This is a genomic window from Streptomyces sp. NBC_01384, assembly GCF_045040035.1.
Classification (GTDB): domain Bacteria; phylum Actinomycetota; class Actinomycetes; order Streptomycetales; family Streptomycetaceae; genus Streptomyces.
Genome location: NZ_CP109559.1, coordinates 6,014,514 through 6,127,035, shown reverse-complemented (window position 1 = coordinate 6,127,035; position 112,522 = coordinate 6,014,514). Strand labels below are relative to the sequence as shown.

Sequence of the window (112,522 nt, the reverse complement as noted above, 5' to 3'; positions counted from 1 at the left end):
CCGAAAAGGACGACGTGCGAGCCCTTCTCGGGGTCCGCCGGATTATGGAAGAGAAGCATGTCGCCGGGCTGCAGCTGATCGCGGGAAATGCGCACGCCGAACGTGTCGAGGCTGCCCGTCCATTCGTTTCCCGGCAGGTTCCAGGCCATCGAGACAAAACCCGAACAGTCCTGCCGGTATCCGTCCGACCAGTACGCGGACATGCTGTACGGCACCTGCGCGGCGACCCATTTCTTGGCCCGCTTGATGATCGCCGCCCTGGTGGTCCTGCGCACCTCGACCCCGGTCCCCGGCCGTGCGAGGCCGCCGGGTGTGCCGCCCGGACCGTGCAGCGGCGCCTTGCCGCCCTGCGGGGTGTCGGGCTCGTCACCTGTGGGGTTGCCCGGCCGGGCGGGTCCGTGCGCGGCGGCGACGGCCGGCGCCGACTGGCCCGCGACGAGGACGGTGCCCGCCGCCGCGGCCAGCAGCAGCGCGCCCCGCGTCGCCGGACGACCCACGGGCCCCGGCGCCGGCACAGAGGAAGGGGGCATGACGCGCCGCCAGTGCACGCATCCGGGGCACTCACAGTCGCTCGCGGGATCGAATTCCTCGAATACCGGAGCCTCCATGCGATTCCCCTCACACTCCAGGTCCATATCTCCGCGCTTCTGCACAGGCGTCAGTTTCGCAACTGTCCCCTCTTGTCGCATGTTGACGGTCCGAATGATGTACAGGGGCCACTTCCGGCCGGTCCGGGACGCCCCACGGTTCACCCCCCGACACACCCGTGGTCCGGAGCATCCTCCCCGGTCGGGTAGAGTTCTCGAGTCAGCAGGCGCCGCTAGCTCAGTTGGTTAGAGCAGCTGACTCTTAATCAGCGGGTCCGGGGTTCGAGTCCCTGGCGGCGCACCGACACCGAAGGGCCCCTCACCAGCGTGAGGGGCCCTTCGGCGTACCGGCGCGGCGGACCCCCCCGGCGCAACAGGCACATGGATGAGCACACGGGGGCGTACACGGACGTACGGGGGCTTACAGGCGCGACCGGGTACATACGGGACGGCATATGCGCCCGGCGTATGGGGCGGCGAACCCATTCTCGTACACACGTCCCAATTAGCGCGTATGACCGGTTAACAGCGCGTTTCGCATCTTGCGATCATGATGAACGGCGTAGAACCCTGGGCTTCAAGGGACTGTCGATACATGACAGTTGGGGGTTTTGACCGGTTGCGGCCATGGGGGCTGGGGGTCCCGTTCATGATCCGATGCCGAGGGGGGCATCGTGCAACCGGAAGGTCGTCGTTTCATGTCCATTTGGTGGGAATGATGTGGTGACGCCGACCAGCCAGCGATGCGTCCGGGACGGTCGAGGGGGACCCGAACGGGCGCCAAGAACCGACGAACACGCACTCGATCGTGCGTGCGGGGGGATAACTCATGACGTCGACGCCGACCGGCGCCCGGCAGAACTTCGACCCGTCAGAAACGACCCAGCTCCGCGTGCCGTCGCACCGGACCGGCAGCTTCCGCAGAATCAAGAAGACCCTGCCGAGATACGACTACGAGCACTACAGCCGACTCGCGGGACCCCTCACACAGCCCGACCCGAACAAGCCGTACAAGGTGCAGTACCGCTCGCTGCTGTCCCAGGAGCCGCACCGCATACGAGCCGCTCTGATGCTGGGCGCCGCGCCGCTGCTGTCACTCATCCTGCTGGGCTGGCTGCTCCAGCCGGAGCACTGGACCGAACGCGACTACCCGGCCTACGACTTCCTGCCGGCCCTCGACATCGTGATGCTGGTCTCGATCGGTCTGATCGAGTTCTTCCGCTGCATGAACGTACTGTCGAACGCGCACGCGACCCTGGTCGCCCGCGACCCGATCCCGGTGGTCCCCGAGACCGGCACCAGAGTCGCCTTCCTCACCTCCTTCGTACCCGGCAAGGAGCCGCTCGCGATGGTGACGAAGACCCTGGAGGCGGCCGTCAAGCTGCGCCACCGGGGTCTTCTGCACGTCTGGCTCCTCGACGAGGGTGACGACCCCGAGGTGAAGGAGGTCTGCAAGCGCCTGGGCGTGCACCACTTCTCCCGCAAGGGCGTCGCGAAGTGGAACCAGGCCAAGGGCCCGCACCGCGCCAAGACCAAGCACGGCAACTACAACGCCTGGCTGGAGGCCCACGGCGACCAGTACGACTACTTCGCCTCCGTCGACACCGACCACGTACCGCTGCCCAACTACCTGGAGCGGATGCTCGGCTTCTTCCGCGACCCGGACGTCGGCTTCGTCATCGGCCCGCAGGTCTACGGCAACTACGACAACCCCATCACCAAGGCGGCCGAGTCCCAGCAGTTCCTCTTCCACGCGCTGATCCAGCGGGCCGGCAACCGCTACGGCGCGCCGATGTTCGTGGGCACCTCCAACGCCGTACGCATCAAGGCGCTCAAGCAGATCGGCGGTCTGTACGACTCGATCACCGAGGACATGGCGACCGGCTTCGAGATGCACCGCGCGAAGAACCCGGCCACGGGCAGGAAGTGGCGCTCGGTCTACACCCCGGACGTCCTCGCGGTCGGCGAGGGCCCGAACGCCTGGACGGACTTCTTCACCCAGCAGCTGCGCTGGTCCCGAGGTACGTACGAGACGATCCTCAAGCAGTACTGGAAGGGCTTCTTCTCACTGCCGCCGAGCAGGCTCTTCAACTACACCATGATGATCATCTTCTACCCGATGTCCGCCCTCAACTGGATCCTCGCGGCACTGAGCTGCGCGCTCTTCCTGGGCCTGGGCGCATCGGGCGTCAACATCGACCCGACGGTCTGGCTGATGCTCTACGGCAACGCCTCCGCTCTGCAGATCGGCCTGTACGTGTGGAACCGCCGGCACAACGTCTCCCCGCACGAGCCCGAGGGCTCCGGCGGTGTGGCGGGCATGATCATGTCGGCGCTCTCCGCACCGATCTACGCCCGCTCGCTGATGGACGCGGTGCTGCGCCGCAAGAGCAGGTTCGTGGTGACCCCCAAGGGTGATTCGGCCAGCCCCGACACATTGTTCGGGACCTTCCGGATCCACCTGTTCTTCATTCTGGTCTTCGCCGGCTCGATCGTCGCCGGACTGCTGCTCGGGCACTCCCACCCCGCGATGATCACCTGGGCCTCCTTCGCCCTGCTGATCACCGCCTCGCCGATCCTCGCCTGGCAATGGACCCTGCGCCAGGCGAGGAAGAAGCCTCCGGTGCCGCCGTCCTCGCCCGAGGAGACGGGGCCGCTGCCCGCTCAGTCCTCTGCGCCCCAGGCCCCGTCCTCGGCGCCCCAGCCGGAGCAGCCCGCCCCGCATGCCCCGCATGCCCCGCAGCAGAAGCCCAGCTGGGCCGCCGCCAACAGGGGCGGCGAGGGAGGCGAGGGTGGCGGAGGCAACGACCAGACCATGCAGATTTCCCTTGGGGGACGTAACAAATGAAAGACGGTGCCCGTCGCCGCCGTGCTCGTCGTCTTGCGATAGGCGGGGCGGTGGTGCTCGCGCTGGCCGGGATGAACGGGCCGTGGGTGTACCGCTTCGGCACGGAGAAGTACCACGAGTACACGATCAACAAGCCCGAGTACAAGGCCAAGAACGGGCACTGGGACATCATCCAGTTCCCCAAGGAGTACAGACAGAACACCATCCACGCGGCGCTTCTGCACACCGGCAAGATCCTGCTGATCGCGGGCTCGGGCAACAATCAGGACAACTTCGACGCGAAGAAGTTCGACACGCGGATCTGGGACCCGGTCAAGGGCACCATCAAGAAGATCCCGACGCCGGCCGACCTGTTCTGCACGGGCCACACGCAGCTCGCCAACGGCAATCTGCTGATCGCGGGCGGCACCAAGCGCTACGAGACGCTGAAGGGTGACGTCACCAAGGCCGGCGGTCTGATGGTCGTCCACAACGAGAACCCGGACAAGCCGATCACGCTGCCCGCGGGCACCAGGTTCACCGGCAAGGAGAACAGCAAGACCTTCGTCTCCAAGGACCCGGTGCTCGTCCCGCGCGCGACGAAGGTGTTCGACAAGGCGACCGGCAAGTTCCTGCGCAACGACCCGGGTCTCGGCCGTATCTACGTCGAGGCCCAGCAGAGCGGCCAGAAGTACGAGACGGGCACCCAGGACAACTACCGCGTCCAGGGCCTGACCGGCGCCGACGCCCGCAACACCTACGGCATCGCACAGAAGCTCGCCCTGGACAAGAAGGACTTCCAGGGCATCCGGGACGCGTACGAGTTCGATCCGGTCGCCGAGAGGTACATCAAGGTCGACCCGATGAACGAGGCCCGCTGGTACCCGACGCTCACCACCATGAGCGACGGCAAGATCCTCAGCCTCTCCGGTCTGGACGAGATCGGCCAGCTGGTCCCGGGCAAGAACGAGGTGTTCGACCCGAAGACCAAGAAGTGGACGTACACCAAGGGCGTCCGCCAGTTCCCGACCTACCCGGCGATCTCCCTGATGCAGAACGGCGAGATGTTCTACTCGGGCTCGAACGCGGGCTACGGACCGGACAACGTGGGCCGCGACCCCGGCATCTGGGACGTGGCGACCAACAAGTTCACCAAGCTGCCGGGCCTGAGCGACCCCAACATGATGGAGACCTCCGGCACGGTGCTGCTGCCGCCCGCACAGGACGAGAAGTACATGGTGATCGGCGGCGGCGGGGTCGGCGAGTCCAAGCTGTCCAGCAAGAAGACCCGGCTGATCGACCTCAAGGACAAGAATCCGAAGTTCGTGGACGGGCCCGAGCTGGAGAAGGGCACCCGCTACCCGCAGTCCTCGATCCTGCCCGACGACACCGTCCTCGTCTCGGGCGGCTCCGAGGACTACCGCGGGCGCAGCGACTCCAACATCCTCCAGGCCCGGATCTACAACGGAAGGACCAACACCTTCGACCGGGTCGCCGACCCGCTGGTGGGCCGCAACTACCACTCGGGCTCGATCCTGCTGCCCGACGGCCGCGTGATGTTCTTCGGCTCCAACTCGCTCTACGCGGACAAGGCCAACACCAAACCGGCCACGTTCGAGCAGCGCATCGAGATCTACACGCCGCCGTACCTCTACCGGGACTCGCGGCCCGATCTCTCCGGCGGCCCCCAGACGATCGCCCGCGGCGCGTCCGGGACCTTCACCTCCCAGCACGCCTCGACCATCAGGACGGCCCGGCTGATCCGGCCGAGCGCGTCCACCCATGTCACCGACGTCGACCAGCGTTCCATCGCGCTGGACTTCAAGAAGACGAAGAGCGGAATCACGGTGACCGTGCCGAAGAGCCGGAACCTGGTGGAGTCCGGCTGGTACATGCTGTTCGTGACGGACGACCAGGGCACACCGAGCAAGGCCCAGTGGGTCGAGGTGCCCTGATTTTCTGGGAGTTACGTGACTGGGGGCGCCCTCCGCCGAGTTCAGGTCCGGCAGAGGGCGCCCCCCTTCACATACGGGCTAGTCGGATGCCTTGGCCAGCTTCAGCGCGTACTCCGGCCACCAGTCCCCCGCCTGCGGCCCGCCCTTGCACGTGCCGTCCGACTCACCGGGCCGCTTGACCCACAGATACGCGTCGACCAGCGGATCGGCGGTCTTGGTCGTCGGGCTCTCACCCAGCGCCCGCCCCGGCGGATTGCACCAGTTCTCCTCGGCCTTACCGGCCGTGTAGGGACCGTTTCCGTTGCGGCTGGTGTCGATGACGAAGTGCTTGCCGCCGACCTTCGCGGACAGCTGCTTGCCGTACGCGAGGGAGTCCTGGGTCGAGTAGAAGTTGGAGACGTTGACCGCGAAGCCGTCGGCCTGGTCGATGCCCGCCTGCTTCAGCGGCTGGAAGATCTGGTCGGGGTGGCCCCAGCCCGCGTTGCCCGCGTCCAGGTACACCTTCGTGTTCTTCAGGGACTTGAGCCTGGTGATCGCGGTCTTGAGGAGGAAGTACCGCTCCTCCTGGAACTGGGCCGGCGTGCACTGGTTGACCAGGTGCAGGATCGCGTCCGGCTCCAGGATCACCGTGGCGGGCCGGTCCTCGATACCGCGGGCGACCCCGTCGATCCAGGCCCGGTACGTGTTGCCGTCCGCGGCACCTCCTTGCGAGAACTGGCCGCAGTCGCGGTGCGGGATGTTGTAGAGGACCAGGATGGCGGCCCGGCCGGCCTGCTGCGCCGCCTCGGTGAAGCCGCGCGCCTCCTGCTCCGGATTCTCCGTACCGATCCACTCGCCGGTCGGCTGTTCGGCGATCTTGCGGATCTGCTCGGCGTCGTCCGTCCTGCCCGCCTTGACGTACGCGGCGACCTGCTCGGCCGCGTTGCCCGCCGGGTTGACCCAGAACGGGTCGGAATTCTTCGGCTGCTGTGTGATCTTTGAACCGGAGCCACCACTGCCGTCGCTCTTGTCTCCGCCGCCTCCCGCGGAGGAGCACCCCGCGAACAGCAAGAACGCCCCCACCACCGCAACGGACGCCCGTGCCCCGGCCCCCCTGCTGCCGTTCATGCAACTCCCCCTCGGGTGCACTGTCCTAAGGGCCAATCGTGACATAGGCGTCGCCTCGCCCACGAGATCACCCAAACCTTGTCGGAGAGCTGTTACACCCGTAATCCATACGGAAGCGACCGCCGCCCGCACCGGTCACACAGCGCGACGAGTCGTCGACCTGGCGTCAAACACCCTCTAGGCCAGGACGCTCATACGTTCTAGAGTTGCCTCAAATGGCCCAAGAACCTCCCGCGCCGGTCGCCGGGTTACTCCCGCATCCCGTGCGCGCGCGGTCGAGGACCAGTCCGGTCGGCGGCCCCGGGGGGAGCGGGTCGCCGACCGGGCCGGGTGGACGGCGCCCGGTCACCGCCCGCGGCCGGTGAGGTACGCCGACACGACCACGTTCGCGGTGTAGGTGCGGTTCACCCGGTCGAAGGTGCCGCCGCAGGTGACGAGGCGCAGCTCCGCCCGCCCCGACTGCCGTGGCCCGTAGGCCTGTTGCGCGTCGAAGTGGTCGCGCGGGAAGACCTGGACGTCGTCCACGGTGAAGTCGGCGACCGTCCCGTCGTCGCGGACCACCCGGACCTTCTGGCCCGGCCGTACCGCGCTGAGTTTGTAGAAGACCGCGGGCCTGGTCGCGGTGTCGACGTGCCCCACGAACAGCGCGGTCCCGGCCGCCCCCGGCCGCACTCCGGCGGCGTACCAGCCGACCACGCCCGACTGGCCGAAGGGCGGCGGATCGATCGCCCCCCGCGCGTCCAGCCCGCGGCCCACGACCGGTGCCTGCACCCCCATCGACGGAATGTCGATGCGCTGCGGCAGGGCGTTCGCCATCGGCTTCAGCGGGGGCGGCAGCCGCACCTCGGGCGGCCGTCCGACCGCCGCGATGTCCCCCGTCGCCGGCGCCGACATCCCCTGCCGTACGTCGGTCACCTCGCGGCCCCACAGCCACAGCCCGAGCAGCAGCACCACCCAGGCGACACCGGTCAGCAGCCGCCCGGCGCCGGAAGAACGCTCGTTCACACACATGTCGTCGGCCGTGTCGTCAGGTATGTCGCCTGGTATGTCGCCTGGCATGTCGTCGGACCTGTCAGTCGCGGGTGTCGTGGCCCCGGCGCGCACTGCGGACCGCCACCACCACCGCGGCGACGCTCGCAAGGACGAGGCCGATCACCGCCTGCTTGGTGCCGGGGCCCGTTCCCCGGGCGTCCACGGAGGCGAAGTGCGCGGTGCCGCCGCCGCCCGCATGCACGGGGGCGACGGGCGAGGCGAACGCGGTGGGGCGCACGGGGACGGCGGGGGCGGACACCGAGGAGGCCGACCCGCCCGGCGCGACGACCGTGACCGTGCCGGTGACCCGGTTCTGGCGGCCGTCGCAACTGACCTTGATGTCATACGTGCCCGCCGCGAGCGACGAGCGGACGCGGGTCTCGCCGACGAGCGCCCCGCCCTGCCCTCCGCCCTGGCCCGTGAGTTGCGCGTCCACGACGAACGCCGAGGAGACCGCGGTACCGGTCGTCCCCGCGCAGCCCGACGCCCGCAACTGGATGTCGCTGCCAGGGGCCGGGGACGCGGGGACGACGGAGACACCGCCGTCAGCCGCGAACGCCGTGGGAGTGAGCGCCGCGGTGAACGCCGCCGTGAGCACCGCACCGGCACAGAGAGTGAGTCGCGTACAGAGAGCGAGTCGACATGAACTCATCGTGAACCTCCAGATACCTGGAGACTCCCCCTCCGGCCCGCGGAGCGCATCCTCAGAGGCCGCCGACTGCTCCATACGGGTCCCAAATGGTTTGGCGCGCCCATGGTCCGGCGCGCGCCCAAGGGCAGCGAGGGGCATTCCGACCTGAGCTGATCGAGATCCTGTGGAGGCACTGAGGTTGATCCTCCACGGGCGAGTCCCGTCATCGCAGGGGTGCGGTGAAGTCCCTGGTCAAGCCACCGGCCTTCGACCTGATGAACGAATACCATGGCCACTCCACAGGCCAACAGGGCAGGAGTCCGCACCCATGACAGAGCGCAAGCCCATCGAATCGTGGCTCACCGACATGGACGGCGTGCTCATGCACGAGGGGGTTCCGGTGCCCGGAGCCGACGCCTTCATAAAGAAACTGCGTGAGTCCGGCAAGCCCTTCCTCGTGCTCACCAACAACTCGATCTACACGGCGCGCGACCTACAGGCCCGGCTGAACCGGATCGGCCTCGACGTGCCGGTGCAGAACATCTGGACCTCCGCTCTGGCGACCGCCAAGTTCCTGGACACCCAGCACCCCGGCGGCACCGCGTACGTCATCGGTGAGGCCGGGCTGACGACCGCGCTGCACGACGTCGGCTACGTGCTGAGCGATTCGGACCCAGATTTCGTGATCCTGGGTGAAACTCGGACCTATTCGTTCGAGGCGCTGACGAAGGCGATCCGGCTCATCAACGACGGCGCCCGGTTCATCGCCACCAACCCGGACAACACGGGACCCTCTCCCGAGGGCGCCCTGCCCGCGACCGGTTCCGTCGCCGCACTGATCACGAAGGCGACCGGCAAGGAGCCGTACTTCGTCGGCAAGCCGAACCCGTTGATGATGCGGACCGGACTGAACGTCATCGGAGCGCATTCCGAGACCTCCGCCATGATCGGTGACCGCATGGACACAGATGTGCTGGCGGGCCTGGAGGCCGGGATGGAGACGTTCCTGGTCCTCACCGGACTCACGGGCAAGGGCGACATCGACCGCTACCCGTACCGCCCGACCAAGGTCGTGGACTCCATCGCGGATCTTGTCGACCTCGTTTGATCGTGTGATCGTTCTCGCGCCACTGGCCCGGGTCCGCGGCCCGGGTCTCTGGTCTCACCGGCGCCGGAACCGGGACCAGCGGGAGGCCACGAGCAGAATGCCCCCGGCGGCGAACAGGCCGAGGCCCACCGCCAGGCCGAACCCGCGCGGCCCGGTGCTGGCCAACTCGTCCGCGGACGAGGACCCGTCCCGATCCCGTCCTACGGCGTCGCTGTCACCGCCCGCGCCGCCACCGCCGCCGCCACCGGGGCTGGTGGCACTGCCGGTACTACTGCCGGTACTACTGCCGGTGCCACTGCCGGTGCCGGTGCCGCTGCGGTCGGGAGACGCGCTCGTACCGCCGCCGCCTCCGCCATCGTCGGCGCCACCGCTGCCCCCACTGCCCCCGCTGCCCCCACCGTCTACGACGCCGCCGTCGCTCGCCTTGCTCACGTCGTCGATCCGGAACCGGTACTCGTTCGACTCCCCCACCCAGTCCCCGTCGTTGTTGTGCCGCTGCACCACGGCCGCGTTGGCGATGACGTCGTTCGGCACGGCGGCGTCGGAGGTCACGGAGAGCCGGACCTTCACGGTCAGCGTCCGGCCCGGTCCGACCGTGAACCCGGGGAACCCGTCGTCGAATGCCCCGACGTTCTCGTCCTGGTCGCTCTTCTCGAACGCGACGGGATGCGTGCGCTCCCCCTCGTAGAACTCCAGCCGCGTCTGCTCCGGCCGCAGCGCCCGCCTGCTGTCCACGAGTACGACGATCGGGTGGATGTTGCCGCAGGTGTGCGCGGTGGTGTTGGTCAGGTCGATGTACCAGGTCCGGAAGTCGCCGCCGACGTCGTAGGCGTCGGGTCCCCCGTGGATCCGGGTCTTGATGGGGAAGGCCCGGGTGTCGGGCTCGGCACAGGTGGGGCGGGGGGTCGCGGTGGCGCCGAGGGGGGTGAGCGCATGGGCGGCGGGCGTCGGCGCGAGCGCGAGGCCCAGGGCGGGGGCAACGGCGGTCAGGGCGAAGGGGCTGGTCTTGCGCAGTCGCATGAGGGGCCTTTGCCGATCAAGGGCGGCGGGAAGGGGGATCGGGAGCGTCAGGCGGTACAGGGCAACGGCCCCGTGACCGTCCCACGCCGGTCGGCCTTCACCACCCCGCCACGCCCGCGATACACCCCACTCGGCCCCGGAAATCCCCTCGATCGGCCGAGCCGCTCAGCCCGTCCGCCCGGAGTCCCGTCCGCCCGCAGTTCCATGCCCGGAGTCCCGTCCGCCCGGAGTGAAGAACACCCGCCCCCTCACCCCTCCCCGCGCCCGAACAACGGCGCCAGCAGCAACTGCGCCGCCCCCTCAGCGACCCCGCGCGCCCCGCCGGGCGCGACCCGCACCGGAACCGCCCCGTCGTCCACTCCCTCCAGCCGAGCCCGTTCCTCCAGAACGGCACCGACACCCCGTACGAACGCCTCCTGATGCGCCGCGACGGTACGCCCGCCGAGCAGCACGAGGTCGATGTCCAAGAGCCCCACCAGATTCGCGGCGCCCACCCCGAGCACCCGCGCCGCCTCACCCAGCGCGCCACGGTCCACCGCGGCGAGGCACAACGCCTCGATACAGCCACGGTTGCCACAGCCGCACCGGGGCCCGTCCAGCTGAATGACCTGATGGCCGAACTCCCCCGCCCCGGTGCGCGCCCCCCGATGCACACCCCCACCGATCACGAGCCCCGCCCCGAGCCCCGTACCGAGGTGCAGATAGGCGAAGGAGTCGGAGGAGCTGAAGGAGGCGAAAGAGCCGGAAGCGCCGGCGCCCGGCTCCCCGGCTCCGCCCTCACCCCCCACCACCGCGATCCCCAGCGCGGCCGCGTTCGTGTCCTTGTCCACCACCACAGGCACCCCCAGCCGCCCCGCCAGCGCATCCCGCAGCGGAAACCCGTCCCACTCGGGAAACCCGGTGACCCGATGCAGCACGCCCCGGACATGGTCCAGCGGCCCGGGCAGGGCGACGCCCACGCCCAGTGCGGACACCCCCGCCCCCGCGAGCAGCGCCTCGACCTCCCGCGCCGCCGACTCGACGACCGCCTCCGCCCCGGCCCCCAGATCGAGCGGAACCCGCCGCTCGGCGACCACCGCCCCCGCGAGATCGCAGAGCACGACCGTCACCTCGTCCCGGTCGAGGTGGAGCCCGACCGCGTGCCCGGCCTCGGGTACGAGCCGCAGCACGGTACGCGGCTTGCCGCCGGTCGACGCGCGGCGCCCCGCCTCCGCCGCCAGTCCGTCCGCCCGCAGCCGGGCGGTGATCTTGCTGACGGCCTGCGGGGTCAGTCCGGTGCGCTCGGCGAGTTCGAGCCGGCTGATGCCGCCCTCCCCGGCCGTGCGCAGCAGATCGAGCACCAGCGCCCCGTTGTGGCTGCGCAGGGCGAGCAGATTGACTCCCGACTCGGCATTGGTCCTGTTCACGTAGGCCATTGTCCCCCGCGCTTGCACTTTGGCAACAGCGTTGCGAAAGTAGACGGCATGACTGGTACTCCCCTCCGCGTCGGCCTCATCGGTTACGGCCTCGCCGGCTCCCTCTTCCACGCCCCACTGATCGCCACGACCGAGGGCCTGGCCCTGGACACGATCGTCACCTCGAACCCGGACCGACAGGAGCAGGCCCGCGCCGAGTTCGGCGACGGAGTCGGTATCGCCGCCACGCCCGAAGAGCTCTGGGCGCGCGCCGACGAGCTGGACCTGATCGTCATCGCCTCCCCGAACAAGACCCACGTCCCGCTCGCCACCACCGCCCTCAAGGCGGGCCTGCCGGTCGTCGTCGACAAGCCCATCGCCGGTACGGCGGCGGAGGCCCGCGAGCTGGCCGCACTGGCCGACGAACTCGGCCTTCTCCTCTCCGTCTTCCAGAACCGCCGCTGGGACAACGACTTCCTGACCGTCCGCAAGCTGCTCGCCGAGGGCGAGCTGGGCGACGTATGGCGCTTCGAGTCCCGTTTCGAGCGGTGGCGCCCGCAGCCCAAGGGGGGCTGGCGCGAGTCCGGCGACCCGGCAGAGATCGGAGGTCTCCTCTACGACCTCGGCAGCCACCTCGTCGACCAGGCCCTCGTCCTCTTCGGCCCCGCCGCCTCGGTGTACACCGAGAGGGACATCCGCCGCCCCGGCGCGCAGACCGACGACGACACCTTCATCGCGATCACGCACACGAACGGGGTCCGTTCCCACCTCTACGTCTCCGCGACGACCGCCCAGCTCGGCCCGCGCTTCCGCGTCCTGGGCTCGCAGGCCGGTTACGTGAAGTACAACCTGGACCCGCAGGAGGCCGACCTGCGCGACGGCAAGCGCCCCGGCAGCACGGCCGACTGGGGAGTCGAACCGGAGTCCCTCTGGGGCCGCGTCGGCTCCGGCGAGTCCCCGCTCACGGGTGGCGGCCGTCCCGAGCCCAGCCTCCCGGGCGCGTACCCCGCGTACTACGCGGCCATCGCCGCCGCCCTCCGCGACGGCGCCCCGAACCCGGTCACCGCGCTGGAGGCCGCGGCCGCCCTCGACGTACTGGAGGCGGCCCGCCGCTCCGCCGCCGAGGGCACGGTGGTGTCCCTGTGAACACCCAGGACGCCCGGGACGCCCAGGACCTGTCCGGCCTGATCGCCGATCTGGAGACTCAGGAGGAGCAACTGGTCCTCCCCCACTTCACCTACGACGACGCGTGGGCCCTCGGCACCCTGCTGGTGGACATGGCGCGCGAGGCCGCCGCCCCGGTCGCCATCGACATCCGCCGCGGCGGCCAGCAGCTCTTCCACGCGGCACTGCCCGGCTCGACCCCGGACAACGACGCCTGGATCGACCGCAAGCGCCGCGTCGTCGAGCGCTACGGCTGCTCGTCCCTCCTGGTCGGCACCCGCTTCCGCGCCAAGGGCACCACCTTCGAGGCCTCCTCCCGCCTCGACCCCGACACCTACGCGGCCCACGGCGGCGCGTTCCCCCTCACGGTCGAGGGTGCGGGCGTCATCGGCACGGTGGTGGTATCGGGACTGCCACAACTGGAGGACCACGCCATGGTCGTCAAGGCACTGAAGCAGTTCCTGGAAAGCTAGGGTCACACCCGCGCCCCTGTCTTCAGGGGCGCGGGGAACTGCGCAAAAGGGTCGCGATGACCTACGGAACGTTGAAGCACGGGGAACGGAAGGGTTTTAAGGGGCGCGGGGAACTGCGCGACCAGCCACAACGAACCGGCGCCCGACAACGCACCCCAAACCCACCAGCACCCCCCGCCCAACCCAGCGGAGCGCCTACGCCGGTTTGAACTCCTGCCGCTGCCGCCCCAACCCCCCGATCTCCAACTCCACCACATCCCCGGCCCGCAGATACGGCTTGGGCTCAGGCCGCCCCAACGCCACCCCCGCCGGCGTCCCCGTATTGATGACATCCCCCGGATAAAGCGTCATGAACTGACTGACGTACCGCACCACTTCCGCCACCGAGAAGATCTGCTCGGCCGTGGTCCCGTCCTGCTTCAGCTGACCGTTCACCCACAGCTTCAGCGACAGATCCTGCGGGTCGGCCACCTCGTCCGCCGTCACCAGCCACGGCCCCAGCGGATTGAACGTCTCGCAGTTCTTCCCCTTGTCCCACGTCCCCCCGCGCTCGATCTGGAACTCCCGCTCGGAGACGTCGTGCGCCACCGCGTACCCGGCGACATGCGCGAGCGCCTCCTCGTGCGACTCCAGATAGCGGGCGGTGCGCCCGATGACGACCGCGAGTTCGACCTCCCAGTCGGTCTTGACCGACCCGCGCGGCACGAGCACGGTGTCGTGCGGCCCGACCACCGTGTCGGCCGCCTTGAAGAAGATCACCGGCTCGGCGGGCGGCTCCGCCCCGGTCTCGCGGGCATGGTCGTGGTAGTTGAGCCCAATGCAGACGATCTTGCCGATCCGGGCGAGCGGCGGCCCGACGCGCAGCCCGTCCGCGTCCAGCGCGGGCAGCTCCCCGGACTCGGCGGCCGCACGGACCCGGCCGAGCGCCGCGTCGTCGGCGAGCAGCGCCCCGTCGATGTCCGGCACGACACCCGACAGATCCCGAAGAATCCCTTCGGCGTCGAGCAGCGCGGGCCGCTCCGATCCCGCCGTACCGACTCGCAGCAGCTTCATGATCACAATCTCCCTCGATCGTGGGCAGCCTCCGATGGGTGCAGCCATCGGAGGACTGGTCGATCCTCCAAGCTGGACGCCCAGCCCGCAATACCTCGTTCACGGACTGGACCGAGCCCACCCCTTCAGGGATACAGCACGACCCGCTCCACGGCACTCCACGTCGTACTGGTCACCACGTACAGCGCGGCGGCCAACGGCACCACCGCCACGGTCAGCAGCGTGAAGAAGGACAGGAACGGCACAAACGCGCTCACCGCACCGAGGCCGGGCACCTCCGCACCGCCGGCCGCGGGCGCCGAGGCGGCCATCGTCCGCTTCGTACGCCGGTAGTTGAAGGTGGCGACAGCGGCGACGACCACGAACAGACCGAGGTAGACGAGCCCGGCGGCACCGAACACCCCACCGCCCCCGCCCCTGAGCGCGTCCGCCCACCGACCGCCGAGCGGCGCGGCGAACAACTGGTGGCTCAGCAACTCATTGCTGCCACCGCCGACGGTGGAGCTGGAGAACAGGTGGTACAGAAGAAAGAACGCCGGCAGCTGAAGAAGCCCGGGCAGAATCCCGGACAGCGGCGACACCTTCTCCTCCTTGTGCAACTCCAGCACCGCCTTCTGCAACTTCTCAGGGCTCTTCCGGTACTTCTTGCGCAGCTCCACGATCCGCGGCTGCAGCGCGGCACGCGCCCGCTGTCCGCGCGCCGCCGCCCGGGACAGGGGATGCACGAGCAGTCGTACGAGCGCGGTGAACAGGACGATCGCGGCGGCGGCCGCGGAGGCGTGGAACAGCGGCTCGAGCAGATCGGCGAGCCGCTCGACCAGCCCGGCGAAAGCGGACATGAACGCGGACATGGGTGTGGACACGGCTGTGGACATGGCTGTGGACATGGGCGTGGACATGGGTGAGCCCTCCGGGGTCTCGTCGTGCCGGGATGAGGGGTGACGCATCGGCATGACGACCCGCGCGGGGTACCCAGACATGGCTGTACGACTGGAGACCTGGGGAGCTGGAGAGCTGGGGAAGCCGGGGAGTTCCCTACGCGGTGGCCGTCAGGAGGGCCCGCCCGGGCGCTCGGGGGCGCGGACGCCCCGAGGCGTCGGGATCGCGTTGGGGCAGGAACGCCGTACGGTGCTCACGGTCGCGGATGGCCGTACGGACCCGCGTACGCGGGACGGCGGGCGCGCAGCGCGAGCCGATGAGGGCGCAGACGGCGAGCGCGGTACCGGCCGCGGCGGTCGCGGTGAACGCGACGGCGAGGGCGGCCGGGAGGCAGCCGCTGTCGAGCACGGCGACTTCGAGGAGCAGCACGAGCAGGAGGGCCCCGGGACGCACGTTCGCCCAGCTCCGGACCACGGACCACCCCTCCTCTCGTACGCGTCGTACGCGAGTTCGCACCCGCCCTACTGCTGCCGCCCTACCGCAGCACGGAACCGCTCTCGATCGGCTCCAGCAACCGCCTCGGCTTGAGCAGCGCCCGGCTGACCGGATCCGCCGGGTCCGGATCGAGTCCGGGTCCCGGCACCATTTCGACGTCCGGGACGGGGACGATGGTTCCGCAGGTGGCACATTCGCCGTACGAGCCGAGTTCCGTACCGCAGGTCGCGTGCCGGAAGTACCGCAGCCGAACCTCGCCGTAGTGCTCGCGGCCCCACAGGCCGAGCGAGCGCAGGGTCGGCCACAAGGCGATGCCGCGGTCGGTGAGGACGTACTCGTCGCGCGGCGGCGACTCCTGGTAGCGGCGCTTCTCAAGGACGCCCTCGGCGGTGAGCGTCTGGAGGCGGGCCGCGAGGACGGCGCGCGGGATGCCGAGGTGGACGAGGAAGTCGTTGTAGCGCCGTACGCCGTAGAGCGCGTCGCGCACCACGAGGAGCGTCCAGCGCTCGCCGACGATTTCGAGCGCGCGGGCGATCGAGCATTCCTGCGTCGCGTAGTCCTTGCCGAGAGCCATGACCCCACTGTAGCCACTTTTCGACACGTTGGTTCAGTGAACGAACCTAAGGTGCTACGGTCGACCCGTACAGGCTGGTTCATTGAATGAACCCACTCCCCGCCTATTCGCCACTCACCCCCTCCGGAGCCCGAAAGGCAGGCCATGTCCCAGCCCGACCGCACGACCCCCGTGACGAGGTCCTCGGCACCCCCCGGCACACGCCCCGAGACACCCCCGGGGCGAGACACCCCGCGGGCGACCGCCACCCTCGCCGTCACCAGCGCCGCCACCGCCGTGGCCCTGATGACGTACACCGCGCCGCTGGTCACGCTCCCCGACACCGCCGCCGCACTGCACACCCCGGTCTCCGCCCAGGCCTGGCTGCTCAACGGCACCCCGCTGGGCCTGGCCGCGCTGCTCCTGGTCGCGGGCAGCCTCGCCGACGACTACGGCCGCCGCCGGATCTTCCTCTCCGGCACGGTCGCCCTCGGCATCACCACCGCCCTGGGCGCGCTCACGTCCTCCACCTGGCTCTTCACACTGACCCGGGTCGCGCAGGGCGCGGCGAGCGCGGCGATCCTCGCCAGCAGCCTGGGCCTGCTCGTGCACGCCTTCCCGACCCCGCGCGGCAGACTGCACGCGACCGGCGTGTGGGGCGCGTTCGTCAGCGGCGGCATCGCCCTGGGCCCGCTGCTCGCGGGCACGATCGCCCAGACGCTGGACTGGCGGGTCGCGTACGCCGTCCTGGGCGCCGCCGCGCTGCTGGTCGCCCTGCTGGGCACCCGGGTCCTCACCGAGTCCCGGGCCTCCCGGGGCGGCCGCCCCGACCTGGCGGGGGCGGTGACCTTCGGCCTCGCGCTGGTCGCTCTGGTGGCCGCGCTCACCCTGGGCCGGGACGGCTGGCTGCGCCCGTCGGTGGGCGTCCTGCTGGCCGCGTTCCTGGTCCTGACGTCGGCGTTCGTCCTGGTGGAACGCCGTACCGCGACGCCCATGATCGACCTCGGCCTGCTCCGCCACCGCCGCTTCCTCGCCTCCTCCGTGAGCGGTCTGTTCACCGGCTTCGCGGTGATCGGCCTGTTCAGCTTCCTGCCCGCGCTGCTCCAGCGGACCCTGGGGCTGTCCGCGCTGGACACGGCGTGGCTGTTCCTGCTCTGGTCCGGACTGTCCTTCGGGGTCGCGCTGCAGGTACGGCGCCTCGCGGGCCGGGTCTCGCCGCGCCACCAACTCGCCCTCGGCTTCGCGCTGCACGCGGTCGGTGTCCTGACGATGCTCGGCGCGCTCGACGCCGGTTCATGGACCCGCCTGCTGCCCGGCTTCCTCATCTCCGGCGTGGGCAGCGGACTCCTCAACGCCGCACTGCCGCTCGTCGCGGTCGAGTCCGTCCCCGCGACCCGCGCCGCGATGGGCTCGGGCGCACAGCAGACGCTCCGCTACATCGGTTCGTGCGCCGGCGTGGCCCTGACCATCGCCATCGTCACCTCCACGGGCGGGCTCGCGCACGGCGCGGACATCGCGATCGTGGTGTCGGCGGGGCTGGCGCTGGTGGCGGGCGCGAGTGTGCTGGCCCTCCGGGACCGGGCCTGACGTTCCGCGGGCGGGGCGGTGACCCGTGGTCCGACCGGGTCACCGCGGCCGTATGGAGGTCAACGGGACCCCATGGAAGTCAACGGGACCGCATGGAGGTCAACGTGCCCCACACCACGAGCCGATACCTGGAGGTGTACTCGGGCGTGCAGGTGGTGAGGGTGATGTAGTACCCCGGCGCGCTGTACCCATAGGCGGGCCGAACGGTACTGCGCGGCACCCTGCCTATGACCCCTCCATCACTCGCGGAGGTCTGCGGAAGGGTCTTGTCGACGACGTAGACGTAGCGCCCGGCCGCGGTCTCGACGTCGATCTCGTCCCCACGCCGCAGCCGGTTGATGTACCGGAACGGCTCCCCGTGGGTGTTCCGATGCCCCGCGAGCGCGAAGTTCCCGACCTGACCGGCCTGTTGGGTGTGCGGGTAGTGCCCGACGTACCCCTTGTTGAGCACATCCCGCTTCCCGACACCCTCCGCGACGGGCACGCGGAGACCGAGCCGGGGAATGGAGAGAACGGCGTACGCCTGCGACGAGCGACCCGATCCCTGGGTCCGCCCACCCGCGCCGGCCGCCCCGGAGCCGCTGCCGGAGGACGACCCATCGCCCCCCGGAACGGCCGAGGCACTCCCCACACTCCCCGCACGCCACGCGCCCGCCCCCGCGCTTTCCTTCTCCTCCGCGCTCCCCTTCCCCCGCTCCCTCCCCCACTCCCTCTCCAGCGCCTGAACCTTCCTCTCGGCGCCCTCCCGGGCCTGCCGATTGGTCCACCAGAGCTGATGCACGACGAGGAGCAGAAGAAGCAGGCCAACGGTGACAAGAACCTCGCCCCCGCCCCACACCACCCGCCGGTACGCGGCCCGTCGCCGCCGAGTGCGGTGATCCACGACGCCGCGGACCCCGAGGCCGCGCCGCACGATGCCGGAAGCCCGCATGCCGATGTCTCGCCTCCTTCACCGCGGGCCCGCAAGATAAAGGCTGCGCCCCGAACTCACCAGCCCCATAACCGCCCGAACCCTTCTTCCGCCCCTTCTCCCGCCCCAAGGGCAATGAAGTGATCCCACCCTCCGGCTCTGGCCTGCAGGTATCTCTCCCTCGTACGGCATCGGCAGTACGGTGTCCCCCATGCGCCCCGACACGTCTGCCGAGCACGTCGACCACAACGCCGAAGCAGCGCGCCTGGAGCGGACTGCCGGCCTCTACCCCGAGGACGCCGAACACCTGCTCGTGCAGGCCGCGGCCCACCTCGAACTGGCCGGCGACCGCCCCGGAGCCACCGCGCTCTACGACCGCCTGCTGTCGTCCTCGACGCCCCTGGAGCACCCCCACCTGGTCCGCGCCCTGAAGGCATCGAACCTGTGGGAGTACGGCCACGAGGCCGAGGCCCGCGCGATCATCGACGGCATCCGCGCCACGTCCCCCCGCGACCCCGCCCCCTGGGTGATCGTGGCCGAGGCCCTGGAGAGCCACGACGAACTGGAGGCGGCGCAGGAGACGTTCACCGCGGCCGCCCAGCTCCTCCTGTCGGACACGTCGGAGCCCCCGTACGCCACCTACCCCCTCCTCTTCGGCCGCCACCGCGTCCGCCGCATGCTGGGCGAGGCCCACGACAACTGGGACACCCTGGCCGACACCCTCCACTCGTCCCCGGTGTCCCTGGACGAACTCCACGACCCGAAGCGCGTCTGGTCCCTCGGCTCGGACAACCCCGCCGAACTCCAGGCAGAGATCTCCCGCCTCCGCGCCGAGCTCGGCACATACAGGGAGGCGCTGTCCCGCCCGTTCCCGGTAGCGATCCTCCACTGGCCGACCGCCGAACTCGCCGAACTCATGGCCGCGTATCCCTCCCTGACCGCGGAGTACCCGTCCCGCGAGGAACACCTCTCGACCATAGAGGCGTCCCTGCGAGAGCTGGCAGCCTCCGGCACCCCGAACCTGGGCATCGTCACGGGCACGGTCCCGTCGTACGAGGCCTTCGCCGCGTCTGAGGCCTCGTCCCCGTCGGACGCGACACTGCTGCCGCAGTACGCGACGACACTGGCGGCCCGCGGGCTGGCTGTGGCTTGGCCGCCGCAGAGGGGGGTGGAGTGTTGGTGCGGGTCGGGGGACTCATACGGCGAGTGTCACGGGGCCACCCAGGGCAAGGACGTCTAGAACGGCCAACGCCTTTCTGTACGTCTCTTGAAAATCGCCACTGTCCGGTGCGCTGTGCGTAACCGAGGGCTAGTCTCGCGCCTGGTACCGGCCGGTAACCTACTGGTGTCGGTGGAGGGCCTTATAGATGCGAGACTCTTGGTTCGGAGTGGCCGTCCACGACCACGGACTCTCCTCAGCATGATGGTTTACCCCAGAAGGAGCGGCATGCCCCCCAGCGGCCAGAAGCGACCGCAGTTCACTACGCCACTGACCTCGATCGAGATCTGTGCGGGGGCCGGTGGGCAGGCCGTGGGGCTGCATAATGCCGGATTTAATCACTTGGCGCTTGTCGAGTGGGACCAGCACGCGGTCAGTACGCTGCGGGCCAACGTCGGACGCTGGCCCGGATGGACGCCGCAAAAGGCTCAGGCGCTCACCCCGATGGACGTCAAGGATTTTCTCGCATCAGACGCATGCAAGGCTCTTGATCTCAAAGGTGATACCGTCGACCTCTTCGCAGGCGGCGTCCCTTGCCCTCCTTTTTCCTTGGCCGGGAAAAGACTGGGCGAAGACGATGAGCGCGACCTATTCCCAGCAGCTCTCAGCATCATTGAAAAACTTACCCCCAAAGCAATCATGATTGAAAACGTCCGGGGAATCCTTGAGCCGCCGGGTGTTTTCATCGAATATCGGGCCAAAATCCTCGATCGATTGCGCCGCGCTGGCTACACAGTCCCCGATATTGACACCTCGCTTTCTCCAGCAGCTCAGGATCTTGAGATGCGAAAGGTGTGGCGCCGACTCGACGCGAAAGATTTCCGCGTCCCCCAGCTACGCCCCAGGGCCATCCTGGTCGCGATCCGTGAAGACTTCTCAAAGCCCGGTGTCAACGAATTCCGCTGGCCGCTGGGAATCAAGGGCGACGAAACTACTGTCGCTGAAAGCCTCAGAAGGACCATGCGGGAACGGTGCCTTCGGTACTGGGACAAGAACCAGTGGGGTGAGTCGGCCAAGCCCGGCGAGCGGACAGGAGAGGATGTCTACAACGACTGGCTCGACGCCGCCCACAAGTCCGCGGCCGCCGGCCATGGCGTAGCCCCCACATTGGTGGGTGGGTCCAGGAAGCATGGCGGCGCTGACCTTGGGCCCACGCGAGCGAAGAGGGCCTGGGCGGCCATGGGGGTTGACGCCATGGGGGTGGCCAACGACCTGGACGCATGCGACCCGGAACGGGACTTGTTCAGGGAGAACGGCCCTATGCTCACCGTCGAGCAAGCCGCCATAATCCAGGGATTTCCGCGAAACTGGCGGTTCCAGGGGAGAAAGACAGCACAGTACCGGCAGGTGGGCAATGCCTTCCCTCCGCCGGTCGCTGAAGCCGTAGGCCGCGCAATCGCGGCAGTTCTGCGACCGGAGTACCGGGAAGAACTTCTCAGTAACTACGACGTCGACTCCTCGGGCACAACTGCCCTGGATGACATGCCACACCAAATGGAAATCTCAATTTCAGCGGAAAACACCCCCGCGTCTGCGCGCGAGGACCGTCGCGACAACCTTGTCGGCACAAGCTTCTGACTGCTCGTGCTCCCAGAAGCGGAGCACGAGCCAGCCCGCGTCACTGAGCCTCTGATCCGTGTCCCGGTCTCGCTTCACATTACGTAGCACCTTCTCCGACCAGTAGCCGGAGTTTGTTCTAGGCGGCACATAATGTTCAGGGCATCCATGCCAGTAACAGCCGTCAATGAATACCGCGACCTTCGCGGGACGGAATACCAAGTCGGCCGTCCGGCGAAGGTCGGGTATGGGGCGTACTGACACCCGGTAGCGGAGCCCTTGAGCGTGCACCAGACGCCGGATCAGCCATTCTGGTTTTGTATCGCGGCTGCGGATCGCCTGCATGTTGCGGCGGCGGGCGGCAGACGAAGCCCACGAACCTTCCGGGGCTACCCATTCGGCTTCGGAGGACACAGCCTCAATCGTAGTGCGCTGCCTCCGCCGCACGCAGCCAGCTACAGGTTGCCCCCCAGGTGGCTCAGCAGCGCTTCGATGTCACTCGGCGCCAGACCAGCAGCCACCGACGGCTCCTCCTCCAAATCGGCAAGCTGCTGGACTGTGGGGTCATCCAGGATCTGGCCCATGAACGCCAGCTTCTGTTCCAGCCGCGCCGCCACGACCTCGTCGATGGAATTACGCACGGCGAGAACCGTGACCCGCGTCTCGGTGTCGGGTGCGAGCCCAAGGCGATGGATACGGTCCAGGCTCTGCAGAAACCGGCCCGCCATGAAGTCACGGTCCACGTACACAGCGTCATGGCAGACGTGGTGCAGGCTGATGCCCTCACCCAAGGTCGCCGGGTTGGAGATGAGCACCATACAAGCCGGGTCCTCACGGAAGCGCCGGAGCTGTTCTTCTCGGTCGGGGGTCCCTCCGTACACCACGGCCGGGCTGAATTTCTCCAGCATGCGCTCCAGCGTCGTGAGGCTTCGGACAAACGTCGTCCAGACCAGGGTCTTGCGTCCGGCCGCCGCGTTCTCGGCGATGATCGCCACGGCTTCCTTGTACTTCGGTGACAGCTCGTAGTCAGGGAGGTTTTGCATCATCGAGTACAGGGAGCCGCCCTGGGGAATCTCCAACGGAGGCAGCTGGTAGGCCAGCGGCTCGTACCTGGTGGCTCCTTCCAGGAGCAGAGCCGGGCTCGTCGCGGCCATCAGAAGCCGCAGAGCCGTCTTGCCGAGCGCGCTGAGATCCTCCCTGGCCGCCCCGTTACTCATGCCGCCCACCAGGGAGCTGTAGATCTCGTCGTGCAGAGGCGGCATGTCCACGTAGCGGATGCCCAGATCGACAGGGGGCAGACCAAGTTCCTGCTTGGTCGTCCGCGTGAACAGCGGCCGCAGCACCGTACTTGCATGCCGAAGGTCACCTCCGGCCACCGCGCGCACCACGGTCTGCTGCCCATGCCCCGGCCACACGAAGCCCAGGAGGTTCTCCAGGTCCTTGGAACCGTTGGGGGCCGGCGTACCCGTAAGGATCAGGCGTCGGTCCGCATGCGGTCCGAGGGCCATGCACGCGGCACCGTAAGTGCCCCGGGATCCGAGCTTCATCCGGTGCGCCTCATCAAGGATGATCATGGAGGGCTGGGCTGCCAGCCAAGCCGTCAGCATCGACAGCGAGCGGTCCAACCGCTCGTAGTTGACGACGAGCACCTCCGCCCACTGGTCCAGCGACCCGTCCAGGACGTTGACGCGCAGCGCGTGCGTCAGACACTCCGACGTCTCGAAACGCCAGGAGTCATAGGCCGACTTCGGACAGACGACCAGAAGCCGCCGCGCGTGGCCAGCGGCCTTCTGAGCCGCGTACACAGCGAGCGCGACCCGCGTCTTGCCGGCCCCGGGCACGCTGAAGTTGGCGCCGTGCTGCAGGGACAGCAGCTTCGCGATGTCCCTGCGCTGGAAGGCGCTCAGCTCACCTTTCCAGTTGTCGCCGAGCAGACTCGGGACATCATCCGCATCAACCTCGCCGACGGACCCCGTGCCCGCCAGCCTGGTTTCCACGGTCCGCGCGTCCTGGAGGACGCCGGTCGCCAGCTTCCTGAGTGCGGAGGACCACTCCACGCCGTTGGCGTCAGGCCAGTCGCCAAGGACTTGCAGGTTGGCCAAGAAGTCATCAAGAGCAACAGAGGCGCTGAGCACGCTGAGCTGACCGCCCGTCCGGAAACGGGCAGCCAGCTGGACCAGGTCCGGCTGGTGGCGCTCAGCGGTCCGGAGCACGACGCGTGTGTGTGTCTCGTCGAACCCCAGGTGCAGGGACGTTTCGCTCGGTTCGTTCGTCACTGCCGACCTTCCATGGCGACGGCGTCCATCAGCCAGGCCACGCCGTCGCCCGGATCCTGGAGACCGCGGCCGGCCTGCTTGGCGAGCTTCAGCAGGCTGCCGCGGAGCTTGATCACCGCGTCATCGAAAGCCTCCTCGTCCAGGCTGCGCGAGGTGCGGGCCTGCACCAGGTCACTCACGCACTGGTCGATGCTGGCGCACGCCTCCGCAAGCCGGGCCGGCGCGAGCTGCTTGCGCTTGCGCAGCCGGGCACTGCGGCCAGCGGCCTCGATGGCGTCGTCGAAAGCGCTCCTCGCGTCGTCCAAAACGCTCTGCGCCTGCTCCTTCGCCTCGTTACCGAGGTCAGGGCCCTCGCTCCTACTGCGTACGACAGCCGCGGCACGCAACAGACGGTCGTTGAGTGCCTTCATGTCAGCCACCGCAGAGGAGGCAGCCGGGACCTCTACCCCGAGCCCAGGGATCACTACGCCCGCCGGCTTGACCTCAGGCCGGTCCTCAGGCGCCGGACCAGCGGAGAACAGCCTCTGCTCCAGCCCCTCCTTGAGGAAGTCCTCGTTGATGTGCCGTACGTCGGTCTTGGAGAAGTTGAGCAGGATGGCGGCCAGACGCAGTTCCTTGAGGATCTCAGCCTGGTCGCGGTCAAGGGTCTCCAGCTTCACGTACAAGCGCTGGAGTTCCTTGAGGCGCTCCTGAGCACCTTCCCAGTCGACCAGTCGGAGCCCGTTGCCGCCGGCGTCCTGGCTGCGCTTGATCAGCTCACGGATCGTGGCGAGGATCCAGCGTTCCTGATGGTACGTCCGGACCTGAATCCGGAACTCCTTGGCGATCTGCTCGGGCGTCCGCCCCAGGGCCGCCTGTTCCTCCATGGCGATGATGCGGTTGATGTAGGAGTAGTCACGCCTGTGATCCCGGCGGAGCTGCAAGGACAGCTCCACGGCGTTGATGTCCGCCCAGGTGAACGACTCGGGCAGCACGCCCACGCGCATCGACTGCACGCCAAGCTCATGCAGAGCGGCTGCCCGGGTGTTGCCATTGACCAGGATGCCCTGATGGGTAACCAGCCCGGGGTCGTTCTGGCCGAACTCGTCGAGGCTGTTCTTGAGGGCGTCGAATTCGACGTCACGCAGGTTCGTGTCGGTGGGCGAAACCTTGAGTAGGAAACGGAGGTAGTCCTGGCTCTCCCCGATCCACGGCTTCCGGTCCAGTTCCGCGTCCTTTGCAGCGTCGTGGCTGCGCTGGGCCCGGATACGGTGCGTGCTGGGGTTGAAGTAGAGCTTGCTGAGAGGAAGGTCGATCACATCGACGTGCGCCTTCTGCTCGTCCCAGTCAACGGTCACCGTCTCGCGGGTGCCACCGGCCGTCTGGGCCTCCGCGACCTTCTTCTTGATCAGTTCACTCAGTTCGTCCGCCCGCGGCGGATCAGGAAGTTCCCGCATCATGTCCGTTCCGTCCTGTCCTAGTCGTTCGCGCCGTCGAACACGTCAGCCACGGCCTTACGGGCGGGCTCCGGAAGAGTCCGGTACTGCCCCCAGAGCTTGTCCAGCGGGCTCAAGGAACGCCGGTCCGCAGCGATCCAGGCGCCGAGCACCCGCTGCTCCATGGGCGACAGAGCAGCCGCCTGCTCCATGACACGCCCCAAGTCGGCCTGCCGACCTGAGCTGCCCACACCGCACCGCTTGCACTCGGTGATCAACTGATAGGCCGTGTCTCCGTTGGGCTGGATCACCTGGCGGCGGGCCACATTGAGCACCGCCTGCTCGATCCCCTCCTCGTACGCCTCACCAGCCGCGATACCGCAGGTGCGGCAGAGGTAACCGTCCTCGTCCAGCACCTTCGCGCGCTGGGCGGCCGTGAGGCTCGCCTTGTGCTTCGGCGCCTTCGACTTCCCAGGGATCCACACCTCCGCCCCCTGGGCCACGAACCGCTGCTCCTGCTGACGGAGCGTGGGGTCCTCACGGCTCGGCGAGATCTTCCAGTCATGGTCGCGCAGGTCGCGAATACGCCGGTCGATCTGTGCGACGTCCGGGAACGCCTCGCGCAGTTCGGCCTTCGTGAAGATGTTGCCCTCCCCTACTTCCTGCACCAGCCACAGTGCAGCCCGAGCCATGCTTCCGATACCGGTTTCCCGCCAGGACGGCAGTGCCATTTGCTCACTCCTGTTTTAAATCGCACGTTTTCGGCAAAGGCGCAGTATGCGTGCATGCGTAACTCCCGCAGCGGCACAGGCGTCTTGGCCACCCCCCGCTCCACGAGCGGCTGATCACAGTGTCGCACCGCAAACCGAAAATCAGTCCCCACTGGAACACTTGCGCACCAGACAGCAAGAGCGCAACTCATCCTCCGTCGTGCACAATTGGCCCGACCTGCGCCCGACACAGCCACGACGCCGACAAGACCCGCCAGCAATAACCCGATTTCAGCTAATTTGCTACACATAGCCCGGAAATGAAGTGAGTGATATGCCACGAGCAAAAGGCAGCTCCGCTCCTTACGGCTGGACGACGAAAGAGCTTGGCAGTGACGTTCCTCCAGGGAAGCGTGCACTTGCCGCCGAACTGCAGAGACTCTGCCGCCTGCTGGCCTTGAACCCCGACGGCAGCGCCCCGACACAGAAGCAGGCAGCCGACCGGTTGCCCGTCAGTGATACGTCGCTGTCCAGATTCCTCAGTGCCGCATACCTGCCGGGAATAGCCATCGTCAGGGCTCTTCACGCGGTCGCGACCATCGACGCGGGCGGCGCAGAGAAGGCGGGCATCACACTTACCGACCTGGAGAAGCTGCACTCCCAGGCCGCCGCCGAGCTATGCGGTGACTGCGTGAAGTTGCGCGACGAGGTCTCGACGTTGCGGCAACAGGCCGTCGAGAGCGCCATTGAACTCACTGCCGTCCAGAAGGAGGCCGCAGCTCTGCGGGAGGAGGCTGCCGCCTTGAAGCGCGAGGTGCAGGCACTAAAGGCTGAGGTGCAGGCACTAAAGGCTCAGGAGGTGCACACACTCAAGACCAGCGCACGACGCACTATTCAGGCCGGCCATCGATCCCGTCTGGCTGCGCGAGCTGGCGCAGCTCTGCTGCCGGTCCCCCCTCGGATGGGGGACCGGCAGCAGAGCAATCCCGAGATGAGGGCCGCGCTGAATGTCGCCCGCCAAGCCGAAGCACTACAGATCGGCGGCCGGCAAGACGGGGCCCTGGCCCTGCTACACAACTCCGCGGAAGTACTCAGCCCGGCAGAGACCGCGACCCTTGTATGCGTCTTGCGGGAGGGGCAACTAGACGAACTAGCAGGCACATTGATCCACATCTACGGACGGGACAACCCCCATCCTCATGTGATGCGCGCAGCGGCCCAGCTTCACCAACACGGAGCACCTGACGATGCCGCCGCACTCCTGCAAGCGGCCCTGTCGGCGCAGCAAGGAGCACCATGAGACCAGGGGCAAGCGGGCCAGTGGTCAGACGGCAGCAGCCGCCTCGGCCTCGTAGTGCATCTGGGCCCGGTCCAGTACGTCATCCGGGTCTTGGCCGCGGGCGGCGGTCCAATGGAGCAGATCCGCAATCAGTTCGACCGCGGACTCCTCAAGGGCGATGCCCCTTCTGCCGCCCTGCAAGGCAGCTCCACCACCAACCTCCTGGTAACCCTCCAACACTTCGACGGCTCGCTCGATACGCCGGCATGCGCGGGATCCTGAGTCGAGCAGGATCTCGCACCAGACCGACTTGCCGACTGCCGTCAGGACCGTCCCCCAATCCACCGCCAGGGCTGCTAGCAAGTGGAGGCCCCGACCGCACTCTTCTTCGGAGCCCGCAGTTCTGAGTGACGGCACCGTACGGCTCTTGTCGTGGACTTCCACGCGTAGCCGCTCGGCCCTCCACTCAAGGATCAAGGTCGCCGACACGCCTTCGCCGACGTGCTTCATGACGTTCGTTGCCAGCTCCGTGACCAACAGCTCCGCTTCGTCGGCAGCCACGGGCATTCCCCACCGACTGAGCTGGGCAGCAGCGGCTCTCCGAAGCAGACGCACTTCTGCCGGCTCCGCCTCGAAAGGCAGCACACAGCGGAGTCGGGGTTCGGTGATTTCGTAGCCAGGCACGGCCACTCCTCCGTCCCATGCCACGCCATGCTGCGCCTGCCGTGTCCGTACGGCTGCATTGCGTAGCGATCTGTGAGCGAGCATGGCATAGAGAACTCTCACTGTGTAACTTCTCACGAGAATCGATCGAGTGAATCCAGTAGTACGGCAACTTGCATACTGCCTAGCCTGATTGGGCCTCCGGGCGGTCGCCCGGCGCACGCACAGAGGAGCCGCATGTCCGCACGGACCACAACACGTCGTCGCCAGTTGGGCGCGATGATGCGCAAGTTGCGCGCCCGCAAGGGGCTGACCCTTGAGGAAGCCGGACGGCTCGTCGGGGTGTCCAAGGCGACGGTTAGCCGGTACGAAACCCAAGCCGGCCCGGTCAAGTGGATCGTGGTCGACGCACTGTGTCGCGAGTACGGGGCGACTGAAGCCGAGCAAAGGGCTGTTGTCGATCTTGCCAAGGACGCCAAACAGCAGGGCTGGTGGAGTTCGTTCGCCGACTCCATCCCGGAGGGCATGAACCTTCTGCTCACGCTTGAGGACGAGGCCGTACGTGAGGATCACTTCTCCTGCGTCTACGTGCCAGGCCTTCTGCAGACCCGCGCCTACAGCACAGCCCTGCAGAAGGCCAACGAAGTACCCCTGGAACCGGCGGAGATCGAGCGGCTCGTGGACATCCGCATGAAGCGACAGGAAGTTCTAGCCAGGCCGAAGTCGCCGCGCCTATGGGCGATCCTCGACGAGTCCGTGATCCGTCGAGTCGTCGGGTCGCCCGAGATCATGAAGGAGCAGCTCGATCGACTCCTGGAAGCGAGCGAGTCTCCTCACATCAGACTTCAGGTGCTGCCCTTCTCCAAGGGGGCCCACTCCGCAGCTCTCGGCAGCTTCGTGATCATCGGAGGCACGGAACCCGCCCTTGATGTCGTGTACGTCGACTTCCACACCGGCTCCCTCTTCTTGGAGAAAGAGGAGGAACTGGACCGATACAGACTTGCGTTCGAGTACCTCCGCGCACAAGCGTTGGACATGGAGGCCTCCTCCGCCGTGATCCATCGTGCCCGCAAGGAGCTGTGAATGCCCGTCACCCCCCAGTCCGTCTCCCAGCCCGTCTGGTTCAAGTCGTCATACAGCGGCGGCAACGCAACCGAGTGCGTAGAGGCGGCCTTCGTACCCGCCGGAGTTCTGCTACGGGACTCCAAGCGGCCCGAGGGTCCGCATGTCGCCGTGTCAGCCAAGGTGTGGTGCAAGTTCTTGGCCGCTTCGGTGAAATGACCTACCCCTCGCGGTCGGTTGCCGGCGGCCGTGCAGGACACAGGGGATCTCGTCATCGCGCACTGGAGCAGCGCCATGCATCCGCTCACCCTGTCCACGACCGCAGTGTCCCGGGAAGGTTAACTCGCCTTCCCCACCCGGCGTTTCAGGCCTTGCAACGATCAGGCATCCTTCCCCAGCGCTGGGCCCCGGGCGCAAACACCCTGTTGGCAACACCACTGATGCCTGCGAGAGTTGGACGACGCTGGTGGAGTCCAGGAGCCGGGCGGGGCAAAAGTGCAGACGTTGAGACAGATCGCGCTCTTCCTGTGTGCGGTAGCGCTCGGCTTTGTTGCGCTCAACTACCCGCGCGGACAGACCGACATCGTGGACGCGACCCAGTTCAGTATCGCCTTCTTCGCCACGCTGCTGACCGGCGAGGCCGTCATCTTCGCCCTCACGTTCTCCGCGGCCAGCTCCTGGCCCTCGCTACGGGCAATAGACAGCCACATCGCCTTCCGGGAATGGGTGCTCATCGGCTGGTTCGCAGCCCTGTTCACGGCCTGCGGGCTGCTCAGCGACAACCCCGTCAGCGCCACCTACGGCGCGCTGCTGTTCCTGTTGGCCAACATCTTCGGGATTTTCTCCTTCATACGCCTCTTCGGCCTGGCCAGCATCGGCGGCCGCAACCGGCTGCTGCGTCGCACCTTGGCCGGGGCACTGGCCCGACAGGCCGCCGGCTTTGGCTCCTCCGTTTACGAGCTCAAGAACGACTCCATCGTCAACTCCTATCTGGGCAGCATCAGCCAAGCCGCCACCAGCAACGATCCCACTGCGATCCGACATCTTGTCGACCAACTGGTGGAGGCCGAGGTACCGGTGGAGGCCGCCGAGGGCGCCATCACTGTTCACCTCGACGTCCTGCACCGCCTCTCGCGCGCCACCCTGGCCGGCGGCGCCGACCCGGTCCAGGTCAGCGGCGCCCACGCACTGATCGACTCGGCCATCCGTCACTGCCGCCGCCTGCCCAACCCCGCTCCACCGCTGGGCGCCCTCAGCCGCTACCTGGCCTGGCTCGCAAACACCGCGCTGCTGATGTCGGTACGTGGCGTGGCCTCCAACCGGGCTGCCCGTGAACTGGTCGCCCTCACCACCGACGCTCGTCTGAAGATCCTGCGCTGCGTCGACCCCGACCCCAAGTCGGCCACCACCCGCGACGAGCTCGGCACCATCCTCACCGACCCGCTCCAGGTCCTGCTGTGGGCCGGCGACTTCACCGAATTTCACGGCGCCCACCAAGCCAGCGCCCTGTATGGCGCATACGAGATCCTCACCGGCACCAAGTTCATGGGCAACTACTGGGACGGCGCATCCATCCTCACCCAACTGCGCCAGGCCCTGTACGGCGGCGCGGATGCTGTGTCCTCGCCCGAAGCGGACGCTTCCCGGAGCGCCTTCGGCTCCGAAGCGGAGTACGACCACTTCTGGGCCCTGGTCTCCGTGACGGCACTCGCCACCCTGCGCGACACTCGCCTGCCGCACCCGCCGGAGCTGATCCGTCCCGAATTCACGCCCGATCACCAGCTGTTGGGGGCCTACCTGCGCACCTTCGCCACCCACCGCTACTTCACCACCGCCGCGCAAGCCCGCGAAGCCCTCCTCAGCCTCGTCTGCCGCACCGACCTTCCCGGTGCGCCGGCCGCGAAGATACGCGGTTCACGGCGTGACCAGACCTACCGCGTGCCCGTCCCACTCGTCGAGCCGCACCAGCGGCCGACCGCGATGATCCTTGCCATCGCCTGCCGGCTGGCACCACTCGCCCCCGGCGACAGCGCCGCGGAGTTACGCACCTTCCTCAACGCACTCCCCGCCCCGGCCCTGACTGCCGCCGCTCGCCTCGCCGCCCGCATTCTGCCGGGAGCTGCTGCGGAAACCGATCCCGTCGAGGCCATCACCATTGGTCTTAACGTTCTTCAGCTGGTTGGCGCCCATACTCGGGAGGGAACGTGACCGCCCCAGCCATAGACGTGACCGCGTGGCGCGAACGCCTGGCCGACCTCGAGGCTGCCGAGGTGACCGCCGCCGTGGTCGTGCAATGCGACCAGGCTTGGCTCCAGCCCGAGCTCACAGCGTTCCGCAACGAAGTCGACCAGGCCCTCATGACTGCCCAGTTACGCCGCGGCGACCGAATCACCATCACTCGCATCATCCTGCACAACCTTCCCCTCACCCCCGACGCCGCCTACCGGCCGGCTGCCATCGGCCGGGCCTTCGATGAATGGCACCACCGCCTGTCCGCCACCAGCGTCCTGCTCTGCTCCAACAGCCCATCCGCGTCCCGCATCCATCGCCTCATCCTCCGCGGAGACCAGCCCAGGGCCCCTATCCCGGATATGGTCGAATTGTTAAGAAACGGCGACTGGACCGAGCGCCACCAAGCCGGGCTGGCGCTGCACACCGTGGACACCGACGGCGCCACTACCCCACTCACCGGCTACGACATGGATCTGGATGGCCCGTTCGGCGACGCGGATCCCTCCATACACATGTAAATGCACCCGAAACCGGCTCAACCTGATACTTGGAGACAAGGTGTCCTACGCCCCCGAGGCCGCCCAGGACCGCACATTCCTCACTCAGGCCATCGACCTGTCCCGTCACGCCCTTGAAGACGAGGGCAAAACCCCCTTCGGCGCCCTCATCGTCATCGAAGGGGAAGTCATCGCCACCGGCACGAGCTCAGTCGTCGAACTCCGCGACCCCACTGCCCACGCTGAAGTCATGGCCCTGCGCAACGCCGGTGCCGAACTCGGGCGCCACCTCATGGAAGACGCCGTGATGTATGCCAGCAGCGAGCCCTGCCCCATGTGCCTGGTCGCCTGCTACTGGGCCCGCGTTCCTCGCCTCGTCTACGCTGCCACCAGCCATGACGTTGCCGTCAACGGATTCGAAGACCTCCAGTTCTACCGCCAGCTCGCCCTCCCCAACGCCGAACGGACCCTCCTCACGGAAACCGCTGCCGACGGGGAAACCCATGAGATCGCGACCATGGCTCTCGCCAGCTGGGCGGACAAGCTTCCCCTCCCCGTCGAGCCCAAACTCTGACCAGCCGACGCAGTTCAGTCACCCTGACGCACCGGAGTAGCGGCTTTCCCAGTCCCGCCTGAGGAGGCGGGACTGGTCCTGTCGTCACTACGGGGCGGGGAGGACAAGGCGTAGGCGGGTACGGGAGATGTGGGCTAGTTTCCGGGCGCCGTCGGTGGGATCGTGCTCCATAGTTCGGCCGCCTCCTCCGCCACCCCGGATGCGGTGAGCAGCAACGGCTCGTCGTACGCCGGGAGTTCCGGCAGCGCCACCGCCCCCGCCTCCGTCGCGATCAGGAGGGCCGGGAGGCCGTCCACCGGGTGGAACTCGCCGATCGCCGTGGCCGAGGCTCGGCCCGCGGCGACCTGGGCCAGGGACAGGGCCGTGGAGCCCATCACGCGGACCGTGCAGTGGCGGGCGGCCAGTTCGGTCAGGAGGTGGTCCATGCCGGGCCAGTGCGCGTGAGCCGCCCATTCGGTGAGGAACACGTGGCCGGTGAGGGTGGTGTGGTCGGCCGCGCGGACAGGCGTGCCGTTGAGGTGAGCGCCTCCGCCGCGTATCGCGGTGAAGATCTCCCGCCGCCACGGGTCGGCCACTACTCCGAGCAGTGGGGTGCCTTCGGGGGACGCCAGTCCCAGGGAAAAGGAGCCGGAAGGACACCATGAAGACCACTACCGACGCCTCGCCGGAAGAGCTGCGCAGCCGCCTGGTCGACGGCATCACGACGGAGGACATCTACGGCCTCCGTGACGCCCGGGTCGAGGCCGCCGTGGGGACGGTGCCCGGCCGCGCCTTCCTCCCCGACGTTCCTCTTGAGGAGGCGCACCCCGCTGGCCGCGTCAATCCCCGGCTGTGGTGGACGAGTCAGGGAGACCGCTCGGCTCCGGCGTGGCCTTCTGGCCGGACGGACCCGGCGGAAGGGATGGCCCCGGTGCACCGGACGACGCGTCCCGCGCCGTAAGTCGTCGTACCCCTGGTATCGCCGCCGTGGCCAGGCAGGCCGCTGCGACCAGGGCGGCCGCGGAGGTGAGCGGCACTGCGGTGCCCCAGGCGTTTGCGGCCAGTGGTGCCAGCACGTAGCCGATCGGCATGGCGGCCATGGAAACCAGCCAGTCGTACGAGGTGACGCGGGCCAGGGCGTGGGCCGGGATGCGTTCCTGGACGACCGTTTCCCACACGGGGTTGAGGAAACCGAGTGCGGCGAGTGCCAGTCCGTACGAGATCACGAGCAGCGGTACCGGGCCGGGTATCGCCAGCACGATCAGCGGCAGGGCGTAGCTGGCCAGGCCCAGGTTCCCGGTCAGGACCGGGCGTCGCAGGCGGGCCCGACCGGCCAGTAGCGAACCGGTGAGCAGTCCGATCGCGCCCGCCTGGAGGACGGCCAACCAGACCCCCTCCCCGCCGAGTTCGTGAAGTGCGACGATCGGGCCGAGGGTGGCCAGCACTGCCGCCGCCCCATTCCATACGCCATGCGCCAGCAGACTGGTCCAGTACCAATCCCGGCTGCGTACCTCGGCCCAGCCCTCGTTCAGGTCGGCGCGCAGCGAGCGGTGTTCCACCGGTACCCGCTCGATCCGGATCGCGGCCAGCGTGCCCGCGCTGACCAGGAACGACACCGCGTCCAGTACGAAAGCCCAGCCCGCGCCCGCGGTCGCGAACATCAAGGCGGCGATCGCGGGGCCGGCCAGCCGCGCCGTGCTGGACGCCGTGCCCAGCAGCGCGTTGGCCTGTTGTCGGCCGGGGCCCGCGCTCACCGTCCCCGTGACGAGCGGCGCCTGCGTCGGCATGGCGAACGCCGATGCCGTCCCGCCGACCGCCTCGGCGGCCGCGATGTGAGCCAATGCCGGGTCTCCGCCGATCAGTTGGAGCCCCACGAAGAGCTGGGCCGCGCACCGCACCAGGTCCGTGGCGAGCGCGACCAGCCGGGCGTCGAAGCGGTCGGCGATCACTCCGCCGATCGGCAGCAGCAGAAGCCGCGGCACCATCGCACAGCCCAGGACGAGCGCCAGCGCGGACGCGGACCCGGTGGCCTTGGCGACGGCGATGGCGAGAGCAGCCGGGGTGACGGCGTCGCCCAGCAGGGACACGCAGCGCCCGGCGAAGAACAGACGAAAGGCGGGAAGCCCGAGAGGATTCACAGCGGAGAATGTATTTCGGCACCTAATCTTTCGTCAACGAAATACTTCGTTCGCCGGTGGCTTCGCAGGAGCCGTCCAGCAGCCGCTCATGAGCCACGGGCGCCATAGGATCAGCCCATGGAGGACCATGACGGGACCAATGGGCATGACTGGACCGATGGGCATGTCGACCGCTGGCTGCCCGTTCTGCCTGACCTCGACCCGGACATCGAGGGCGCGGTCACCCGAATGAAGCTGCTCTCCAGCCACCTGCGCCGGGTCCGCGAGCGGTCCCTGGTCGACTTCGGCCTCCAGCGGCACGAATTCGACACCCTGCACTCGCTCGCCGGACGCGGTGGCCACGCCGCCCCCTCCGAACTCGCCGCCGACCTCGACCTGGCCCCCGCCTCGGTCACCGGCCGGCTCGACGCCCTCGAACGGCGCGACTACATCCGCCGCGTCCACTCCGCCGCCGACCGTCGCCGCGTCGACGTCCAGCTCACCGATGCCGGGCGGGCGGCCTGGCTGGGCGCGATGGACGTACTCGGCGATGAGGAGTACCGCCTGCTGGGGGCCCTCGACGCCGGTGAGCGCAAGGCCCTGTCGGACATGCTCCGGCGCATCATGCTCGTCGCCGAGCGCTCCGAATCCGCCTAGCGGCACGGCATCCGCCCAGCGGGACAGCATCCGCCCAACAGGACCAACAGGTGTCGCGTCTCCCGTGGGGAGGGTGGTCGCCGACCGACCGTCTGCGCGAGTTAGCCTCGGTTCGTTCGACAGACGCAGCAGCGGGAGGCAGCAATGGCGAAGGTACCGGCCGCGGCGGTGGCCGCGGGTGGGCTCATCGGCGGGTACGGCGTGGCCCGGTGGACCAAGAAGCGGCAACTCGGCGGGGTTGTGCTGGCCGCTGCCGGAGCTACGGCCGCGCAGCAGTGGCGGCGGCAGGCCGGTGGGAAGGCCGCCGGGGCGCTGACCGCCGCGTACGTCGCCGCCTTCGCCGGGTCCCATCCGCTGGCCAAGAAGGTGGGCGCCTGGCCCTCCGTGTTCGGTGTCGCCGGGGCCGTGGCCCTCGCCTCGTGGGTCGTGGCCGACCGGCGGGCCTGAGCGCGTGCGCGATGGTACGGGCCTGAGCTCGTACGCGGCCGTACGGGCCTGAGTACGTACGACGGTCGCCGCCGGGCCCGCTCCTCACCATGAGCCCGGCGGCGGTCCCTCTCTACGCCGACTGCGTCGGCAACGGCTCAGACGACTTCCCCGCCCACCCCCGACTGTCCCGCCGGGACACCCACGATCAGCACGGTCACGTGTTCCCGTACGGACTCGCCCAGGACCGTGGTCACCGCTTCCGTCAGGGACCTGATCAGGCGGGCGGGTGCGTCGGGGATCCGGGGGTGGGTCAGGCCCCCTTCGCGCATGCTGAGCGTGACGAGCGGTGCGGGTGCCTTGCCGGGTGTGCCCGCGGTTCCCCAGCGGTGCTCAGGGACGCCGAACAGTTCCACTACGGCGACCGTACGCGCCCACTCTCCGACCACGGCGGCCACCGCGTCGGTCAGCGCCCGGATGAGCTTCGGTTCGACGTCTCCGTCGAGAGTCTCCTCGCGGATCTGCACGGTGAGGTGTGGCATGGGAGATCTCCGTTCACGTGGACAGTAGGTCAAGTGAGTGCGTCAGCGGGTGGCCGGCCAGGCGGTCGGTAGCATGACCACAGTTCCCTTTGAGGGCAAAGTATCTTTGGCCTCAAAGCTAATTCGAGGGATGGACGATGTCAACGAGCGTCGACGAAGCCATCAGGGCGCTGCTGCTGCTCATGCCCCGCATGGTCGGGCGGGCCAAGCGCATCCCGGTGCCCGAGGAGCTCCAGTCGCTGGCGCTCGCCCCGCGGCACCTGTCGCTGCTGTCGTATCTGCTCTTCGACGGGCCGATGAGCGTCAACGACCTGGCCGCCCGCCTCGAAGTCGCGCCGACCACCGTCAGCCTCATGGTCGGCGAGCTGAGCGGGAAGGGGATTCTGGAACGGCGGGAAGACCCGGCCGACCGGCGGCGACGCATCATCAGCATCACCGACGCCCAACGGCCTTCCATCTCCGCGTGGTTGTCGCGCGGAGCCACCGCCTGGCGTCAGGCGCTGGAACCGCTGACCCCCGATCAGCGGCAACTGGTCATCGACACCTTGCGCGCTTATGAGGCCGCGACGGTGGATACGGACTCCGCGCCCGAGCCCGAGACCGGGGGCGTGGCCGAGAGCGTGACCGAGGACCCCGTGCCCTGAAACGCCCGGCGGTAGGCGTACGGACTCGTGCCGACCACCCGCCTGAACCGCTCCCGGAACGCCGTCGGTGAACCGAAGCCCGCCTGGGTCGCGATGCGTTCGACCGGGTACGTGGTCGTCTCCAGAAGGTACTGGGCTCGGCGGACCCGGGCGCGGTGCAGCCACTGGAGGGGCGTGGTGGCTGTCTGTTCGCGGAAGCGGCGGTTGAGGGTACGGATGCTCATGCCGGCGTGGGCGGCGATGTCCTCCAGGGTCAGATCACGGTCCGCGTTCTCCTCCAGCCAGGCGAGGAGGGGCTCCATCGTGGTGCCGGACGGTACCGGGGGCTGGTCGTGGATGATGAACTGGGCCTGGCCGCCCTCCCGTTCGAGCGGCATGACCGACATCCGGGCCGCGTGCGCGGCGACCGCCGAACCGTGGTCCTTGCGAATCATGTGCAGGCACATGTCGAGGGCGGCGGCCGCGCCCGCCGAGGTGAGGAACTGGCCGTTGTCGACGTAGAGGACGTTCGGGTCGACGGTCACGGCGGGGTATCTGGCCGCCAAGTCCGCAGCCGCGAACCAGTGTGTGGTCGCGCGCAGCCCGTCCAGCAGGCCGGTGGCGGCGAAGACGAAGGCGCCGACGCAGATCGAGGCGATCCGGGTGCCGTTCGCGGCCGCCGCGCGCAGCGCCTGCGCCACGCCCGGCGGGAGCGGGGCGGCCGGGTCCGCGACGCCGGGCAGGATGATCGTGTCGGCCTCGGCCAGCGCCTCCAGGCCGTAGGGGGCGCGGATCGTGAACGGGCCCGCGCTCACCTCCTCGTCCGCGGTGGGCGAGCAGACCCGGATCCGGTAGGGCTGGCGGCCGTCCGGCAGCCGGGCCCAGCCGAAGGTGTCGATCGGGGCGGAGAGGTCGAAGGGGATGACCTGGTCGAGCGCCAGTACGGCCACGGTGTGCATGGCCAGAGCGTAGGCATACGGCGGATTGTGGCCAAGGGGGGCACCCACAGCCTCGTAAGGCCGTGTTCGGACCGTTTTGGGACCGTGTTCGGATCGTTTTCCCAACGTGACCAGGCCTTGCGAGGGGCCAAGGGCTTGGCGAGAATCCGTTGAGACCTGGCAGAACTGCCACTTCTGCAAGATCGGGACCGCCCCTAGCGTCACTCCGTGACCAAGTTCCTTCTCGCCGTGCACGTCCTCGCCGCGATCGTCGCGGTCGGGCCCGTCACGGTCGCCGCCAGCATGTTCCCGCCCAGTGCGCGCAAGGCGCTCGCCGCGCCCGGGGACGCCCAGGCCCTCTCCACCGTCCGGGTGCTGTACAGCATCTGCCGCGTGTACGCGATCGTCGGCGTCGTCGTTCCCGCGTTCGGGTTCGCCACGGCCCAGAACATGGGCGTACTCGGGGACACCTGGCTGATCGTCTCGATCGTGCTGACGGCCCTCGCCGCCGTCGTCCTCGCCGCGCTGGTCCTGCCCCGGCAGGCCGCGATCATGGAGGGCATCGGGGAGAGCCCTGACGGGGCTGGGGAGAGCGGCGTCATTCAGCGGGCCACGGCTCGGCTCGCCATGTTCACCGGGCTCTTCAACCTCCTCTGGGCCACCGTCACGATCCTGATGATCGTCCGACCGGGGTCCACCACGGGCGCTTAGCCGGCCGACCCGTCGTGGTCGACAGCGCCCGGCAGTACGTGGGCATGTACCGCGGCAAGCCGGCTTTCGGGCGCAGTCACGCCCGCGTACCGGTTCACCACCACTGCGCGAGCGACAGTTCCTCGTCCGGCGAATCGGGAGAGTCGGGAAAGTCGGGAGAGCCGGGAGAGTCCGGCGACATCGGCCACCCGGACCGGTACCGTCGCGCCACCGTCGTCGCGACCAGCACCCCCGCCGCGACCACCAGCGTGAAGAACGCCCAGGCCAGCGGCCAGACCACCGCGTCCGGGGGCTCCGGCTGGGAGTGGAAGGATAGGTACATCAGCGCGGCCGGTGGCACCGCCACCAGCAGCAACGGCCAGGCAAGCGCGTCCCGGCGGCCGAAGTACGCCGCCAGGAGCAGCAGGGCCACTCCGAGGACGACGATGCCGAGGACGGTCACCGGTGTCGTCTCGGTGATCGACCCCGTCGTCTCGGGGCGGTTGCGCAGGTCCCAGGGGAGGCAGAGGAGGTACGCCGCACTGGAGAGGGCGGCGCCGAGCACGCGCGTCAGCCAGCGTTCCGGCCAGGGGCGCGTTCGCAGAGGGCCTAACAGCTTCTCGGTCATGTGTACGAGGGTCCCCGCCCGGGCGGCGGGCCGACAGAGTACGCGTACTCAGAAACACCTACATGATGGTGCGTTCGGCGGGTCGGCTCGACGTCGCGGGGGCATCTCCGCGCAGACACGTTCCTCCACGGACGGACGCCACCAGCCGTTCGGCCTTGAGGACCGTGCCGGGGGCGGAGGTCGGTCGCCGGCCGATGTCCGCCGGGTCGAGAGAGCTCGCCGGGAGGGGAGCGGTGTTCGGGGCCACGATCGACAGCGGGGAGCCGCCGATCGTGCCCAGCCGGAAGCCGCCGTTGATGATCAGGTCCCGGGTTCCCTTCCGAGAGCGGCCTACGCTCCCACCACCTGCGACACCGTATAGATCAGCAGCCCGGCCAGCGAACCCACCACTGTGCCGTTGATCCGGATGAACTGCAGGTCACGGCCGATGTGGGCCTCGATCTTCTTCGTCGTGTGCTCGGCGTCCCAGCCGGCCACCGTGTCGGTGATGAGGGAGGTGATCTCCTTCCGGTACGTCGTCACTACGTACACCGCCGCGCCCTCGATCCACCTGTCGACCTTGGCCTGGAGCTTGGGATCGGTGGCCATGCGGGCGCCCAGCGAGAGCAGGGAGGCCCGCACGCGCAGCCGCAGCTCGCTGCGCTCGTCCTCGGCGGCGGACACGATCATGGACCGTACGGCCGTCCAGGCGGAGGCGATCAGATCCTGGACCTCGCCACGGCCGAGCACCTCGCCCTTGAGGCGTTCCACCCGCGCGCGGGTGTCGGTGTCGGACTGGAGGTCGGCCGCGAAGTCGGTGAGGAAGCGGTCGAGGGCGCCGCGGGCCGGGTGGGAGGGCGCGTCGCGCATCTCGGTGACGAAGCGGAGCAGCTCCTTGTAGACCCGCTCGCCGACCTTCTTGTCGACGAAGCGCGGGGTCCAGCCGGGCGCGCCGCCCTGGACCGCGTCCATGACCTGCTCGTCGTGGAACACCAGCCAGTCGTGGGCACGGATGCAGATCAGGTCCACGACCCGCTTGTGGCCGCCGTCCGCGACGATCTTCTCCAGCATCTTTCCTATGCCGGGCGCTATCTCCGCGGCGTCGGCGCGGCGGGTGATGGCCTCGCCCACCACCGCCTGTACGTCCGAGTCCCGCAGGACCGTGAGGGCACCGCGGAGTGCGGTCGCCAGCTCTGCGGTCACCCGGTCGGCGTGGTCCGGTTCGGCGAGCCAGGTGCCGAGACGACTGCCGATGCCCACGGCGCGCAGGCGCTGTCGTACGACATCGGAGGAGAGGAAGTTCTCGCCGACGAACTCGCCCAGCGACACACCCAGCTGATCCTTCTTGGTGGGGATGATCGCGGTGTGCGGGATGGGCAGGCCCAGCGGATGGCGGAAGAGGGCCGTGACCGCGAACCAGTCGGCGAGCGCGCCGACCATGCCCGCCTCGGCGGCCGCGGCGACGTAATCGGCCCAGGTGCCCGCGCCCTCGTGGGAGACCCACTTGGCCAGGACGTACACGAGTGCGACGAAGAGCAGCAGGCCGGTCGCCGTCGCCTTCATACGACGGACCCCGCGGCGCTTCTCCTCGTCGGCGGGGCTGAACGAGGTCATCGCGCGGTTCGCCGAACCAGGTGGGGTCGTCGCGCGGCCGGTCTGGTCGACGGCGGTCGTCGCGCGGTTCGTGAGGGCGCCCGGCCGGGCATGCTGCCCTTCGACGTCCGCTTCTTTCCGTTCTTTCCGTTCTTTCTGTTCTTTCCGTTCCGTGCGTTCCATTCACTCCACCCGTTCGCCGACCCCGTTCGCCGACCTCGTCCACCGAGCCGTTCGATGGTCCCGTGCGAGGGCCCCGTACACATTGTCCCTTCATGACCGACTCCCGGAACGGAGCAGGAGTTCCCCGTGTCTGTGTGTGCGGGAGGAAATCAGGGGGATCTCGGGGTCATCTCCACCAGCGACAAGGGGTACAAGCGGATGGCGGAGGTGTTCGACGCGGTTCTCCGTGCCCCTTACGGGACGCTCCACTCGGCCGGAGGCACTCCAGTCGGGTGAGCGATCCGTAATGAACCCGTGGCAGACTGTCACGCGCGCACCCGGCGCCAGGCGACGTCGGACGCTAGTAGCCGCCGTGCCTTCGCCTGTGGCGGTCCTCCCTGCGCTCCCTGTGGCGCTCCCGGCGCTCCTCCATGCGCTCCCTGCGTTCCTCGTGGCGTTCGCGGATCAGGTCGTGGGCGTCGTCGAGGGCGTCGAACATGTCGCCGAGGCCGTCACGGCCCTCACGGCCCTCACCGTCCTCGCGGCGCGAACCCTCCAGTTCCTTGCGGGCGGCCCTGCGCTCCAGTTTCTCCTGGCGGCGCTCCTCCTTCAGGCGCAGCCGCTCGGCCCGGGTCGCCTTCCGTTCCACGCCGACGCCACCCCAGAAGGCGAAGCCCGTGACGATCACGCGCGGGGCGCCGGGGTCCCCGGGCCGCCCCTCCTCGCGGTGGTCGAAGCCGCCCATGATGCCGATGCCGCGGACGACGACCTCGACGCCCGGCGGTACGACGACGTTCATGCCGCCCATGATCGCGACGCAGTTGACGACGACCTCGCGGTCCGCGAAGTTCGCCTCGCGCAGGTCGATCTCGCCGCCGCCCCAGAACGCGAAGGAGGCGAACCTCTTGGGCACGGTCCAGCGGCCCTTGCGCTCGAAGCCCGACAGGATGGCGACACCCCACGAGGACGAGCCCTCGCCGCCGACGATCCGCTCCGCCCAAGCCCCGCTCTCCGCGGGCTGCTTGACCATGGAGACCGGGGACACGGCCTGCGCACCCGGCAGATCGCGGGTGATCGGCGCCAGCTCGCCGTACGTACGCGCCTTGAACGTCGCCTCCAGCCGCTCCTCGAACTCCTCCATGTCGAGGCGGCCCTCCGCGAGGGCGTCCCGCAGCTGTTCGGCGACTCGTTCACGATCGGCGTCGGAGGCTCGGAGCTCCGGAACGGGGGGCCGGGGGGCCTGCGGCGTCAGCCGCTGATCGTCGCTTCCCCCGGAAAACTCAGCTTCGGTCATGGAAGCCAGCCTACGAGAGAGCCTTCTCCGCGTACATGCGGCTGATGACCGCCTCGATGTCCGGCTCCCGCACCGACAGGTCCACCAAGGGGTACTCGGCCGCGACCCGTGCCACCAGCTCGGCCGCCGAGGCCGCCGCGGGGAAGGCGAGCCACTGCCTGGGGCCCTCCACCTTCACCACCCGCGCCGAGTCCACCTCGATCGGCGGAAGCTCCCGCTCCAGGTCGACCACGAGGGTTCGCTCGCTCTCCCCCACCTCGTGCAGCCCGGTCAGCGGACCGTCGTACATCAGCCGCCCGTGGTCGATGACCATGACCCGCCGGCACAACTGCTCGATGTCGGTGAGGTCGTGCGTGGTGAGCAGTACCGTCGTACCGCGCTCGGCGTTCAAGTCCCGCAGGAAGCCCCGGACCTTGGCCTTGCTGATCACGTCCAGGCCGATCGTCGGCTCGTCGAGGTAGAGGATCTCGGGGTCGTGCAGCAGCGCCGCCGCGATGTCACCGCGCATCCGCTGCCCCAGGGACAACTGCCGCACCGGAACGTCCAACAGGTCGCCCAGGTCGAGGAGTTCGACGCAGCGGTCGAGGTTGTCGCGGTAACGGGCGTCCGGGATCCGGTACATGCGGTGCATCAGCCGGTAGGAGTCGATCAGCGGGAGGTCCCACCACAGGGTCGTACGCTGCCCGAAGACGACCCCGATGCGCTGCGCGAGCCGCGTGCGCTCACGGGACGGGTCGATGCCCGCGACCCGCAGCCGACCGCCGCTCGGGGTGAGGATGCCGGTCAGCATCTTGATGGTGGTCGACTTGCCCGCGCCGTTCGGGCCGATGTAGCCGACCATCTCGCCGCGCGGCACGGTGAAGGAGAGGGAGTCGACGGCCCGCACCTGGCGCCGCTCACTGCGCAGGAAGCCGGTCTTCCTGCGCACGTCGAAGACCTTCTCGACGCCGTCGAGTTCGATGAAGGCGTCGACCGGGTCCGTAACCGGGCATGATTCCAGGCCAGTTTCCGAGTTTTCCGAGTCGGCTTTCACTTTGTCCGAGTCGGCTTTCGCCTTGTCCGTGTCAGCATTCGCTTTGCCCGCGTCGGCTTTCGCCTTGTCCGTGTCAGCATTCGCTTTGCCCGCGTCAGTTTCCGTGTTTTCCACGTCAGTTCAGCTCCCCGTACTGCGATACGAACGAAGTCCCGCCCGCCAGGCGACCCCCGCCAGCGCGCAGCAGCCCGCCGCGACCAGGGGTGGTGTGAAGGCGACCCAGGTCGGCAGGTCGAGCGGATAGGGCCGCCCCAGCACATACAGCCCGGGCAGCCAGTTCACGAAGGCCAGCGGAAGCACGAAGGTCACCCCGCGCACCAGGTCCTTGGTGAAGACGGTCGGCGGGTACTGCAGGAGGGTGCTGCCGCCGTAGGTGAAAGAGTTCTGCACCTCGGAGGCGTCCTGCGCCACGAACTGGAAGGCCGCGCCCGCCACGAACACGGCCGAGAAGATCGCGCCGCCGCTGAGCAGCATCAGCGGGACCATGAGCAGTCTGAGCGGCGTCCAGTCGATGTCCAGTACGGCGACGGAGTACCCGAGGACCAGCAGCCCCTGGGTGATCCGGCCGAGGCGGCGCAGCGCGAAGCGGTCGGCGGCGACCTGGGCGAGAACGGGCACGGGGCGCACGAGGAGCGTGTCCAGCGTGCCGTCGCGCACCCTGCGCCCGAGCCGGTCCATCGAACCGAGCACGAGGTCCGCGAGCCCGAAGGCGGTGTCCGCGACGCCGTACAGGAACGCGACCTCGGGAAGGCTGTAGCCGCCGAGCCGGTCGACCTGCGAGAACATCAGCAGGATCGCGACGAAGTCGAGGGCGGTGGCCGCGAAGTTGCCGAAGGTGGTCAGCGCGAAGGAGGCGCGGTAGGCCATCGTGGAGCGGATCCACATGGCGGCGATCATGCGGTAGGCGCGCACTCCGTCGCGTACGCGGGCGTACGCCCCCTGCTGGGCCGCCACCCAAGAGTCGTGCACCGGCCGTTCGTCCGCAGGGTCCACCGGGCCCACAGGGTCCACGACCCCGCCCACGGCATCAGCCATCCCGCCCGCAGAGTCAGCCACCCTGCACCACCACCCTCCTCGTCGCCACCGACTGGATCAGCCGTCCGAGTGCCAGCAGCCCGAGCGCCCAGGCCCCCTGGAAGGCGTACGTGCCCAGCGGATCCGCCGTGCCGAGCAGGACGTCCACGGGTGCCTGGACCAGGGACGACCAGGGCAAGGCGCGTACGACCTCGCCCAACACGCCCGGGAAGACGTTCAGCGGCAGCATCATCCCCGAGCAGAAGACGCCCGCGATCATGGACATCTGCGCCACGCCCGCCCCGTCGAGGAGCCAGAACGCGGACAGCGCCACCAGATACCGGATCGAGAAGCTGACGAGCACCCCGAGCGCGACCGCGACCAGGAACGCGATCCAGGTCAACGGGTCGACGGGCAGCGCGAGTTCGAAGCAGAGCGCGCCGAACAGCAGCGGGATCACGCCGCGCCCCAGCAGATGGAACAGCGCACGGCCCGCGTCCTGGGCCAGCCACCACAGCTGGAGGTCGGCGGGACGGTACAGGTCGATCGCGATGTCACCCGTACGGATGCGCTCCATCAGTTCGTCCTCGAAGCCTCCGCCCATCGTGGCCATCACCATGAGCAGCGCCTGGGACAGCCACACATAGGTGAGCGCCTGGGCCTGGTCATAGCCGCCGAGGTGCGGTTTCTCGTCCCACAGGGCCATGAAGATGTACGCCAGGATCAGCCCGAAGACGGTGTTGGTGAAGACCCCGGCCGCGGTCGCCGTCCGATAGGTGGCGTAGCGGCGGAACGCGCCCACCGCGACGGCCGTGTACAACCGCCCTGTCCCCACGAGGAAGTCCTCCTTGCACCAAGAGGGCCGTTTTGGCCGAAGCGCAGGAGCCTAGCCCCCTCCCGGCATCCCCTGCCAGGCATTTACCGGGTGCGACGGGTGCCGGGATCCGGGAACGGAACGCTTGGTGCGGCAGTCTTCAAGAGGGGGCGCATAAGGCGTACGAGGGCGTACGGGAACGTACGACGCGAAACAGGAGTACGGCGAACAGATGAGCGACAAGCCGCAGCCGCAGCAGAACAGCCAGGGCTGGGCACCCAGGGAACCAGTGTCGGTTCCTCAGGCAACACCGAGCGGGGCGGCCGAGCCGGGGACGCCCGGGAAGCCGGGCAATCCGGGGGGACCCGGCGGTCAGGGCGAGCCAGGCGGTCAGGGCGGTCAGAAGGGGCTGGGCAAGCCCGGCAGACAGAAGGGGCCGAGCGAGCCTGGCGGCCAGAAGGAGCTGGGCAAACCCGGCAGACAGAAGGGGCTGGACAGTCTGAGCAGGCCTGCCAGTCCGGACACGTCCGCCGGTCTGAGCACGCCCGCCAGTCCGAGCACACCCGCCGGTCCGGACACGCCCACCGGTCTGGACACGCCCACCAGTCCGAGCACACCCGCCGGTCCGGACACGCCCACCAGTCCGAGCACACCCGCCGGTCCGAGCACACCCGCCGGTCCGGACACACCCACCAGTCCGAGCACACCCGCCAGTCCGGACACACCCGCCGGTCCGGACACACCCACCAGTCCGAGCACACCCGCCAGTCCGGACACACCCGCCAGTCCGAGCACACCCCCCGGTCCGGACACACCCGCCAGTCCGAGCACACCCCCCGGTCCGAGCACACCCGGCAAGAAGCCCAAGCGGAAGCGGACCGGCTGGCGGCGGCTCATCCCGACCTGGCGGGTGGTGCTCGGCACGTTCGTCGGCGTGACACTCCTCCTGATCGGCCTGTTCGCGCTCGGCTACTACATGGTGAAGATCCCGCCCGCGAACGACGCCGCGACCAAGCAGAGCAACGTCTACCTGTACGCGGACGGCAGCCAGCTCGCCCGCGACGGTGAAGTCAACCGCGAGAACGTGACGCTCGCCCAGATCTCGAAGGACGCCCAGCACGCGGCGCTCGCCGCCGAGGACCGGGACTTCTACACCGAGTCGGCCATCGACCCGAAGGCGATGATCCGCGCCGGCTGGAACACCGCCACCGGCAAGGGCAAGCAGTCCGGCTCGACGATCACCCAGCAGTACGTGAAGAACTACTACCTGGGCCAGGAGCAGACCGCCACGCGGAAGGTGAAGGAGTTCTTCATCTCCATCAAGCTCGACCGCCAGACGAGCAAGGACGACATCCTCGAGGGCTACCTCAACACCAGCTACTACGGCCGCAACGCGTACGGCATCCAGGCCGCCGCCCAGGCCTACTACGGCGTCGACGCCCAGGATCTGACGGTCGGCCAGGGCGCCTACCTCGCCGCGCTGCTGAACGCACCGAGCGAGTACGACGTGGTCGCGCACCCCGAGAACAAGGCGGCGGCGGTGGCGCGCTGGAACTACGTCCTCGACGGCATGGTCAAGAAGCAGTGGCTGACCCAGGCGGCGCGGGACAAGGTGACGTTCCCGCAGCCCAGGCAGGAGGTCGTCGCGGCCGGCATGTCGGGCCAGCGCGGCTACCTGGTGCAGGCGGTCAAGGACTACCTGACCACCAACAAGATCATCGACGAGGACACCCTCGCCACCGGCGGCTACCGCATCACGACCACCCTGCAGAAGTCCAAGCAGAACGCCTTCGTGAAGGCCGTCAACGACCAGGTGATGTCGAACCTCGACAAGAAGAACCGCAAGGTCGACCGGTACGTCCGCGCCGGCGGCGTCTCCATCGACCCGGCCACCGGCAAGGTCGTCGCGATGTACGGCGGCATCGACTACACCAAGCAGTACGTCAACAACGCGACGCGCCGTGACTACCAGGTCGGCTCCACCTTCAAGCCGCTCGTGTTCACCTCGGCCGTACAGAACGGCTCGCAGACCCAGGACGGCCGCGCGATCACCCCGAACACCGTCTACGACGGCACCGACAAGCGCCCCGTGCAGGGCTGGAGCGGCGGCTCGTACGCGCCCGAGAACGAGGACAACGTCTCGTACGGGCCCATCTCCGTGCGCACCGCCACCGACAAGTCCGTCAACGCCGTGTACGCGCAGATGGCCGTCGACGTCGGCCCCAGCAAGGTCAAGCAGACGGCCGTCGACCTCGGCGTCCCCTCCACCACCCCCGACCTGACCGCCACCCCGTCCATCGCGCTCGGCCCGTCCACCGCCAGCGTCCTCGACATGGCGGGGGCGTACGCGACGCTCGCCAACCATGGCAAGCGTGGCACGTACACGCTGGTCGAGAAGCTCACCAAGGACGGTACGTCGGACGTGAGCCTGCCCAAGCAGGCCACCAAGCAGGCGGTGAGCCGGGAGGCCGCCGACACCACCACCTCCGTCCTGCAGAGCGTCGTCGAGGGCGGCACCGGTACGGCCGCGCAAGCCGCCGACCGGCCCGCCGCGGGCAAGACCGGCACCGCGGAGGAGGACCAGGCGGCCTGGTTCGCCGGTTACACCCCCAACCTCGCCACCGTCGTCGCCGTCATGGGCCAGGACCCCGACACCGGCGCCCACAAGTCCCTCTACGGCGCCCTCGGCCAGCCCCGCATCAACGGCGGCGGCTACCCGGCGAAGATCTGGGCCCAGTACACGAAGTCCGCCCTCAAGGGCACCAGCGCGAAGGACTTCGACCTCCAGCTCCAGCCCGGCGCGGAGGAGCAGCAGCAGCTCCCGAGCACCGGCCCCACCGACCAGTCCCCCGGCACCGGCGGCCAGAACACCGGCGGCACGACCACCGGCGGAACGGCCAGCCAGAGCCCGCCCCCGGGTCAGACCCAGGGCCAGACGAACGGCCAGACCCAGGGCCAGACGCAGGGACAGACCCAAGGCCAGACGCAGGGCCAGACGAACGGCGGCACCACCACCACGGGCGGCACAAGCACCGGAACGACCACCGGCGGCACGACGAACGCGGGCACCACCACGGGCACCACCACCGGCACCACCACCGGCGGCACCACGGCCCCGTCGGGCGGGACGACGGACGGAGGCACGACGGGGACGACCGCGGGGGCGGGCGCGCTGAGCGGACTGACGTCGCGAAAACAGTGACGTAAGCAGTGACGTAAACAGTGACGAAAGCAGTGCCCCGTCCCTGGACGGCGGAACGGCCCGCACCGGATCACATCGAACCGGTGCGGGCCGTTCCACCCTCAGGGACACCCAGGGACACTCAGGGACACTCAGGGACACACCCAGGGACACCCAGAGACACCCAGAGACCGCTGCGCGAACGCTCAGATCCCCAGATCCTTGATGATCTTCGCCACGTGCCCGGTCGCCTTCACGTTGTACAGCGCCCGCTCGACCTTGCCCTCCTCGTCCACGATCACTGTGGAACGGATGACGCCGACGTACGTCTTGCCGTAGTTCATCTTCTCGCCGTAGGCGCCGTACGCCTCCAGGACGGTCTTGTCGGGGTCGCCGACGAGGGTGACCTTCAGGGACTCCTTCTCACGGAACTTGGCGAGCTTCTCGGGCTTGTCGGGCGAGACGCCGATGACGTCGTAGCCCGCGCTCGCGAGGACGTCGAGGTTGTCCGTGAAGTCACAGGCCTGCTTGGTGCAGCCGGGGGTCAGGGCGGCCGGGTAGAAGTAGACGATGACCTTGCGGCCCTTGTGGTCGGCGAGGGAGACCTCGTTGCCGTCGGCGTCGGGCAGGGTGAAGGCGGGGGCGGTGTCGCCGGGCTGGAGTCGCTCGCTCATCGGTACCTCACGTGGCCGGGGGATGCTTACGGGACTACGGGACTACGGAACGAGCGTAATGGGGGTGCCGGGGAGTGAGCGGCGACCCAAGCTGACAGACTGTCGATGGCACGAATCACCACACGACCACGGAGGCAGCGCGGTGTCGGATACGTCGAGAACGTCGGATACCAGGACTCCGGCGCAGATCGAGGCGGACATCAAGCGCCGCCGCGAAACGCTCGCCGAGACGCTCGACGAGATCGGCGTGCGCGTGCACCCGAAGACGATCATCGGAGACGCCAAGGCCAAGGTCGCCTCGAACATCGACCACACGCTCGGCCGCGCCTACGTCGGCGTCAACCGCGTGGTCGGCGATGTGAAGGGTCAGTTCGTCACCGAGGACGGCGCGCCGCGGCTCGAGCGCATCGTGCCCGTGGCGCTCGTCGTGGTCGGGGTCGTGGGTCTGCTCACCGTGGGCTCGCGACGGCGCAAGCGCTGACCCGGCTGCGTACGGACCGGTCAAAGACAGGTAGGTTCGGAACGTGAGCGCCAATCGGGACAAGCAGACACCCCACCACGACAAGTTGCCCATCCGCATGCTGCACGACCGCGTGCTGGTGCGGCAGGACGCCGCCGAGGGCGAGCGGCGTTCCGGCGGCGGCATCCTGATCCCCGCGACGGCGGCCGTCGGCCGGCGCCTCGCCTGGGCCGAGGTCGTCGCGGTCGGGCAGAACGTACGGACGGTGGAACCGGGCGACCGCGTCCTCTACGACCCCGAGGACCGGGCCGAGGTCGAGGTACGGGGGACCGCGTACGTGCTGATGCGGGAGCGGGATCTGCACGCCGTGGCGGCCGACCGCTTCGAGGGCTCCGAGGACTCGACCGGCTTGTATTTGTAGGGCGTATGCCGTTCAGAGGGGCTGGTGACCATGGTCACCAGCCCCTTTTGCCTGGGCGAGTACGGGACGGTCGGAAGCCTCCCGAGTGGACATGTGTGCACGCCCGAAAGGCCCGACTGCCGATCAGCAGAATATCGAGCGACGTAACCATCCGATCAACGGTTCGTTACTCCGTGCGAGGTCACGAACATGTGGCCGGAACGGAGGGGAATCATGCCGGTCAGCCCGTACACGAGGGAGCGCCTGGAGGAGGCGGCGAGGTCGTCGCGGACGCTATCGGAGGCGTTGACGAAACTGGGGGTGGATCCGAAGAGTTCGTCACGGCGGTATCTGAACGAGCGCATGAAGAAGCTGGACGTGGACATCTCGCACTTCGAGCACGAAGGGGTGCGATGGACGAAAGACATCCTTGAGGCGGCGGTTTCGGCTTCGACGAACATGTGCGAGGTGCTCCGCAGACTCGGGCTTGAGGTCGTCGGTGGACATCACACGCACATCAGCCGCCGGATCAAGGCGTACGGCATCGACACCTCGCACTTCCAAATGCCGACCCGACGTGGGGAGACCAGACGACCTCGGACGCCGGAGGCCTTGCTCGTCGAGCAGACGGCTGGCCATGCCCGGCGCATCCCCAGCGACCGCCTCAAATGGGCATTGACAGCCCTGGGAGTGCCTGAGCGTTGCGCGCGCTGCGGTACGGAACCGGTCTGGCGTGGACACCCACTGCCCCTGGAGGTCGACCACATCGACGGCAACTGGCGTGACAACCGCATCGAGAACCTCCGATTCCTCTGCCCCAACTGCCACTCGACGACGGACAGTTACCGAGGTCGCGGCAAAGGACATGCAAGGAGTGGCACCTCATGAGCAACGGCGTGCAGTACACCCACGAGCGATTGATTCAGGCCGCCGGGCAGTGCTCCGACATCGACGAGGTCATCGCCTTCTTCGGCACCCGGCCGTACGGCAAGCTCCGTCGACACCTTTACAAACGCTTCGAGCACTTCGGGATCGACACCTCGCACTTCCCCCGCAATGGCCGACGTGGGCCGCAGGACCTGCCGAGTGAGAGTGAGTTGCGCCAAGCAGTCACCGAGTCCATTTCCATCGCTGGCGTTCTCCGGTTACTGCAACGCCCGGACAACTCACGGCTACGCGCGCTGCTCCCCGAGTTGACCACCGCATACGGCATCGACACCTCGCACTTCCTGGGGCAGGCACATCAGCGCGGGAAACCCGGCCCGACACCTCTGAAGCGGCCGGAGGACTTGCTCGTCAAGCACAGCGGCAGGCGTCGCACGAGGACGGCACTACTTCGCCGGGCGCTCCGCGAAAGCGGCGTACCAGAAGAATGCGCCGAGTGCGCTACCGGCCCTGAGTGGCTCGGCGAGCCGATGACGCTGGAGGTCGATCACATCAACGGAGACTGGAGCGACGACCGGCGCGAGAACCTGCGGTTGCTGTGCCCCAACTGCCACGCGATCACCAGCACGTGGTGCAGAGGTGGAAACCGACGTCGCACATAGACGAGCACCGCATCACCGGTAGCATGGGCTCGCACGCGGCCGTTGCTGAATGGTATAAGCGGAGGTTTTAGGTGCCTCTGGGCCTTGCGCCCATGTGGGTTCGAATCCCATCGGCCGCACACGCGCAGAGGGGCCGTCCGGCGAGGCGGCCCCTCTCCGTATCTCAGCCCAACAACTCCCGAACCACCGGCACCAGCGCCCTGAACGCCTTCCCCCGGTGGCTGATCGCGTTCTTCTCCTCGGGAGAGAGCTCCGCGCAGGTGCGGGTCTCCCCCTCCGGCTGGAGGATCGGGTCGTAGCCGAAGCCGTTCGTGCCGGTCGGGGTGTGGCGCAGCGTCCCCCTCAGCTGGCCCTCGACGACCCGCTCCGTGCCGTCCGGCAGGGCGAGCGCCGCCGCGCAGGCGAAGTGGGCGCCCCGGTGGGACTCGTCGACGTCGGTGAGCTGGGCGAGGAGGAGGTCCAGGTTTGCGCGGTCGTCTCCGTGCTGCCCTGCCCAGCGGGCGGAGAAGATGCCGGGGGCGCCGTTCAGGACGTCCACGCAGAGGCCGGAGTCGTCGGCGACGGCCGGGAGGCCTGTGGCCTGGGCCAGGGCGTGGGCCTTCAGGAGGGCGTTCTCGGCGAAGGTGACGCCGGTTTCCTTGACGTCGGGGATGTCCGGGTAGGCGTCCGCGCCGACGAGGTCGTGGGTGAGACCTGCGTCGGCGAGGATCGCCTTCAGCTCGGTGATCTTTCCGGCGTTGCGGGTGGCGAGGATCAGGCGGGTCATGGGGACCAGTATCCAAGGGCCGGAGAGGTGCCGGTTACGGCGTGCAGACCTTCGTCAGTTCTCCCGCCGCGTCCGTGACCGGGCTGACGTCGGGGGTGCTGTCGCCGTTCTTGATGGCTGTACGGACGTTTCCGACGGCCTTGTTCAGGTCGTCGACCGCCTTGTTGACGTCGGCGTTGTCCGTCTTGTTGCCGATCTTGTCGAGGTTCTTCTCGATCGCGTTGAGGGACTCGTCGGTCTGCGTCGGGTCGTTCGCCGCGTTCTCCACCGCCTGCTGGAGGTTGGTGACGCTGTCGGCGATGGAGTCCGCGGTCTGGACGCAGTCCAGGGCCTTGTTGACGGCGTCGCAGCCGACGGCCGCCGGCAGGGCGACGAGTGCGGCGACGACGGCGAATGCGGCTGTGCGGCGTCGGTGGCGCGCGGCCATGGAACGGTCCCTCCCCGTGGACAAGATGTGGTCGACCCCGTAGCGCGGTCTGCTCGACCCCGCGGCGCGGTCGCTCGACCCCGTGCGGGGGCCGGCGGGGGCGCACGGCTGGACCGTACGCCCGTACCCCTAAGAACGCGAAGGGTTATTCCGCGGTTGCCTCAAGGGCCGCCCGCTGGATCGCGGCGAGGTCGTCGCAGCCCGCGACGGCCAGGTCGAGCAGGGCGTTCAGCTCCTTGCGGTCGAAGGGTTCGGCCTCCGCGGTGCCCTGGACCTCGACGAAGCGGCCGTCGCCGGTGCAGACGACGTTCATGTCGGTGTCGGCCTTCACGTCCTCCTCGTAGCAGAGGTCCAGGAGGGGGACTCCGCCGACGATGCCGACCGAGACGGCGGAGACCGTGCCGGTCAGGGGCTTGCGGCCGGGCTTGACGAGCTTCTTCGCCTGCGCCCAGGTGATCGCGTCGGCGAGGGCCACGTACGCGCCGGTGATGGCGGCCGTGCGCGTTCCGCCGTCGGCCTGGAGGACGTCGCAGTCGAGGACGATGGTGTTCTCGCCGAGCGCCTTGTAGTCGATGACGGCGCGCAGGGAGCGGCCGATGAGACGTGAGATTTCGTGGGTACGGCCGCCGATCTTGCCGCGGACCGACTCGCGGTCGCCGCGGGTGTTGGTGGCGCGGGGAAGCATGGAGTACTCGGCGGTGACCCAGCCTTCTCCGCTGCCCTTGCGCCAGCGCGGGACGCCCTCGGTGACGGAGGCGGTGCAGAACACCCTGGTGTCGCCGAAGGAGACGAGGACGGAGCCCTCGGCGTGCTTGCTCCAGCCGCGCTGGATGGTGATGGGGCGCAGTTGTTCGGGGGTGCGGCCGTCGATTCGAGACATGGCGATGAGCCTAGCCGTATACGGGTGAGGGGCCGCCTCCGGTTGCGGAAGCGGCCCCTCAGGGGTGAGCTACGGGGGCTCAAGGGTGCCCCTTTGACTCACGTCGGTTCATATCTGACCCACATCGGTTCACATCATGTCTTCGATGTCCGCGGCGATGGGGTCGGCGTCGGTGCCGATGACGACCTGGATGGCGGTGCCCATCTTGACGACGCCGTGGGCGCCGGCGGCCTTCAGGGCGGCCTCGTCGACCTTGCTCGGGTCCACGACCTCGGTGCGCAGGCGGGTGATGCAGCCCTCGACCTCTTCGATGTTGTCGATGCCGCCGAGCCCGGCGACGATCTTCTCAGCCTTCGTGGCCATGTCCTACTCCCTGATCAGAACCGCTTTGTCGCAGTAACCCACAGTTGGCCCATCTTTGCGAGCGGCCAGGTCGTGCGTACCGAATGATGGCGTTCACGACAGCGCAACCGTTCGCCGACTGGTCTACACCAGTGGGCGGGCCGTCGCCAACCCGGCCCCGTCCGGAGGACGCCCATGAGTGCCGACAGCGCCGCCGCGCCCGCACGGGCCCGCTGGAACAGCCTGTTCCAGGGGTTGCAGAAGATGGGCCGCAGCCTCCAGTTGCCGATCGCCGTGCTGCCGGCCGCGGGTCTCCTCATCGGGCTCGGGCAGCCCGGCGTGTTCGGCGCCGAGGGGCTCGGCTGGGACAACGTCTCCAAGGTGATGAGGGGTGCCGGCGGCGCGCTGCTCGACGGCTCACTGGGGCTGCCGATGCTGTTCTGCGTGGGTGTGGCCATCGGCATGGCGAAGAAGGCGGACGGGTCGACGGCGCTCGCGGCGGTCGCGGGGTTCCTCGTCTACTACAACGTGCTGCGCCAGTTCCCGGTGAGCTGCGCGGGCGGGGCGAAGGCCCTGCCGAACATCGGCTGTCAGGCGGCCGATTTCACCGTGGCTCCGTTCACGTACCAGAATCCGGGGGTCTTCGGCGGTATCGCCATGGGGCTGATGACCGCGTACTTCTGGCAGCGCTTCCACCGCACCAGGCTGGTCGACTGGCTCGGCTTCTTCAACGGGCGGCGGCTGGTGCCGATCATCATGGCGTTCGTGGCCATCGCGTTCGCGGCGCTGTGCCTGTGGGTCTGGCCGCCGGTCGGCCGGGGGCTCGAACACTTCGGCGACTGGCTGGTGGGACTGGGCTCCTGGGGTGCCGGTCTCTTCGGCGTGGCCAACCGGGCGCTGCTGGTGATCGGTCTGCACCAGTTCCTGAACGTGCCCGTCTGGTTCCAGTTCGGCAGTTACACCACGCCGGACGGGACGGTCGTGCACGGCGACATCAACATGTTCCTGGCGGGCGATCCGAACGCGGGGCAGTTCACGTCCGGGTTCTTCCCCATCATGATGTTCGCGCTGCCGGCGGCGGCCCTGGCCATCACGCACTGCGCCCTGCCGAGCCGGCGCAAGGAGATCGGCGGGCTGATGCTCTCGGTCGCGCTGACCTCGTTCGTCACGGGCATCACCGAACCGATCGAGTACTCCTTCCTGTTCGTCGCGCCGCTGCTGTACGGGGTCCACGCGGTGCTGACGGGGGTGTCGATGGCGGTGACGTGGGGGTTGGGCGTGCACGACGGCTTCACCTTCTCCGCGGGGCTCATCGACTACGTCATCAACTGGCATCTGGCGACCAGACCGTGGGCGATCGTGCCGATCGGGTTGTGCTTCGCGGCGGTGTACTACGTGATCTTCCGGTTCGCGATCACGAAGTTCGATCTGAAGACTCCGGGGAGGGAGTCGGAGGAGGAGCACGAGGACACGACGAAGCCATAGGAGCCAGAGGAGCCGGGGGGGCATAGGAGCCGGGGGGCCATAGGAGCCGGGGGGGCATAGGGGCCGGGGGGCATAGGAGCCGGGGGGGCATAGGAGCCGGGGGGGCATAGGAGCCGGGGCCATAGGAGCCGCGAGGGGGCATAGGAGCCATAGGCGCGCGGGTTCATAGGGGGGGTGCTGGTCGCGCCCACGCGGCGGAGCCGCCTGAAGTCGCAGCCGGTCACAGCCCCGACCCTTGCGGGGCGCGGCTTTGGCACGTCCGGAGCCGATTCCTCCCTTTACGTTCCCGTTATGTTCCAGGCCGCATGTCCCAGGCCACAAAATTCGTGGGTTCCTTATCTCACCTTCACCGTGCTACAACAGGTCTACACCACTGAGTGGTGTAGACCACGCCGTCCCCACCCCCCTCCCCTGTTCCCTGGGCGGCGCCTTGCCCACTGGAGGAAGTTGTGACCACGGCCAGCGCCGCTCCCGCGGCCGACAGCAAGAAAAAAGGCTCGGGCGCGATGGCTGTCCTGCAGCGCATCGGCCGCAGCCTGATGCTGCCGGTCGCCGTACTGCCCGCCGCCGCGCTCCTCGTGCGTCTCGGCAACACCGACATGCTCGGACGCCCGTCCTTCCCCACGTTCCTCACCAAGATCGCCGGTTTTATGTCGGCCGGTGGCAACGCGATCCTCGACAACATGGCGCTGCTGTTCGCCGTGGGCATCGCGATCGGCTTCGCGAAGAAGTCGGACGGCTCGACGGCGCTCGCGGCGGTGGTCGGCTATCTGGTCTTCAAGAACGTGCTGGCGACGTTCACCGACAAGAACCTGCCGAAGGTGGCCACGGCCGTCGACGGCAAGGTGGTCATGGTGAACGCGCCGGTGGACGCCAAGGTCCTCGGTGGCGTGGTGATGGGCATCGTCGTCGCCCTGCTGTACCAGAAGTTCTACCGGACCAAGCTGCCCGACTGGGCGGGCTTCTTCGGCGGCCGCCGGCTCGTCCCGATCCTGTCCGCCTTCGCGGGTCTGCTGATCGGCATCGTCTTCGGCTACATCTGGCCGGTCCTCGGCACGGGTCTGCACAACTTCGGTGAGAAGCTGGTCGGTTCGGGCGCCGTCGGCGCGGGCATCTTCGGTGTCGCCAACCGTGCGCTGATCCCGATCGGCATGCACCACCTGCTGAACTCCTACCCGTGGTTCCAGGCGGGCGACTACCACGGCAAGAGCGGTGACATCGCGCGCTTCCTGGCCGGTGACCCGAGCGCCGGCCAGTTCATGACCGGCTTCTTCCCGATCATGATGTTCGGCCTCCCGGCCGCGTGCCTGGCGATCGTGCACTGCGCCCGCCCCGAGCGCCGCAAGGTCGTCGGCGGCATGATGCTCTCGATCGCGCTGACCTCGTTCGTGACGGGTGTGACCGAGCCGATCGAGTTCACGTTCATGTTCATCGCGCCGGTCCTGTACGCGATCCACGCGGTCCTCACCGGTGTCTCGCTGGCGCTGACCTGGGCGCTCGGCATGAAGGACGGCTTCGGCTTCTCGGCCGGCGCGGTCGACTTCGGCCTGAACCTCGGCATCGCGACCAACCCGTGGGGCCTGGTCCTGGTGGGTCTGTGCTTCGCGGCGGTCTACTACGTGGTCTTCCGCTTCGCGATCACGAAGTGGAACCTCCCCACGCCGGGCCGCGAGTCGGACGAGGAGCTGGCGGAGCTGCTGAAGGCGGAGGCCAAGTAGGCCTGCCCGACACACCCATACGTACGAGTGGGCCCCCGGAGGATTCTCCGGGGGCCCACTCGTACGTATGGGTGTGTACGGCTCCGCCGTACCGCCGTACCGGTTCTGGATCGTTCTAGAGCTCGTACGTCATCCCGGGCTTCGCCAGATCCGCGGGCCCCGTGTACGCCGTGCGGGCGTCGGCCAGGTTGATGCGCGGGTCCGTCCACGGCGGGATGTGGGTGAGCAGCAGGCGGCGGGCACCGGCGCGGGTGGCGCTCTCGCCTGCCTCGCGGCCGTTGAGGTGCAGGTCCGGGATGTGCTCCTTGCCGTGTGTGAACGCGGCCTCGCAGAGGAACAGGTCGGTGTCGCGGGCGAGTTCGTCCAGGGCGTCGGTGACGCCGGTGTCCCCTGAGTACGTCAGCGACTTCCCGCCGTGCTCCAGGCGAATGCCGTACGCCTCCACGGGGTGGCGCACCCGCTCCGTGTGCACGGTGAACGGGCCGATCTCGAACGTGCCCGGCTTGACCGTGTGGAAGTCGAAGACCTCGCTCATCGAGGAGGCGGTGGGAGTGTCCGCGTACGCGGTGGTCAGGCGCTGTTCCGTGCCCTCGGGTCCGTAGACGGGGAGCGGGTCGCAGCGGCCGCCGTCGTGGCGGTAGTAGCGCGCGACGAAGTACGCGCACATGTCGATGCAGTGGTCGGCGTGCAGATGGCTGAGGAAGATCGCGTCGAGGTCGTAGAGACCGCAGTGGCGCTGCAGCTCGCCCAGGGCACCGTTGCCCATGTCGAGCAGCAGCCGGAAGCCGTCGGCCTCTACGAGGTAGCTCGAGCAGGCCGATTCCGCGGACGGGAACGACCCCGAGCAGCCGACGACGGTGAGCTTCATAAGAGCTGGAACCTCCGCGCTGGCAGGAAGTGCAGAGAGTAGATGCGGGGTGCAGATACTCGGATGCAGATACGGATACGGGGGTCGTGCGGTCCGTCGAGCGTAAGGCGCAAAAGGGCGGGTCGCTCCTCCGCCAGGGGCTGTTGTGGGCGAACTCACCTGTGGTGTCACCGGTTCGGATGGACGGTCGGACGGAGGTGGGACGGAGGTGGGACGGAGGTGGGGTGGAGTCGGGGTGGGGTGCGCGGGCCGGGCGGGCAGGGGGCGGGGTGAGGTGCACCCCGGTACCTTCTTTGGTATGGACACGTCCTGGTGGCTCGCGCTGGCGGCTGTGGTGCTGCTCGCGCTGGTCGCGACGCTGGTGGACGGCTGGGGACGCCGTGGGCGTCGGCACCGGCCGACTGCCGGGACCCGGCCGCCCGGACGGCGGATGCCCGGGGAGCGACGGCGTGCGCCTCGGCCGCGGCCGGCGGAGATCTGGTGGGCGAACGTTCCGTACGAGGAGAGGGCCGGAGGCAGGGGCGGGGCCGGGGCCGAGGGCGGGGCCGGGGCCGGGGCCGGGGCCGGGGAGAAGGACCGGCCCTGTCTGGTGCTGTCCGTACGGGGGGACCGTGCGGTCGTCGCGAAGATCACCAGCAAGTACCACGACGAGCGGGCCGGGGTGATTCCGTTGCCGCCGGGTGCCGTGGGCGATGCGCACGGGCGGGCGAGCTTCCTGGAGACGGACGAGCTGCGCGAGGTGTCGCTGTGGGAGTTCCGGCGGCGGGTGGGGGTGGTGGATCCGGTGTTGTGGGATCAGGTGCGCTACTTGGCCGGCTGAGCGTTCCGCTCCGGCCCCCCAGACCCCCGGGGTGGTTCGTTTGCTGCGGGTGAGTGGGGGCTTGTCGCGCGGTTCCCCGCGCCCCAGAGGGGGGTGGGACGGGTAGGGGTGGGCGGGGGCGAGGAGTTCCCCGCCACCCGCGCCTGCCCTACGCCCAGAGCTGGCCCTGGAGGGTTTCGATCGCTTCTTCTGTCGTCGCGGCGGTGTAGACGCCCGTCGACAGGTACTTCCAGCCGCCGTCGGCTACGACGAAGACGATGTCGGCGGATTCCCCGGCGGCGAGTGCCTTCTTGCCGACGCCGATCGCGGCGTGCAGCGCGGCCCCGGTGGAGACACCCGCGAAGATGCCCTCCTGCTGGAGGAGCTCACGGGTGCGGGTGACCGCGTCGGCGGAGCCGACGGAGAAGCGGGAGGTGAGGATGGACGCGTCGTACAGCTCCGGGACGAACCCCTCGTCCAGGTTGCGCAGGCCGTACACCAGGTCGTCGTAGCGCGGCTCCGCGGCGACGATCTTCACGTCCGGCTTGTTCTCGCGGAGGTAGCGGCCCACGCCCATCAGGGTGCCGGTGGTGCCCAGGCCCGCCACGAAGTGCGTCACCGAGGGCAGGTCCGCCAGGATCTCCGGGCCCGTCGTCGCGTAGTGCGCACCCGCGTTGTCGGGGTTGCCGTACTGGTAGAGCATCACCCAGTCGGGGTGCTCGGCCGACAGTTCCTTCGCGACGCGTACGGCGGTGTTGGAGCCGCCGGCCGCGGGGCTGGAGATGATCTCCGCGCCCCACATGCCGAGCAGGTCCCGCCGCTCCTGCGAGGTGTTCTCCGGCATCACGCACACCATGCGGTAGCCCTTGAGCTTCGCCGCCATGGCCAGCGAGATGCCGGTGTTGCCGCTGGTGGGCTCCAGGATCGTGCAGCCGGGTGTCAGCCGGCCGTCCTTCTCCGCCTGTTCGACCATGTGGAGCGCCGGGCGGTCCTTGACCGAACCCGTCGGGTTGCGGTCCTCCAGCTTCGCCCAGATGCGGACGTCCGCGGACGGCGAAAGGCGCGGCAGGCGCACCAGAGGGGTGTTGCCCACCGCGGCGAGCGGGGAGTCGTAGCGCATCAGCGGTCAGCAGCCGATCAGACCATGCCGCCGGCGACGGCCGGCAGGATCGTCACGTTGTCGCCGTCGGTGAGCTTGGTGTTGATGCCGTCGAGGAAGCGGACGTCCTCGTCGTTCAGGTACACGTTGACGAAGCGGCGCAGCTGGCCGTCGTCCACGATGCGGGCCTGGATGCCCGCGTGCCGGGTCTCGAGGTCGGCGAAGAGCTCGGCGAGGGTCGCGCCGCCGCCCTCGACGGCCTTCTCGCCGCCGGTGTAGGTGCGGAGGATGGTGGGGATGCGGACCTCGATGGCCATGGTTGCGGGCTCCTGTCGGAAGGAAGGTCGGTCGGTGGGCGCGCGGCAGCGCGGGTCGAGCGGGAAAGCAGGGGGTACGCCGGTTGCGTAGCCGCGGCTCACGGCCTTACGGCGGCGGCAGGATCAGCGCGTACAGATGGCGCTCTGCAGCCTGCACAGGTCGACGTGCAGCCGCGCCACGAGCAGCATGCCCGGCGTCTTGTCGCTCACGTCCTGGGAAACCATGGGCTCATCGTATCGATTCCCGGTCCGGGTCCCGGAATGTGATCTCAGATGGTGGATGAATTCTGACCGAAGTTCGGGATCGTGGGCCGAATCAGCGGGCGAAGTCAGGGCGAATCGGCAAGCGGAGTCGGGCCGAATCGCAGGCGGGGTCAGTCGGCGGGGTCAGTCGGCGGGGGTCAGTAGGACTCCACGACCTTGATCTCCTCTTCCGTCACCTCTCCGTTCACGATCCGGTACGAGCGGAACTGGAACGGACCCACGTCGTCCGTGTCCGCCGTCGAGACGAGGACGTAGTGCGCGCCGGGCTCGTTGGCGTACGAGAGGTCCGTGCGGGAGGGGTAGGCCTCGGTCGCCGTGTGGGAGTGGTAGATGATCACCGGCTCCTCGTCGCGGTCGTCCATCTCGCGGTACAGCTTCAGCAGGTCGCCGGAGTCGAACTCGTAGAACGTGGGCGAGCGGGCGGCGTTGAGCATCGGGATGAAGCGCTCGGGGCGGCCGGTGCCCTCCGGGCCCGCGACGACGCCGCACGCCTCGTCGGGGTGGTCCTGGCGCGCGTGCGCGACGATCTGGTCGAACAGGGCCTGGGTGATGGTCAGCATGGTGGTCAGGATAAACAGGAAATCAAAAGGGGCCGCGCGCAGCGCGTCAGGCAGGGTGGTGGCGGGCGACGGGCGGGACGCTCCGTACCGAGGGGTGGTACGGAGCGGCCCACATGGTGAACCGGGAAGGTCAGCCGACCTTCTCGAACGCCGGTTCGCGGCGCTCGGTGACCTGCGGGTTGCGCGTCTTGAGGACGAACCAGCCCACGCCCAGCGCGGCGGCCCAGCCGGCCATCACATACAGGCAGATCCGGGAGTCGGCGTCGTAGGCGATGAGGCCGGTGACGAAGAGCAGGAACACGACCGCGATCCAGCTGCACTTGGCGCCGCCCGGGGCCGGGAAGGACGAGGCGGGCAGGCGGCCGGCGTCGACCGCGCGGCGGTAGAGGATGTGGCTGACCAGGATCATCAGCCAGGTCCAGATGCCGGCGGCGGTGGCCACCGAGGTGACGTAGCCGAAGGCCTTCTCCGGGACGATGTAGTTCAGGATCACGCCGATGCCCATGAAGAGCATGGAGACGGTGATGCCGATCGCCGGGGTCTTGGTCGAGGAGAGCTTGTTGAAGACCTTCGGGGCCTCGCCGTTGTCCGCGAGCGTGCGCAGCATGCGGCCTGTGGAGTACATGCCGGAGTTGCAGGAGGACAGGGCGGCGGTCAGGACCACGAAGTTGACGATTCCGGCGCCCGCCGGGATGCCGATCTTCGCGAAGGCCTCGACGAAGGGGCTGACGCCCGGTGCGAACTCCGTCCACTTCACGACGCAGAGGATGACCGTGAGCGCGCCGACGTAGAAGAGGGCGATGCGCCACGGGAGGGTGTTGATCGCCTTGGGGAGGGTCTTCTCCGGGTTCTCGGACTCGCCCGCCGTGACGCCGACGAGTTCGACGGCCAGGTAGGCGAACATGACGCCCTGGAGGGTCATCAGGGACGAGCCGATGCCCTTGGGGAAGAAGCCGTCGAACTGCCAGAGGTTCGCGACGGAGGCGGTGTCACCGGCCGAGCTGAAGCCGAAGGTGAGGACGCCGAGGCCGATCACGATCATGCCGATCAGTGCGGTGACCTTGACCATCGAGAACCAGAACTCGATCTCTCCGAAGAGCTTCACCGAGATCAGGTTGGCCACGAAGAGGACGATCAGGAAGACCAGGGCCGTCACCCATTGGGGGATGGACGGGAACCAGTAGTGGACGTAGATCGCGGCGGCCGTGAGTTCGGCCATGCCGGTGACCACCCACATCAGCCAGTACGTCCAGCCGGTGAAGTAGCCGAAGAACGGGCCGAGGAACTCGCGGGAGTACTCCGCGAAGGAGCCCGAGACCGGGCGGTACAGGAGCAGCTCGCCGAGCGCCCGCATGATGAAGAAGATGATCACGCCGGCGAGGGCGTACATGAGGATGAGGCTGGGCCCCGCCTTGGCGATGTTCGCCCCGGCGCCCAGGAAGAGGCCGACGCCGATGGCGCCGCCGATCGCGATCATCTGTACCTGGCGGCTGCCGAGCCCGCGCTCGTACCCCTCTTCGGTGGCGTCGCCGCCCACGGCCTCACTGCCGGCACGGGGCTCGTCGGTCTTGTCGACCTGCGACGAGGTCATGTGTGGTGCGCCTTTCTCCATGCCGATCCGAGCCAGTCCCTTGGCTTCGGATCGGTTTCCGATCCCCCCGGACAGGTGGAGCCGAGCGGGCGATGCCGCTCCGCCTGGCCGGCGGTCCGCCGGCTCGGTGGCGCACCCGACCGGACATGGGTGGTGTCCTGTCGGGCGGTCGTGAAGATTTATCACGGCCGCAACATGGGGAGACTGTGGCTGATGTACGACATGCCACAGAGAGAAGGGGACAAAAAGCACCTAGAGGCACATAGGGGGCCGTTACGGTGACGGGATCGTTATCCGGATTTGAGCGTCCACTGAGCGAACACTGATCGAATGCCGATCGAACGCCGATCCAATCCCGGATCGAGCCAACCCCGGATCGATCCGTCCCCCGATCGAGCCTCCGATCGAGTCTCCGATCGAACCCCCGGTCAGGACATCAGGGTCTCGACGAGCGTCTCCTGGAGGCCGCCCAGCCACAGGTACGCCATCACCATCGGCTTGCGCGGGTCCTCGTCCGGGAGGCGGTAGAGGAGGTCGGTGTCCTCCTCGTCGACGACGTCGAGCCGGGCGCCGATCGCCAGGCGCAGGTCGTTGAGGGCGCGCAGCCACTGCTCGGACTCCCCGGCGGAGAGCTTGAGGACCGCGCCGCCGTCGCCCGCCACGGTGAGCGCGTCCAGCGAGCGGATCACCGCGAGGGCGTTCTCGCGCTTGCCGGCGCGCAGGTCGTTCTCCGTGAAGCGGCGGAACTCGGCGGAGTGGGCGCGCTGCTCCGCGGCCTCGTCGGGCGAGCCGGCCTCGATGTCGGGGCCGCTGTAGGCGTCCGGGAAGAGGCGCCGCAGCACGGGGTCGGAGGGCGGCTCGCTGGGGCCCTCCGCGAACAGTTCGGCGAGCGGGTCGTCGGGGGCGTTCTCCGCGGGGCCGGGACCGATGAGCTCCAGGAGCTGTACGGCGAGGGAGCGGATGATGGAGATCTCGACCTCGTCGAGCGCGACGGCCGCGCCGCCGCCGGGGAGCGGTTCGAAGTGTCCTGGCATGGAGTGAGTTCGCTACTTCCGGTCCTGCTCGCGGTTTACAGGGAGGGGCTCGGGCTGCTTCGGGAGGGGCTCGGGCTACTTCCGGTCCTGCTGAAGGGTGGCCCACAGACCGTAGCCGTGCATGGCCTGTACGTCGCGTTCCATCTCCTCGCGCGTGCCGCTGGAGACGACCGCCCGGCCCTTGTGGTGGACGTCGAGCATGAGCTTGGTGGCCTTGTCCTTCGGGTAGCCGAAGTACGTCTGGAAGACATACGTCACGTAGCTCATGAGGTTGACCGGATCGTTGTGGACGATCGTCACCCAGGGAACGTCCGGCTCGGGTACGGCGAAGACCTCCTCCGCCGACTCGGTCTTTTCGATCTCTAGGGGTGCGGGAGCCGTCACACGGCCCATGCTGCCATCAGAGAGGGGGGCCCGCACAAATGGACCCCCGGAATACCACCGGAAGACGGCCTGCCTCCATAAATCGTCAGTGTGACGAGATGGGGGTACCATCCAGTCCTATGAACACAGCGGACCTTGGGCTGCCGGTGGACGTTCCCTCGACGGCACTCTTCACGGACCAGTACGAGCTGACGATGCTGCAGGCCGCACTGGCCGCGGGGACCGCCGAGCGACGCTCGGTCTTCGAGGTCTTCACGCGGCGGCTGCCGGAGGGACGGCGCTACGGCGTCGTGGCGGGCACCGGACGGGTCCTGGACGCCGTCGAGAACTTCCGCTTCGACGCCGACGTCCTCGGCTTCCTGCGCGAGAACGCCATCGTGGACGAGCCGACCCTGAGGTGGCTCGCCTCGTACCGCTTCGGCGGGGACATCTGGGGCTACCCGGAGGGCGAGGTGTACTTCCCGGGCTCGCCGATCCTGCGGGTCGAGGGGTCCTTCGCGGAGTGCGTGCTCCTGGAGACCGTGATCCTCTCCATCCTCAACCACGACTCGGCGATCGCGGCCGCCGCCTCCCGGATGGCCTCCGCCGCCGGGGACCGGCCGCTGATCGAGATGGGCGCCCGGCGCACCCACGAGCTGGCCGCGGTCGCCGCCGCGCGGGCCGCGTACGTCGGGGGCTTCACGACCACCTCCGACCTGGCGGCCGGTTTCCGCTACGGCATCCCGACCGTCGGCACCTCCGCGCACGCCTTCACCCTTCTGCACGACCGCGAGCGGGACGCCTTCCAGGCCCAGGTGAACTCCCTCGGCCGGGGGACGACGCTGCTCGTGGACACGTACGACGTGGCGGAGGCCGTACGGATGGCGGTCGACGTCGCCGGGCCGGAGCTCGGGGCCGTGCGGATCGACTCGGGGGACCTGCTGCTGGTCGCGCACCGGGTGCGCCAGCAGCTGGACGAGCTGGGCGCGTCCGACACGCGGATCATCGTGACCTCGGACCTGGACGAGTACGCGATCGCCTCGCTGGCGGCGGCGCCCGTGGACGCGTACGGGGTCGGTACGCAGTTGGTGACGGGTTCCGGCCATCCCACCTGCTCGATGGTCTACAAGCTGGTCGCCCGGGCCGAGTCGGCGGATTCCAAGGCCCCGCTGGAGCCCGTGGCCAAGAAGTCCACCGGCGGGAAGACCTCGATCGGCGGGCGCAAATGGGCCGCGCGCCGGCTGGACGAGCAGGAGGTCGCCGAGGCCGAGGTCATCGGCACCGGGCCGGTCCCCGCCGAGCTGGCCGACCGGCAGCTGCTGGTCGAGCTCATCAAGGGCGGCCAGGTCCTCGCCCGTGAGCCCCTCGACGTCGTACGCGACCGGCATGCGTCCGCCCGGGCCAATCTGCCGCTGTCGGCGACGCAGCTCTCACGCGGGGAACCGGTCATTCCGACGGAATACATCTGAGCGGAATACATACGGAATACATCTGATACGCACCAGGGGCGTGCGCGGAGTACGCGGGGGCGTGCGCGGGCGGCCCTCCGGCCGCGCCTGTGTCCGCCCTTGGGCGAACACGAATGAACGAGCGGTCAGCGGGAATGCAACGGCAACACGCACACCGCAGTCGGCCGTAACCGAATGCCCCCTCCCGCGCCGCACGTGAAGTCTCTAGGCTCGGCTCCACAGGCCGGGCCCGCACACCCCTTCTCCACATCCACCGACCCCATAGTCGAAGGACACCGACCATGCGCCGCGCCTTGATCGTCGTAGACGTGCAGAACGACTTCTGCGAGGGGGGCAGCCTCGCGGTGGCCGGGGGTGCCGATGTGGCCGCCGCCATCACGGAGCTGATCGGGCAGGCGCCCGCCGGCTACCGCCATGTCGTCGCCACCCGCGACCTCCACATCGCCCCCGGCGGCCACTTCGCCGACAACCCCGACTTCGTCCACTCCTGGCCCGCGCACTGCGTGGCCGGCACGGAGGGGGTCGGGTTCCATCCGAACTTCGCCCCGGTGGTCGCCTCCGGCGCGATAGACGCCGTCTTCGACAAGGGCGCGTACGCGGCGGCGTACAGCGGCTTCGAGGGCGCCGACGAGAACGGGGTGCCGCTGGGCGACTGGCTGCGCGCCCGCGAGATCGACGAGGTGGACGTGGTCGGCATCGCCACCGACCACTGCGTGCGCGCCACCGCCCTGGACGCCGCGCGCGAGGGCTTCCGCACCCAGGTCCTGCTGGACCTCACGGCCGGGGTGGCCGAGGGGACGACGGAACGGGCCCTGGAGGAGCTGCGGGCGGCGGGCGTGGAGCTGACGGGCAAGCCGGTCGTCTGAGTCGCCCAGGAGCCCGGGAGCCCAAGAGCCCGGGAGGGCCCAGTCGGGGCCGGGAGGGCCCAGTCGGGGCCGGGAGGGCCCAGTCGGGGCCGGGAGGGCCCAGTCGGGGCCGGGAGGGCCCAGTCGGGGCCGGGAGGGCCCAGTCGGGGCCGGGAGGGCCCAGTCGGGGCGGCCGGGGCCTTTCACAGCCCCTTGGGTTCACCGGGGGGCCGCGTGATGCACCGCCCCTGCGGTTCACGGCCCGCGCGGTTCACAGCCCCTGAGGCGCTGCCGGGCGTCTCAGGAGGGCTCTGATCGGGCGCCACAGCTCCTGGGGCTGCTCCGGGTCCGGGACACCGCCGTCGGGGCCGGTGCGCCATATCAGGCCGTCGGGGTGGTGCAGGACGGCGGTGATCTCGTCGGGGGTGGGCGGAGCCGCGTTGCCACGGAGGTAGACGGCGCGCAGACCCAGGTTGCGCAGGCGGGTCAGGGCGCGGGCACGGTTCTGGGCCAGCACCAGAACACGTACGCAGCCCGTGGCCGAACCCGCCGGGCTGGGCAGGTTCAGCGCCACCACCACACTGCCGTTCGGCAGCTTGCAGAAACCTCCTGCGGCCATGCAGTCACACTCCCGCGCGCACCCGTATCGAGAAGACTGTCAATAAGAAATCCACAGGACGCACCTAAACACGATCGGCGGCAACCCGCCAGGGGGTCACCGCCGATACGCTTCTGACCTGCAGAAATGCCGCTTACTTCACCGCAGGGCCCACTTCGAGCGAGATCGTCGAGCCATCCCTGGCCTCCTTGGCGATCTTGATCTTGGTATTGGTGTCAGTGATCTTGACACCCGCGGTCGGGGCCGTCGTGTCGTAGTAGGTGCTGGTGTGGTCGTTGAAGACCGGCACCCCCGGCTTCGACGGGATCTTCGTCGCCACGTCCGCGCTGTGCAGCGTCAGACCGTCCGTGCGGTCCAGGGTCTCCAACGGTGCGGCGATTGGCTTGGTGAAGCCGCGGAAAGCTGATTCCGGCTCGGGCGTAACCCTATGGACTGCCTCTCGTTCTAACTGACATGCACGCCGCGTGCTTGAAATGCGCGCGGTCCCCGCCACTGGCATCGCGCTTCACCCGCGGTGACCGGTTCAGCGTCCGGCGGGGCAGCGATCCCAGGGTGTGCCCGACCCGAAAGAGCCGGGCACAGTCCAGACGCTGGCAATGCGTCACCGCCAGTGACGCCGCACACGGGCTCTACCCAAGGATCGGCCCGGACTCGTCCACGCTCGTTACCGCTTCCACCCCTCGGGGCCACGCGATAACCCAGGATCCTTAAGAGTTCCAGAGACGCTGAACGGCGAGTCGTACGACTGGATCCGGCTGCGCATCACCGTTCCGTTGGACCACTTCAGCGCGGTCGAGTGCGAGTCGACCGGCAGGATCAGCCCGGAGCCCGTGTGCTCGCTGACGTTGTTGTCCTTCTGCGAGGTGTCCCACTTCCAGATCAACAGGCCGTTCTGGTACGGGTAGTGCTCCACCCAGGACGGACGCGTCGTCGAGAAGCCGAAGTTGTACGGGCCGGTCTTGAGGGTCTTGTCGTACGACACGTACTGACGGTTCTCCGCGATGTAGTACTGCGGGTAGTCGTCGGTGAAGGACGCGCCGACGCGGGAGAAGCCGGCGGCGGTCCACGCGGCGTCCGCGGTCTCGGCGTTGTCCGAGAAGAGCGCCGAACCGTCCGCGGTCACGGCGATCTCGTCGGCCGCGAAGCCCTTCAGCGCCACGCCACCGTCGCTCTGTTGACTTGCTCCTCGGGCTGAAGTCCGATCTTGACTTGAACCTGGCAGCTGCATTATGCGGAGCGGTAGTTCGGTATCCGAACCGCGATCTACCCCCTCAACGGGCGCGTCCGTCCGTCCACTTGGTGGACGCGATGACTCCATGCGCCCCCTGTGCTCCGGCACCGTGGGTAAGGTCACGCTTACCGGACGTTCCGCTCGGGCATGCAGGCGAATAGAGTCGATTGGCGGAACGTTGGAATGTCAACGGAATGGCAAGTCGACACCGTTGTCGTCCCACGATTCGCAAGCCCGACCCGAAGTACGGCGGCGCCACCCCGATGTACGGCGCCACCCCGATCCGCAGCCCCACCCCCGTCGTTGTCCGCATCCTCCCCCATCGCGAGAGGCACGGGGGGAGTACCCCCACCCCGAGGAATCGCCATGCCTCGTCCGACCGCCGCACAGCTCATCTACGGTTCCTGCACCGTGATCTTCTCCACGCTCGCCATGCTGCTGCTGTCTCAGACGAGTTCGGGCCTGGGGATCGCGGTGATCACCCTCTCGGCACTCGCTCTCGGACTGCTCGTCGCCGTAACGGTTCCGCTGCCCAAGCGCGCGCCTTCCGCGACCAAGTCCGCGGTGACGGCCGCCGCGCCGACCGCCGTACCGGCTCCCGTTCAGGAGCGCGTACCGGTACACCGCGAGACCGCGTCCGTGTCCGCAGCTGTGTCCGTGTCCGCCGTGCACGAACCGGCGGGCCCGTGACCGAAGGGACCCGCCGCTCCGCAGATCAGCCGTCTCCTCCCGGAGTGCGGCTGATCGCGTATGTCAGCCGGTACTGACCGTGTGCATCAACCGGTGCTGACCACCACCGTCTTGGCCGCCTTGTCGTGCAGTCCCTGCTTGTAGGGCTTGTCGAAGAAACTCCAACCGCCCGCGATCGCGGTCCAGATGCACGCGCAGCAGAACGCGAACGGGATCCACAGGACCAACGCGCGGATCAGCGAGGTCTGCGTGGAGGGCGTGGCGCCGTTGTCGAGGTCGGCCACCCGCAGGTTGAACAGCTTCTTGCCGAGCGTCTGCCCCGACGTGCTGATCATGATGGTGTCGTAGCCGGTGTAGAGCACCGCGGCGATCACGGACTGCCAGAAGCCCCTGCTGTACTCGATCTTGTCGGCGTTCATGTTGTACTCCATGACCCCGAACGCCCAGGACAGCAGCCACACCACGATGCCCACCAGGATCATGTCGATGATCCTCGCCACCGTGCGTTTGCCGCTGTCGGCGAGCGGGGGCATGCCGGCCAGCGGGTCACCGCCGTAGGGACCGCCGGGGCCGTACGGACCTCCTCCTCCGCCGCCATAGGGGGGCGGCTGCTCACCGCCGTACGGGGGCGGCTGCTCACCGTACGGCCGGTCGTACGGGGAACCCGGAGGTGGTGGCTGCGAGGTGCCGTCGGACGAGGAGCCGCCGCTCTCGGCGGGCGGGGGCTGCTTCTTGAACGGGTCCTCGTCCGGTGGCCGGCCGGACTCCGGGGGCGGCGGTTCGCTGCTCATGGCCCGAGTCGACCGCGAACCCGTCGGCTCCGCATCCGGCGAGCGGCCGTCCGGGGGACCGATCCCGGCGCCCGGGCCGCTGTGCCGACGCCTACGCCGCTACGAAGGTGTGGGCCGCCTTGTCGTGCCAGCACTGACGCCAGGGCTTGTCGAACAGGCACCACAGGATGCCGACGACCCCGATGACGAGAACGCCGGGGACGGCGTAGACGAGCCAGCGGCGCAGCGCCAGGCCGAAGGTCGGGGGTTCGTGGCCCTCGATGTCCCGTACCTCGATCCCGACCACCTTCTTGCCCAGGGTGCGGCCCCACTTGGCGGTGGGCAGCGCGTCGTAGAGGACGCCGAAGAGGAGCAGGACGGCCAGCACGACGCCGAGATAGCCCGCGGTGGTGCCGTCGAGCAGCCAGACCGTGACGGTCTGACCGGACCGCTTGGCCGCGTCGACCTTCTCGTTGATGTGGTCGATCGCCTTGGTGCCCAGCGGTACGGCGGCCACCGCCGTCACGGTGGCCAGCACGGCGGTGTCCACGATCCGGGCCAGCAGCCGCTTGCCGAGGCTCGCGGGGCGCGCCGCGGACTGTCTGCGGGCGGCTGCCTGGAACACGTCGTCGACCGGCGGCTTCCACGGCACCACGGGCTGCCCCTCGGCGGCCGGGTCACCCGCGAGCTGGTGCACCTGCTGGGCCCAGGAGGGCTGTCCGCCGCCGCGGCCGCTCGTCAGGGGCGTGGCGGCGGGACTGGTGGACTGCTGAGGAACGGAAGGGGTGGAGGGGACGGAGGGGGTGGAGGGGGCGGACGACTGCGGCGCGGCGGCGGCCGGAGCCGCTTGGACCGCATTGGCTCCGTTGGCCGCCTGTGCGGCGGCCTGGGCGGCCTGGGCGGCGCCGAAGCCGCCCCCGGCCCCACCCGCCGCGGCGGCGTCCGCCCCTGATGCGCCGGTGGCCGGAGCCGTGCTCCCGGGCTGCCGCCCCGTGCGCGGGGAGAGCGCACGGAAGGTCATGGTGCCCTCGACGGCGACGGGGTCCTGGGGGCCCGCGGTGCCGTCGGGGTGACCGGAGCCGGCGAACTGCGCACCGCTCGCCGGGGCGGTGGCCCCGGACGCGCTCTCGGCGCCGGTGGAGCGCGCCGGTCCCGTCGGGCGGCCGGACACCACCGGGCCGCCGGACGCCGGGGGCTGCGCACCGCTGCCCCGGTCCGCGGGCTGGAACGTCGCCGTGCCGTCCGCGCGGGCGGACTCGCCGTCGGGCTGGACGAAGGGCTGGACGACCGCGTCACCGGGTTCCGCCGCGCGCGGCAGCCGCGGATCGGCCGTCGGCTGCCCGCCCCAGAACACCCGGCGGTCCTGCTCGCCGCCGAAGCCGGACTGCTGGGAGCGGTCGGCACCCCACGCGGTCGCGGGCTCGGGCCGGCTGCCGTGCTGCGCCTCGGCCGGGGTCATCCGCCGCGGCTCGGCGGCGGGTTGCGGGTCCTCGTCGAAGAAGTGCGGCCCCGTTTCCTCGGCGGGAGCCGGGGCGGGCGTCGGCACGGAGGGCGTCGGCACGGAGGCCGCCGGCCGGGTGCCGCCGAGGGGCGGCGTGAGCGGTACGCCGTCGGAGGGCGCCGGACGGCTCGTACCCGGTACCCATGCGGCACCGTTCCAGTACCGGACATATCCAGGAATAGAGGGGTCCGGGTAATACCCTTCACGGGGCCTGTCGTCACCGGGGGCCGGGGTTGGGGCGCTCATGTCCGTCGTCCCGTATCTGCTCGGGGGTTTTGGGGGCTCCACATCTATCAGACCGGCGCCCCCGTCAGCGGCGCTCCCGCCGTACCCACCTCTTTCGGGCAAGGTTCCGCCACATCCGATCGCCACCCGCAAGCCCGGCCGCGAAACGCCCGTCAAAAAACTTCTCCGAACTCGCGTAATGGTTCCGCGTGATCGCGCTCCCCACTCGTACGGGCCCGCCCTCAGGGTCCCCGTACCCGAGGAGGAAGTGCATCGACATGCACACCGTGGTGGAACACGAACTCGAGCTCAGACTCGTCCTGTCGCCCGAGCGCAGCATCCCCGTACCGGCCCGGCTCAGCTACCGCTCCGACGACCCGTACGCCGTCCACATCGCCTTCCACATCGGCTCCGACCACCCCGTCGACTGGACCTTCGCCCGCGAACTGCTCGTCGAGGGGGTGTTCCGGTCGTGCGGGCACGGGGACGTACGGGTGTGGCCGACGAAGGTCGCGGGCCGCGGTGTCGTCCTGATGGCGCTGAGCTCGCCCGACGGCGACGCCTTGCTCGAAGCGCCTGTCGCGCAGGTGTCCGCCTGGCTGGAGCGCACCCTGTGGGCGGTCCCCCCGGGCTCCGAGGCCGAGCAGCTCGGCATCGACGACGGCCTCACCGAGCTGCTCGCACCGACCCCGGCCGACGACCTGTGGCTGCGCGGCCCGTGGCCGTCGGACGAGTCGAAGGACGGCGAGGAGAAGCACCGGTGAGGAGAAGGACGGCGGGGAGAAGGACAGTGAGGAGAAGGACGGCGGGGAGAAGGGCAGGGGTTGGCGACTGCTCGCCGACGAACGAGCATATGGTCGGTTTAACCCGATCGTGTGAGGGTCGGCTCCCGGGCTTGTGGCCTCAGAACACCTTGCCCGGGTTCAGGATGCCCAGCGGGTCGAACGCGGCCTTGATACCGCGCTGCATCTCCACCCCCACCGGGCCGAGTTCGCGTGCCAGCCACTCCTTCTTCAGGACGCCCACGCCGTGTTCGCCGGTGATGGTGCCGCCGAGTTCCAGGCCGAGGGCCATGATCTCGTCGAAGGACTCGCGGGCGCGCCGGGACTCGTCGGGGTCGGTGGCGTCGAAGCAGACGGTGGGATGGGTGTTGCCGTCGCCGGCGTGTGCGCAGACGCCGATGGTCAGGGAGTACTTCTCGGCGACGCGCTCGATCCCTTCGAGCATGTCGCCGAGCCGGGAACGCGGCACGCACACGTCGTCGATCATCGTCGTGCCCTTGACCGCTTCGAGCGCGGTGAGCGACAACCGCCGTGCCTGGAGGAGGAGTTCGGACTCTGCCGCGTCCTCCGCCGGGACCACCTGCGTCGCCCCCGCGGCCTCGCACAGCGCGCCGACCGCGGCGAGGTCGGCGGCCGGGTCGTGGGTGTCGAAGGCGGCGAGCAGCAGCGCCTCGGTGGTCTCCGGGAGGCCCATGTGGGCCAGGTCGTTGACGGCCTTGACGGTCGTACGGTCCATCAGTTCGAGCAGGGACGGTACGTGGCCGCCCTCCATGATCCGGCACACGGCGTCGCAGGCGGCTCGCGCCGAGCCGAACTCCGCCACCAGCACCAACTGCTGCGGCGGCCGCGGCCTGAGCGCCAGGACCGCCCGTACGACGATGCCGAGCGAGCCCTCGGAGCCGACGAACAGGCGGGTGAGGTCGTACCCGGCGACGCCCTTGGCCGTACGGCGGCCGGTGGACATGAGCCGCCCGTCGGCGAGGACGACCTCCAGTCCGAGGACGTACTCGGCCGTCACCCCGTACTTCACGCAGCACAGGCCGCCCGAGGCCGTGCCGATGTTGCCGCCGATCGTGCACATCTCCCAGCTGGAGGGGTCCGGCGGGTAGTACAGGCCGTGTTCGTTCACGGCGCGGGAGAGCGTGGCGTTGATGACGCCGGGTTCGACGACGGCGATCCGGTCGACCGGGTTGATTTCGAGAATCCGGTCCATCTTCACCAAAGACAGCACGACGCAGCCTTCGGAGGCGTTGGCGGCGCCGGACAGGCCGGTGCGGGCGCCCTGCGGGACGACCGGGACACGCAGCTCGGTCGCGACCCGCATGACGTGCTGGACCTGCTCGACGGTGCGCGGCAGGACGACGACGGCCGGAGTGCCCGCCTCGCAGAAGCTCGCCATGTCGTTGGCGTACGAGGCCGTGACGTCCGGGTCGGTGAGGACGGCCTCGGCCGGCAGGCCGCTCAGCAGGCGGTCCGTGAGGTTGCCGGTGACCGCCGTGTCTTCATCGCGCGGGGCTTCGATACGGCTCATGATCACAGGTTCGCACTCGGGGCCATCGGTGTGAACCCCGTCCGCAGGAGGCTTGGGGTGCCGGGATGTGGTCTTCGTACTGACGCACAGTGAGCGGCATGGAGATCGAAGAGCGACAGCCGGTGCTCACCGGGCTGCAGCCTCAGGGGCCCTCCGGGCCGCGCCTCTCCCGCGTCGCCAAGGGCGCGCTGTTCGGCGTGGTCGCCGGGTGTGTCGTCCTCGGCGGGGTGCTGGTGCTGGCGCCCTCCGCCCCGCACATCGCGGCGCCGCCCTCGCCGGGGCCGGGGCCGCTGACGCAGGCGATGACGGCGGTGGGGGCCGGGTTGCCCGTCGCGCTTCCCGATCTGGCGGCGCTCATCGGCGACCGCGAGGCCCATCTGCGGGCCCATCCGCGCGACGGGCAGTCGTGGGCGGTGCTCGGCGCGGCCTACGTGGAGCAGGGGCGGCGCACCGCCACGCCCGCGTACTTCCCGAAGGCCGAGCAGGCACTGCGTACGTCGCTGGAGACCGGGCCGACGGGGAACGTGGCCGCGCTGGACGGGCTGGCCGCGCTCGCCAACGCCCGCAATGACTTCCAGGAGGGGCGGAAGTGGGCCGAGCAGGCGGTGGCGCAGGCGCCGAAGCAGTGGACGGTGTATCCGCTGCTGATCGATTCCTGCACCGGCGTCGGCGACTACAAGGGCGCCCGCAAAGCGCTGGAGAAGCTCCAGGGGCTGTATCACGGGCCGCCGGTGCTGGCGCGGGCCGCCCAGGTGTACTGGGACCTGGGCTGGCGTGAGGACGCGAGCGCCGCGCTCACCGACGCGGCGGCGGGCGCGACGACCCCGACCGAGCGGGCGGCCTGGCTGGCGGGGGCCGGACGGCTGGCGTGGGAACGCGGGGACCGGGAGGAGTCGCTGCGCTACTACGAGGCCGCGCTGCGCGCCGACCCCGACCAGCACGGCGCGCTGGCCGGGCAGGGGCGTGCGCTGGCGGCGCTCAGACGCACGCCAGAGGCGCTGCGCGCGTACCGGACGGCGCTCTCCAGGCAGCCCGATCCGCGGTACGCGCTGGAGCTGGGTGAGCTGCAGGAGTCGCTGGGGATGGGCAGGGAGGCGCGGGAGCAGTACGACCTGCTGCGGGCGCGGGTGCGGTCGGAGACCGCGGGCGGCGTCGACGACGAGTTGGTCCTCGGGCTGTTCGAGGCGGACCACGGCGATCCGGAGTCCGCGGTGCGGCGGCTGCGCGGGGAGTGGGAGCGGCAGCCGGGCATCGCCGTCGCGGACGCGCTGGGGTGGGCGCTGCACCGGGCCGGGCTCAACGAGGAGGCGCTGAAGTTCGCGACCAAGGCGACGGACAAGACGAAGGGAGGCGGTGTCCGCAGTGCGCTCTACGTCTATCACCTGGGCCAGATCGAACGCGGCCTGAAGTTGCTCGGCCCGGCCCGCCGTCACCTCGCGGAGTCCCTCCAGATCAACCCGTACTTCTCCCCCGTCTTCGCTCCCTCGGCGAAGCAGGCCCTGGCCGCCCTGGGCGAGCCTCCGAAGGAGCCCCTGCCCGAGCCGGAGGAGCCGGTGGACCCGGCGGAGCCGGAGGGCGACCAGGGGCCACCGGCGGCCGGGGCCCTGCCCCGCCACCCTTCGGCGGCCCCGGCCGTGCCCCGCCGCCCTCCGGCTCCCGCGCCCGCTCCCTCCGCCGCCCCCTTCCCCGCGCCTCGGCGCACGACGTCACGCTGAGGACGGGGCGTCACACTGAGGACGGGGCGGGCTCTACAGGTTGCCGCGCTTCTCCTGCTCCCGCTCGATCGCCTCGAAGAGGGCCTTGAAGTTGCCCTTGCCGAAGCCCATCGAGCCGTGCCGTTCGATGATCTCGAAGAAGACGGTCGGGCGGTCCTGGACCGGCTTGGTGAAGATCTGGAGCAGATAGCCGTCCTCGTCGCGGTCGGCGAGGATCTTGAGTTCGCGCAGGGTGTCCACGGGGACCCGGGTGTCGCCGACCCACTCGCCGAGGGTGTCGTAGTACGAGTCGGGCGTGTCCAGGAACTGGACCCCGGCCGCGCGCATGGTGCGTACGGTCTCGACGATGTCGTTGGTGTTGAGCGCGATGTGCTGGACGCCCGCGCCGCCGTAGAACTCCAGGTACTCGTCGATCTGGGACTTCTTCTTGGCGACGGCGGGCTCGTTGATCGGGAACTTGACCTTCAGGGTCCCGTCGGCGACGACCTTCGACATCAGCGCGCTGTACTCGGTCGCGATGTCGTCGCCCACGAACTCCTTCATGTTCGTGAAGCCCATGACCTTGTTGTAGAAGCCGACCCATTCGTTCATCCGGCCGAGCTCGACGTTGCCGACGCAGTGGTCGATGGCCTGGAAGGTGCGGTGGGCGGGCGGCTCGACGATCGGGGCGGCGGCCACGAACCCGGGCAGGTAGGGGCCGTCGTAGCCGGTTCGCTCGACGAGCGTGTGGCGGGTCTCGCCGTACGTGGCGATGGCGGCGAGCACGACCGTGCCGTGCTCGTCCTTGAGCTCGTACGGCTCGGCGAGGGGGCGGGCGCCGTGCTCGACGGCGTACGCGAACGCGGCGCGCGCGTCCGGGACCTCGATGGCGAGGTCGACGACCCCGTCGCCGTGCGCGGCCACGTGCTCGGCCAGGAAGTGGCCCCAGGTGGTGGCGGGCTTGATGACGGAGGTGAACACGAAACGTGCCGAGCCGTTGGTGAGGACGTACGAGGCGGTCTCGCGGCTGCCGTTCTCCGGTCCGGAGTAGGCGGCCAGGCGCATGCCGAACGCGGTGGAGTAGTAGTGCGCGGCCTGCTTGGCGTTGCCGACGGCGAAGACGACCGCGTCCATTCCCTTGACCGGGAAGGGGTCTGCCTGCCGGGCGGTGTCGGGAGTGAGGTGTGTGGTCTGCGTCATGGCCGCAGACTCCCCCTGTTCCACAAGGTGCGCAACAGTCTGCGAATGAGCTGGACAATATGCTTGGCACAGCACCCGGATCGGCGGGCGTTCTGTACAGGATGACCACCCGGGGAGGACGGTATGGCGATCGATCGACTGGACGGCCGGCTCATCGTGCTGCTGGCCGAGGAGCCGCGCATCGGCGTCCTGGAGATGTCCCGGCGGCTCGGGGTCGCGCGCGGCACCGTGCAGGCCCGGCTGGACCGGCTTCAATCGAATGGAGTCATCCGGGGATTCGGTCCGCAGGTGGATCCCGCCGCGCTCGGCTACCCCGTCACGGCCTTCGCGACCCTGCAGATCCGGCAGGGGCAAGGGGTGGACGTACGGGCACACTTGGCGACCGTCCCCGAGGTGCTGGAGCTGCACACGACCACCGGCAGCGGCGACATGCTGTGCCGCCTGGTGGCCCGCTCGAACGCGGATCTCCAACGTGTGATCGACCGCGTCGTCGGTTTTGATGGCATCGTCCGGGCCTCCACGGCGATCGTCATGGAGAACCCCGTTCCGCTGCGGATCATCCCGCTGGTGGAACAGGCGGCGACCGAGCACTGACCGACGACCGGGGTGAGGTGGCGTGAACTTCTGGGAGTACCTGAGCAGCCGCCATCAGCAGCTGCTCTCGGATGCGTACCACCACGCCGGCGTGGTCTTCCAGTGCATGGTCGTCGCGACGCTCATCGGCGTGGTGATCGGCGTCGTCACCTGTCGCAGCGACTGGGCGGGCCATCTCGCCACGACCACCGCCTCCTCATCCTCCTCAACCTCCTCCATCCTGACCATCCCCTCGCTCGCCATGATCGGCCTGCTGGTCCCGATCGCGGGCCTGGGCGTCCCGCCCACGGTGATCGCGCTGACGCTGTGCGGGCTGCTGCCGGTCGCGCGCAACGCGATCGTGGGCCTGCGCGGGGTCGACCCCGCGCTGGTGGACGCGGCGAAGAGCATCGGCATGTCACGCCCGGCCCGGCTGGCGAAGGTCGTCCGGCAGGCCCACCTGGACCCGATCTCCGAGAACGCGCTGTCGAACGGGCAGGTGTCGAAGGCCCTGTGGCAGCAGATCCAGCTGACGGTGGTCTCCACCTTCTTCGTGCTGATCCTCGCGATCCCGCTGGGCATCCTGCTCACCCGGCGGGCGTTCCGGAAGGCGACGCCGTTCGCGATGGCCCTCGCGAACATGGGGCAGGCCACCCCGGCGATCGGCCTGCTGGCGCTCCTCGTCGTCTGGCTCGGCGCCGGCCAGAAGGCGGCCCTGATCGGCATCACCGTCTACACCGTCCTGCCGGTCCTCTCCCACACGATCGCGGGCCTGAAGGCCAACGACCCGACCCTGCTGGAGGCGGCGCGAGGCATCGGCATGTCCCCCCTGGAGGTGCTGTCCCGCATCGAACTCCCGCCGGCCGTCCCGCTGATCCTCGCGGGCGTACGGACGGCCCTGGTCCTGAACGTGGGCACGGCGACCCTCGCCGCCTTCGGCGGAGGCGGCGGCCTCGGCGTCCTGATCACCACCGGAATCACCACCCAGCGCATGCCCGTCCTGCTCCTCGGCTCGATCCTCACGGTGGCACTGGCCCTGCTGCTGGACTGGTTCGCCTCCCTGGCGGAACTGCTGCTCAGGCCGCGTGGGCTGGAGGCGGGGTCATGAGGGTTGGAGGGGTGGTCAAGGGAGGGTGAGCGGGGCGGCACCTTCCAAAGGAGTGCTTGCAAAGAAACCCTTGCAACCGTTCCTTTGCATGCATGGAGGAGCCCGAGGAGTCCAAAGACCCCCAGGAACGACAGGTCCGCACACTCGACGCCCGCGCGCTGCGGCGGCGGGGGCCGGCCACCGCGTCGATGCTCGCCGAGCGGCTGGGCGAGTCCAGCGGGGCGACCAGCTATCACCTGAGGCAGCTGGCCGCACACGGCTTCGTCGAGGACGCACCCGAGCGGGGCAAGGGCCGTGAGCGCTGGTGGCAGTCCGTCGACCAGGGCCTGTACTTCGACGAGAATCTGCTCAAGGACCCCGACCCGGCCGTACGCGGGGCGGCCGACACCTTCCTGCACGAGATCGCGACCACGCACACCCGTGAACTGTCGACCTGGCTGGGCACGCGCGACGACTGGTCCGAGGAGTGGTACCGCGCCTCCGACATGAGCGACTGGACGCTACGGCTGACGGCCGGGCAGACGCGCGAACTCACCGGCAAGATGCACGCCCTGCTCCTCAGCTATCGCCCCCTCGCCCCCGCCGAGGACGACCCCGAGGCGGAGCGGGTCCGCTTCCACATGCACGCCTTCCCCATCGAGCAGGACCGAACGGAGACGCAACGATGACGCACCCCGACACCCACCTCGCCCTGCACCACCTGCGCGCCGCCGAGCTCCAGGCCCAGGCCGAAACCCACCGTCTCGCCCGCGGCTCCGCCCGACGCCCCGGCGAACTGCGTACGCGCCTGGGCTGGACCCTCGTCGAGGTCGGTCTGCGCCTGGCCTCCGCGCCCCGCGTCGCCGTCGCGCACTGACGGCTCGCTAACAGCCGGGGACCGAGCCCTTCCCCTTCTCCAGGAAGACGAGCGCGTCGACCGCGCCCTTGAGGGTGGTCACCGGAACCAGCCGCAGCCCCTTCGGCAGCTCCGCCTTGGCATCCGAGCACTCCGCCTTGGGGACCAGGAAGACCGTAGCGCCGTCCCGCCGGGCGGCCTGGGTCTTCAGGCCGACCCCGCCGACCGCACCCACCTTGCCGTCGGCATCGATCGTCCCCGTACCCGCGACGGTGCGGCCGCCCGTGAGGTCGCCGCCGCTGCCGTCGCCGTCCAGTTTGTCGATGATGCCGAGCGTGAAGAGCAGGCCGGCGCTGGGCCCGCCGACGTCGGCCAGCTTGAGCGTGACCTTCACGCCGTTCTTCTCGTGCAGATAGGACAGGGCCGCCTGGGTGGCCGTGTCCTGGGACTTCTTCATCTCGTCGGTGTTGTGCCGCTCGATCTCCTTGACGGAGTTCCCGCTCGGGTAGACCGAGTCACGGGGCATCACCGCCCGGTCCGTCCGGAACCAGCCGTCGACGACGTCACCGAGGCTGACGCTCGCGTCCGGCCCGGTCGCCTCGATCGTCGTCATCCGCAGCTGCCCGCTCGTCGTGCGCGTGGGTGCCCCGCTGATGGTGATCACCTGGGCGCCCTTGTTCTCGCCGAGGACGTTGGCCGTCATGCCGGGCTGCGCCACGGAGAACGGCAGCGGCGCGAACGCCGCCGTGGCGAGCAGGGCCACGACGGGAACAGCGCAGACGGCGACGGCCTGGAGGCGCGTGAGGCGAGAGAGGCGAGAGAGCACGGAATCAATCTAACGTGACCGCTCGGCGCGGCCTCCGTACAGGTCCCGCCGGGAGGTCCCGCCGGGCGGTCGTGAAACGGTGCAGCGCCTCCGGCAGCGGCTCGCTCCCGATGCCCGGGGTGCGCGGCGGTTGTTTGGCCGCTCGGCCAAAGCCGGGGGGTGAGTGGAAACGCCGGGCGGGGCGACCGTGGCCCCTGGGTGTCAGTGACCCCTGGGCGTCAGCGCAACGCGTCCGCGACCTCGCGCGCCGCGTCCATCACCCGCGGCCCCACCCGCTCCGGCACGGAATCCGCGAGCATGACGACACCGACGCTGCCCTCGACCCCCGTCACGCCGATCAATGGCGCCGCGGCGCCACTCGCCCCCGCCTCCAACTCCCCATGCGTGAGCGTGTACCCCGGGTCGCCCGCCGGCGCCTGCCGCGCGGCGAGAATCGCCCGCCCCGCGGCGCCCCGGTCCAGCGGATGACGGAACCCGGCACGGTAGGCGACGTGATAGTCCGTCCACGTCGGCTCCACGACGGCGACGGCGAGCGCCTCGGTCCCGTCGACCAGCGTGAGATGGGCGGTGGCCCCTATGTCCTCGGCCAGCGCGCGCAGCGCGGGAAGTGCGGCCTCCCGTACCAGCGGATGCACCTGACGGCCCAGGCGCAGCACCCCGAGCCCGACCCGGGCGCGGCCTCCCAGGTCCCGGCGGACGAGTGCGTGCTGCTCCAGCGTGGCGAGCAACCGGTACACAACGGTCCGGTTGACGCCCAGTTTGCTCGAGAGCTCGGTGACGGTCAGCCCGTGATCCGTGTCGGCGAGCAGCTTGAGGACACGCAGTCCCCGGTCGAGCGTCTGAGAGGTCTCCGCGGTCACGACGCCCACTCCTTAGTGGTGAGGTCGGCGGCCCCCTCGCGGCGGTTGCGTCACCGAGTCCCGTCGGCGACGCGCTTCAAAGGCCGCCGTCGGCTGACGACCCGAGTTCTTCCCGGGCGGAGTCGCTTCACGGCTGCGCTCCGCGGCAGCGCTGCCACGGGACGTGTGCGTAGCGTGACACTAGCGAGCCAGTTCGCTCAGCGGAAGTCTCCGTCCAGAATCCGGTCAGTGGCTGGTACGGACTCTTTCTCTTTACGGAGCCTTTGTCCCGATACGCGCGGCGCACACGCTCACGGACGCGCCCCTGAAAGGGGCGCGGAGAACCGCGCGACCAGCCGCAGACGGTCCACGGACGGTCCACAGCCGAAGCGCGACCAGCGCCCCACGAACCGCGACCGCCCCGGCACAGCGCCCGGCGTCACCGCATCCGGGTGGCCCACTCCTGCACCTTGGCGATCCGCTGCCGCAACTGCCCCGCCGTCGCCTCCGCGCTCGGCGGCCCACCGCACACGCGCCGCAGTTCGGTGTGGATCACCCCGTGCGGCTTGCCGCTCTGGTGGACGTACGCGCCGACCATGGTGTTGAGCTGCTTGCGGAGCTCCAGCATCTCCTTGTGCGAGACCACGGGACGGCGCTCGGCGGGCAGTTCGAGAAGATCGGCCTCCTCGTCCGGCTTCTTCCGGCTGTGCGCGATCTGCCGGGCCTGCCGCTTCTGGAGCAGCAGTTGCACCTGGTCGGGTTCGAGCAGCCCCGGAATCCCGAGGTAGTCCTGCTCCTCCTCGCTCCCCGGGTGGGCCTGCATCCCGAACTCGGCGCCGTCGTACAGGACGCGGTCGAAGACGGCCTCGGACTCCAGCGCCTCGAAGGAGAACTGCTCCTGCTCCCCGGTGTCCTCGTCCTGTTCCCGGTTCGCCTCCTCCATCTCCTGCTCGGACTCGGCGTACGGGTCCTCCTCGCCCTCCTTCTTGGGCTTGTCGAGGACGTGGTCGCGCTCGACCTCCATCTCGTTGGCGAAGCCGAGGAGGTCGGGGACGGTCGGGAGGAAGACGGAGGCGGTCTCGCCGCGCCGCCGGGACCGTACGAAGCGTCCGACGGCCTGCGCGAAGAAGAGGGGCGTGGAGATGGTGGTGGCGTACACGCCGACCGCGAGCCGCGGAACGTCGACACCCTCGGACACCATGCGGACGGCGACCATCCACCGGTCCTCGCTGTGGCTGAACTCGTCGATCCTGTTGGACGCGCCCGTGTCGTCGGACAGGACGAGGGTCGCCTTCGTGCCGGTGATCTCGCGGATCAGCTTGGCGTAGGCGCGCGCCGAGTCCTGGTCGGAGGCGATGACGAGGGCGCCGGCGTCCGGAATACCCTTCCTGACCTCGGTCAGCCGCTGGTCGGCGGCGCGCAGCACACTCGGCATCCACTCACCGCGCGGGTCGAGCGCGGTACGCCAGGCCTGCGAGATGGCGTCCTTGGTCATCGGCTCGCCGAGGCGCGCCGCGATCTCGTCCCCCGCCTTCGTACGCCACCGCATGTTGCCGCTGTAGGAGAGGAAGATGACGGGCCTCACGACGTGGTCGGCCAGCGCGTTGCCGTACCCGTACGTGTAGTCGGCGGAAGAACGCCGAATCCCGTCGTTCCCCTCCTCATACGTGACAAAGGGGATGGGGTTGGTGTCGGACCGGAAGGGCGTACCGGTGAGCGCGAGCCGACGCGTGGCGGGCTCGAACGCCTCAAGGCAGGCCTCACCCCAGGACTTCGAGTCACCGGCGTGGTGAATCTCGTCAAGAATGACGAGGGTCTTGCGCTGCTCGACGCGATTGCGGTGCAGCATGGGCCGCACGCCCACACCCGCGTACGTCACGGCGACGCCCTGGTACTCCTTGCTGAGCGGCCCCGCGCTGTACTCGGGGTCCAGCTTGATCCCGATCCGCGCGGCGGCCTCGGCCCACTGCTTCTTCAGGTGCTCGGTCGGCGCGACCACGGTCACCTGCTGCACGACGTGATGGTGCAGCAGCCAGGACGCGAGCGTCAGCGCGAACGTCGTCTTGCCGGCGCCGGGCGTGGCGACGGCCAGGAAGTCGCGCGGCTGCTCCTGGATGTACTTCTCCAGCGCCCCGTGCTGCCAGGCACGCAGCTTGTTGGCGGTACCCCAGGGGGCGCGGCCGGGGAAGGCGGGTGAGAGGTGGTGCGAGGAGGCGGCACTGGCGGCGGTGGTAGTCACGGTCTCCGTGGTGGGGTTGAGCGGCTCGGCTACGTATGACAACCGGGCCACCCTACCGGCGCCCCGGAGGTGTCAACGCGCGGACGACGCCGGGGCGCCCTTGGATGGGACTCAGCTCACATCGCCTCGCGCAGGGCCCTCAGACGCAGGGCGATCAGCCTCACGTCCTCCAGAGCACCGGCCGCCACCTCGATGACCAGCTTGTACGCCTCGTCCTGGTCGACGTCGAGCATCTCGATGCCGTTGAAGTCGAGAAAGACGACCGTGGACATCCACGCCATGCGCTTGTTGCCATCCACCAGAGGGTGGTTCACGGCAAGCGACTGAAGTATCGCCGCGGCCTTCTCGAAGAGGTCCGTGTACGCCTCGACGCCGAACATCTGCGACTGGGGACGGTGGACGGCCGAGCTGAGCAGACCCAGGTCACGGACGGCAACCTGCGTCTGCTCCCCACACGCCAGCTCCGCCAGGTCCAGGACCTCCTGGACCGTGAGGTACTTCATCTACTCCCCAAGCCTCCGCAGCAGGTCGGCATGACCCGCCGCATACTTCGCCCCCAGGCGACGGACCGTGGCCCGGTCCGCCTCCTGCTCCAGATACCGGTCGATCGCCTGAAGCACTATGGCGTGCATACTGCGCCCCTCCTCTTCGGCACGCAGTTTGAGCGCCTCCTGCTGGTCGTCGCGCAGACGAAGATTCATAGCCATACCGCGATGGTACCAAAAACGGGGCCACTGTGGTATCACTTCACTCGCACCCGCGTAGTCATCCAAGCCCCCACCAACGCCACCCCCGCCATCGGCAGGAACACGGCGGCGAAGGCTGCGGGGTGTGAGCCGGTCGCCGGGGTGGCGGTATCCGTGACGGTTCCGCCGCCGAGGGCCGCGAAGACCGCACCGCCCACGGCGAGCAGCAGCACGGTGGACAGGCCGTCGGAGATCTGCAGCGCGGCGGAGTTGGCGCCGACTTCCTCCGGCGCCGAGAGGCGCAGCAGCAGCACGCTGGTCGAGGCGATCACCAGCCCCATCCCGAAGCAGCCGAACCCCCAGGCGACGGCGACGGTCCACACGGGCACGGCGGGGATCAGCACGCTGGGCACGGAGACGATGGCCGCCGCGAGCAGCACCATCCCGAGGAACATCAGCCGGTCGCGGTACGGCTCCGTCCGGGGCCGTGCCTGCACATACGACCCCAGCGCCCAGGTCCCGCCGGCCGCCGCGAGGGAGAACCCGGCGAGCGTCGGTGACAGCCCGCGCTGGGTGACCAGCATGAGGGGCACGAAGGACTCGGTGGCGATGAAGGCGCCGGCCGCGACCCCGCGCAGCAGCACCACGGACGGCAGCCCGCGCGCCGCCCGGCAGGTGCCGCGCGGCAGCAGCCCGAGGACCGCCGGGACGAGCAGCGCGGCGCCCGCGAGGCCGGGGACGAGCGAGAACAGGTCCAGGTCCTGGGCGGCGTACTGGAGGAGCCCGGCGCCGAGGGAGATCCCGAGCGCCGACCGGATGCGGCGCCGGTCGAAGGGCACGCGTCCGACGGCCTCCGCTTCCGCTCCCCGCCCGGACGTCAGTCGTCGTATCTGCGGCAGCGCGAGCGCCAGCGGGAAGACGACCAGTACCGGTATCCCGGTGAACACCCAGCGCCAGCCCAGGTGTTCGGTGACCGTGCCTGCGACCAGCGGTCCGACGACGGACGGAATCACCCAGCTCGCCGCGAACGCCGCCATGATCGCCGGGCGCAGCCGCTCCGGGTAGGCCCGCACCACGACGACGTACAACGCCACGACGACCAGTCCGCCGCCGAGTCCCTGCACCGCCCGCCCGAGGAGGAACAGCCACATGGTCCCGGCCGTCCCGGACAGCAGCAGCCCCGTCGCGAAGGCCGTGATCCCTGTGGTCAGCGGCGCCAGGGGCCCGTCCCGGTCCCCCCACTGCCCGGCGAACACCATCCCGAACAGGCTCGTCGTGAAATACGCCGAGAACGCGAACGCGTACAACGACACCCCGCCGAGCTCCCGCGCCGCGACGGGCATCGCCGTCCCGACGGCCGTCGCCTCAAAGGCGATCAGCAACTCCACAAACACGATCCCGACGCTGAGCGCCCGGTAGGGGCGGCTCAGCACACCCCCCTCACCCTCGGGTGGGGCGGTCGCGGCATCACGTGCTTCCAGGGCTGTCATGGCCGTCAGCGTAAGGGTCACGACTGACAGTGACTCCTGTCCGGAGACCGTGATCACCTGAGCCTTTGGTCGTAGTCCCCCAGGTCCACGGGCCCCCGGCCGCCCCCTTTCATGAACGGCGTATGGCAGTCCCATTGCAGCGCCCCCGCACCCCTTGAGCCCGTCCCTCACCCCCGCCTACGGTCAACCCATCAGGTTCGGAACGAGTGAGCCGTGCCGCACCTGAAATGGCCGTGTGCCCGAGTGGTTCAGGGGCTCGCCTGCAAAGCGAGTTACGTGGGTTCAATTCCCGCCACGGCCTCCATTTGCCTGACCAGGCAAAACGAAAGGGCGGCACCCCCGAGGTCGCAGGGCAGAGCCGTACGGCGCTCGCCGTCACGCGGGACACCGGCCCGGGCCGGGCAGGCCGGGGCGGGCGCCGCCGGTCCTCCGAAAACGCCGCGGGTCCGCGGGCGCCGTGGCGCCCGCGGACCCATGTGGTCGAGCAGCGGATCGGGTCAGTAGGAGAACTGCTGGATCTGGCTGCCGTCGCCTGCGTATGTCCAGCCGGTGCGGGTTGCCGGGTCGAGTTGGATGGCGCGCTCGCGATGGGTTTCGAGTCGGCCGTTGTAGGAGCCGAACAGCGGGTACTCGACGCCGGTCACGGTGCGCACCGTTTGGCCCGTCTTCAGGTCGACGACGGCGATGCGGCCGGTGGCGTTGTTGTCGCCAAAGCCGTACTGCTGAAAGCCGCCCGTCGGTTTCAGGTCCGGGAGCCGGAAGGCGAGCAGCGCCAGGTGGTGCACGCCGTCGACGGCGAGCGCGAGGGGCGCTTGCGCCATTCCGAGATTCACCTGGTCCCCGCTGGGCAACTGCGCGACGTACCCGGTGCCGGGGAAGTTGACGCTAAATGAGTGGTACCACGTTTCGTAGAGGTTGCCCTGCTGGTCGGAGGCGAGGTCCGTGGCGCAAGGGGATCCTCCCTGACTGTGGGTGACCGTTGCGCTGTCCAGGTCGATCGCGGCCATGGTGCCGGACCCGACCGAGGCCAAGCAGTTGATGGTGGACCCGGACTTCTGCGCGGAGAAGACGCCGGTCGACTCGTCCACGTCCAGCAGGCCGTACGAGGTTCTCCCGTCCGAGGTGGGCTCGAGCTGGAGCGGCGTCCCCTGAGTGCCGGTCGCCGTGTCCACGGGGAGCACGAAGCCCGCACGGTCGCCCGAACGGTAGGCGAGCACCGCCGCACGGTGGCGCTTGGCGTCCACCCGCCCGCCCGTCACGACGTACTGGTCGTCGATTCGGACGGGGCTGCCGACCGCGTCGCCGGTGCTCGTGTCGTAGGTCTCGAGCCACTGCTCACCGGTTGTGGTCTGCTTGTGCAGGACCAGCGTGTGGTGGGCGGAGTCGACGCCGAACACCTCGTAGATGGAGCCGTACGCGGGGTCGCTCGTCAACTTGCGCCCATAGGTTCCGGTGGCGGCGTCGTAGTCGTACACCGAGCCTTCACCGGTGGGGCTTTCGACCGCCGCGACGGACGTGCCGCCGGGAACGATCGCGAAGTTGGTCAGGTTGGTGCCGTCGGGGGCCAGCCCGTCGTCGTATCCCAGCAGCGACGTCGACGAGGCCTGCCCGACTATCCTGCCGTGCCGGTCGACGGCGAACACCCGCAGGTCGTAGGCGATCGATGAGGGCAGCTTGAGCGCTTGGGCGTCGAGTGCCGCCGTGCCTCGCGTGCCCGTCAGCGAGCGGTCGAGTGTGGCCTGGCTGTCCACCCCGTTGTGGTCGCGGGTGGTGCCGTTCTGGTTGCTGACCAGGTTGTACGAGTTGTACATGTTCGGCCCGGGCGCGGAGAACTCCAGCAGCGTGCCGGTGGCGCCCTTGATGCCCGATACGTCGTAGTGCACCGAGAACTGCGGTGCGGCCTGGTTGATCTCCAGCAGGTGACCGAACTCTCCGGATGCCTTCGCGGCCAGGGTCGGCGCTGCCGGGCGTTGCGAAAGGTCACCGCCGTCGACCCGGATCGAGGCGAACTCGCCGTACAGCGGGCCACGCTTGCTGTTGCCTGTGGGGTTCTCGAGGATACCGATCCCGTAGATGCCGCCGCCGGCGGCGGAGAAGGTGCCGGCCGGGACGGTGACCGTGCCGCGAAGTCCCGTCAGCGGGGCGGTGTAGGAGGCGGAGAAGATGGGCGCCGCCGCGGGGTTCCAGTGGCCGACTCCCGACACGACCAACTTCGGCGAGCTGACGTTCCGCACTCCGGTGAGGTCGTAGCTCACCTGAACGGAATGTCCCGCCTTGACGACGGGCTGGACTACCGGGGCGAGCGACTCGACGTAGCCGCCGTCGGTGGGGCCGAAGGTCAGCTCGTGCGTGGCCGAGGCCAGCACCTGGTGGCCGTGGCGCACCTCGAAGGTGAGCGAGACCTGACGGTCCGTCGCGGAGACGACCGACAGCCCGGCCGCGATCAGCATCTGCGTGGGGGTCAGCCGGATCGCCGGCACATCGGAGGTGAACTCGTGATTCCCGATGCGCAGCGCGTAGCTGACGCCTTGCCGGCCGGGCAGGCCGGTCACGTCGGCGCCGATGGTCACCGGTCCCACCAGGCCCTCCCCGCTGGCGCCGTCGCCCGTGCCCGGTCCGGCCAGGTCGATGTAGCCGGGGTCGGTGCCTTCGGTGTACGCACCACCGAGTCCGCCCGTGGTCTGTCGATGCGCCACGGAGAGCCGGACGATGCGGGGCGTGCCGGTGTCGGCATGGCTGCCGTGCGCCTTGGCCAGGACCGCCTGCAGCGCGGCGGTGACGTCGAGTTGCGGGCCCACGTGCAGCGGCTGGTCGATCTGCGGCGGCGTGGGCACGGCCCGGCCGGTGCGCTCCAGCAGCGACCGGACGTCATCGGGCGACGGGTGCTGCCCGGTCAGCCGGGAGGCCTGTAGCACGACCGCGGCGGCGGCCGCGATCTCGGGCGCGGACGCCGAAGTGCCTCCGTTGAGGACCTCCGTCACCGACTGTGCGGTCCGGCCCCGGTGTTCGAAGGCGGGGATGCCGTCGCTGGGCGCCGAGACGTCCACGCGGGTGCCGAATCCCGAGGAGAAGACCTCGGAACCGTTGAGCCTGGTGGTCGCCCAGGTGCCGTTGGCCGACGCGGCTCCGCCGTTCTGCGGAGGAACGGACAGCGTGTCGTCGGTCGTGGTGCCGCCCGCGGCGATCGCGCCGGAGTCCAGTACCTTGCTGGGCGTGGTCGACAGCTGGTCGTCGTCGATCCGGGTGGTGTCTGCGGCCTTGCGCGTAACGTCGGTCGCGGTGCTGCCGCCGTCGGGCCCGACGGCCGCGTTGGTGAACAGCCTGGTCCCGTCGTTCGACGAGACCACCACGGTGATGCCGTACTGCTGCACGATCGACGCGATCACGGCCTGCTGGACCGGGTCGTCCTCCAGGTAGCGGCCGGGGAGCCCCTGAGCGTCGGTGCCGTAGCCGAGGCTGGCGGTGATCACGTCGGGTCGCGGCTGCTGCCGGGCCGCGGCCAGCAGCGCCACCGCGATCTGGCTGAACGTCGGCTGCTGCGGGACGACGAGCCGGTAGTTGGCGCCCGGGGCGATGCCCAGCAGGTCGGAGGACCCGCTGCCCTGCATGCCCGGACGCTGCAGTTCGTGCGGAAGCGGCGCCATCACGGAGAAGTCCAGCAGCACCTCACCCAGCGCAGGGTCCTGCCCCTGGGCCGAGCCGGTCGGGTCGAGTGCGCCGGTCGCGTCCGCAGTGTAGGTGGGGATCAACGGCATCGTGGGGATGTCCAGGTACCGCCGGCCGTTCTGGACGACGGTCGTCGGCCCCGCTGCGCCCAGGTTCGGCGTTGACGTGTCAGTGAGGTCGCCGACCGAGACGTTGGTGATGGTCTCACCGGTGCCCGGCTGCTGGCCGAACTTCTGCTTCAACACACTGAAGGCACCCGTCGCGTTGACGCCGCCGGCGTTGAGGAAGCTCTGCACCGAGGTGCCGAGAGCCGCGTTGCCGGGCACACCGTGGGAGCCGGTCGCACCGCCGTCCTGCCCCTTCGCCGACGAGCCGGCCTTCCCCGCCGCGGCGCTCACCGAGGAGGGCAGCGGCACGGAGCCGGTGTTCATGGGGGAGACGGTCTGGTCGGGCTCGGCGTAGACGACACCGGGTGTGGCGGCCAGCGCCCGGGCAGCCGCCGAGGCGTCGCCGCGGGCGAGCTGGACGACCTGGACCTTGGACAGGTCGATCGCCCCGGAGCCCAGCTTCGCCTGGGCGGCTGAGCGCAACTGCTTCGCCTGGGCGGCCGACAGTTCCGGCACCAGGGGCCGCATGGAGACCGCGTGGGCCCGCTGGAGCGCGGTGTTGACCGCGGTGGCTGAGGTCAGCGGGGTACGGACCTGCAGATTGCGCTGCCTGCCCAGCGACGTGCCCGTCACCTGGGTGGCCGAGCCGAGTACCACAAGGACCTGGTGAGGGCTGTTCTTCGCCGACTGCGCGGGCGTGGGCTTCAGGAACGAGCGCCACGGACCGAGCGCTGAGGATCCGGGTGTGGAGGGCAGCGCGGCCCCCGCACCGGGCAGCGCCGCTGATGAGCTGCTGCCGAGCGGGGTCTTGACGGCCGGCGACTGGCCGGAATCAGTGGCCGCGGAGCCGGACCCGGGGGAGCTTGAGGGAAGCGCGGCCGCGGGTATCGTTACGGCCGCGGTGATGGCCACGAGCGCGACACCGACGGCACCAAGCCGTCTGCCGCGCGTGTGGGCATACGTCATGGGACACCTTTCTCAGGGAGCGAATCCGCGAGCACGGATCCACACCGGAAGGCGCTGCCCGCTCGAACGTGCTCAGGACAGCGCCAACTTCAGCGTGAAAGATGTCAACCGCGACCAACGAAACACAAGGTTAAGAGGCTGGCGGATCTCTGCCAGGTGGCGGAAGCCGCCACAGAAATTGGCGGAGCGGTATGGAATTTAGCGTGCTCGGGCTTGCGGAAGAAACAGAACACGTCTACGTGGCACTGGTCCGGCAGCCTCGCTGCACCTCTTCGGAGTTGGCCGACGTCTGCGGCATGCCCGCGACCACTGTGGGAAGACTGCTGTCCAAACTGGTCAAGGTCGGGCTCGCCGTGCAGGACGCCCGACGCCCGCCACGCTTCACCGCCACTCCCCCGGATGTCGCCGTCACCGCGCTGATAGACCAGCGCGAGCACCAGCTCAAGGAAGCACGAGCCCTGGTACAGCGGTTGACCGAGACTCACCGGGAGGCGGCCCGGATAAGCCATCCCGACATGGCCGTCGAACTGCTCACCAGCCGTGAGCACATCAGCGCCGCCGTGCACCGGCTGACTGTCGACGCCCGCCACCAGGTGCGTGCATTCGACCGCCCGCCCTATGTCGACGGCCCCGGCAGCAACCTCGACCGCCAGCTCCAGCAGCAGCGGCGCGGCGTGATCCACCGGGTGATCTACGACCGCGAAGCGGTGGCCTGGCCCGGCAGGCTGAACAACGACATCGTGCCCAGCATGAAGGCGGGCGAGCAGGCACGGGTACACCCTGAGTTGCCCCTCAAACTCGTCATCAGCGACGACCGGGCGGCCATCCTCCCCTTCAGCCTCGGCCCTGGGGGCCAGTCAGTCGCCTACCTGGTCCACCGCTCCCCCGTGCTCGTAGCCCTGGAATCGCTCTTCGAGGCACAATGGGAGCGCGCAGTGCCGCTGTCGGACGCCCCACTGCCACCCGGCGACGCCACCACCGCGGCGGAATCCGAGGACGCAGAGCCTGATGAGGAGACTCGGTCCCTGCTTGCCCTGCTCGCCTCCGGCCTCACCGACGCGGCCATCGCGCGCGCCCAAGGCTGGAGCGAGCGGACTACCCAGCGTCGCGTCCACCAACTCATGTGCCAACTCGGCGCCTCCACCCGCTTCCAGGCCGGCCTCACCGCCACCCGACGCGGCTGGCTATGAAACGAGCACGTGGTGCGTCCCGCGCGGATCACCTGCGCGGCGAACAGCTCGCCGAGATCACCTCATTCCTCGGCCCCGACCACTTCGCGCCCTTCGGCCTGCCCGCCTCACTCCCCTGACCGACGAACGATGTCCCGCCCAGCGGCTTCCGCATGGGCCGGGCTCGGCCGGTTCGGCGCCGTCCTTGCGACAGGCGTCCGCCCGCCCGGCATACGGGGCGGGCGCACCCCTGGCCATGTGGGCACAGGGGGCCGCGCGCCCATGCAGGCGCTGGGGACGGTGGCTGAAGATCGGCCGCACACCCGCTCTCAGAGCACTCCGCCCGCCTCGTCCTCGAATATCTCCGGCCAATAGCGCCAGCCGTCGTCGCCCCCCAGTTTCGGGGTGGGGTCGCAGGCGATCGGGTCGACCGTGGCGAGGGTCTGGGCCATGGTGGCGGCGAGCTGTTCGTAGGAGTCGGTGAGGTCGTGGGCCGCGTCGATCGTCTTCTCGCGGTGCAGCAGCCAGAGGGTGAAGGCGAGCGTGGAGATGTCGGCGTTGAGCGGGCGCAGGGTGATGTCCGGCTCGCTCCAGGCGAGAACCGCGCCCGTGGTGCCGTCCACCACGAGACTGGTGTCCTCGATGAGATAACCGAGGCGTATCAGGCGGTCCGCCTTCGCGGGGAGTTCGTCGGCGGTGAAGTCGTCGGGGCGCTCGTCCGCGTAGTAGTCGGCGAGGGCCGGCAGCGGCACCTCCGTGTCCAGCTGGAAGAGGAAGCCGTCCTCGGGCAGGCCCGTCTCGCGCAGGAAGCGGCGGGTCGGCTCGTGCACGAGCGCGGGCGGGAAGTCGACGTCCTCGAAGCGCATGATCGCGCCCGCGCCGAACTCCTCGTCCAGCAGCCGCTTGGGCAAGTCGAGGACCAGGCCCTCGCCGGGGCCCGCGATCCGGGCGAGGGGGCGGATCAGGGCGGCCATCCGCCAGTAGTGCGCCACCGCGTCACCCGCGTCCGCCTCGAAGACCGCGGCGAGCGACTCGGACGCCTCGGTGACCGCCTTCGGGCCGAACCGGCCTTCGTAGGACGCGAACTGCCCACGGGACGCCGTCAGTTCCTCCGTCGCCGCGGCGAAGCGCAGCAGCGCCTCCAGGGAGGGTGCCAGGGGCGAGAGGTCCATGAGGGAAGGCTTGGAGTGGAAGTAGGTCGTGCCGACCCGTCCCGTCGCCCCGTCCAGGACGATCGACTCCAGGTCCCGGTCGAAGGTCCGCAGGGCCCCTATGACCAGCTGGTCCTGGAGCTCCGCGGCGAGTCTGTCGGCGTCGCCGGCCAGGTCCGCGACCCTGCGCAGCCCGTGCTCCCGCAGTGCGCCGAACCCCAGCAGCGCGCTGTCGGACGGCAGCCCGGGCCCCGTCAGCCGCTGGCGCGTACCCGCGTGTGTGACGTACGGATTCAGCTCGTCCTCTGTCAGCGTGATCGCGCCGACGACATCGGTGTCAGTCGTGCTCATGGCTCCCCCGCGCATGTGAACGCATATGTGCTTCCCGCGGGTAACACGCCGCCGCCCAGCGGCCGTTCCCCACTGACCAGAACCATACGCCGCCCCACTGACAACGCCGGAAACCCGCAGGCACGCACGGCGTACAGCCCGGAAACGCGCGGGTTCAAGCCATCCGCGGCCACGCACCGCCGTCGGCCGGGCTCAGGTCAGGTACACGCCGCCCAGGACGACCGCCAAGGCCGCCACGAAGAACACCAGGACCCAGATCATCAGCTTCCCGACGCTGGGCGGGGGTTCGTAGCGGGGCTGTTCGGGATCGCCGGCCAGGGTGGGCTCGGGTGATTCGGGGCTCATCGGCTCAGGGGTACTCATGACGGCGTCACCACCGCGGCTTGGGGGCGGATCGGGAGGCGGTTGACCGGGCGGCCGGTCGCCGCGCGTACGGCGGACGCGACGGCCGCCGGGGAGGTCACCACCGGCACCGCGCTGGCCGCCTTCGCGCCGAAGGGGGCGACGACGTCGCGCTCCTCGACGAGTTTGACGATGCGGATGTCGGGGGCGTCCAGGGCGGTCGGGAGGGCATAGCCGGTGAGGTCGGGGTGGCGGACCAGGCCGCGCGCGGTGCGCAGGTTCTCCGTGAGCGCGGCGCCGACGCCCTGGGTGACGCCCGCCTCGATACGGGCCGCCAGCTGCGCCGGGTTGAGGATCCGGCCCACGTCCTGGGCGAGCGCCAGCTCCACCACCCGTACCGAACCGAGCTCGATGTCCACGTCGACCACCGCGCGGATCGCGCAGAAGGCGAGGCCCACGAAGGCGTCGCCCTGCCCGGCCGCGTCCAGCGGTTCCGTCGGGTGCGGGCGGCACTGCGCGGTCGCCCACAGCTCCTTGCCGTCCATCGCCTCGGTGACGGTGGTCGAGAGCACGCCGTCGTACGAGGTGATCTTGCCGTCCGTGATCTGGAGGAGCTCGGTGGACATGCCGAACTTGTGCGCCAGAGGCTGCAGCAGCTGCGTACGGACCATCTTCGCGGCGCGTTCGACCGCTCCGCCCGACACCCAGGTGTGGCGGCCCCGGCAGCTCGGGCCCGCGGGCGGCTGGTCGGTGTCGACCGGTGCCACGTGCACCTCGTCGATGCCGAGCGTCTCCTGGACGATCTGCCGGGCCAGCGTGGTGAAGCCCTGGCCGGTCTCGACGGCGGCGCACAGGACCGTGGCGACGCCGTCGTGGACCTTGACCGTGGCCGTGGAGACCTCGTCCGCGCCCTCGGCGCCGAGCATGTGGACCATGCCGAGGCCGTAGCCGACCCCGCGGCGTACGGCGCCGGGTTCGCCCGCGCCCTCGGGGCCGCCCGGGAGCAGCCACTCGTCCTCGGGGGTGTCCTTGGGGAGCGCGGGGAGCGGGTAGTCCCTTACGGCCTGCAGGAGTTCGGCGACCGGGGCCGGGCAGGTCACCGTCTGGCCGGTCGGCAGGACGTCACCCGTGGCCATCGCGTTCTGCAGGCGCAGCTCGGCGGGGTCGAGGGCGAGCTTCTTGGCCAGCTTGTCCATCTGCGCCTCGTAGGCGGCGCAGACCTGCATGGCGCCCTCGCCGCGTACATGGCCGGAGGGCGGGTTGTTGGTGCGGACGGCCCAGCCCTCGATGAAGGCGTTCGGGACGACATAGGGACCGCAGGCGAAGGAGACCGCGGCGGCCAGCGACTCGGAGGACGTGTCGGCGTACGCGCCCGCGTCCAGCAGGATCTGTGCCTCGACCTTCACCAGCTTGCCGTCGGTGTCGGCGTGGTGGCGGTAGCGCAGGAGTGTCGGGTGCCGGTGGGCGTGGCCGAGGAAGGACTCCTCGCGTGTCGCGGTGAACTTCACCGGGCAGCCGGTCTGCAACGCGAGCAGGCCGAGCGGGAGTTGGAAGCCCTGGTCCTCGCGGTCGGCGGTGGCGCCGGGCACTCCGGTGACGACGATCTTCACGCGCTCGGGCTCCAGGCCGTAGCAGGCGGCGGCGGTGTCGCGGTCGGCGTGCGGGTCGGTGGAGCCGATGTAGAGCTCGACCCCGCCGTCCGGGCGGGGCACGGCGAGACCGGCCTCGGCGCCGATCGGGGCCGGGTCCTGGCGGCCGATGCGGTACAGGCCCTCGACGACGATCTCGCCGACCGCGTCCGGGTCGCCGTGGCGCAGCGGGATGTGCCGGATCAGGTTTCCGTCGGGGTGCAGGGGTTCGGCCTCGAAGGCCTGCTCCGGGTCGGTCACCGGATCGAGTACTTCGTACTCGACGATGACGGCCGCGGCGGCCATCCGCGCGGTGTCCGGGTGGTCGGCGGCGACGGCCGCGATGGGCTCCCCGTGGTGGCGTACGACCTCGGAGGCGAACACCGGGCGGTCCGCCCTGCCGCGGCCGTGCAGCGCGGCGCCGGGTACGTCCTCATGGGTGATGACCGCCCGGACGCCGGGCATCTCGCGCGCGTGGCTGGTGTCGATGGACACAATGCGCGCGTGCGGGTGCGGGGACCTGAGCACGGCCGCCCACAGCAGGCCCTCGGCCCACAGGTCGGCCGCGTACGGGAAGGTGCCCTCCGTCTTGGCGCGGGCCTCCGCGGTGGGCAGCGACACGCCGAGCCCGTGCGGCAGCGGCTCGGGGCCGGTCTCGGGTGCCGCGGCAGTCGCGGTCACGGTCTCGTTGCTCACGCCTGGCCTCCGTCCTGGCCGTACGGCTGCTCATGCGGCGCCTGCGAGTCGTACGCGGAAGGGTCGTCGTACGGAGAAGGGTCGCCGTACGGAGAAGCGGCCCCGTACGGAGAAGGGGCCCCGTACGGTGCGGAGTCCTCGTACACCGACGGGGGCGAGCCGGGCGACACGCCCGAGGCTCCGAACGCCGACGGGTTGACGCCGCCCGCGCCGGGACCCGCCTGGTGCGGGATGCGCACCTCGTCCGCGTCCGGCGCGGCCTCGGCGGCGGCCGCGCTGTGCGCCTCGCGTTCGGCGACGACCTCGCGTACGGCGTCCAGGACCCCGCGGTAGCCGGAGCAGCGGCACAGGTTGCCGCACAGCGCCTGGCGGGTCTCCAGCTCAGTGGGGGCCGGGTTGCCCTCGAGGAGGTCGTGCACGGTCATGGCCATGCCGGGGATGCAGAAACCGCACTGCACGGCGCCGCACTTGGCGAGCGCGCGCTGTACGTCCGAGGGCTGTCCGTCGGCGGCCAGGCCTTCGACCGTACGCACCTCGCTGCTCGCGGCGGTGACGCCGGGCACCAGGCAGGACGCCACGAGCCGCCCGTCCACCTGGACGTTGCAGGCTCCGCACTCGCCCTGCGAGCAGCCGTCCTTGGCACCCGCGAGGCCGAGGCGCTCGCGCAGGACGTAGAGCAGCGACTCGCCGATCCAGGCGTCGGTCACGGGGCGGTCTGCGCCGTTGACGCGCAGGACGTAGGAGGCGAGGGGGTGTTCGTCGTGCGGGGGTGCCGGGAACTCGGCGGGGGCTTCCGGCTCGGTGGCGTCGGCCGGGGGAGCATCCGACCCGTGGCGGTCGTCCGACTCGGGGGCTTCAGGGGCTTCCGGGGCCGAAGGCGAGGCGGCGGTCGGGGCCGGGGCGGGGTCCGGTTCGGGCGCGTCCGGGGTCCCGGATGCCCCGACCGTGGCCGGGGCAGGCCCGGCGACCGGCTCAGGAGCCTCGTGAGCGGCCTGTGCGGGCGCCTGGACGGCCTCGGCGGGCGAATCCGCACGCGAGGCCCGTGCGGGCTCCGCGGGGGCGTGAGGGGCCTCAGGGGCCTGCGGGTCCACGGTCCGTGGCGCGGCGGACCACGGCTGCCCGATGGTCTCCGTCGTGGCCCAGGGCGCGGCCGCGCCGCCCGGGAGCGTGGCGGGCGGGGTGCCGCCCCACTGCTCGACCAGCGCCGACGTGGTGAACTCGCCCGATTCGTCCGGAAGGTCGCCTCCGGCGACCGGAATCGACCACTGCCCGGTGACATCGTGACCCGACACGCCGGTCTCGCCGGTCTCGTGGTGCCCGGTGGAGGCGCCTTCCCTGGCGGCCTCCCCGAAGTCCCACTGCCCGGTGGCGCCCGGGTGGTACGAGAACCCGTCGTGCGCGGTCTGGCGACGCGCGGCCTGGTGAAGACCGGCTTGCTGATGCCCGGTGTCGAGGTACCCGGTGTCGTGATGCGTGGCGTCGTGATGCGTGGCGTCCTGGTGTCCGGCGTTGGGATCCGGCCACTGGACCGCCTCGGCCGGCACGTTCCACGTGCCCGCGACCCCGGGCTCGGCCGCCGGGGGCGCCACGGCGATCTGCGGGGGCACATAGCTGTGGCCGGGCGCCGCGAGCGGGCTTTCACGCTCCGCCAGAAGGGCCTCGATGCCGCCCTCGGGAAGCTTGACGAAGGCGGTGGCGCCGTCGTCGTAGTCACCCTGAGGGAGGGGGTCCCACCGGCCGCTGCTGCGCTGCGGAGTGCCCTCTCCGTGCTGGTCGTCGGTCACGACAGTGCCCTCCCCAGTGCTCGTCGGGCCAGCGCGGCGACGGTGCGCCGCAGGTGCAGTACGGCGGGCGGAAGCTGTTGTACGGAGCCGTCCTCGGCGGGGACGGGGTCGGGGATACAGGCCGCGGCGACGTACTCCCCGAAGGCGTTGAGCGCCTCCGGCACGATCGCGCGGTTGTTGTCCCAGTCGATCAGCTGGGCGACCCACGCCTCCGCGTCCAGGGGCCGCAGCGGCATCGGCGCTATGGCGCCGACGGCGCACCGCACGCCACGCCGGGCCGGGTCGAGAACGAGTGCCACGGACGCGATGGAGCGCCCGGGTCCGGTGCGTCCGGTCGCCTTCAGGAAGACCTGCGGCGCGTGCAGCAGTGGCACGCGCACGTAGCCGATGAGTTCGCCGCCGCGGAGCATCTCCATGCCCGCGAGCAGGTGCGACACCGGGATCTCCCGGCGGGCCCCGCCCTGGCCCGCGATGATCAGCGTGGCCTCCAAGGCGGCCAGTACGGGCAGCGCGTCCCCGGTGGGCGAGGCCGAGGCGATGTTGCCGCCCAGGGTGCCCGCGTTACGGATCTGCGGCGGCCCGGCCGCGCGCGCGGCGGCGGCGAGCGCGGGAATGAGGGCCGCGAAGTCGGGGCGCCCCATGCGCGCATGGGTGAGGCCGGCGCCGAGCAGCGCATGGCCGTCCTGGTACTGCCAGCCGCGGATCTCGCTGATCCGGCCGAGGCCGACAAGCGCGGCGGGCCGCAGCTGTCCGGAGTTGACGGCGACCATGAGATCGGTGCCGCCGGCCACGGGAACGGCGGCGGGCATGGCGGCCAGCGCCGCCACTGCCTCGTCCAGCGAGGCGGGCAGCGTCACGGCCTGCGCCGCCTGCGGTGCGTGCGTGGTCAAAACCGGCTGCCCCTTCCCGCTGCCCCACCTGGTCCCACCTGTGTTGCGCGTACGGTACGTGCTGACAGGGCGGACGTGGCAACTCTGGCACATCTTCCCCGGCCCCCGACGCGGGGGTCCGCTAGGAGGCATTCGCCCCCTCACCAGGGAGATGGTCCGTTTTCGTACGACATCGCCGGTCAGTGCGAATTGCCACCCTTCGGTGATCCTTGGGCGCCTTTTGCCTTGTGGGGACACGGTGCCAGGGCGAACGGGCCGGGACACGCCGGTAGGGCGTCGCCTCACACGTTTGGGGGCGCCCCCTCGATCGGGCGTCCGAGCACGCCCGGTCGCCGTTGCCACGGAAGGGGCCCGGTAGGCGGGCGATAGGCCACCCCCAGGGCGTCAAGTCGCCTGTAGTGGGCGGTCATCCGCCGCTCGAAGTCCGCGAAGTCCCGCTCGGCCGGGGCGGGCAGAGCGCTCCAGGCGACCTCGGCGAAGGCCGCGAGCCGCGGGTACGCCTGGTAGTCCACGCGCGCGAAATCCTCCATCACCTCGGTCCACACGTTCGCCTGAGTGCCCAGCACATGCCGTGCCTCCGATTCGGTGAGCTCGGGTGGAACGGGCTCGAAGCGGTAGACGTCCTCCAGGGTGCGGACGTATCCGATGGGCACCGGCTCGTCCGGGCCCGCGGCCTGACGGTGGTCCAAGTACACCTGCTGCTCGGGGCACATGACGACGTCGTGACCGGCCCGGGCGGCCGTGACGCCGCCGCCGTAGCCGCGCCACGACGAGACGGCGGCGCCATCCGCAAGCCCACCTTCCAGAATCTCGTCCCAGCCGATCAGCCGACGCCCGTGCGCGGAGAGCCAGTTGTCGAAGTGCCGGATGAACCACGACTGCAACTCGTCCTCGTCCGCGAGCCCCAGTTCCTTGATACGCGCCTGCGCGGCGGGCGACTGCTTCCACTGGTCCTTGGCGCACTCGTCGCCGCCGATGTGGAAGAAGTGCGAGAACGGGGCGGCGTCCGCCGGGAACAGGTCGAGGAGTTCCTCGAACACCCCCTCGTAGAAGCGCAGGGTGTTGTCAGTGGGGGCGAGTACGTTTTTGGAGACGCCCCAGGTGTCCCAGACGGAGAGGGAGGTGGCGCCTTCCATGGTTGCGGCGATGACGTCGGTGTTGCCCAGTTCCGGATACGCGGCGATGGCGGCCTGGCTGTGCCCCGGGATGTCTATCTCCGGGACGACGCTGATATGCCGCTCGGCCGCGTACGCGACGATCTCGCGGATGTCGTCCTGCGTGTAGAACCCCCCGTGCGGCTTCTCCTCCCACAGGGGTGAGGCGCGATGACCGAATTTCGTGCGCGCCCGCCAGGATCCGACCTCCGTCAGCTTCGGGTAGCGCTTGATCTGGACACGCCAGCCTTGGTCGTCGGTGAGGTGGAAGTGGAAGACGTTGAGTTTGTGGGCGGCCAGCAGGTCGAGATGGCGCAGGACGCCGTCCTTGGGCATGAAGTGCCGGGAGACGTCGAGCATGAGTCCGCGCCAGCGGAATCGGGGGGCGTCCTCGATGATCTGGCTCGGGATTCCGTAGGTCGTTCCCGGCCGGACGGGGGCACGGCGGAAGGCGTCGGGCCCGAGGAGCTGGCGCAGTGTCTGCGCGCCCCAGAACACCCCGGCCGCGCTGCCGCCCCGGATCTCGACGCCCCAGTTGACGACGGCGCTGAGCTTGTACGCCTCCGGCTCCAGGGTGTCGTCGAGGAGCAGCCGTACGGCGTTGCGGGCGTCCTGCGGCCCTGGTGGCAGCGGCAGGCCGAGCGCCGCGCCGAGCGCGGCGCGCAGCCAGCGCTCCACGGTGCCCGTGCCGGGCGCGGCCCACAGGGTGGTGTCCGCTTCGAACATGACCCCGCAGCGCATGGGTCCCTCGACGGCGCGGGGCGCCGGAATCACATCGGTCACGTCAGTCCTTTACCGCTCCGGCGAGGCCGGAGACCAGTCGTCGCTGTACGAGTACGAAGAAGATCAGCACCGGAATCGTCATCACCGTGGACGCCGCCATCACGCCTCCCCAGTCCGGAACGTCGGGCTTGCAGAAGACCAGGAGAGCCATCGGCAAGGTGGACTGCGAGGTGTCGCTGATGATGAAGGACTTGGCGAACAGGAAGTCGTTCCAGGCCGAGATGAAGGAAAAGACACTCGTGGCCACCAACCCCGGGAAGACGAGCGGAAAAGGATCTGCCAGAGGAATCGCGCACGGCTCGCCCCGTCGATGTACGCGGCCTCCTCCAGCGCCTCCGGAACGGCCTTCACAAACCCCCTCGACATCCAGATCGCGAACGGCAGCGAGAAGGCGATGTGGGGCAGGATCAGCGAGCCCAGCGTGTTCAGCTGACCGAAGTCCCGCATGAGGAAGAAGAGGGGGATCGTCAGCGCCTCCACGGGCACCATCTGCGCGACCAGGAACATGATCAACAGGGTGGTCCGGAAACGGAAGCGGAATCGTGTGACCGCCGTCGCCGCGAGAAACGCGATCAGCGCCGAGACGACGACCACGGTGCCGGCCACCGCCAGGCTGTTGAGGAAGTAACAGCCGAATTCCCGCTGCCCGAAGACGCGCCGGAAGGAATCCAGGGAGGGCGAAAGCGTCCACGGCCGGGGCTCGGTCGACTCGATCTCTCCGGCCGGTTTGAAGCCGCTGAGCACCATCCAGCAGAGGGGAAAGGCGACGACCACGGCGATCAACAGCGCGGACGCTTCGGCGGCGAGCCGCCACGGACGCCGGGGACGCCGGGGACGCCGGGGACGCCGTACGAAGCCGGGTACAAGACTCACAGTTCCTCCCCCTGTCTGCGCAGCCGTCGCAAATACACCAGCGTGACCGCGAGCAGGATCACCAGCATCACCACGCCGATCGCCGAGCCGAGGCCGTACTGCGAGGAGGCGAACGCCTTCTGGCAGGCGTACACATTCAGCACGAGGTTCTGGCCGGCGATGCCGCCGCCGTTCGTCATCCGTCCTTTCCGCAGGAGGAGTTGCCGGAGGTCTGGGGAGCGCAGGCGGTGGCGACGACAAGGGCGGCGAGGGCGACGGCCGTTCGGGCAGGGAGCTTCACGGGCAGCACGGGCAGCTTCACAGAGAGCTTCATCGAGCATCCTCCGATGAGAGGGCGTTGCAACATGCGCAATGATGGTTTCGCTCTGCACAACACACCGGACGCTATGGACTACATGAACATGCCCACAAGAGGTCTCAACCACCTTGTGACCGGGCGACGCACCCTGTGCAACGGCAGACGGCGCAAAGGCCCCCGGGGCGCACCAAAACGCGCCCAGGGGGCCTTGCGATCGTCAGGCCGGCGGACTCGTGCCCGCGCCCGTGCCCGCTACTTGTCCAAACTTGCCTTACTTGTCCTGGCCGCCCTTGCCCTTGTCGCCGCCGGCGCCCATGGACTCGTAGATCTCCTTGCACATGGGACACACCGGGTACTTCTTCGGGTCGCGGCCCGGGACCCACACCTTGCCGCAGAGGGCCACGACGGGCGTGCCGTCGAGGGCGCTCGCCATGATCTTGTCCTTCTGGACATAGTGGGCGAAGCGCTCGTGGTCCCCGTCGCCGTGCGACACCTGCGGCGTCGGCTCCACGAGGGTTCCCGTCCCAGTGCCTCGCTGGGGCTGGGTCTCAGGCTCAAGAGTGCTCATAAGCGCCAAGGGTACTGAAGGTCACAGACATCAGTTGAGCGAAGGGTCGTCCGGGTACGTCGCCACCATCGCCAGTTCGCTGCGCTGGCGGCGCAGGACCTCGCGCCAGAGGCGTTCCGGGGACGGGGAGGAGACGTCTCCCGGTTCGGATTCCACCACGTACCAGGCGCCCTCGGTCAGCTCGTCCTCCAGCTGGCCCGGGCCCCAGCCCGCGTACCCGGCGAAGATTCTCAGGGAGCCCAGGGCCGAGGCGAGGAGTTCCGGCGGGGCCTCCAGGTCGACCAGGCCGATCGCACCGTGCACGCGCCGCCATCCGAGGGGTGCGCGCTCCTCGGACGCGACGCCGCCCGGGATCACCGCGACGCCCAGTGCCGAGTCCAGCGACACCGGGCCGCCCTGGAAGACGACACCGGGTTCCCCGGCCAGGTCCGCCCAGGCCTCCAGGATGTCGCTGACGCCCACCGGGGTCGGCCGGTTGAGGACGACACCGAGCGAGCCCTCCTCGTCGTGGTCGAGGAGCAGCACTACCGCGCGATCGAAGTTCGGGTCCGCCAGGGCGGGTGTGGCCACGAGCAGCCGCCCTGTGAGCGAGGACACCTCGGTCATGCCAGACATGATCCCGCATCTTCCCCGCGTAGGGGGACCCAATACCCGTACCCGGGTGAATGCAGCCCACGGCGCAGAGAAGCGCCCCCCGCGCACAGCGCCATCGGTGACCCCGTGTGCCCGATTCCAAACGGTTCGTGTTGTGGCAAAGCTATGACGTGGCTGAGTGGTACTCGGGCTTACTTAAGGGGGGTGGGCGGCGATTACCCTTGCTCTTCGGCTCCCGCCCAACAGGTCTGCCGATGCTCACTCCTGCCCAACTCATCGGAACGCGAGATACATGACCGTCAACGGCTCTGACGATGTACTGCTTGTCCACGGCGGAACCCCGCTCGAGGGCGAGATCCGTGTCCGCGGTGCGAAGAATCTCGTACCGAAGGCCATGGTCGCCGCCCTGCTGGGCAGCGAGCCGAGCCGGCTGCGCAATGTCCCCGACATTCGCGACGTGCGCGTCGTACGCGGACTGCTGCAACTGCACGGCGTGACGGTCCGTCCGGGTGAGGAGCCGGGCGAGCTGGTGCTGGACCCCTCGCACGTGGAGAGCGCGAACGTCGCCGACATCGATGCCCACGCGGGCTCGTCGCGCATCCCGATCCTCTTCTGCGGCCCGCTGCTGCACCGTCTGGGGCACGCGTTCATCCCGGGTCTCGGCGGCTGCGACATCGGTGGCCGTCCCATCGACTTCCACTTCGAGGTGCTGCGGCAGTTCGGCGCGAAGATCGAGAAGCGGGAGGACGGCCAGTACCTGGAGGCTCCGCACCGGCTGCGCGGCACCAAGATCCAGCTGCCGTACCCGTCCGTCGGCGCGACCGAGCAGGTGCTGCTGACGGCGGTGCTCGCGGAGGGCGTCACCGAGCTGTCCAACGCGGCCGTGGAGCCCGAGATCGAGGACCTCATCTGCGTACTGCAGAAGATGGGCGCGATCATCGCCATGGACACCGACCGGACGATCCGCATCACCGGTGTGGACTCGCTCGGCGGCTACACCCACGCGGCTCTTCCGGACCGCCTGGAAGCCGCCTCCTGGGCTTCCGCGGCGCTGGCGACCGAGGGCAACATCTACGTCCGCGGCGCCCAGCAGCGCTCGATGATGACCTTCCTGAACACCTACCGCAAGGTGGGCGGGGCGTTCGAGATCGACGACGAGGGCATCCGCTTCTGGCACCCGGGCTCGCAGCTGAAGTCCATCGCCCTGGAGACGGACGTCCACCCCGGTTTCCAGACCGACTGGCAGCAGCCGCTGGTGGTCGCCCTGACGCAGGCCACGGGCCTGTCGATCATCCACGAGACGGTGTACGAGTCCCGGCTCGGCTTCACCTCCGCGCTCAACCAGATGGGCGCGCACATCCAGCTCTACCGCGAGTGCCTCGGCGGCTCGAACTGCCGCTTCGGTCAGCGCAACTTCCTGCACTCGGCCGTCGTTTCCGGCCCCACCAAGCTCCAGGGCGCCGACCTGGTCATCCCCGACCTCCGCGGCGGCTTCTCGTACCTGATCGCCGCCCTCGCGGCCCAGGGCACCTCCCGCGTCCACGGCATCGACCTGATCAACCGCGGCTACGAGAACTTCATGGAGAAGCTCGTGGAACTCGGCGCGAAGGTCGAGCTGCCGGGCAAGGCGCTCGGATAGCACAGACAGCACGGCTGTCGCTCGGGGAGCGGCGGTAGGCGTACGTACGACGATGGGGCGGCCCCGGTAAAGGGGGCCGCCCCATTGGCGTTACTGCCGGCGTTGCTGCGGGTCGTGCGCCGTCCCGCAGCACACGAACGCGGCTTACTTGCCCTTGGCCGCTTCCTTGAGCTTGCTGCCCGCGGAGACCTTCACGCTGTAGCCGGCCGGGATCTGGATCGGGTCGCCGGTCTGCGGGTTGCGCGCGGTGCGAGCGGCACGGTGGGTGCGCTCGAAGGTCAGGAAGCCGGGGATGGTGACCTTCTCGTCGCCCTTGGCAACGATCTCGCCGACGGTCTCGGCGAACGCGGCCAGAACGGCGTCGGCGTCCTTGCGGGTCACCTCGGCGCGGTCGGCCAGCGCGGCCACCAGCTCACTGCGGTTCATGTTGTTACTCCCGTGTTCTTCTTGCCGTTGAGGCGTGCCACGCGGCGGAGCCGCATGCTGAATGCGGCGAAGCCGATGCTGCCAGGGCCCTCGGTCGGTCCCCGGACCCGGGTCCGTAGCCAGACCCTCGCGCCCGAAGACGCATCCTGCCCCCACCTGCGGCGGGAAAGCCAATCCGGCACCCCTGGGAGTCACACGAACACCCTTGGGAGTCACACGAAAAGCGCCACTGCCTCAGTGTGGTGACGCTCCGTCCGCTCCCGGCAGCGGACCGCAGGGCCTGGGAGGCCTGAGCCTGGCCGCCACCCTAGAGGGCGGCCAGGGACCCCGCATCCCGCGACGCGCCGACACACGGGCACCGTGGCGATCGTCACAGCAAGTCACACCACGCAAAGCGCCGACCGGCATCACCCGAGCCGATGCGGGGGTCCGGGGGCGCCGGCCCCAGGCGATGCCCGCACCGACCCCGGGTTCCTACTCGACCGCCGCCGACGCCCCCGCCGCCTTCGCCGCGGAGCGCACCGCTCCGGCGACCGCGCCCGCGACCTTGTCGTTGAAGACGCTCGGGATGATGTAGTTCGCGTTGAGCTCGTCCTCGGTCACCACGTCCGCGAGGGCGGTCGCGGCAGCCAGCATCATCTCCGTGTTGACCGTGCGGGACTGGGCGTCCAGGAGACCGCGGAAGACGCCCGGGAAGACCAGGACGTTGTTGATCTGGTTGGGGAAGTCCGAGCGGCCGGTGGCGACAACTGCCGCCGTCTGGCGGGCGATTGCCGGGTCGACCTCGGGGTCGGGGTTCGCGAGCGCGAACACGATGGCGTCCTCGGCCATGGCGGCCACGTCGTCGCCGTCGAGCACGTTCGGGGCGGAGACGCCGATGAACACGTCGGCGCCGCGCACGGCCTCCTTCAACGTGCCCGTGAGGCCCTCGAGGTTGGTGTTGTCGGCGATCCAACGCAGTGGCGAATCGGAGGCGGCGTCGACGAGGTCCGCGCGGTCCGCGTGCACGACGCCCTGGATGTCGGCGACGACGGCGTTCTTGACGCCCGCGGCGATCAGCAGCTTGAGGATGGCGGTACCGGCCGCACCCGCGCCGGACATGACGACACGGATGTCACCGATGTCCTTGCCCGCCACCCGCAGGGCGTTGGTGAGGGCCGCGAGGACGACGATCGCGGTGCCGTGCTGGTCGTCGTGGAAGACGGGGATGTCGAGGGCCTCGCGCAGCCGGGCCTCGATCTCGAAGCAGCGCGGCGCGGAGATGTCCTCGAGGTTGATGCCCGCGAAGCCGGGGGCGATGGCCTTCACGATCTCGACGATCGCGTCGGTGTCCTGGGTGTCCAGGCACAGCGGCCAGGCGTCGATGCCGGCGAACCGCTTGAACAGGGCCGCCTTGCCCTCCATGACCGGCAGGGCGGCCATGGGACCGATGTTCCCGAGCCCGAGCACGGCGGAGCCGTCCGTCACGACCGCAACGGAGTTGCGCTTGATGGTGAGGCGGCGGGCGTCCTCGGGGTTCTCGGCGATCGCCATGCACACGCGGGCCACGCCCGGGGTGTAGATCATGGAGAGGTCGTCACGGTTGCGGATCGGGTGCTTGGACTGCATCTCGATCTTGCCGCCGAGGTGCATGAGGAACGTCCGGTCGGAGACCTTGCCGAGAGTCACGCCCTCGATGTGGCGCAGCTGCTCGACGATCTCGTCGGCGTGCGCGGTGGAGGTCGCCGCGATGGTGACGTCGATCCGGAGCTTCTCGTGGCCGGAAGCGGTGACGTCGAGGCCGGTGACCGAGCCTCCGTGGGACTCGACGGCCGTGGTGAGCTGGGAGACCGCGGTTCCGCTCGCGGGTACCTCCAGCCGGACCGTCATCGAGTAGGAGACGCTGGGCGCCGTTGCCATGGCCGACTTCCTCTGCTTTCACCGTGACGCTTGGTTTGCCGTCCGATCGTCGCACCTACCGCGGAGTACGTGGTAGCCGCCCCGGGTTGCGAACGTTTTGTTCTCAAGGCGTTCGGAGGCATTCGCAAAAAAATGAGGTCCACGTCACAAGGTGACGTGGACCTCATTCCTTCCCTCACACGTTCAATGACACCGACCCGCCATGCTCGCCTCGCGGCAAGTGGTCGCTCGTGGCGACGAAGGTTGGGCCCGGGGGCTTGGATCGGGCCGGTGTCACATCCAAGGTAACAAACGATCCCCGTAAGGCAATTCCCACCCCGAGAGTTCATTTTCGGCGAGGCGAGCGGGGCCAGACGGGTGGGCGGCCGGGGAAACACCGCCCCGTGTCAGTCCCGAAGCAGGTCCGGCACCCCGTTCGCATCCGGTTGGTCCCGCTCCCCCGACACCACGGTCAGCTGCTGGGTGGCCCGGGTCAGCGCCACGTACAGCACCCGCAGCCCCGCCGGCGACTCGTCCGCGATCTCCGCGGGCGAGACGACCACCGTCGCGTCGTACTCCAGTCCCTTCGCCTCCAGGCTGCCCAGCGCCACCGCCCGGTCGCCGAGCCCGGCGAGCCAGCGGGCGGCCTCCTCGCGCCGGTTCATGGCCACCACGACGCCCACGGTGCCGTCCACGCGGTCCAGGAGACGCGCGGCCTCGGCGCGTACGGTCCCCGCGAGCGAGTCCCGTACGACGGCGCTGTGTCCGTTGTTGGTCGCGGCGCCGTGTCCGTTGTTCGTCGCGGCGCCGTGCCCCTTGTTCGTCGCCACGAAGCGCGGCTCGACGCCGGTGGACCGTACGGCGGACGGGGACTCGGAGCCGGGCATGGCGAGGGCGAGGACCTTGGCGGCGAGCTCGGCGATCTCGGAGGGGTTGCGGTAGTTGACGGTGAGGTTGAAGCGGCGCCGGGGACGGGTCCCCAGGGCCTCGTCACGGGCCTCGGCGGCCTCGTCGGGGTCGGACCACGAGGACTGCGCCGGGTCGCCGACGACGGTCCAGGTGGCGTGCCGCCCGCGCCTGCCCACCATGCGCCACTGCATGGGCGTGAGGTCCTGCGCCTCGTCGACGATGACGTGCGCGTACTCGGTGCGCTCCTGCGCCAGCCGCTCGGCCCGCTCGCGCTGCGACTCCTCGCGTACGGGCATGAGCTCCTCGAGGCCGCTGAGCTGGTCCAGCGGGTCCAGCTCGCGCCGCTTCCTGGGCCGGGCGGGCACCCCCAGGATCGCCTGGAGCTCGTCCAGCATCGCCACGTCGTGCACGGACAGCCCGTCCCGCTTGAGCGAGCGCGCGACCCGCCGTACCTCGCCGGGGTTGAGAATGCGCCGCGCCCAGCGTCCGAGCCGCCGCTCGTCGGCCATGGCGGCCAGGACGCCCCGCGGGGTCAGCTCCGGCCACCACGCGTTCAGGAACTCGATGAAGCTGTCCTCGGAGGCGACGTCCTCGTCGAACGACGACCGCAGCTCCGCGGCCAGCTCCGGGTCCGTGTGCCGCGTACCGGCCCCGGACTGCGCCCACAGCGCGTCCAGCAGGAGCTTGCGGGCGCGCGGGCGCAGCAGGTTCACCGGCGCGGTGCCGCTCAGCGCGTTGCGCTTGATCCGGTCCAGCTCGGCGGCCTCCAGCTCCAGCCGCCGCCCGAAGGCGACGACACGGAGGCGGGTGGGCACTGTCGCCGGGCCTCGCGGCTCGTCCTCGTCGCCGAAGGCGAGCCGGCCGGCGCCGTTGCCGAAGGCGAGCTGCCCGGTGCCGTCACCGAAGGTGAGCTGCTCGACATCGCCGCCGGGAGCGGGCTGCTCGGGGCTGTCACCGGCGGCGAGCCGCTCGGCACCGCCCGTCCGTGAACCGCCCGTCCGTGAGCCGCCCGTCCGTGAGCCGTCTGCCGGCGCGGCACCGTCCCGCGCGGAGCGTGCGGACCTGGGGTTCGGCGCCGGTTCCAGGGCGCCCCGCGCCGCCTTCCGGAGCACCTTCAGCATCCGGTACGAGCCCTTGGCGCGGGCCACGGCCGGGGAGTCGTACAGGGTGGCCTCCGCGCCGTCGACGAGGGAGCCGATGGCGCGGATGGCGACCTGGCCCTCCTCGCCGAGGGAGGGCAGCACGCCCTCGGTGTAGGCGACCAGCAAGGGGGTGGGCGAGACGATCAGGATGCCGCCCGCGTAGCGGCGGCGGTCCTGGTAGAGGAGGTAGGCGGCCCGGTGCAGGGCCACGGCCGTCTTGCCGGTGCCGGGGCCGCCCTCCACGTACGTCACCGACGCGGCGGGGGCGCGGATCACCAGGTCCTGTTCGGCCTGGATGGACGCCACGATGTCGCGCATGGTGTGGCTGCGGGCCTGGCCGAGCGCGGCCATCAGGGCGCCGTCGCCGATCACCGGGAGTTCACGGCCGTCGAGGGTGGCCTTGAGCTCGGGGCGCATCAGGTCGTCCTCGACGCCGAGGACCTTGCGGCCCTTGGAGCGGATGACCCGGCGGCGTACGACCCTGCCGGGGTCGACGGGTGTCGAGCGGTAGAAGGGTGCCGCGGCGGGCGCCCGCCAGTCGATGACCAGCGGCGCGTACTCCGCGTCGAGCACCCCGATCCGGCCGATGTGGAGCGTCTCGGCGATGGAGGCGTGTTGGCCGGTCTCGTCCGTCCGTACGACACCCTCGGCGGGTTCGACGGCCGTGTACGCGCCGTCGGGCCCCTTCTTGCCGTCCTTCCCGAGCAGCAGGTCGATCCGGCCGAAGAGAAAGTCCTCGAACTCGTTGTTGAGGCGGTTGAGGTGAATTCCCGCCCGGAACACCTGGGCGTCGCGCTCCGCGAGCGCCCCCGGTGTACCGACCTGGCCGCGCTGGGCGGCGTCGTTCATCAAGAACTCCGCCTCGTGGATCTTCTCCTCGAGGCGCCGGTACACCCGGTCCAGATGTTGCTGCTCGACGCTGATCTCACGATCCCGTACGGAATCGTCCTGTGCGGAATCGTGGATCTGGTCGAGCGCGGTTTCCTGCTGAGCCTGAGCGGCCACCGGGCCCCCTTCTGACGTGCTGGGCAGCCGTCAACCGTACGCGAAGGGGGCCCCGTGAGGCTACGTGCGCGCCCTGAGTTCGCTCACGCGTTCACCTCGACGAGCCGCTTCCCGTCGAAGGTCATGACTTCGAAGTGATCGATCTCGCTCGGGGCGAAGGCCGCGCCGCCGTGCACGTAGAGGGGGTTCTTCCCCTCTGCGGCCTTGGCGTTCGCAATGCCGTAACCCCACTTCGGAACCGCCCAGGAGGTCACCGTCTCACGCTCGCCGTTCTTGCCGACGGCGATCAGGGAGCACTTGAGCGGGCCCTTGACGTTCTTGAGCTGAAGGACGGCGTGGGTGCCCCAGTCCTTCTTCTCGATCGCGACGACGGCGTTGACCTTGGTGCTCGGGTCCGTGGCCGACTTCCTGTCCGTCATGACGTCGAAGGCGGCCTTGGCCGGACTGGTCGCCATCGCCACGGGCGGCGACGTACTGCTGTCGCTGCCACCGTTGACCGCCATCACCGTCAGCGGACCGCCGATGATCAGCGCGGCCGCGGCCGCCACCAGGTACATACCGCGTCGGCGCTTGATCGCGCGGCGCTCCGACACCTCGTCGACCAGCCGTTCCGCGAGCCGTGGGCTCGGGCGGAGGGACAGCGACTCGCCGATGGCCGGGGTGCCCTGGGAGGCGGGCAGATCCGCGAGCGCGGCGAGCATCGGTTCCATCCCGGCGAGCTCGTCGAGCTGCTGGCCGCACCACTCGCAGGTGGCGAGATGGCCCTCGAAGGCCGTCGCCTCGGCGTCGTCGAGGATGCCGAGGGCGTAGGCGCCGACGGTCTCGTGGATGTTGTCACCGGGGTTCTGTTGACCTCGTGGTCCCTGCATGGCTCCTGGACCGCCTGTTCCGTATCCCCCGTATGTGTTCATGCCGTCACCCCCCGCTCCTCCAGCGCCAGCTTCATCGACCGCAGGGCGTAGAACACCCGGGAGCGCACGGTGCCGCTGGGGATGCCGAGCGTCTCGGCCGCCTCATTGACCGTACGCCCTTTGAAGTACGTTTCGACCAGAACTTCCCTGTGAGCAGGGGTCAGGTCGTCCAGCGCGTCCGACAGTGTCATCAGCCACAACGCCTTGTCGATCTCGTCCTCCGCGGGGATGACCTCCAGCGGTGACGGGTCCACCTCCTGCGGCCGGGCCTGCCGGCTGCGGTGGCCGTCGATGACGATGCGCCGGGCGACCGTCACCAGCCAGGGTCGTACCGAACCGGTCGCACGATTGAGCTGACCGGCGTTCTTCCAGGCACGGATGAGTGTTTCCTGCACAACGTCCTCGGCACGCTGCCGATCCCCCGCGACCAGCCGCAGCACATACGCCAGCAAAGGACCTGCATGCTCCCGGTACAGCGCGCGCATCAGCTCCTCGTCGGGTTCGCTCGACGAAGCCGACGCAGACGGATTCATGCGATGTCGGGCCCTTGACCTTCGTTCATCAGCCACGGCGGAATCCTTGCGCACGCCTACCTCCGGTGTCCGGGGGATCCCCCAGTCGGTCGCTCATCCCGGGGTACGTGTGTGCGTGCGGATGCGTTCAAAGAGCTGGCACATATTTCTTGATGGAGTTGTGAAGATGTCGTCTTGATCACTGGGCGCGATCGGAAGATCACGTAGGGCTGAGATAAAGCCCGGAAAGTCCCTTCACGCGCGAGCGAGAGCCGCCCGGCGTCGGTGCCGGGCCACGCGCTCCCGGTTGCCGCACACCTCGCTGGAACACCATCGCCGGCGCCGCCCTCGGGAGGTGTCGAGATAGACGATCGGGCAGTTGTCCCCCTCGCACTGCCTGAGACTCGCGCGCGCCGCCGGGTCGGTGAGCAGTTCGAGGGCGTCGCGGGCGATGACGGCGAGCAGCCCGGGGCAGCCGGGCGGGGTGTGCAGCCGGCGCCGCAGCGAACCGTCGTCCGCGCGTACGACCCAGGGGGCGGGCGGGGCGGCGAGCGCGACGGCGTTGACGCGGGCGAGCGCGGCGTCGACGGGTCGCCCGTCCAGTTCACCGCGGACCAACTGGGCGATATCACCGCGTAGTTCGCGGAAGTCCACGAGCCAGGCGGTGTCGGCCGCCGCGAGCGGGGTGCCCGCGGGGACAAGTCCGGAGCGGATGATCCAGGCGCGCAGCTGGTCCACCGAGTCGAGCCGTTCCTCGGGGTGGGTGGTCGCCAGGAGGTCCAGGCAGATCCGCCCGGAGTCGAACCGCAGCTCGTACGAGGCCGCGGCCATGCCCGATGCCATGCCCGATGCCATGCGCCTGTCACCGCCTTGGGGTTACCGCCGTGAGGGGCCGGTAGGGGCCGTACCCCCTACAGTGCATGGCCGCGTGCGTGACCGGAAGACCCGGTACCGACCGGGCCGTGGACGACCGCGTACGGGGGCGCGCGCCCTGAGCCATGTCACCTGTGCCGGGGCGTCGGTTGACTGAGTCCCATGACAGACATCACAGGCCAAGGCCCAGCCATCACGGGCAAAGGCCGGGGGCGGCGTACGACCGCGCCGGCCCGTGCGCTGCTCCTGTACGGAAGGTTCGGCAGGCGTTACATGTCGGCGTACTTGGAGTCGGCGGCAGGGTCGAGCGCGAGCCGGTAGCCGCGCTTGACGACGGTCTGGATGAGCTTGGGCGCGCCGAGTGCCGTACGCAGCCGGGCCATGGCCGTCTCGACGGCGTGCTCGTCCCGCCCGGCTCCCGGCAGCGCGCGCAGCAGTTCGGCGCGCGCAACGACCCAGCCGGGGCGGCGTGACAGAGCCCGCAGGAGCGACATCCCGGCGGGCGGTACGGGCCGCAGCGCCCCGTCGACCATCACGGCGTGTCCGCGGATCTCGACCCGGTGGCCGGCGATCGGCAACGTGCGGGCGCGGCCGGGGAGTTCCTGGCAGAGCAGCTGGACGAGGGGGCCGAGCCGGAAGCGCTCGGGCTGGACGGTGTCGATGCCGTGCGCCTGCAAGGGGAGTGCGGTGACCGGGCCGACGCAGGCGGGCAGGACGTCGTGGTGGAGGGCAGCGAGGAGTTCGGGGAGCAGGCCGCGGTCCTCGGCGCGGGAGAGCAGGGAGGCGGCGGCGGGGGCGCTGGTGAAGGTGAGCGCGTCCAGGCCGCGGGTGACGGTGGCGTCGAGGAGCCGGTCGAGGGGCCCGAGGTCCTCCGGCGGCATCCACCGGTAGACGGGGACCCCCACGACCTCGGCTCCGGCGGCCCGTAGCGACTCCACGAACCCGGGCAGCGGCTCGCCGTGCAGTTGTACGGCGATACGGCGCCCCTCGACGCCCTCCTCCAGGAGCCGGTCGAGCACCTCGGCCATGGACTCGGAGGACGGCGACCACTCCTCGGTCAGCCCCTGGGCCCGTATGGCGCCCTTGACCTTGGGTCCGCGTGCGAGCAGCTCCACTTCGCGCAGCCGCCCGAGCAGGGCCTCGCCGAGCCCCCAGCCGTCGGCGGCCTCGATCCAGCCGCGGAACCCGATGGCGGTGGTGGCCACCACGATGTCCGGCGCCCGGTCGATGAGTTCCTTGGTGGCGGCGAGCAGTTCGCTGTCGTCGGCGAGCGGCACGATACGCAGGGCGGGCGCGTGCTGGACGGCGGCGCCGCGCCGCTGGAGCAGTGCCCCGAGTTCGTCGGCCCGACGCGCGGCCGTCACGCCCACGGTGAACCCCGCGAGGGGGCCGTGGTCCTGCCGGGCCGGCCGCTGCTCTTCGTCGTCCATGGCTCTCGTCTCGCGCTGGGGTCTTTGTGCACCTACGGCTGACCGAGCCTGTCAACGCCCCGTGACAGGCTCGGTTCCGCTTGATGTCACCCGTGTTACGT

At 69.6% G+C, this 112,522-nt stretch carries 109 protein-coding genes, 3 tRNA genes and 3 pseudogenes (2 of these 115 only partly in view); 41 read left to right on the top strand and 74 right to left on the bottom strand.

Annotated features, from left to right (window positions below; all coding sequences use genetic code 11):
* Positions 1–530, bottom strand: partial view of a peptidoglycan-binding protein gene (locus OG747_RS28190; protein WP_405882186.1) — the 5' portion only. It extends 418 nt beyond the left edge of the window; the window shows 530 of its 948 coding nt (coding positions 1–530); its start codon is at positions 528–530; its stop codon lies beyond the left edge, outside the window.
* A gap of 284 nt (positions 531–814) precedes the next feature.
* On the opposite strand from OG747_RS28190, the gene OG747_RS28185 reads away from it, so the two are divergent.
* The 3 genes from OG747_RS28185 to OG747_RS28175 all read left to right on the top strand — a co-directional run bounded on the left by OG747_RS28185 (position 815) and on the right by OG747_RS28175 (position 5,369).
* A tRNA-Lys gene (locus OG747_RS28185) sits at positions 815–888 on the top strand.
* A gap of 528 nt (positions 889–1,416) precedes the next feature.
* Positions 1,417–3,435: a glycosyltransferase family 2 protein gene (locus OG747_RS28180; protein WP_405882185.1), complete on the top strand. Its 2,019-nt coding sequence runs from the start codon at positions 1,417–1,419 to the stop codon at positions 3,433–3,435.
* Positions 3,432–5,369 (top strand): galactose oxidase-like domain-containing protein, encoded by a 1,938-nt coding sequence (locus OG747_RS28175; RefSeq protein ID WP_405882184.1) that lies wholly within the window; start codon positions 3,432–3,434, stop codon positions 5,367–5,369. The genes OG747_RS28180 and OG747_RS28175 overlap by 4 nt, the downstream gene beginning before the upstream one ends.
* A 78-nt stretch (positions 5,370–5,447) precedes the next feature.
* Here the strand turns inward: OG747_RS28175 and OG747_RS28170 are convergent, their stop codons facing one another.
* The 3 genes from OG747_RS28170 to OG747_RS28160 all read right to left on the bottom strand — a co-directional run bounded on the left by OG747_RS28170 (position 5,448) and on the right by OG747_RS28160 (position 8,160).
* Complete coding sequence (locus OG747_RS28170) at positions 5,448–6,476, bottom strand: glycoside hydrolase family 6 protein (RefSeq protein WP_405882183.1); 1,029 nt, start codon at positions 6,474–6,476, stop codon at positions 5,448–5,450.
* A 345-nt stretch (positions 6,477–6,821) separates the two neighbouring features.
* Positions 6,822–7,487, bottom strand: a complete 666-nt coding sequence (locus OG747_RS28165; RefSeq protein ID WP_405885707.1) for a class F sortase — start codon at positions 7,485–7,487, stop codon at positions 6,822–6,824.
* Positions 7,488–7,548: 61 nt separating this feature from the next.
* The gene (locus OG747_RS28160; RefSeq protein WP_405882182.1) at positions 7,549–8,160 is read right to left on the bottom strand and encodes a hypothetical protein; all 612 of its coding nucleotides are present in this window, start codon (positions 8,158–8,160) and stop codon (positions 7,549–7,551) included.
* Positions 8,161–8,467: 307 nt separating this feature from the next.
* Here OG747_RS28160 and OG747_RS28155 point away from each other — a divergent pair, with 307 nt between their 5' ends.
* A complete protein-coding gene (locus tag OG747_RS28155) occupies positions 8,468–9,247 on the top strand; it encodes an HAD-IIA family hydrolase (protein ID WP_405882181.1) in 780 nt (259 codons plus the stop codon).
* Between the two features lie 54 nt (positions 9,248–9,301).
* Here the strand turns inward: OG747_RS28155 and OG747_RS28150 are convergent, their stop codons facing one another.
* Both OG747_RS28150 and OG747_RS28145 read right to left on the bottom strand, forming a co-directional pair.
* Complete coding sequence (locus OG747_RS28150) at positions 9,302–10,267, bottom strand: hypothetical protein (RefSeq protein ID WP_405882180.1); 966 nt, start codon at positions 10,265–10,267, stop codon at positions 9,302–9,304.
* Between the two features lie 248 nt (positions 10,268–10,515).
* The gene (locus OG747_RS28145) at positions 10,516–11,682 is read right to left on the bottom strand and encodes an ROK family protein (RefSeq protein WP_405882179.1); all 1,167 of its coding nucleotides are present in this window, start codon (positions 11,680–11,682) and stop codon (positions 10,516–10,518) included.
* A 48-nt stretch (positions 11,683–11,730) separates the two neighbouring features.
* On the opposite strand from OG747_RS28145, the gene OG747_RS28140 reads away from it, so the two are divergent.
* Together OG747_RS28140 and OG747_RS28135 are read left to right on the top strand one after the other, a co-directional pair.
* Positions 11,731–12,807: a Gfo/Idh/MocA family oxidoreductase gene (locus tag OG747_RS28140; protein ID WP_405882178.1), complete on the top strand. Its 1,077-nt coding sequence runs from the start codon at positions 11,731–11,733 to the stop codon at positions 12,805–12,807.
* Positions 12,804–13,298 carry a heme-degrading domain-containing protein gene (locus OG747_RS28135; RefSeq protein ID WP_405882177.1) on the top strand — a complete coding sequence of 165 codons (495 nt, stop codon included), beginning with the start codon at positions 12,804–12,806 and terminating at the stop codon, positions 13,296–13,298. Before OG747_RS28140 ends, OG747_RS28135 begins: the two co-directional genes overlap by 4 nt.
* 195 nt (positions 13,299–13,493) lie before the next feature.
* On the opposite strand, the gene OG747_RS28130 is transcribed toward OG747_RS28135, so the two are convergent.
* The 4 genes from OG747_RS28130 to OG747_RS28115 form a co-directional block, all read right to left on the bottom strand.
* Positions 13,494–14,351, bottom strand: coding sequence for a fumarylacetoacetate hydrolase family protein (locus OG747_RS28130; protein ID WP_405882176.1), 858 nt, complete (start codon positions 14,349–14,351; stop codon positions 13,494–13,496).
* A gap of 125 nt (positions 14,352–14,476) precedes the next feature.
* Entirely contained in the window at positions 14,477–15,190 is a 714-nt protein-coding gene (locus tag OG747_RS28125) for a YidC/Oxa1 family membrane protein insertase (protein WP_405885706.1), read from the bottom strand.
* 196 nt (positions 15,191–15,386) lie between these two features.
* Positions 15,387–15,704, bottom strand: coding sequence for a DUF6412 domain-containing protein (locus OG747_RS28120; RefSeq protein ID WP_405882175.1), 318 nt, complete (start codon positions 15,702–15,704; stop codon positions 15,387–15,389).
* A 61-nt stretch (positions 15,705–15,765) separates the two neighbouring features.
* The gene (locus tag OG747_RS28115) at positions 15,766–16,299 is read right to left on the bottom strand and encodes a winged helix-turn-helix transcriptional regulator (RefSeq protein ID WP_405882174.1); all 534 of its coding nucleotides are present in this window, start codon (positions 16,297–16,299) and stop codon (positions 15,766–15,768) included.
* 144 nt (positions 16,300–16,443) lie between these two features.
* On the opposite strand from OG747_RS28115, the gene OG747_RS28110 reads away from it, so the two are divergent.
* Positions 16,444–17,865, top strand: a complete 1,422-nt coding sequence (locus OG747_RS28110) for an MFS transporter (RefSeq protein ID WP_405882173.1) — start codon at positions 16,444–16,446, stop codon at positions 17,863–17,865.
* 79 nt (positions 17,866–17,944) lie between these two features.
* Here the strand turns inward: OG747_RS28110 and OG747_RS28105 are convergent, their stop codons facing one another.
* Positions 17,945–18,796, bottom strand: a complete 852-nt coding sequence (locus OG747_RS28105) for a class E sortase (protein ID WP_405882172.1) — start codon at positions 18,794–18,796, stop codon at positions 17,945–17,947.
* 190 nt (positions 18,797–18,986) lie between these two features.
* Here OG747_RS28105 and OG747_RS28100 point away from each other — a divergent pair, with 190 nt between their 5' ends.
* Entirely contained in the window at positions 18,987–20,015 is a 1,029-nt protein-coding gene (locus tag OG747_RS28100; protein WP_405882171.1) for an SEC-C metal-binding domain-containing protein, read from the top strand.
* A 207-nt stretch (positions 20,016–20,222) separates the two neighbouring features.
* Positions 20,223–21,572, top strand: a complete 1,350-nt coding sequence (locus OG747_RS28095; RefSeq protein ID WP_405882170.1) for a DNA cytosine methyltransferase — start codon at positions 20,223–20,225, stop codon at positions 21,570–21,572.
* Here OG747_RS28095 and OG747_RS28090 read toward each other — a convergent pair.
* From OG747_RS28090 to OG747_RS28075, 4 genes are read right to left on the bottom strand one after another with little or no spacing between them, the layout of a single operon-like run.
* On the bottom strand, positions 21,504–21,965 hold the full coding sequence (locus OG747_RS28090) for a very short patch repair endonuclease (RefSeq protein ID WP_405882169.1): 462 nt from the start codon (positions 21,963–21,965) through the stop codon (positions 21,504–21,506). The genes OG747_RS28095 and OG747_RS28090 overlap by 69 nt on opposite strands.
* Before the next feature lie 41 nt (positions 21,966–22,006).
* Positions 22,007–23,827 (bottom strand): DEAD/DEAH box helicase, encoded by a 1,821-nt coding sequence (locus OG747_RS28085; protein ID WP_405882168.1) that lies wholly within the window; start codon positions 23,825–23,827, stop codon positions 22,007–22,009.
* Positions 23,824–25,266 carry a hypothetical protein gene (locus tag OG747_RS28080; protein ID WP_405882167.1) on the bottom strand — a complete coding sequence of 481 codons (1,443 nt, stop codon included), beginning with the start codon at positions 25,264–25,266 and terminating at the stop codon, positions 23,824–23,826. The genes OG747_RS28085 and OG747_RS28080 overlap by 4 nt, the downstream gene beginning before the upstream one ends.
* 17 nt (positions 25,267–25,283) lie before the next feature.
* Complete coding sequence (locus OG747_RS28075) at positions 25,284–25,973, bottom strand: hypothetical protein (protein ID WP_405882166.1); 690 nt, start codon at positions 25,971–25,973, stop codon at positions 25,284–25,286.
* Positions 25,974–26,277: 304 nt separating this feature from the next.
* Between OG747_RS28075 and OG747_RS28070 the strand changes: the two genes are divergently transcribed.
* Positions 26,278–27,252: a hypothetical protein gene (locus tag OG747_RS28070; RefSeq protein WP_405882165.1), complete on the top strand. Its 975-nt coding sequence runs from the start codon at positions 26,278–26,280 to the stop codon at positions 27,250–27,252.
* A gap of 24 nt (positions 27,253–27,276) precedes the next feature.
* On the opposite strand, the gene OG747_RS28065 is transcribed toward OG747_RS28070, so the two are convergent.
* A complete protein-coding gene (locus tag OG747_RS28065) occupies positions 27,277–27,876 on the bottom strand; it encodes an ATP-binding protein (RefSeq protein ID WP_405885704.1) in 600 nt (199 codons plus the stop codon).
* A 255-nt stretch (positions 27,877–28,131) separates the two neighbouring features.
* Here OG747_RS28065 and OG747_RS28060 point away from each other — a divergent pair, with 255 nt between their 5' ends.
* The 5 genes from OG747_RS28060 to OG747_RS28040 all read left to right on the top strand — a co-directional run bounded on the left by OG747_RS28060 (position 28,132) and on the right by OG747_RS28040 (position 32,259).
* A complete protein-coding gene (locus OG747_RS28060; protein ID WP_405882164.1) occupies positions 28,132–28,977 on the top strand; it encodes a helix-turn-helix domain-containing protein in 846 nt (281 codons plus the stop codon).
* Positions 28,978–29,175, top strand: a complete 198-nt coding sequence (locus OG747_RS28055; protein WP_405882163.1) for a DUF397 domain-containing protein — start codon at positions 28,978–28,980, stop codon at positions 29,173–29,175.
* A gap of 285 nt (positions 29,176–29,460) precedes the next feature.
* Entirely contained in the window at positions 29,461–31,164 is a 1,704-nt protein-coding gene (locus tag OG747_RS28050; RefSeq protein WP_405882162.1) for a hypothetical protein, read from the top strand.
* On the top strand, positions 31,161–31,706 hold the full coding sequence (locus OG747_RS28045) for a hypothetical protein (RefSeq protein ID WP_405882161.1): 546 nt from the start codon (positions 31,161–31,163) through the stop codon (positions 31,704–31,706). Before OG747_RS28050 ends, OG747_RS28045 begins: the two co-directional genes overlap by 4 nt.
* A gap of 40 nt (positions 31,707–31,746) precedes the next feature.
* Positions 31,747–32,259 (top strand): nucleoside deaminase, encoded by a 513-nt coding sequence (locus tag OG747_RS28040; RefSeq protein WP_405882160.1) that lies wholly within the window; start codon positions 31,747–31,749, stop codon positions 32,257–32,259.
* 134 nt (positions 32,260–32,393) lie between these two features.
* On the opposite strand, the gene OG747_RS28035 is transcribed toward OG747_RS28040, so the two are convergent.
* Positions 32,394–32,870, bottom strand: coding sequence for an inositol monophosphatase family protein (locus OG747_RS28035; RefSeq protein ID WP_405885703.1), 477 nt, complete (start codon positions 32,868–32,870; stop codon positions 32,394–32,396).
* Between the two features lie 207 nt (positions 32,871–33,077).
* On the bottom strand, positions 33,078–34,376 hold the full coding sequence (locus tag OG747_RS28030; RefSeq protein WP_405882159.1) for an MFS transporter: 1,299 nt from the start codon (positions 34,374–34,376) through the stop codon (positions 33,078–33,080).
* A gap of 117 nt (positions 34,377–34,493) precedes the next feature.
* Here OG747_RS28030 and OG747_RS28025 point away from each other — a divergent pair, with 117 nt between their 5' ends.
* Both OG747_RS28025 and OG747_RS28020 read left to right on the top strand, forming a co-directional pair.
* Positions 34,494–35,012: a MarR family winged helix-turn-helix transcriptional regulator gene (locus tag OG747_RS28025; protein WP_405882158.1), complete on the top strand. Its 519-nt coding sequence runs from the start codon at positions 34,494–34,496 to the stop codon at positions 35,010–35,012.
* A 144-nt stretch (positions 35,013–35,156) separates the two neighbouring features.
* Positions 35,157–35,459, top strand: a complete 303-nt coding sequence (locus tag OG747_RS28020) for a hypothetical protein (RefSeq protein ID WP_405882157.1) — start codon at positions 35,157–35,159, stop codon at positions 35,457–35,459.
* A 137-nt stretch (positions 35,460–35,596) separates the two neighbouring features.
* Here OG747_RS28020 and OG747_RS28015 read toward each other — a convergent pair whose 3' ends face one another.
* The gene (locus tag OG747_RS28015; RefSeq protein WP_405882156.1) at positions 35,597–35,980 is read right to left on the bottom strand and encodes a 4-oxalocrotonate tautomerase family protein; all 384 of its coding nucleotides are present in this window, start codon (positions 35,978–35,980) and stop codon (positions 35,597–35,599) included.
* A 137-nt stretch (positions 35,981–36,117) separates the two neighbouring features.
* Between OG747_RS28015 and OG747_RS28010 the strand changes: the two genes are divergently transcribed.
* On the top strand, positions 36,118–36,624 hold the full coding sequence (locus OG747_RS28010; protein ID WP_405882155.1) for a MarR family winged helix-turn-helix transcriptional regulator: 507 nt from the start codon (positions 36,118–36,120) through the stop codon (positions 36,622–36,624).
* Here the strand turns inward: OG747_RS28010 and OG747_RS28005 are convergent.
* Entirely contained in the window at positions 36,534–37,562 is a 1,029-nt protein-coding gene (locus OG747_RS28005) for a GlxA family transcriptional regulator (protein ID WP_405882154.1), read from the bottom strand. The genes OG747_RS28010 and OG747_RS28005 overlap by 91 nt on opposite strands.
* 207 nt (positions 37,563–37,769) lie before the next feature.
* Here OG747_RS28005 and OG747_RS28000 point away from each other — a divergent pair, with 207 nt between their 5' ends.
* Positions 37,770–38,252, top strand: a complete 483-nt coding sequence (locus OG747_RS28000; RefSeq protein ID WP_405882153.1) for a DUF2269 family protein — start codon at positions 37,770–37,772, stop codon at positions 38,250–38,252.
* A gap of 94 nt (positions 38,253–38,346) precedes the next feature.
* On the opposite strand, the gene OG747_RS27995 is transcribed toward OG747_RS28000, so the two are convergent.
* The 8 genes from OG747_RS27995 to OG747_RS27960 form a co-directional block, all read right to left on the bottom strand.
* Complete coding sequence (locus OG747_RS27995) at positions 38,347–38,859, bottom strand: hypothetical protein (protein ID WP_405882152.1); 513 nt, start codon at positions 38,857–38,859, stop codon at positions 38,347–38,349.
* Positions 38,860–38,917: 58 nt separating this feature from the next.
* A complete protein-coding gene (locus OG747_RS27990; protein ID WP_405882151.1) occupies positions 38,918–39,106 on the bottom strand; it encodes a hypothetical protein in 189 nt (62 codons plus the stop codon).
* A gap of 83 nt (positions 39,107–39,189) precedes the next feature.
* A complete protein-coding gene (locus OG747_RS27985; protein WP_405882150.1) occupies positions 39,190–40,614 on the bottom strand; it encodes a DUF445 domain-containing protein in 1,425 nt (474 codons plus the stop codon).
* Between the two features lie 340 nt (positions 40,615–40,954).
* Positions 40,955–41,887 carry a DUF1707 domain-containing protein gene (locus OG747_RS27980; RefSeq protein ID WP_405882149.1) on the bottom strand — a complete coding sequence of 311 codons (933 nt, stop codon included), beginning with the start codon at positions 41,885–41,887 and terminating at the stop codon, positions 40,955–40,957.
* 10 nt (positions 41,888–41,897) lie between these two features.
* Positions 41,898–42,887 carry an ATP-binding cassette domain-containing protein gene (locus OG747_RS27975; protein ID WP_405885702.1) on the bottom strand — a complete coding sequence of 330 codons (990 nt, stop codon included), beginning with the start codon at positions 42,885–42,887 and terminating at the stop codon, positions 41,898–41,900.
* Positions 42,888–43,040: 153 nt separating this feature from the next.
* On the bottom strand, positions 43,041–43,955 hold the full coding sequence (locus OG747_RS27970; RefSeq protein ID WP_405885700.1) for an ABC transporter permease: 915 nt from the start codon (positions 43,953–43,955) through the stop codon (positions 43,041–43,043).
* A 13-nt stretch (positions 43,956–43,968) separates the two neighbouring features.
* Positions 43,969–44,769: an ABC transporter permease gene (locus OG747_RS27965; RefSeq protein ID WP_405882148.1), complete on the bottom strand. Its 801-nt coding sequence runs from the start codon at positions 44,767–44,769 to the stop codon at positions 43,969–43,971.
* 378 nt (positions 44,770–45,147) lie between these two features.
* Positions 45,148–45,672: a hypothetical protein gene (locus OG747_RS27960; protein WP_405882147.1), complete on the bottom strand. Its 525-nt coding sequence runs from the start codon at positions 45,670–45,672 to the stop codon at positions 45,148–45,150.
* Positions 45,673–45,682: 10 nt separating this feature from the next.
* Here OG747_RS27960 and OG747_RS27955 point away from each other — a divergent pair, with 10 nt between their 5' ends.
* Positions 45,683–47,950: a transglycosylase domain-containing protein gene (locus OG747_RS27955; RefSeq protein ID WP_405882146.1), complete on the top strand. Its 2,268-nt coding sequence runs from the start codon at positions 45,683–45,685 to the stop codon at positions 47,948–47,950.
* Between the two features lie 185 nt (positions 47,951–48,135).
* Here OG747_RS27955 and bcp read toward each other — a convergent pair whose 3' ends face one another.
* A complete protein-coding gene (bcp, locus tag OG747_RS27950; protein ID WP_405882145.1) occupies positions 48,136–48,603 on the bottom strand; it encodes a thioredoxin-dependent thiol peroxidase in 468 nt (155 codons plus the stop codon).
* 142 nt (positions 48,604–48,745) lie between these two features.
* On the opposite strand from bcp, the gene OG747_RS27945 reads away from it, so the two are divergent.
* From OG747_RS27945 to OG747_RS27925, 5 genes are all read left to right on the top strand, one after another.
* Positions 48,746–49,084, top strand: coding sequence for a DUF3618 domain-containing protein (locus OG747_RS27945; RefSeq protein WP_405882144.1), 339 nt, complete (start codon positions 48,746–48,748; stop codon positions 49,082–49,084).
* Between the two features lie 97 nt (positions 49,085–49,181).
* Positions 49,182–49,484, top strand: coding sequence for a co-chaperone GroES (locus OG747_RS27940; protein ID WP_052454563.1), 303 nt, complete (start codon positions 49,182–49,184; stop codon positions 49,482–49,484).
* Between the two features lie 213 nt (positions 49,485–49,697).
* The gene (locus OG747_RS27935) at positions 49,698–50,351 is read left to right on the top strand and encodes an HNH endonuclease signature motif containing protein (protein ID WP_405882143.1); all 654 of its coding nucleotides are present in this window, start codon (positions 49,698–49,700) and stop codon (positions 50,349–50,351) included.
* Entirely contained in the window at positions 50,348–51,010 is a 663-nt protein-coding gene (locus OG747_RS27930) for an HNH endonuclease (RefSeq protein ID WP_405882142.1), read from the top strand. The genes OG747_RS27935 and OG747_RS27930 overlap by 4 nt, the downstream gene beginning before the upstream one ends.
* 35 nt (positions 51,011–51,045) lie before the next feature.
* Positions 51,046–51,129: transfer RNA gene (locus OG747_RS27925), tRNA-Leu, on the top strand.
* Positions 51,130–51,173: 44 nt separating this feature from the next.
* Here the strand turns inward: OG747_RS27925 and rdgB are convergent.
* From rdgB to OG747_RS27905, 4 genes are all read right to left on the bottom strand, one after another.
* On the bottom strand, positions 51,174–51,776 hold the full coding sequence (gene rdgB / locus OG747_RS27920) for an RdgB/HAM1 family non-canonical purine NTP pyrophosphatase (protein ID WP_405882141.1): 603 nt from the start codon (positions 51,774–51,776) through the stop codon (positions 51,174–51,176).
* 34 nt (positions 51,777–51,810) lie between these two features.
* Positions 51,811–52,203 (bottom strand): hypothetical protein, encoded by a 393-nt coding sequence (locus OG747_RS27915; RefSeq protein WP_405882140.1) that lies wholly within the window; start codon positions 52,201–52,203, stop codon positions 51,811–51,813.
* Positions 52,204–52,348: 145 nt separating this feature from the next.
* Positions 52,349–53,083: a ribonuclease PH gene (gene rph, locus OG747_RS27910; protein WP_405882139.1), complete on the bottom strand. Its 735-nt coding sequence runs from the start codon at positions 53,081–53,083 to the stop codon at positions 52,349–52,351.
* A gap of 129 nt (positions 53,084–53,212) precedes the next feature.
* Entirely contained in the window at positions 53,213–53,446 is a 234-nt protein-coding gene (locus OG747_RS27905; protein ID WP_030569190.1) for a glucose PTS transporter subunit EIIB, read from the bottom strand.
* 174 nt (positions 53,447–53,620) lie between these two features.
* On the opposite strand from OG747_RS27905, the gene OG747_RS27900 reads away from it, so the two are divergent.
* Both OG747_RS27900 and OG747_RS27895 read left to right on the top strand, forming a co-directional pair.
* Positions 53,621–54,910, top strand: a complete 1,290-nt coding sequence (locus OG747_RS27900; RefSeq protein WP_405882138.1) for a PTS transporter subunit EIIC — start codon at positions 53,621–53,623, stop codon at positions 54,908–54,910.
* Positions 54,911–55,359: 449 nt separating this feature from the next.
* Positions 55,360–56,628, top strand: a complete 1,269-nt coding sequence (locus tag OG747_RS27895; RefSeq protein ID WP_405882137.1) for a PTS transporter subunit EIIC — start codon at positions 55,360–55,362, stop codon at positions 56,626–56,628.
* Between the two features lie 115 nt (positions 56,629–56,743).
* Here the strand turns inward: OG747_RS27895 and OG747_RS27890 are convergent, their stop codons facing one another.
* Entirely contained in the window at positions 56,744–57,496 is a 753-nt protein-coding gene (locus OG747_RS27890; RefSeq protein ID WP_405882136.1) for an MBL fold metallo-hydrolase, read from the bottom strand.
* Positions 57,497–57,794: 298 nt separating this feature from the next.
* Here OG747_RS27890 and OG747_RS27885 point away from each other — a divergent pair, with 298 nt between their 5' ends.
* The gene (locus tag OG747_RS27885; RefSeq protein WP_405882135.1) at positions 57,795–58,316 is read left to right on the top strand and encodes a type II toxin-antitoxin system PemK/MazF family toxin; all 522 of its coding nucleotides are present in this window, start codon (positions 57,795–57,797) and stop codon (positions 58,314–58,316) included.
* 148 nt (positions 58,317–58,464) lie between these two features.
* Here the strand turns inward: OG747_RS27885 and OG747_RS27880 are convergent, their stop codons facing one another.
* The 7 genes from OG747_RS27880 to clpS all read right to left on the bottom strand — a co-directional run bounded on the left by OG747_RS27880 (position 58,465) and on the right by clpS (position 63,553).
* Positions 58,465–59,415, bottom strand: coding sequence for a PLP-dependent cysteine synthase family protein (locus OG747_RS27880; protein ID WP_405882134.1), 951 nt, complete (start codon positions 59,413–59,415; stop codon positions 58,465–58,467).
* Between the two features lie 17 nt (positions 59,416–59,432).
* On the bottom strand, positions 59,433–59,711 hold the full coding sequence (locus OG747_RS27875; protein ID WP_054229696.1) for a MoaD/ThiS family protein: 279 nt from the start codon (positions 59,709–59,711) through the stop codon (positions 59,433–59,435).
* Positions 59,712–59,834: 123 nt separating this feature from the next.
* Positions 59,835–59,936: a putative leader peptide gene (locus OG747_RS27870; protein WP_312638615.1), complete on the bottom strand. Its 102-nt coding sequence runs from the start codon at positions 59,934–59,936 to the stop codon at positions 59,835–59,837.
* 176 nt (positions 59,937–60,112) lie between these two features.
* Positions 60,113–60,535 (bottom strand): Mov34/MPN/PAD-1 family protein, encoded by a 423-nt coding sequence (locus tag OG747_RS27865; protein ID WP_405882133.1) that lies wholly within the window; start codon positions 60,533–60,535, stop codon positions 60,113–60,115.
* Positions 60,536–60,665: 130 nt separating this feature from the next.
* Positions 60,666–62,126, bottom strand: a complete 1,461-nt coding sequence (locus OG747_RS27860; protein WP_405882132.1) for an amino acid permease — start codon at positions 62,124–62,126, stop codon at positions 60,666–60,668.
* 428 nt (positions 62,127–62,554) lie between these two features.
* Positions 62,555–63,160 (bottom strand): DUF2017 domain-containing protein, encoded by a 606-nt coding sequence (locus OG747_RS27855; protein WP_405882131.1) that lies wholly within the window; start codon positions 63,158–63,160, stop codon positions 62,555–62,557.
* A gap of 75 nt (positions 63,161–63,235) precedes the next feature.
* On the bottom strand, positions 63,236–63,553 hold the full coding sequence (clpS, locus tag OG747_RS27850; protein ID WP_405882130.1) for an ATP-dependent Clp protease adapter ClpS: 318 nt from the start codon (positions 63,551–63,553) through the stop codon (positions 63,236–63,238).
* A gap of 110 nt (positions 63,554–63,663) precedes the next feature.
* Between clpS and OG747_RS27845 the strand changes: the two genes are divergently transcribed.
* Positions 63,664–64,992 carry a nicotinate phosphoribosyltransferase gene (locus OG747_RS27845; protein ID WP_405882129.1) on the top strand — a complete coding sequence of 443 codons (1,329 nt, stop codon included), beginning with the start codon at positions 63,664–63,666 and terminating at the stop codon, positions 64,990–64,992.
* 281 nt (positions 64,993–65,273) lie between these two features.
* Positions 65,274–65,858, top strand: a complete 585-nt coding sequence (locus OG747_RS27840) for an isochorismatase family protein (RefSeq protein WP_405882128.1) — start codon at positions 65,274–65,276, stop codon at positions 65,856–65,858.
* A 250-nt stretch (positions 65,859–66,108) separates the two neighbouring features.
* Here OG747_RS27840 and OG747_RS27835 read toward each other — a convergent pair whose 3' ends face one another.
* The 3 genes and pseudogenes from OG747_RS27835 to OG747_RS27825 all read right to left on the bottom strand — a co-directional run.
* Positions 66,109–66,456 carry a hypothetical protein gene (locus tag OG747_RS27835; RefSeq protein ID WP_405882127.1) on the bottom strand — a complete coding sequence of 116 codons (348 nt, stop codon included), beginning with the start codon at positions 66,454–66,456 and terminating at the stop codon, positions 66,109–66,111.
* A 133-nt stretch (positions 66,457–66,589) separates the two neighbouring features.
* On the bottom strand, positions 66,590–66,823 hold the full coding sequence (locus OG747_RS27830) for a hypothetical protein (protein ID WP_405882126.1): 234 nt from the start codon (positions 66,821–66,823) through the stop codon (positions 66,590–66,592).
* 345 nt (positions 66,824–67,168) lie between these two features.
* Positions 67,169–67,630 (bottom strand): annotated as a pseudogene (locus OG747_RS27825) (protease); the annotation flags it as partial.
* 423 nt (positions 67,631–68,053) lie between these two features.
* Here OG747_RS27825 and OG747_RS27820 point away from each other — a divergent pair.
* A complete protein-coding gene (locus OG747_RS27820) occupies positions 68,054–68,377 on the top strand; it encodes a hypothetical protein (RefSeq protein ID WP_405882125.1) in 324 nt (107 codons plus the stop codon).
* Positions 68,378–68,463: 86 nt separating this feature from the next.
* Here the strand turns inward: OG747_RS27820 and OG747_RS27815 are convergent, their stop codons facing one another.
* Positions 68,464–69,168: an RDD family protein gene (locus OG747_RS27815; protein ID WP_405882124.1), complete on the bottom strand. Its 705-nt coding sequence runs from the start codon at positions 69,166–69,168 to the stop codon at positions 68,464–68,466.
* A gap of 91 nt (positions 69,169–69,259) precedes the next feature.
* Entirely contained in the window at positions 69,260–70,894 is a 1,635-nt protein-coding gene (locus OG747_RS27810) for an RDD family protein (RefSeq protein ID WP_405882123.1), read from the bottom strand.
* A 257-nt stretch (positions 70,895–71,151) separates the two neighbouring features.
* Between OG747_RS27810 and OG747_RS27805 the strand changes: the two genes are divergently transcribed.
* A complete protein-coding gene (locus OG747_RS27805; RefSeq protein WP_405882122.1) occupies positions 71,152–71,637 on the top strand; it encodes an SsgA family sporulation/cell division regulator in 486 nt (161 codons plus the stop codon).
* A 139-nt stretch (positions 71,638–71,776) separates the two neighbouring features.
* On the opposite strand, the gene OG747_RS27800 is transcribed toward OG747_RS27805, so the two are convergent.
* Positions 71,777–73,192 (bottom strand): FAD-binding oxidoreductase, encoded by a 1,416-nt coding sequence (locus OG747_RS27800; protein WP_405882121.1) that lies wholly within the window; start codon positions 73,190–73,192, stop codon positions 71,777–71,779.
* A gap of 92 nt (positions 73,193–73,284) precedes the next feature.
* Here OG747_RS27800 and OG747_RS27795 point away from each other — a divergent pair, with 92 nt between their 5' ends.
* Positions 73,285–74,901, top strand: a complete 1,617-nt coding sequence (locus tag OG747_RS27795) for a tetratricopeptide repeat protein (protein ID WP_405882120.1) — start codon at positions 73,285–73,287, stop codon at positions 74,899–74,901.
* 33 nt (positions 74,902–74,934) lie between these two features.
* On the opposite strand, the gene hppD is transcribed toward OG747_RS27795, so the two are convergent.
* Entirely contained in the window at positions 74,935–76,080 is a 1,146-nt protein-coding gene (gene hppD / locus OG747_RS27790) for a 4-hydroxyphenylpyruvate dioxygenase (protein WP_405882119.1), read from the bottom strand.
* A 123-nt stretch (positions 76,081–76,203) separates the two neighbouring features.
* On the opposite strand from hppD, the gene OG747_RS27785 reads away from it, so the two are divergent.
* The 4 genes from OG747_RS27785 (at position 76,204) to OG747_RS27770 (ending at position 78,617) form a co-directional block, all read left to right on the top strand.
* Positions 76,204–76,674 (top strand): Lrp/AsnC family transcriptional regulator, encoded by a 471-nt coding sequence (locus tag OG747_RS27785; protein WP_405882118.1) that lies wholly within the window; start codon positions 76,204–76,206, stop codon positions 76,672–76,674.
* Positions 76,675–76,696: 22 nt separating this feature from the next.
* On the top strand, positions 76,697–77,761 hold the full coding sequence (locus OG747_RS27780; RefSeq protein ID WP_405882117.1) for an ABC transporter permease subunit: 1,065 nt from the start codon (positions 76,697–76,699) through the stop codon (positions 77,759–77,761).
* Between the two features lie 92 nt (positions 77,762–77,853).
* Positions 77,854–78,429, top strand: coding sequence for a helix-turn-helix domain-containing protein (locus OG747_RS27775; protein ID WP_405882116.1), 576 nt, complete (start codon positions 77,854–77,856; stop codon positions 78,427–78,429).
* Entirely contained in the window at positions 78,426–78,617 is a 192-nt protein-coding gene (locus OG747_RS27770; RefSeq protein WP_405882115.1) for a hypothetical protein, read from the top strand. The genes OG747_RS27775 and OG747_RS27770 overlap by 4 nt, the downstream gene beginning before the upstream one ends.
* A gap of 7 nt (positions 78,618–78,624) precedes the next feature.
* Here OG747_RS27770 and OG747_RS27765 read toward each other — a convergent pair whose 3' ends face one another.
* The 6 genes from OG747_RS27765 to OG747_RS27740 form a co-directional block, all read right to left on the bottom strand.
* Positions 78,625–79,422 (bottom strand): S16 family serine protease, encoded by a 798-nt coding sequence (locus tag OG747_RS27765; protein WP_405882114.1) that lies wholly within the window; start codon positions 79,420–79,422, stop codon positions 78,625–78,627.
* 218 nt (positions 79,423–79,640) lie between these two features.
* A complete protein-coding gene (locus OG747_RS27760; protein ID WP_405882113.1) occupies positions 79,641–80,282 on the bottom strand; it encodes an IclR family transcriptional regulator in 642 nt (213 codons plus the stop codon).
* A gap of 418 nt (positions 80,283–80,700) precedes the next feature.
* Positions 80,701–82,500 carry a DEAD/DEAH box helicase gene (locus tag OG747_RS27755; protein WP_405882112.1) on the bottom strand — a complete coding sequence of 600 codons (1,800 nt, stop codon included), beginning with the start codon at positions 82,498–82,500 and terminating at the stop codon, positions 80,701–80,703.
* 116 nt (positions 82,501–82,616) lie between these two features.
* A complete protein-coding gene (locus OG747_RS27750; RefSeq protein ID WP_405882111.1) occupies positions 82,617–83,003 on the bottom strand; it encodes a type II toxin-antitoxin system death-on-curing family toxin in 387 nt (128 codons plus the stop codon).
* On the bottom strand, positions 83,004–83,201 hold the full coding sequence (locus tag OG747_RS27745; RefSeq protein ID WP_013003224.1) for an Arc family DNA-binding protein: 198 nt from the start codon (positions 83,199–83,201) through the stop codon (positions 83,004–83,006).
* Positions 83,202–83,242: 41 nt separating this feature from the next.
* Positions 83,243–84,676: an MFS transporter gene (locus OG747_RS27740; RefSeq protein ID WP_405882110.1), complete on the bottom strand. Its 1,434-nt coding sequence runs from the start codon at positions 84,674–84,676 to the stop codon at positions 83,243–83,245.
* A gap of 229 nt (positions 84,677–84,905) precedes the next feature.
* On the opposite strand from OG747_RS27740, the gene OG747_RS27735 reads away from it, so the two are divergent.
* Positions 84,906–84,980: transfer RNA gene (locus OG747_RS27735), tRNA-Cys, on the top strand.
* Positions 84,981–85,173: 193 nt separating this feature from the next.
* Here OG747_RS27735 and OG747_RS27730 read toward each other — a convergent pair.
* Positions 85,174–89,415, bottom strand: coding sequence for a S8 family serine peptidase (locus OG747_RS27730; protein ID WP_405882109.1), 4,242 nt, complete (start codon positions 89,413–89,415; stop codon positions 85,174–85,176).
* A gap of 203 nt (positions 89,416–89,618) precedes the next feature.
* On the opposite strand from OG747_RS27730, the gene OG747_RS27725 reads away from it, so the two are divergent.
* A complete protein-coding gene (locus tag OG747_RS27725) occupies positions 89,619–90,605 on the top strand; it encodes a TrmB family transcriptional regulator (RefSeq protein WP_405882108.1) in 987 nt (328 codons plus the stop codon).
* On the top strand, positions 90,602–90,724 hold the full coding sequence (locus OG747_RS27720; protein ID WP_405882107.1) for a hypothetical protein: 123 nt from the start codon (positions 90,602–90,604) through the stop codon (positions 90,722–90,724). The genes OG747_RS27725 and OG747_RS27720 overlap by 4 nt, the downstream gene beginning before the upstream one ends.
* 189 nt (positions 90,725–90,913) lie before the next feature.
* On the opposite strand, the gene OG747_RS27715 is transcribed toward OG747_RS27720, so the two are convergent.
* From OG747_RS27715 to OG747_RS27665, 11 genes and pseudogenes are all read right to left on the bottom strand, one after another.
* Positions 90,914–92,086, bottom strand: coding sequence for an SUKH-4 family immunity protein (locus OG747_RS27715; RefSeq protein WP_405882106.1), 1,173 nt, complete (start codon positions 92,084–92,086; stop codon positions 90,914–90,916).
* A 192-nt stretch (positions 92,087–92,278) separates the two neighbouring features.
* Positions 92,279–92,449, bottom strand: a complete 171-nt coding sequence (locus OG747_RS27710; protein WP_405882105.1) for a hypothetical protein — start codon at positions 92,447–92,449, stop codon at positions 92,279–92,281.
* Positions 92,446–94,752, bottom strand: a complete 2,307-nt coding sequence (locus tag OG747_RS27705; protein WP_405882104.1) for a xanthine dehydrogenase family protein molybdopterin-binding subunit — start codon at positions 94,750–94,752, stop codon at positions 92,446–92,448. The genes OG747_RS27710 and OG747_RS27705 overlap by 4 nt, the downstream gene beginning before the upstream one ends.
* The gene (locus OG747_RS27700; protein ID WP_405882103.1) at positions 94,749–96,536 is read right to left on the bottom strand and encodes a 2Fe-2S iron-sulfur cluster-binding protein; all 1,788 of its coding nucleotides are present in this window, start codon (positions 96,534–96,536) and stop codon (positions 94,749–94,751) included. The genes OG747_RS27705 and OG747_RS27700 overlap by 4 nt, the downstream gene beginning before the upstream one ends.
* A complete protein-coding gene (locus OG747_RS27695) occupies positions 96,533–97,426 on the bottom strand; it encodes an FAD binding domain-containing protein (RefSeq protein ID WP_405882102.1) in 894 nt (297 codons plus the stop codon). The genes OG747_RS27700 and OG747_RS27695 overlap by 4 nt, the downstream gene beginning before the upstream one ends.
* 281 nt (positions 97,427–97,707) lie before the next feature.
* The gene (locus OG747_RS27690) at positions 97,708–99,363 is read right to left on the bottom strand and encodes a beta-N-acetylhexosaminidase (protein ID WP_405882101.1); all 1,656 of its coding nucleotides are present in this window, start codon (positions 99,361–99,363) and stop codon (positions 97,708–97,710) included.
* 1 nt (position 99,364) lies between these two features.
* A pseudogene (locus tag OG747_RS27685) lies at positions 99,365–100,236 on the bottom strand (carbohydrate ABC transporter permease).
* Positions 100,233–100,415 (bottom strand): annotated as a pseudogene (locus OG747_RS27680) (sugar ABC transporter permease); the annotation flags it as partial. The pseudogenes OG747_RS27680 and OG747_RS27685, both read right to left, overlap by 4 nt.
* On the bottom strand, positions 100,412–100,549 hold the full coding sequence (locus tag OG747_RS27675; protein WP_405882100.1) for a hypothetical protein: 138 nt from the start codon (positions 100,547–100,549) through the stop codon (positions 100,412–100,414). The gene OG747_RS27675 and the pseudogene OG747_RS27680, both read right to left, overlap by 4 nt.
* 256 nt (positions 100,550–100,805) lie before the next feature.
* Positions 100,806–101,102: a DUF3039 domain-containing protein gene (locus OG747_RS27670; protein ID WP_075029065.1), complete on the bottom strand. Its 297-nt coding sequence runs from the start codon at positions 101,100–101,102 to the stop codon at positions 100,806–100,808.
* 30 nt (positions 101,103–101,132) lie between these two features.
* Positions 101,133–101,708 carry a YqgE/AlgH family protein gene (locus OG747_RS27665; protein ID WP_405882099.1) on the bottom strand — a complete coding sequence of 192 codons (576 nt, stop codon included), beginning with the start codon at positions 101,706–101,708 and terminating at the stop codon, positions 101,133–101,135.
* Between the two features lie 280 nt (positions 101,709–101,988).
* Between OG747_RS27665 and murA the strand changes: the two genes are divergently transcribed.
* Entirely contained in the window at positions 101,989–103,335 is a 1,347-nt protein-coding gene (murA, locus tag OG747_RS27660; RefSeq protein WP_405882098.1) for a UDP-N-acetylglucosamine 1-carboxyvinyltransferase, read from the top strand.
* 144 nt (positions 103,336–103,479) lie between these two features.
* Here murA and OG747_RS27655 read toward each other — a convergent pair whose 3' ends face one another.
* The 8 genes from OG747_RS27655 to OG747_RS27620 all read right to left on the bottom strand — a co-directional run.
* Positions 103,480–103,761: an HU family DNA-binding protein gene (locus tag OG747_RS27655; RefSeq protein ID WP_007382399.1), complete on the bottom strand. Its 282-nt coding sequence runs from the start codon at positions 103,759–103,761 to the stop codon at positions 103,480–103,482.
* Positions 103,762–104,235: 474 nt separating this feature from the next.
* Positions 104,236–105,660: an NAD-dependent malic enzyme gene (locus OG747_RS27650; RefSeq protein WP_405882097.1), complete on the bottom strand. Its 1,425-nt coding sequence runs from the start codon at positions 105,658–105,660 to the stop codon at positions 104,236–104,238.
* A 386-nt stretch (positions 105,661–106,046) separates the two neighbouring features.
* A complete protein-coding gene (locus tag OG747_RS27645; protein WP_405882096.1) occupies positions 106,047–108,695 on the bottom strand; it encodes a HelD family protein in 2,649 nt (882 codons plus the stop codon).
* Positions 108,696–108,778: 83 nt separating this feature from the next.
* Positions 108,779–109,564 (bottom strand): anti-sigma factor family protein, encoded by a 786-nt coding sequence (locus tag OG747_RS27640; RefSeq protein WP_405882095.1) that lies wholly within the window; start codon positions 109,562–109,564, stop codon positions 108,779–108,781.
* 38 nt (positions 109,565–109,602) lie between these two features.
* A complete protein-coding gene (locus OG747_RS27635) occupies positions 109,603–110,139 on the bottom strand; it encodes a sigma-70 family RNA polymerase sigma factor (protein ID WP_266652727.1) in 537 nt (178 codons plus the stop codon).
* Positions 110,140–110,373: 234 nt separating this feature from the next.
* A complete protein-coding gene (locus OG747_RS27630) occupies positions 110,374–110,961 on the bottom strand; it encodes a CGNR zinc finger domain-containing protein (protein ID WP_405882094.1) in 588 nt (195 codons plus the stop codon).
* A gap of 299 nt (positions 110,962–111,260) precedes the next feature.
* Positions 111,261–112,421: a uroporphyrinogen-III synthase gene (locus OG747_RS27625; protein WP_405882093.1), complete on the bottom strand. Its 1,161-nt coding sequence runs from the start codon at positions 112,419–112,421 to the stop codon at positions 111,261–111,263.
* 100 nt (positions 112,422–112,521) lie between these two features.
* Position 112,522, bottom strand: partial view of a nitrate/nitrite transporter gene (locus OG747_RS27620; protein WP_405882092.1) — a 1-nt sliver only. The gene runs 1,379 nt beyond the window's last position; a 1-nt sliver of its 1,380-nt coding sequence is all that appears in the window; the start codon falls outside the window, past its right edge; only part of the stop codon is in view: it crosses the right edge, with 1 base visible at position 112,522.

Bases quoted from the DNA above. Each gene is read 5' to 3' on its own strand.
- OG747_RS28180 (WP_405882185.1), top strand. From the start codon at position 1,417: ATGACGTCGACGCCGACCGGCGCCCGGCAGAACTTCGACCCGTCAGAA.
- OG747_RS28175 (WP_405882184.1), top strand. From the start codon at position 3,432: ATGAAAGACGGTGCCCGTCGCCGCCGTGCTCGTCGTCTTGCGATAGGC.
- OG747_RS28170 (WP_405882183.1), bottom strand. From the start codon at position 6,476: ATGAACGGCAGCAGGGGGGCCGGGGCACGGGCGTCCGTTGCGGTGGTG.
- OG747_RS28165 (WP_405885707.1), bottom strand. From the start codon at position 7,487: ATGTGTGTGAACGAGCGTTCTTCCGGCGCCGGGCGGCTGCTGACCGGT.
- OG747_RS28160 (WP_405882182.1), bottom strand. From the start codon at position 8,160: ATGAGTTCATGTCGACTCGCTCTCTGTACGCGACTCACTCTCTGTGCC.
- OG747_RS28155 (WP_405882181.1), top strand. From the start codon at position 8,468: ATGACAGAGCGCAAGCCCATCGAATCGTGGCTCACCGACATGGACGGC.
- OG747_RS28150 (WP_405882180.1), bottom strand. From the start codon at position 10,267: ATGCGACTGCGCAAGACCAGCCCCTTCGCCCTGACCGCCGTTGCCCCC.
- OG747_RS28145 (WP_405882179.1), bottom strand. From the start codon at position 11,682: ATGGCCTACGTGAACAGGACCAATGCCGAGTCGGGAGTCAATCTGCTC.
- OG747_RS28140 (WP_405882178.1), top strand. From the start codon at position 11,731: ATGACTGGTACTCCCCTCCGCGTCGGCCTCATCGGTTACGGCCTCGCC.
- OG747_RS28130 (WP_405882176.1), bottom strand. From the start codon at position 14,351: ATGAAGCTGCTGCGAGTCGGTACGGCGGGATCGGAGCGGCCCGCGCTG.
- OG747_RS28125 (WP_405885706.1), bottom strand. From the start codon at position 15,190: ATGTCCGCTTTCGCCGGGCTGGTCGAGCGGCTCGCCGATCTGCTCGAG.
- OG747_RS28115 (WP_405882174.1), bottom strand. From the start codon at position 16,299: ATGGCTCTCGGCAAGGACTACGCGACGCAGGAATGCTCGATCGCCCGC.
- OG747_RS28110 (WP_405882173.1), top strand. From the start codon at position 16,444: ATGTCCCAGCCCGACCGCACGACCCCCGTGACGAGGTCCTCGGCACCC.
- OG747_RS28105 (WP_405882172.1), bottom strand. From the start codon at position 18,796: ATGCGGGCTTCCGGCATCGTGCGGCGCGGCCTCGGGGTCCGCGGCGTC.
- OG747_RS28100 (WP_405882171.1), top strand. From the start codon at position 18,987: ATGCGCCCCGACACGTCTGCCGAGCACGTCGACCACAACGCCGAAGCA.
- OG747_RS28095 (WP_405882170.1), top strand. From the start codon at position 20,223: ATGCCCCCCAGCGGCCAGAAGCGACCGCAGTTCACTACGCCACTGACC.
- OG747_RS28080 (WP_405882167.1), bottom strand. From the start codon at position 25,266: ATGATGCGGGAACTTCCTGATCCGCCGCGGGCGGACGAACTGAGTGAA.
- OG747_RS28075 (WP_405882166.1), bottom strand. From the start codon at position 25,973: ATGGCACTGCCGTCCTGGCGGGAAACCGGTATCGGAAGCATGGCTCGG.
- OG747_RS28060 (WP_405882164.1), top strand. From the start codon at position 28,132: ATGTCCGCACGGACCACAACACGTCGTCGCCAGTTGGGCGCGATGATG.
- OG747_RS28055 (WP_405882163.1), top strand. From the start codon at position 28,978: ATGCCCGTCACCCCCCAGTCCGTCTCCCAGCCCGTCTGGTTCAAGTCG.
- OG747_RS28025 (WP_405882158.1), top strand. From the start codon at position 34,494: ATGGAGGACCATGACGGGACCAATGGGCATGACTGGACCGATGGGCAT.
- OG747_RS28020 (WP_405882157.1), top strand. From the start codon at position 35,157: ATGGCGAAGGTACCGGCCGCGGCGGTGGCCGCGGGTGGGCTCATCGGC.
- OG747_RS28015 (WP_405882156.1), bottom strand. From the start codon at position 35,980: ATGCCACACCTCACCGTGCAGATCCGCGAGGAGACTCTCGACGGAGAC.
- OG747_RS28010 (WP_405882155.1), top strand. From the start codon at position 36,118: ATGTCAACGAGCGTCGACGAAGCCATCAGGGCGCTGCTGCTGCTCATG.
- OG747_RS28005 (WP_405882154.1), bottom strand. From the start codon at position 37,562: ATGCACACCGTGGCCGTACTGGCGCTCGACCAGGTCATCCCCTTCGAC.
- OG747_RS27995 (WP_405882152.1), bottom strand. From the start codon at position 38,859: ATGACCGAGAAGCTGTTAGGCCCTCTGCGAACGCGCCCCTGGCCGGAA.
- OG747_RS27985 (WP_405882150.1), bottom strand. From the start codon at position 40,614: ATGGAACGCACGGAACGGAAAGAACAGAAAGAACGGAAAGAACGGAAA.
- OG747_RS27980 (WP_405882149.1), bottom strand. From the start codon at position 41,887: ATGACCGAAGCTGAGTTTTCCGGGGGAAGCGACGATCAGCGGCTGACG.
- OG747_RS27970 (WP_405885700.1), bottom strand. From the start codon at position 43,955: ATGGCTGATGCCGTGGGCGGGGTCGTGGACCCTGTGGGCCCGGTGGAC.
- bcp (WP_405882145.1), bottom strand. From the start codon at position 48,603: ATGAGCGAGCGACTCCAGCCCGGCGACACCGCCCCCGCCTTCACCCTG.
- OG747_RS27940 (WP_052454563.1), top strand. From the start codon at position 49,182: ATGCTGCACGACCGCGTGCTGGTGCGGCAGGACGCCGCCGAGGGCGAG.
- OG747_RS27935 (WP_405882143.1), top strand. From the start codon at position 49,698: ATGCCGGTCAGCCCGTACACGAGGGAGCGCCTGGAGGAGGCGGCGAGG.
- OG747_RS27930 (WP_405882142.1), top strand. From the start codon at position 50,348: ATGAGCAACGGCGTGCAGTACACCCACGAGCGATTGATTCAGGCCGCC.
- rdgB (WP_405882141.1), bottom strand. From the start codon at position 51,776: ATGACCCGCCTGATCCTCGCCACCCGCAACGCCGGAAAGATCACCGAG.
- OG747_RS27915 (WP_405882140.1), bottom strand. From the start codon at position 52,203: ATGGCCGCGCGCCACCGACGCCGCACAGCCGCATTCGCCGTCGTCGCC.
- rph (WP_405882139.1), bottom strand. From the start codon at position 53,083: ATGTCTCGAATCGACGGCCGCACCCCCGAACAACTGCGCCCCATCACC.
- OG747_RS27905 (WP_030569190.1), bottom strand. From the start codon at position 53,446: ATGGCCACGAAGGCTGAGAAGATCGTCGCCGGGCTCGGCGGCATCGAC.
- OG747_RS27900 (WP_405882138.1), top strand. From the start codon at position 53,621: ATGAGTGCCGACAGCGCCGCCGCGCCCGCACGGGCCCGCTGGAACAGC.
- OG747_RS27890 (WP_405882136.1), bottom strand. From the start codon at position 57,496: ATGAAGCTCACCGTCGTCGGCTGCTCGGGGTCGTTCCCGTCCGCGGAA.
- OG747_RS27885 (WP_405882135.1), top strand. From the start codon at position 57,795: ATGGACACGTCCTGGTGGCTCGCGCTGGCGGCTGTGGTGCTGCTCGCG.
- OG747_RS27880 (WP_405882134.1), bottom strand. From the start codon at position 59,415: ATGCGCTACGACTCCCCGCTCGCCGCGGTGGGCAACACCCCTCTGGTG.
- OG747_RS27875 (WP_054229696.1), bottom strand. From the start codon at position 59,711: ATGGCCATCGAGGTCCGCATCCCCACCATCCTCCGCACCTACACCGGC.
- OG747_RS27870 (WP_312638615.1), bottom strand. From the start codon at position 59,936: ATGGTTTCCCAGGACGTGAGCGACAAGACGCCGGGCATGCTGCTCGTG.
- OG747_RS27865 (WP_405882133.1), bottom strand. From the start codon at position 60,535: ATGCTGACCATCACCCAGGCCCTGTTCGACCAGATCGTCGCGCACGCG.
- OG747_RS27860 (WP_405882132.1), bottom strand. From the start codon at position 62,126: ATGACCTCGTCGCAGGTCGACAAGACCGACGAGCCCCGTGCCGGCAGT.
- OG747_RS27855 (WP_405882131.1), bottom strand. From the start codon at position 63,160: ATGCCAGGACACTTCGAACCGCTCCCCGGCGGCGGCGCGGCCGTCGCG.
- clpS (WP_405882130.1), bottom strand. From the start codon at position 63,553: ATGGGCCGTGTGACGGCTCCCGCACCCCTAGAGATCGAAAAGACCGAG.
- OG747_RS27845 (WP_405882129.1), top strand. From the start codon at position 63,664: ATGAACACAGCGGACCTTGGGCTGCCGGTGGACGTTCCCTCGACGGCA.
- OG747_RS27840 (WP_405882128.1), top strand. From the start codon at position 65,274: ATGCGCCGCGCCTTGATCGTCGTAGACGTGCAGAACGACTTCTGCGAG.
- OG747_RS27835 (WP_405882127.1), bottom strand. From the start codon at position 66,456: ATGGCCGCAGGAGGTTTCTGCAAGCTGCCGAACGGCAGTGTGGTGGTG.
- OG747_RS27820 (WP_405882125.1), top strand. From the start codon at position 68,054: ATGCCTCGTCCGACCGCCGCACAGCTCATCTACGGTTCCTGCACCGTG.
- OG747_RS27815 (WP_405882124.1), bottom strand. From the start codon at position 69,168: ATGAGCAGCGAACCGCCGCCCCCGGAGTCCGGCCGGCCACCGGACGAG.
- OG747_RS27810 (WP_405882123.1), bottom strand. From the start codon at position 70,894: ATGAGCGCCCCAACCCCGGCCCCCGGTGACGACAGGCCCCGTGAAGGG.
- OG747_RS27805 (WP_405882122.1), top strand. From the start codon at position 71,152: ATGCACACCGTGGTGGAACACGAACTCGAGCTCAGACTCGTCCTGTCG.
- OG747_RS27795 (WP_405882120.1), top strand. From the start codon at position 73,285: ATGGAGATCGAAGAGCGACAGCCGGTGCTCACCGGGCTGCAGCCTCAG.
- hppD (WP_405882119.1), bottom strand. From the start codon at position 76,080: ATGACGCAGACCACACACCTCACTCCCGACACCGCCCGGCAGGCAGAC.
- OG747_RS27785 (WP_405882118.1), top strand. From the start codon at position 76,204: ATGGCGATCGATCGACTGGACGGCCGGCTCATCGTGCTGCTGGCCGAG.
- OG747_RS27775 (WP_405882116.1), top strand. From the start codon at position 77,854: ATGGAGGAGCCCGAGGAGTCCAAAGACCCCCAGGAACGACAGGTCCGC.
- OG747_RS27770 (WP_405882115.1), top strand. From the start codon at position 78,426: ATGACGCACCCCGACACCCACCTCGCCCTGCACCACCTGCGCGCCGCC.
- OG747_RS27750 (WP_405882111.1), bottom strand. From the start codon at position 83,003: ATGAAGTACCTCACGGTCCAGGAGGTCCTGGACCTGGCGGAGCTGGCG.
- OG747_RS27745 (WP_013003224.1), bottom strand. From the start codon at position 83,201: ATGAATCTTCGTCTGCGCGACGACCAGCAGGAGGCGCTCAAACTGCGT.
- OG747_RS27740 (WP_405882110.1), bottom strand. From the start codon at position 84,676: ATGACAGCCCTGGAAGCACGTGATGCCGCGACCGCCCCACCCGAGGGT.
- OG747_RS27730 (WP_405882109.1), bottom strand. From the start codon at position 89,415: ATGACGTATGCCCACACGCGCGGCAGACGGCTTGGTGCCGTCGGTGTC.
- OG747_RS27720 (WP_405882107.1), top strand. From the start codon at position 90,602: ATGAAACGAGCACGTGGTGCGTCCCGCGCGGATCACCTGCGCGGCGAA.
- OG747_RS27715 (WP_405882106.1), bottom strand. From the start codon at position 92,086: ATGAGCACGACTGACACCGATGTCGTCGGCGCGATCACGCTGACAGAG.
- OG747_RS27710 (WP_405882105.1), bottom strand. From the start codon at position 92,449: ATGAGTACCCCTGAGCCGATGAGCCCCGAATCACCCGAGCCCACCCTG.
- OG747_RS27675 (WP_405882100.1), bottom strand. From the start codon at position 100,549: ATGAAGCTCTCTGTGAAGCTGCCCGTGCTGCCCGTGAAGCTCCCTGCC.
- OG747_RS27670 (WP_075029065.1), bottom strand. From the start codon at position 101,102: ATGAGCACTCTTGAGCCTGAGACCCAGCCCCAGCGAGGCACTGGGACG.
- OG747_RS27665 (WP_405882099.1), bottom strand. From the start codon at position 101,708: ATGACCGAGGTGTCCTCGCTCACAGGGCGGCTGCTCGTGGCCACACCC.
- murA (WP_405882098.1), top strand. From the start codon at position 101,989: ATGACCGTCAACGGCTCTGACGATGTACTGCTTGTCCACGGCGGAACC.
- OG747_RS27655 (WP_007382399.1), bottom strand. From the start codon at position 103,761: ATGAACCGCAGTGAGCTGGTGGCCGCGCTGGCCGACCGCGCCGAGGTG.
- OG747_RS27650 (WP_405882097.1), bottom strand. From the start codon at position 105,660: ATGGCAACGGCGCCCAGCGTCTCCTACTCGATGACGGTCCGGCTGGAG.
- OG747_RS27640 (WP_405882095.1), bottom strand. From the start codon at position 109,564: ATGCAGGGACCACGAGGTCAACAGAACCCCGGTGACAACATCCACGAG.
- OG747_RS27635 (WP_266652727.1), bottom strand. From the start codon at position 110,139: ATGAATCCGTCTGCGTCGGCTTCGTCGAGCGAACCCGACGAGGAGCTG.
- OG747_RS27630 (WP_405882094.1), bottom strand. From the start codon at position 110,961: ATGGCATCGGGCATGGCCGCGGCCTCGTACGAGCTGCGGTTCGACTCC.
- OG747_RS27625 (WP_405882093.1), bottom strand. From the start codon at position 112,421: ATGGACGACGAAGAGCAGCGGCCGGCCCGGCAGGACCACGGCCCCCTC.